Source organism: Ureibacillus manganicus DSM 26584, from assembly GCF_000772945.1.
In the GTDB taxonomy this organism is placed as follows: Bacteria; Bacillota; Bacilli; order Bacillales_A; family Planococcaceae; genus Ureibacillus; species Ureibacillus manganicus.
In genome coordinates this window covers 1-90,746 of the sequence record NZ_JPVN01000016.1, presented here as the reverse complement: position 1 = coordinate 90,746, position 90,746 = coordinate 1, and the positions used below count along the sequence as shown (strand labels likewise).

95 protein-coding genes, 1 tRNA gene, 1 pseudogene and 1 other annotated feature are annotated in these 90,746 nt (G+C 33.8%); of the genes and pseudogenes, 21 read left to right on the top strand and 76 right to left on the bottom strand.

Going from position 1 to position 90,746, the window contains the following annotated elements; all coding sequences use genetic code 11:
• Positions 1–461: 461 nt before the first annotated feature.
• Positions 462–716: a GlsB/YeaQ/YmgE family stress response membrane protein gene (locus CD29_RS13595; protein WP_197061768.1), complete on the top strand. Its 255-nt coding sequence runs from the start codon at positions 462–464 to the stop codon at positions 714–716.
• Positions 717–766: 50 nt separating this feature from the next.
• Here CD29_RS13595 and CD29_RS13590 read toward each other — a convergent pair whose 3' ends face one another.
• The gene (locus CD29_RS13590) at positions 767–1,492 is read right to left on the bottom strand and encodes a lytic transglycosylase domain-containing protein (RefSeq protein ID WP_036187874.1); all 726 of its coding nucleotides are present in this window, start codon (positions 1,490–1,492) and stop codon (positions 767–769) included.
• Between the two features lie 124 nt (positions 1,493–1,616).
• Here CD29_RS13590 and mscL point away from each other — a divergent pair, with 124 nt between their 5' ends.
• Positions 1,617–2,000 carry a large conductance mechanosensitive channel protein MscL gene (gene mscL, locus CD29_RS13585; protein ID WP_036187873.1) on the top strand — a complete coding sequence of 128 codons (384 nt, stop codon included), beginning with the start codon at positions 1,617–1,619 and terminating at the stop codon, positions 1,998–2,000.
• A gap of 173 nt (positions 2,001–2,173) precedes the next feature.
• Positions 2,174–3,283, top strand: a complete 1,110-nt coding sequence (locus CD29_RS13580; protein WP_036187872.1) for a methionine biosynthesis PLP-dependent protein — start codon at positions 2,174–2,176, stop codon at positions 3,281–3,283.
• A gap of 54 nt (positions 3,284–3,337) precedes the next feature.
• Here CD29_RS13580 and CD29_RS13575 read toward each other — a convergent pair whose 3' ends face one another.
• The 5 genes from CD29_RS13575 to CD29_RS13560 all read right to left on the bottom strand — a co-directional run bounded on the left by CD29_RS13575 (position 3,338) and on the right by CD29_RS13560 (position 5,274).
• Entirely contained in the window at positions 3,338–3,772 is a 435-nt protein-coding gene (locus CD29_RS13575) for a CBS domain-containing protein (protein WP_036187870.1), read from the bottom strand.
• Positions 3,773–3,869: 97 nt separating this feature from the next.
• Positions 3,870–4,484 carry an SCO family protein gene (locus CD29_RS13570; protein WP_036187867.1) on the bottom strand — a complete coding sequence of 205 codons (615 nt, stop codon included), beginning with the start codon at positions 4,482–4,484 and terminating at the stop codon, positions 3,870–3,872.
• A 106-nt stretch (positions 4,485–4,590) separates the two neighbouring features.
• On the bottom strand, positions 4,591–4,716 hold the full coding sequence (locus tag CD29_RS20040) for a YvrJ family protein (protein WP_081976257.1): 126 nt from the start codon (positions 4,714–4,716) through the stop codon (positions 4,591–4,593).
• A gap of 98 nt (positions 4,717–4,814) precedes the next feature.
• Positions 4,815–5,033: a DUF2922 domain-containing protein gene (locus CD29_RS13565; protein ID WP_036187865.1), complete on the bottom strand. Its 219-nt coding sequence runs from the start codon at positions 5,031–5,033 to the stop codon at positions 4,815–4,817.
• 22 nt (positions 5,034–5,055) lie between these two features.
• A complete protein-coding gene (locus CD29_RS13560; protein WP_036187862.1) occupies positions 5,056–5,274 on the bottom strand; it encodes a DUF1659 domain-containing protein in 219 nt (72 codons plus the stop codon).
• Positions 5,275–5,484: 210 nt separating this feature from the next.
• On the opposite strand from CD29_RS13560, the gene CD29_RS13555 reads away from it, so the two are divergent.
• Complete coding sequence (locus CD29_RS13555; RefSeq protein WP_036187893.1) at positions 5,485–5,895, top strand: DUF2621 family protein; 411 nt, start codon at positions 5,485–5,487, stop codon at positions 5,893–5,895.
• 52 nt (positions 5,896–5,947) lie between these two features.
• Here the strand turns inward: CD29_RS13555 and CD29_RS13550 are convergent, their stop codons facing one another.
• The 12 genes from CD29_RS13550 to CD29_RS13495 form a co-directional block, all read right to left on the bottom strand.
• The gene (locus CD29_RS13550) at positions 5,948–6,439 is read right to left on the bottom strand and encodes a CcdC family protein (RefSeq protein ID WP_036187860.1); all 492 of its coding nucleotides are present in this window, start codon (positions 6,437–6,439) and stop codon (positions 5,948–5,950) included.
• A 216-nt stretch (positions 6,440–6,655) separates the two neighbouring features.
• A complete protein-coding gene (locus CD29_RS13545) occupies positions 6,656–7,015 on the bottom strand; it encodes a response regulator (RefSeq protein ID WP_036187858.1) in 360 nt (119 codons plus the stop codon).
• 29 nt (positions 7,016–7,044) lie between these two features.
• Complete coding sequence (locus CD29_RS13540; RefSeq protein ID WP_036187855.1) at positions 7,045–7,755, bottom strand: cytochrome c biogenesis CcdA family protein; 711 nt, start codon at positions 7,753–7,755, stop codon at positions 7,045–7,047.
• Between the two features lie 232 nt (positions 7,756–7,987).
• A complete protein-coding gene (rarD, locus tag CD29_RS13535; RefSeq protein ID WP_036187853.1) occupies positions 7,988–8,908 on the bottom strand; it encodes an EamA family transporter RarD in 921 nt (306 codons plus the stop codon).
• 113 nt (positions 8,909–9,021) lie between these two features.
• Positions 9,022–10,806 (bottom strand): ABC transporter ATP-binding protein, encoded by a 1,785-nt coding sequence (locus tag CD29_RS13530; protein WP_036187851.1) that lies wholly within the window; start codon positions 10,804–10,806, stop codon positions 9,022–9,024.
• Positions 10,803–12,560 (bottom strand): ABC transporter transmembrane domain-containing protein, encoded by a 1,758-nt coding sequence (locus CD29_RS13525; protein WP_036187848.1) that lies wholly within the window; start codon positions 12,558–12,560, stop codon positions 10,803–10,805. The genes CD29_RS13530 and CD29_RS13525 overlap by 4 nt, the downstream gene beginning before the upstream one ends.
• Positions 12,561–12,791: 231 nt before the next feature.
• Positions 12,792–14,045: an ABC transporter permease gene (locus CD29_RS13520; protein WP_036187845.1), complete on the bottom strand. Its 1,254-nt coding sequence runs from the start codon at positions 14,043–14,045 to the stop codon at positions 12,792–12,794.
• Positions 14,038–14,937: an ABC transporter ATP-binding protein gene (locus tag CD29_RS13515; protein ID WP_036187844.1), complete on the bottom strand. Its 900-nt coding sequence runs from the start codon at positions 14,935–14,937 to the stop codon at positions 14,038–14,040. Before CD29_RS13515 ends, CD29_RS13520 begins: the two co-directional genes overlap by 8 nt.
• 14 nt (positions 14,938–14,951) lie before the next feature.
• Positions 14,952–15,488, bottom strand: coding sequence for a DUF2812 domain-containing protein (locus CD29_RS13510; RefSeq protein ID WP_052124162.1), 537 nt, complete (start codon positions 15,486–15,488; stop codon positions 14,952–14,954).
• Positions 15,485–15,799 (bottom strand): PadR family transcriptional regulator, encoded by a 315-nt coding sequence (locus CD29_RS13505; protein WP_036187842.1) that lies wholly within the window; start codon positions 15,797–15,799, stop codon positions 15,485–15,487. The genes CD29_RS13510 and CD29_RS13505 overlap by 4 nt, the downstream gene beginning before the upstream one ends.
• Positions 15,800–15,940: 141 nt before the next feature.
• Positions 15,941–16,795, bottom strand: a complete 855-nt coding sequence (locus tag CD29_RS19715; protein WP_052124161.1) for an N-acetylmuramoyl-L-alanine amidase — start codon at positions 16,793–16,795, stop codon at positions 15,941–15,943.
• Positions 16,796–17,052: 257 nt separating this feature from the next.
• Positions 17,053–17,241, bottom strand: a complete 189-nt coding sequence (locus tag CD29_RS13495) for a DUF6954 family protein (RefSeq protein WP_036187841.1) — start codon at positions 17,239–17,241, stop codon at positions 17,053–17,055.
• Positions 17,242–17,531: 290 nt separating this feature from the next.
• On the opposite strand from CD29_RS13495, the gene CD29_RS13490 reads away from it, so the two are divergent.
• Positions 17,532–17,852: a CotD family spore coat protein gene (locus CD29_RS13490; protein ID WP_036187840.1), complete on the top strand. Its 321-nt coding sequence runs from the start codon at positions 17,532–17,534 to the stop codon at positions 17,850–17,852.
• 122 nt (positions 17,853–17,974) lie between these two features.
• Here the strand turns inward: CD29_RS13490 and CD29_RS13485 are convergent, their stop codons facing one another.
• The 6 genes from CD29_RS13485 to CD29_RS13470 all read right to left on the bottom strand — a co-directional run bounded on the left by CD29_RS13485 (position 17,975) and on the right by CD29_RS13470 (position 24,433).
• Positions 17,975–18,394 (bottom strand): hypothetical protein, encoded by a 420-nt coding sequence (locus CD29_RS13485; protein ID WP_036187839.1) that lies wholly within the window; start codon positions 18,392–18,394, stop codon positions 17,975–17,977.
• A 261-nt stretch (positions 18,395–18,655) separates the two neighbouring features.
• Positions 18,656–19,849 carry a toxic anion resistance protein gene (locus tag CD29_RS13480; RefSeq protein WP_036187837.1) on the bottom strand — a complete coding sequence of 398 codons (1,194 nt, stop codon included), beginning with the start codon at positions 19,847–19,849 and terminating at the stop codon, positions 18,656–18,658.
• Positions 19,850–20,085: 236 nt separating this feature from the next.
• A complete protein-coding gene (locus CD29_RS20035; protein ID WP_081976256.1) occupies positions 20,086–20,226 on the bottom strand; it encodes a YjcZ family sporulation protein in 141 nt (46 codons plus the stop codon).
• Positions 20,227–20,386: 160 nt separating this feature from the next.
• Positions 20,387–21,154: an NRDE family protein gene (locus tag CD29_RS13475; RefSeq protein WP_036187834.1), complete on the bottom strand. Its 768-nt coding sequence runs from the start codon at positions 21,152–21,154 to the stop codon at positions 20,387–20,389.
• Positions 21,155–21,177: 23 nt separating this feature from the next.
• On the bottom strand, positions 21,178–21,333 hold the full coding sequence (locus CD29_RS20305; protein ID WP_156111895.1) for a hypothetical protein: 156 nt from the start codon (positions 21,331–21,333) through the stop codon (positions 21,178–21,180).
• Positions 21,334–21,820: 487 nt separating this feature from the next.
• Entirely contained in the window at positions 21,821–24,433 is a 2,613-nt protein-coding gene (locus tag CD29_RS13470) for a calcium-translocating P-type ATPase, PMCA-type (protein WP_036187832.1), read from the bottom strand.
• A gap of 265 nt (positions 24,434–24,698) precedes the next feature.
• On the opposite strand from CD29_RS13470, the gene CD29_RS13465 reads away from it, so the two are divergent.
• Positions 24,699–25,013 (top strand): YbjQ family protein, encoded by a 315-nt coding sequence (locus CD29_RS13465; RefSeq protein ID WP_036187830.1) that lies wholly within the window; start codon positions 24,699–24,701, stop codon positions 25,011–25,013.
• Between the two features lie 58 nt (positions 25,014–25,071).
• On the opposite strand, the gene CD29_RS13460 is transcribed toward CD29_RS13465, so the two are convergent.
• The 5 genes from CD29_RS13460 to proS all read right to left on the bottom strand — a co-directional run bounded on the left by CD29_RS13460 (position 25,072) and on the right by proS (position 31,054).
• A complete protein-coding gene (locus CD29_RS13460) occupies positions 25,072–25,689 on the bottom strand; it encodes a DUF4878 domain-containing protein (RefSeq protein ID WP_036187828.1) in 618 nt (205 codons plus the stop codon).
• Between the two features lie 135 nt (positions 25,690–25,824).
• Positions 25,825–27,849, bottom strand: a complete 2,025-nt coding sequence (locus tag CD29_RS13455; RefSeq protein ID WP_036187826.1) for a TRAP transporter permease — start codon at positions 27,847–27,849, stop codon at positions 25,825–25,827.
• On the bottom strand, positions 27,846–28,316 hold the full coding sequence (locus CD29_RS13450; protein ID WP_081976255.1) for a DUF1850 domain-containing protein: 471 nt from the start codon (positions 28,314–28,316) through the stop codon (positions 27,846–27,848). Before CD29_RS13450 ends, CD29_RS13455 begins: the two co-directional genes overlap by 4 nt.
• A complete protein-coding gene (locus tag CD29_RS13445; RefSeq protein WP_036187885.1) occupies positions 28,303–29,307 on the bottom strand; it encodes a TAXI family TRAP transporter solute-binding subunit in 1,005 nt (334 codons plus the stop codon). The genes CD29_RS13450 and CD29_RS13445 overlap by 14 nt, the downstream gene beginning before the upstream one ends.
• 310 nt (positions 29,308–29,617) lie before the next feature.
• Positions 29,618–31,054 (bottom strand): proline--tRNA ligase, encoded by a 1,437-nt coding sequence (gene proS, locus CD29_RS13440; protein WP_036187824.1) that lies wholly within the window; start codon positions 31,052–31,054, stop codon positions 29,618–29,620.
• Positions 31,055–31,096: 42 nt separating this feature from the next.
• Positions 31,097–31,315: a binding site (T-box leader), on the bottom strand.
• A gap of 179 nt (positions 31,316–31,494) precedes the next feature.
• Here proS and CD29_RS13435 point away from each other — a divergent pair.
• Positions 31,495–31,839 (top strand): DUF3889 domain-containing protein, encoded by a 345-nt coding sequence (locus tag CD29_RS13435; protein ID WP_036187823.1) that lies wholly within the window; start codon positions 31,495–31,497, stop codon positions 31,837–31,839.
• Between the two features lie 51 nt (positions 31,840–31,890).
• Here the strand turns inward: CD29_RS13435 and CD29_RS13430 are convergent, their stop codons facing one another.
• From CD29_RS13430 to CD29_RS13420, 3 genes are all read right to left on the bottom strand, one after another.
• Positions 31,891–32,751 (bottom strand): hypothetical protein, encoded by an 861-nt coding sequence (locus tag CD29_RS13430; protein WP_036187821.1) that lies wholly within the window; start codon positions 32,749–32,751, stop codon positions 31,891–31,893.
• An 86-nt stretch (positions 32,752–32,837) separates the two neighbouring features.
• The gene (locus CD29_RS13425) at positions 32,838–33,656 is read right to left on the bottom strand and encodes an MBL fold metallo-hydrolase (protein WP_036187820.1); all 819 of its coding nucleotides are present in this window, start codon (positions 33,654–33,656) and stop codon (positions 32,838–32,840) included.
• A 132-nt stretch (positions 33,657–33,788) separates the two neighbouring features.
• Positions 33,789–35,612: an LTA synthase family protein gene (locus tag CD29_RS13420; RefSeq protein WP_036187819.1), complete on the bottom strand. Its 1,824-nt coding sequence runs from the start codon at positions 35,610–35,612 to the stop codon at positions 33,789–33,791.
• A gap of 207 nt (positions 35,613–35,819) precedes the next feature.
• On the opposite strand from CD29_RS13420, the gene CD29_RS13415 reads away from it, so the two are divergent.
• From CD29_RS13415 to CD29_RS13400, 3 genes are all read left to right on the top strand, one after another.
• Complete coding sequence (locus CD29_RS13415; RefSeq protein WP_036187817.1) at positions 35,820–36,326, top strand: sigma-70 family RNA polymerase sigma factor; 507 nt, start codon at positions 35,820–35,822, stop codon at positions 36,324–36,326.
• Entirely contained in the window at positions 36,319–37,584 is a 1,266-nt protein-coding gene (locus CD29_RS13410) for a DUF3221 domain-containing protein (RefSeq protein WP_036187815.1), read from the top strand. Before CD29_RS13415 ends, CD29_RS13410 begins: the two co-directional genes overlap by 8 nt.
• A 721-nt stretch (positions 37,585–38,305) precedes the next feature.
• Complete coding sequence (locus CD29_RS13400) at positions 38,306–39,133, top strand: MBL fold metallo-hydrolase (RefSeq protein WP_036187811.1); 828 nt, start codon at positions 38,306–38,308, stop codon at positions 39,131–39,133.
• A gap of 285 nt (positions 39,134–39,418) precedes the next feature.
• Here the strand turns inward: CD29_RS13400 and CD29_RS13395 are convergent, their stop codons facing one another.
• The 4 genes from CD29_RS13395 to tlp form a co-directional block, all read right to left on the bottom strand.
• Positions 39,419–40,165: an alpha/beta hydrolase gene (locus CD29_RS13395; RefSeq protein WP_036187808.1), complete on the bottom strand. Its 747-nt coding sequence runs from the start codon at positions 40,163–40,165 to the stop codon at positions 39,419–39,421.
• Positions 40,166–40,294: 129 nt separating this feature from the next.
• Complete coding sequence (locus CD29_RS13390) at positions 40,295–42,007, bottom strand: methyl-accepting chemotaxis protein (protein ID WP_036187805.1); 1,713 nt, start codon at positions 42,005–42,007, stop codon at positions 40,295–40,297.
• Between the two features lie 217 nt (positions 42,008–42,224).
• Positions 42,225–44,174: an elongation factor G gene (locus CD29_RS13385; protein WP_036187802.1), complete on the bottom strand. Its 1,950-nt coding sequence runs from the start codon at positions 44,172–44,174 to the stop codon at positions 42,225–42,227.
• A gap of 392 nt (positions 44,175–44,566) precedes the next feature.
• Positions 44,567–44,794 carry a small acid-soluble spore protein Tlp gene (gene tlp / locus CD29_RS13380; protein ID WP_036187801.1) on the bottom strand — a complete coding sequence of 76 codons (228 nt, stop codon included), beginning with the start codon at positions 44,792–44,794 and terminating at the stop codon, positions 44,567–44,569.
• A 173-nt stretch (positions 44,795–44,967) separates the two neighbouring features.
• Here tlp and CD29_RS19710 point away from each other — a divergent pair, with 173 nt between their 5' ends.
• The gene (locus tag CD29_RS19710) at positions 44,968–45,441 is read left to right on the top strand and encodes a hypothetical protein (protein WP_052124160.1); all 474 of its coding nucleotides are present in this window, start codon (positions 44,968–44,970) and stop codon (positions 45,439–45,441) included.
• Between the two features lie 70 nt (positions 45,442–45,511).
• Here CD29_RS19710 and CD29_RS13370 read toward each other — a convergent pair whose 3' ends face one another.
• The 3 genes from CD29_RS13370 to CD29_RS20030 all read right to left on the bottom strand — a co-directional run bounded on the left by CD29_RS13370 (position 45,512) and on the right by CD29_RS20030 (position 49,080).
• The gene (locus tag CD29_RS13370) at positions 45,512–47,719 is read right to left on the bottom strand and encodes a YcdB/YcdC domain-containing protein (protein ID WP_328286491.1); all 2,208 of its coding nucleotides are present in this window, start codon (positions 47,717–47,719) and stop codon (positions 45,512–45,514) included.
• Between the two features lie 179 nt (positions 47,720–47,898).
• Positions 47,899–48,570, bottom strand: a complete 672-nt coding sequence (locus CD29_RS13365; protein ID WP_036187797.1) for a reverse transcriptase-like protein — start codon at positions 48,568–48,570, stop codon at positions 47,899–47,901.
• Positions 48,571–48,855: 285 nt separating this feature from the next.
• Entirely contained in the window at positions 48,856–49,080 is a 225-nt protein-coding gene (locus CD29_RS20030) for a hypothetical protein (protein ID WP_088322169.1), read from the bottom strand.
• A 154-nt stretch (positions 49,081–49,234) separates the two neighbouring features.
• Here CD29_RS20030 and CD29_RS13360 point away from each other — a divergent pair, with 154 nt between their 5' ends.
• The 3 genes from CD29_RS13360 to CD29_RS13350 are packed head-to-tail and all read left to right on the top strand — an operon-like array spanning position 49,235 to position 50,976.
• On the top strand, positions 49,235–49,444 hold the full coding sequence (locus CD29_RS13360) for a hypothetical protein (RefSeq protein WP_036187795.1): 210 nt from the start codon (positions 49,235–49,237) through the stop codon (positions 49,442–49,444).
• 12 nt (positions 49,445–49,456) lie between these two features.
• Positions 49,457–49,816 (top strand): spore coat protein, encoded by a 360-nt coding sequence (locus CD29_RS13355; protein ID WP_036187794.1) that lies wholly within the window; start codon positions 49,457–49,459, stop codon positions 49,814–49,816.
• A gap of 23 nt (positions 49,817–49,839) precedes the next feature.
• Positions 49,840–50,976 carry a zinc-dependent alcohol dehydrogenase gene (locus CD29_RS13350; protein WP_036187793.1) on the top strand — a complete coding sequence of 379 codons (1,137 nt, stop codon included), beginning with the start codon at positions 49,840–49,842 and terminating at the stop codon, positions 50,974–50,976.
• A 43-nt stretch (positions 50,977–51,019) separates the two neighbouring features.
• On the opposite strand, the gene CD29_RS13345 is transcribed toward CD29_RS13350, so the two are convergent.
• Positions 51,020–51,850 (bottom strand): VanW family protein, encoded by an 831-nt coding sequence (locus CD29_RS13345; RefSeq protein WP_036187792.1) that lies wholly within the window; start codon positions 51,848–51,850, stop codon positions 51,020–51,022.
• Positions 51,851–52,002: 152 nt separating this feature from the next.
• On the opposite strand from CD29_RS13345, the gene CD29_RS13340 reads away from it, so the two are divergent.
• Together CD29_RS13340 and CD29_RS13335 are read left to right on the top strand one after the other, a co-directional pair.
• Positions 52,003–52,827: an EcsC family protein gene (locus tag CD29_RS13340; protein ID WP_036187790.1), complete on the top strand. Its 825-nt coding sequence runs from the start codon at positions 52,003–52,005 to the stop codon at positions 52,825–52,827.
• Between the two features lie 152 nt (positions 52,828–52,979).
• Positions 52,980–54,014 (top strand): hypothetical protein, encoded by a 1,035-nt coding sequence (locus CD29_RS13335; RefSeq protein WP_036187788.1) that lies wholly within the window; start codon positions 52,980–52,982, stop codon positions 54,012–54,014.
• Between the two features lie 102 nt (positions 54,015–54,116).
• On the opposite strand, the gene CD29_RS13330 is transcribed toward CD29_RS13335, so the two are convergent.
• The 18 genes from CD29_RS13330 to CD29_RS13245 all read right to left on the bottom strand — a co-directional run bounded on the left by CD29_RS13330 (position 54,117) and on the right by CD29_RS13245 (position 72,166).
• On the bottom strand, positions 54,117–55,214 hold the full coding sequence (locus tag CD29_RS13330; RefSeq protein WP_036187781.1) for an ABC transporter ATP-binding protein: 1,098 nt from the start codon (positions 55,212–55,214) through the stop codon (positions 54,117–54,119).
• A gap of 26 nt (positions 55,215–55,240) precedes the next feature.
• Positions 55,241–56,404, bottom strand: coding sequence for an N-acetylglucosamine-6-phosphate deacetylase (gene nagA, locus CD29_RS13325; RefSeq protein WP_036187778.1), 1,164 nt, complete (start codon positions 56,402–56,404; stop codon positions 55,241–55,243).
• Positions 56,405–56,425: 21 nt separating this feature from the next.
• Positions 56,426–57,304, bottom strand: a complete 879-nt coding sequence (locus CD29_RS13320; RefSeq protein ID WP_036187775.1) for a MurR/RpiR family transcriptional regulator — start codon at positions 57,302–57,304, stop codon at positions 56,426–56,428.
• Positions 57,305–57,328: 24 nt separating this feature from the next.
• Positions 57,329–58,279, bottom strand: coding sequence for a GNAT family N-acetyltransferase (locus CD29_RS13315; RefSeq protein ID WP_197061766.1), 951 nt, complete (start codon positions 58,277–58,279; stop codon positions 57,329–57,331).
• A gap of 5 nt (positions 58,280–58,284) precedes the next feature.
• The gene (gene murQ / locus CD29_RS13310) at positions 58,285–59,199 is read right to left on the bottom strand and encodes an N-acetylmuramic acid 6-phosphate etherase (protein WP_036187770.1); all 915 of its coding nucleotides are present in this window, start codon (positions 59,197–59,199) and stop codon (positions 58,285–58,287) included.
• Positions 59,200–59,211: 12 nt separating this feature from the next.
• The gene (locus tag CD29_RS13305) at positions 59,212–60,375 is read right to left on the bottom strand and encodes an exo-beta-N-acetylmuramidase NamZ family protein (protein WP_036187767.1); all 1,164 of its coding nucleotides are present in this window, start codon (positions 60,373–60,375) and stop codon (positions 59,212–59,214) included.
• A complete protein-coding gene (locus tag CD29_RS13300; protein ID WP_036187764.1) occupies positions 60,375–61,346 on the bottom strand; it encodes a carbohydrate ABC transporter permease in 972 nt (323 codons plus the stop codon). Before CD29_RS13300 ends, CD29_RS13305 begins: the two co-directional genes overlap by 1 nt.
• A gap of 14 nt (positions 61,347–61,360) precedes the next feature.
• Positions 61,361–62,329 carry a carbohydrate ABC transporter permease gene (locus CD29_RS13295; RefSeq protein WP_235801839.1) on the bottom strand — a complete coding sequence of 323 codons (969 nt, stop codon included), beginning with the start codon at positions 62,327–62,329 and terminating at the stop codon, positions 61,361–61,363.
• Between the two features lie 58 nt (positions 62,330–62,387).
• A complete protein-coding gene (locus CD29_RS13290; RefSeq protein ID WP_036187759.1) occupies positions 62,388–63,725 on the bottom strand; it encodes a sugar ABC transporter substrate-binding protein in 1,338 nt (445 codons plus the stop codon).
• 20 nt (positions 63,726–63,745) lie between these two features.
• Positions 63,746–64,897, bottom strand: coding sequence for an anhydro-N-acetylmuramic acid kinase (locus CD29_RS13285; RefSeq protein WP_036187880.1), 1,152 nt, complete (start codon positions 64,895–64,897; stop codon positions 63,746–63,748).
• 116 nt (positions 64,898–65,013) lie between these two features.
• Positions 65,014–66,582 (bottom strand): beta-N-acetylhexosaminidase, encoded by a 1,569-nt coding sequence (gene nagZ, locus CD29_RS13280; RefSeq protein WP_036187757.1) that lies wholly within the window; start codon positions 66,580–66,582, stop codon positions 65,014–65,016.
• A complete protein-coding gene (locus CD29_RS13275; RefSeq protein WP_036187754.1) occupies positions 66,579–67,298 on the bottom strand; it encodes a PIG-L deacetylase family protein in 720 nt (239 codons plus the stop codon). Before CD29_RS13275 ends, nagZ begins: the two co-directional genes overlap by 4 nt.
• A gap of 17 nt (positions 67,299–67,315) precedes the next feature.
• Complete coding sequence (locus CD29_RS13270) at positions 67,316–68,365, bottom strand: serine hydrolase domain-containing protein (RefSeq protein ID WP_036187752.1); 1,050 nt, start codon at positions 68,363–68,365, stop codon at positions 67,316–67,318.
• Positions 68,362–69,309 carry a GNAT family N-acetyltransferase gene (locus CD29_RS13265; protein WP_036187748.1) on the bottom strand — a complete coding sequence of 316 codons (948 nt, stop codon included), beginning with the start codon at positions 69,307–69,309 and terminating at the stop codon, positions 68,362–68,364. Before CD29_RS13265 ends, CD29_RS13270 begins: the two co-directional genes overlap by 4 nt.
• On the bottom strand, positions 69,306–70,277 hold the full coding sequence (locus tag CD29_RS13260) for an N-acetylglucosamine kinase (protein WP_036187745.1): 972 nt from the start codon (positions 70,275–70,277) through the stop codon (positions 69,306–69,308). Before CD29_RS13260 ends, CD29_RS13265 begins: the two co-directional genes overlap by 4 nt.
• 223 nt (positions 70,278–70,500) lie before the next feature.
• A tRNA-Val gene (locus tag CD29_RS13255) sits at positions 70,501–70,573 on the bottom strand.
• Between the two features lie 291 nt (positions 70,574–70,864).
• The gene (locus tag CD29_RS13250; protein ID WP_052124158.1) at positions 70,865–71,455 is read right to left on the bottom strand and encodes a serine/threonine protein kinase; all 591 of its coding nucleotides are present in this window, start codon (positions 71,453–71,455) and stop codon (positions 70,865–70,867) included.
• A gap of 456 nt (positions 71,456–71,911) precedes the next feature.
• A complete protein-coding gene (locus CD29_RS13245; protein WP_036187742.1) occupies positions 71,912–72,166 on the bottom strand; it encodes a hypothetical protein in 255 nt (84 codons plus the stop codon).
• 465 nt (positions 72,167–72,631) lie between these two features.
• Here CD29_RS13245 and CD29_RS13240 point away from each other — a divergent pair, with 465 nt between their 5' ends.
• Both CD29_RS13240 and CD29_RS13235 read left to right on the top strand, forming a co-directional pair.
• Positions 72,632–73,108 carry a DUF2975 domain-containing protein gene (locus tag CD29_RS13240; protein WP_036187739.1) on the top strand — a complete coding sequence of 159 codons (477 nt, stop codon included), beginning with the start codon at positions 72,632–72,634 and terminating at the stop codon, positions 73,106–73,108.
• Between the two features lie 10 nt (positions 73,109–73,118).
• Positions 73,119–73,334 (top strand): helix-turn-helix domain-containing protein, encoded by a 216-nt coding sequence (locus CD29_RS13235; RefSeq protein ID WP_036187736.1) that lies wholly within the window; start codon positions 73,119–73,121, stop codon positions 73,332–73,334.
• A 60-nt stretch (positions 73,335–73,394) separates the two neighbouring features.
• Here CD29_RS13235 and CD29_RS13230 read toward each other — a convergent pair whose 3' ends face one another.
• Positions 73,395–74,204 carry a VanW family protein gene (locus tag CD29_RS13230; RefSeq protein ID WP_036187734.1) on the bottom strand — a complete coding sequence of 270 codons (810 nt, stop codon included), beginning with the start codon at positions 74,202–74,204 and terminating at the stop codon, positions 73,395–73,397.
• A 257-nt stretch (positions 74,205–74,461) separates the two neighbouring features.
• On the opposite strand from CD29_RS13230, the gene CD29_RS13225 reads away from it, so the two are divergent.
• Positions 74,462–75,406 carry a C40 family peptidase gene (locus tag CD29_RS13225; protein ID WP_036187733.1) on the top strand — a complete coding sequence of 315 codons (945 nt, stop codon included), beginning with the start codon at positions 74,462–74,464 and terminating at the stop codon, positions 75,404–75,406.
• Between the two features lie 62 nt (positions 75,407–75,468).
• Here the strand turns inward: CD29_RS13225 and CD29_RS13220 are convergent, their stop codons facing one another.
• The 11 genes from CD29_RS13220 to CD29_RS13170 form a co-directional block, all read right to left on the bottom strand.
• Entirely contained in the window at positions 75,469–76,488 is a 1,020-nt protein-coding gene (locus CD29_RS13220) for an AI-2E family transporter (RefSeq protein WP_036187731.1), read from the bottom strand.
• 377 nt (positions 76,489–76,865) lie between these two features.
• Positions 76,866–78,014: a DUF4367 domain-containing protein gene (locus tag CD29_RS13215; RefSeq protein WP_036187728.1), complete on the bottom strand. Its 1,149-nt coding sequence runs from the start codon at positions 78,012–78,014 to the stop codon at positions 76,866–76,868.
• Positions 78,015–78,194: 180 nt separating this feature from the next.
• On the bottom strand, positions 78,195–78,497 hold the full coding sequence (locus tag CD29_RS13210) for a TIGR04104 family putative zinc finger protein (protein ID WP_036187725.1): 303 nt from the start codon (positions 78,495–78,497) through the stop codon (positions 78,195–78,197).
• A 140-nt stretch (positions 78,498–78,637) separates the two neighbouring features.
• The gene (locus tag CD29_RS13205) at positions 78,638–79,630 is read right to left on the bottom strand and encodes an NADPH:quinone oxidoreductase family protein (RefSeq protein WP_036187719.1); all 993 of its coding nucleotides are present in this window, start codon (positions 79,628–79,630) and stop codon (positions 78,638–78,640) included.
• Positions 79,631–79,931: 301 nt separating this feature from the next.
• A complete protein-coding gene (locus CD29_RS13200) occupies positions 79,932–80,375 on the bottom strand; it encodes a DUF4275 family protein (RefSeq protein ID WP_036187716.1) in 444 nt (147 codons plus the stop codon).
• 55 nt (positions 80,376–80,430) lie between these two features.
• Positions 80,431–80,955, bottom strand: a complete 525-nt coding sequence (locus CD29_RS13195; RefSeq protein ID WP_036187714.1) for an AAA family ATPase — start codon at positions 80,953–80,955, stop codon at positions 80,431–80,433.
• A 101-nt stretch (positions 80,956–81,056) separates the two neighbouring features.
• The gene (locus tag CD29_RS13190) at positions 81,057–81,488 is read right to left on the bottom strand and encodes an NUDIX hydrolase (RefSeq protein WP_036187711.1); all 432 of its coding nucleotides are present in this window, start codon (positions 81,486–81,488) and stop codon (positions 81,057–81,059) included.
• On the bottom strand, positions 81,488–82,078 hold the full coding sequence (locus CD29_RS13185) for a histidine phosphatase family protein (RefSeq protein WP_036187683.1): 591 nt from the start codon (positions 82,076–82,078) through the stop codon (positions 81,488–81,490). The genes CD29_RS13190 and CD29_RS13185 overlap by 1 nt, the downstream gene beginning before the upstream one ends.
• A 55-nt stretch (positions 82,079–82,133) precedes the next feature.
• A complete protein-coding gene (locus tag CD29_RS13180) occupies positions 82,134–82,562 on the bottom strand; it encodes a GNAT family N-acetyltransferase (protein ID WP_036187679.1) in 429 nt (142 codons plus the stop codon).
• Between the two features lie 16 nt (positions 82,563–82,578).
• On the bottom strand, positions 82,579–82,764 hold the full coding sequence (locus CD29_RS13175) for a hypothetical protein (protein WP_036187676.1): 186 nt from the start codon (positions 82,762–82,764) through the stop codon (positions 82,579–82,581).
• 68 nt (positions 82,765–82,832) lie between these two features.
• Positions 82,833–84,023 (bottom strand): MFS transporter, encoded by a 1,191-nt coding sequence (locus CD29_RS13170; RefSeq protein WP_036187674.1) that lies wholly within the window; start codon positions 84,021–84,023, stop codon positions 82,833–82,835.
• A gap of 97 nt (positions 84,024–84,120) precedes the next feature.
• Between CD29_RS13170 and CD29_RS13165 the strand changes: the two genes are divergently transcribed.
• Positions 84,121–85,782, top strand: a complete 1,662-nt coding sequence (locus tag CD29_RS13165) for an ABC transporter substrate-binding protein (RefSeq protein ID WP_036187671.1) — start codon at positions 84,121–84,123, stop codon at positions 85,780–85,782.
• A gap of 186 nt (positions 85,783–85,968) precedes the next feature.
• Positions 85,969–86,730, top strand: coding sequence for a CPBP family intramembrane glutamic endopeptidase (locus tag CD29_RS13160; protein ID WP_036187661.1), 762 nt, complete (start codon positions 85,969–85,971; stop codon positions 86,728–86,730).
• 272 nt (positions 86,731–87,002) lie between these two features.
• Here CD29_RS13160 and CD29_RS13155 read toward each other — a convergent pair whose 3' ends face one another.
• From CD29_RS13155 to CD29_RS13130, 6 genes and pseudogenes are all read right to left on the bottom strand, one after another.
• Positions 87,003–87,407 carry a hypothetical protein gene (locus CD29_RS13155; RefSeq protein WP_036187658.1) on the bottom strand — a complete coding sequence of 135 codons (405 nt, stop codon included), beginning with the start codon at positions 87,405–87,407 and terminating at the stop codon, positions 87,003–87,005.
• 166 nt (positions 87,408–87,573) lie between these two features.
• Positions 87,574–87,828: a hypothetical protein gene (locus tag CD29_RS13150; RefSeq protein ID WP_036187655.1), complete on the bottom strand. Its 255-nt coding sequence runs from the start codon at positions 87,826–87,828 to the stop codon at positions 87,574–87,576.
• A 78-nt stretch (positions 87,829–87,906) separates the two neighbouring features.
• Positions 87,907–88,305, bottom strand: coding sequence for a membrane lipoprotein lipid attachment site-containing protein (locus CD29_RS13145; protein WP_036187653.1), 399 nt, complete (start codon positions 88,303–88,305; stop codon positions 87,907–87,909).
• Between the two features lie 101 nt (positions 88,306–88,406).
• A pseudogene (locus CD29_RS19705) lies at positions 88,407–88,747 on the bottom strand (immunoglobulin-like domain-containing protein).
• 157 nt (positions 88,748–88,904) lie between these two features.
• Entirely contained in the window at positions 88,905–89,471 is a 567-nt protein-coding gene (locus CD29_RS13135; RefSeq protein ID WP_169716184.1) for a hypothetical protein, read from the bottom strand.
• Between the two features lie 204 nt (positions 89,472–89,675).
• Entirely contained in the window at positions 89,676–90,512 is an 837-nt protein-coding gene (locus CD29_RS13130; protein ID WP_036187648.1) for a hypothetical protein, read from the bottom strand.
• Positions 90,513–90,746: the final 234 nt, after the last annotated feature.

Below are 90,746 nucleotides of genomic sequence, written 5' to 3'. Positions count from 1 at the left end.
AGGTCTTCAAAATGAAAGCATTTCGAAGACCTTTTGTCGACAATCTGAAGCCTAAGTATTTACTTAGGCTAGGTTATTAAAGAGCTATGGAAATATTCACCTTAAAAACATTAAGTCAAATGTTAGGTTAATTAGAATAATTGAATGGAGTAAAACAAAAATAAAACCTTTGCGATTTATCTCTTTCTCTACTTTAGGATCCATAAAGAACACCTACCCCATTTTAAATTTTGTTCTAATTGTGAAAATTATATGACATTTTTTCTGAATTTGCAAAATATTTTGAAAATTTCATATGTACTTTAACTACATTTTCCCTTTTTAAAACTTTTTTCACATTTCCTTAATAATACATGTATACTTTTCTGTTTTTAATAAAAAATGATAGTACAGACATTTCATAATTGAGCACATCGATTTAAAAATGAAGTGCTAACTTACAAAGGAGATGGACAACTATGATGAGCTTCATTTGGTTCTTAATTATCGGCGGTGTTTTAGGATGGTTAGCAGGTGTTATTCTTGGAAGAGATGTTCCAGGAGGTGTGATAGGTAATATTGTTGCAGGTATCATCGGTTCTTGGATTGGAAGTGCTCTACTTGGTAATTGGGGTTGGCAAGTTTCCGACTTTTATGTATTCCCTGCACTTGTGGGCGCTCTTATATTAATATTTATTGTTTCGTTCATTATGCGTTCATTTAGAAAAGCAACATAACGATAGAAAATGGGTCGTCTCTCAAGATAATAGTGACGACCCTTTTCCTTTTAAAAATCAAAATTATTATTCATCGATGCATAACTTTCTAATTCTTTACTTACCCCTTCATACTGGTTGTAAAAATGAAGAACGTCTTGCACATATTGTTCACTATGATTGTAGTGAAATATAGCTTTTTCTATTTCACCATCTGTTGCACCAGATGCGGAAAGATAGTTTGCCGCACTATGTATAGCATCTTCAATATGGAATGGATCCGCTTTACCGTCCCCGTTCGCATCAACACCATAGCCACCGTATGTTTTTATTACGTCAGGGTTTGTTTTATCAGATGCAGGAATTTTCCCTTTCCCTAACCCTGTACATGTAGGATGGTCCCAACCGACAAAAGTACATGGCATAAATTGCATATGTCCTTCTGCGCCAACAGGGGAAACGAGGCTTTTCATTGTTGAAAACCGTGTTTCAACACGGTGATGTGCTGCAAGTAAAGTCCATGGTACATCATACTTTTCTCCAGCTGAAATATAAATTGGAATATATTCTTCAGGAATTTTAATGTCAAAATTAAATTGTATTTTTTCAAATTCTGTTGTTGGTTTATCTTCTGCCGAATTTACTAAAAATGGTAGTCTTTCATTTATTTGTTGCCAAATAATAAATGAAGAATAATATAGAACGATTGAAATAGGTAATAGAATGATTATTAATAATAATTTAATGCCTGGACTTAGAAATGGTTTTTTCTTTTTTGTTTTTTTCTTTGTACCCATACAAGCCCCCTCAAATAACAATTGTTGAAAAATCATTTATTTCTTGAGATAGTATAAACTCTAAAGTATAAAGAACAATACAATTTTATACTAAACTACATTTAAAATCCAAGGAGTTGATAGTATGTGGAAAGATTTTAAAGCCTTTGCTATGAAAGGGAATATTGTAGATCTTGCTGTAGCTGTTGTAATTGGTGGCGCATTCGGCAAAATTGTTACGTCACTTGTTGATAATATTATCATGCCGCTAGTTGGAATTATACTGGGTGGTGTTGATTTAACTAAAAGCTTTGTAATAGAAGTTGGAGAAGGCAAAATGGAGTTAGGTATATTCTTACAATCAATTATTGATTTCCTAATTATTGCATTTTCAATCTTTATGGCTCTAAGAGTACTTACAAAATTTAACCGTAAAAAGAATGAGGAAGAAAAAGCTGTTGTAAAAGTAGACACGAAAGAAGAATTATTAAAAGAAATACGAGACTTACTAAAGGAACAAAATAAATAAATTTAATAATAATCTGATTTATAATTGTAAATTTTATATTTGTTAAGAAAAAACAAAATAAAATAGTTCCAAACTTGGTTGTTTTCACTACTTTATCATGATAAATTGTATAAATAATAAAAATTATTAATAATTTTTAAAAGATCAATGTAATGATAGAAAGAGTGAAACAGATGACTAAAAAAGCTATTGAAACAAAATTAGTTCAATTGGGAAACTTAAGTGATCCAAGAACTGGAGCTGTTAATCCACCGATTCACCTGTCAACTGCGTACAAACACGCTGGTGTTGGACAATCTACTGGATACGACTATACACGAACTAAAAATCCTACTCGTGAAATTCTAGAAAAAGGAATTGCTGATTTAGAATCTGGCGATGCAGGTTTTGCGTGTAGTTCAGGTATGGCAGCTATTCAATTAGTACTTTCATTGTTCAGACCAGGTGATGAAATCATCCTACCTGATGATGTTTATGGTGGTACTTATCGATTATTAAAGTCTTATAGCGAAATTTACAATATCTCACCAAAATATTTTACTCCAGAACAAGACGTTGAAAGTTTAATAACAGAAAATACAAAAGCCATCATACTTGAAACACCAACAAATCCACTTATGTTAGAGTTTGACTTAGATAAGTTTGCAGCCATTTGTAAGAAACATAATATCCTATTTATTGTTGATAATACATTCTACACACCGTACTTCCAACGTCCAATTGAAAACGGAGCAGACATTGTTTTTCATAGTGCTACAAAGTACATTGGTGGTCACAACGATGTATTAGCAGGTTTAGTAGTATCTAAAGGACAAGAACTAAGTGAAAAACTTGCATTTGCACATAATGGAATGGGTCTTGTTCTATCTCCATTTGATAGTTGGTTGTTAATTCGCGGTTTAAAAACTTTGCATTTACGTTTAAAACAACATGATGCAAATGCTAAAAAGGTTGCTGCTTATTTAGAAAGCGAACCGCTTGTAACTGATGTTTTATATACAGGAAAAGGTGGAATGCTATCCTTCCGAGTGAAACATCCTGAAATGGTAAATCCTTTCCTACAAAAGATACAATTAATCACATTCGCTGAAAGTCTTGGTGGAGTTGAAAGTTTTATAACTTATCCTGCTACTCAAACTCATGCTGATATACCTTATGAGGAAAGAATTGCTCGTGGTGTAGATGACCGTTTATTACGATTTTCTGTTGGTATTGAAGAAGCAGAAGATATAATAGCGGATTTAAAACAAGTATTTGAACAGCTACGTAAAGAATTTGAATAACCATTAGAAAACCGCTTGGCGCCATATATTAGGCACCAAGCGGTTTTTTTAATGTTAATGTCGATATTTATCTGGTTCTGAAATATCACTTAACGCTTCCCCAGCTTCGTTCACGAAAATATTTTCTTGTGCTAGGTCACCAATTGCACATATCCCCATAAGATTTCCGTTATCATCTACAACTGGGATACGTCGAATTTGATGTTGTGCCATTAATCTTGCACATTCATGAACATCTGTATCGGGAGAACATGTTACCACATCATGTGTCATCACATCATGACAATGTACTTGACTAGCATCATTTCCTTCAGCAATACATTTAATGACGATGTCACGATCCGTAATCATCCCAATTACTCTGTTAGAATCACATACAGGAACAGAACCACAGTCCACATCTCTCATAATTTTAGCGGCTGTTGTTAAGGATTCATGAGTTGTACAAAACTGTACATTTTTTGTCATAATTTCTGAAACTGTTTTCATAATTTAACCTCCTTCATCATTCCTTAATAGTATTTAACAAAAGTAGAAATTTATAAGTAAAAAAGCTAACAAGGAAATTTACCTTGCTAGCTTTTTATTATTTACCTAATCGATCTTCTATTAACGTTTTTATATCAATTGCGATTGTATCAAAAGGCACTCCACCTTCAGCTTCAGAGTAACCTGAATAGTTTTTCACTAATGTGCCTTTTTCGTCAACAAGATGGAAAGTAACCATGTGCATTACTTCGCCACCATCCGCTGGTTTTTTAACTAATGTTTTGAATGAATCAAGTGCAAACTGTTCAATAAAAGTTTGATCATAACCAGTGAGTAAATGCCATTTCGAATCATCAGGTACTGGGTATAGACTTAAATAATTTGTAAGAACTTCAGGTGTATCGAATTCTGGATCAACAGAAAATGCAACGATCTTATAATCTTCCACACCACGTTCAATTAAATTGGATTGTATTTCTGTCATATTAAATGTCATTGGTGGACAAACAGTCGTACAATTTGTGAAGATGAACATAGCAAGCCACGGTTCGCCTTTAAAATCTTCTAATGTCACTGTATTGCCTCGATGGTCTGTCATAGTAAAATCTTCAATTGGATAATTTACATCTGGTTTAAATTTGTAATTACTACATGCCCCCAGGATCGTAGCAACTATCATGATTACGAAAAGACTGCTTAATCTTTTTTTCATTTCATCAACTCCCTATTAACTACTTCCATCTTAACGAAAATCATGATTCATGTACAATCTTTGAAGTGACATAATATTAACAAATTTGTGAAATACAATTCACAAACTAATCATTCATTCCAATAATGGCAGTATGGATTGCTTCTAATTTTGTTTCAATTCGATATAGTAAATAGAATGAAACCACTATTGGAAATCCTATTTCTTGAATTAACAAAACGAATTCTTCCAACTTCCTTCCTCCCTTTTGAATTACTAATGAAAATGCCGACATTATCTTCAAAAGACGATGTCGGCAAAATCCTGAAATGTTATTGCGTTAAAGATTGATTAGACTAATTCAAGTTCTGACACATTTCTTTCTACTATTCGAGCTTGATTAATTCCTATAATGGCATAACCCTCACTATGAAACACATCTTGGTCAATAATTGTTTGCATAGCCGTTACGACCTCAGCTGGAGTAATATTTTCTTTCGGCTCGCTAACGGATAGTGTGAGTGTTTTACCATTTTCGAGATTAAACTTCATTTCTAATGTTAATGCCATTTCAATTTCCCTCCTTACTTAATTAGAATTTGATTGTTTCTGTTTTTGATTTTTTTGCTTGGTGCAATGGATATTTTGATAAACTTGCAATTGCTTGGGCTACTGAAGCAATTTTTTCCACCTCTACATTGTTCCGAACATTACGATATGTTTTAGTTGTTACTAGAGGCTTACCAAACTCATCAAGTCCAGTTTCAAAAAGAAGTTTTAAATTAGCTTCTTCGAAATTGTAAGTTGCCATTCTCTCACCCCCTTCACCTATTTATATAGTGAGTTCGAGGGGGAAAAGAGACATTACTAGTGAAATATTTTTTAAATCCTTTTATAATGATAGATAGTGATTAAGTTAGTTACTTGAACATTGCAAATATCTCAAATTAATGGAGGAATACTTTCAGGTATTCATAATTGTGAGATTAATGAGGTGAAGGTTTTGTTAGAAGGTTGGTTTATGTGGTTTATATTGTTTTGGGTAATAACTCTGCCGGTTATGATGGGCATTGGCGGGTTTTTTATGTTCCGCAAGTTTTTAAAAGCATTACCAAAACAAGACGGATGGTCAGATCTCGATTGGCAAAACTACTATATTAAAAAAACGGTCAATTTATGGGGTAAAGAAGCGAAGGAACTATTAAATGAATTAGTAAGTCCTGTACCAGAACTATTCCGACAAGTAGCAAAGGAAAAGATTGCGGGGAAAATTGGACAACTTGCACTGGAAGAACGTGCGAAGGAAATTTCAAATGATATTATTATCCGTGGATATATTCAAGCAACACCAAAACGTGATCATAAGTTTTTACGTAAAAAATGTGAAGAAATGAGTATTGATCTATCTCAATACGAACATCTTTTCGATTGAATGGAAAAAGGGATTAGTTTTGAAGTTTGACTTCAAAAACTAATCCTCTTTTTTATGCAGTAGTTAGTCGTTTTTTAAGCTTAATATATTGTACAAGCATAGCAATTCTCCATGGCCAAAGCATTGCAAATGCTAGAGTCCAAAACATTCCTGCTAATTCCCCAACATCAAAGGATTCGGAAAGGAATAATTTTAGTAATATTCGCCCAACTAAAAGTCCTATCAAAATAAAGAAAAATGCTTTTGATCGCTTCATATAAATATCATTATCTCTGATTTCAAACTTAGAAGTTGCAATTAAAATGATAGAAAATAAAAAGCCTATACTTACAGCTTCTAAAATTTGTAATGGAGTTATCCGAAATTCTTCGAAAATAAACATCAGTGCACCTGTTGACATGGCAATAGGAGGAATTAATAACTTTTTAGGATTTACTGGTTTTTTCTGTGAACGCATTCTTGCAAACATAATCACGGTCCCCATAAAGATAGCCATGACTGTTGAACCTACTACCAAATATTGAGAAGGTATATTGGCGAACATAGAATCCCTCCTCTCGAATCTTCTACTTATTTCTGTTCTATCATAACGATTTTTTTTAGAAATTACCACTTGAAGCCTTTATGTTAATGGAATAACACCTTAATATTAAAAAACCTGACCTATAAATGGATATTTTTAGCTTATTATTATTTATGTTACTCTTTTTCATAAAAAAACCCTGCCTGGATTTGGCAGGATCTTAAATGCATTTCTACATTATACTCCTAAAATATTATCGACAACCATTTTGAGCTGTGTTGAATCGAATGGCTTCGTAATAAAATCCTTTGCACCATTTTCAAGTGCCTCAACAATAATTCTTTGTTGTCCTAAAGCCGTAATCATAATAATTTTAGCTTCAGGAAAACGGGGAATGATTTGCTTAACTGCTTCTAGTCCCGACATAACAGGCATTGTAATATCCATTGTCACAATGTCAGGTTGCAATTGTTCATAAAGTTCAACTGCTTCTTTCCCAGTCGTGGCAACGTTTACTTCAAATCCCCATTCTTTAAACATATTTCCAACTGCTGTTCTCATAAATAACGCATCATCTACAACTAATACTGTTGGCATACAATTCATTCCCTCTCACTTAAACACATTTAGAATCCTGTAAATCCACCAAAAATAGGTGTTAATACTCGAATGATGTAGGTAAGTCCATCAAAGAATAATAAAATACCTACTGCGATCATGATCCATCCACCAACTTTAACGATCTTGCCACTATTTTTGCGAATCCATCCAAGTCTAGAAATGAAAAATGATAACACAAAGAATGGTATTGCAAATCCGAAATAGTATGCAAGCATGTACCAAATACCAGAGCCAGGATTCGATGAAGCTAATAATATAATTGATGCTAATATTGGCCCTGTACATGGTGTCCAACCTGCAGCAAATGCTAAACCGATTAAAACCGACCCGAAATAACCTGATGGTCTATTTTTAAATTCAAATTTACGATCCTTCATTAAGAAGTCAACTTGTAATAATCCTACAATCATTAATCCAAATACAACAATTAGGATAGCTCCAACTTGTCTTATTAAATCCTCATAGTTTACAAAAATATCTTTAAAAATAGTTGCACCAAATCCGATTGCAATAAAAATAATTGAAAATCCTAACAAAAAGAATAGTGTATGTAAAATTGCACGTTTTTGTAGCATTCCTTTTTCATCTTTTAACTCGTTATAACTCATACCGGTAATATAAGATAAAAAAGCTGGATATAGAGGTAATGTACAGGGAGAAATAAAACTTAAAAATCCTGCACCGAAAGCAAAAAAGACATTAATATCTGTTCCCATATTTACCGCTCCTTACTATTAATGTCTCTATAGTATCAAACTTTACTAAAAAAAGCGTTGACTTTAACTATGAACAATTTATGACGAAATAATGAAATCTCTATTTTAAATTGCTAAATACATATATTGTAATAAATAGTTTATCATAAAATAACTTTTCTAGGGTATTTTTGTATAAAAAAGGACTGATTTGAATGTCATTTCTCATCAGTCCAAAAGCAAAATAATCTAACTATACGTTAACTGCTTCTTTTTTAGCAGCATGACGTTTTCTAATTTCTGTTATTGTAGAAGTTGCAAATATGATTACCGCTGCCCAAATAAATGTGAATGAAATAAAATCAGTCGTTGTAAACGGCTCATTATAAAGCACAACACCCGTAATTAAAGCAACTGTTGGTGTAAAATATTGAAAGAAACCTATTAAATATTGTGGTATTCTTTGAGCTCCTTTGGAAAACAATACTAAAGGAACTGCTGTTATGATGCCGCCTAATATTAGAAGAATATCTGTTGTTATATTAACAGAAAATAATACTGGTTCACTACTACTCCATAAATAGATATAAAATCCTAGTGCTATTGGGAATATAAATAATGTTTCTATAGCTAAACCACGTGTAGCATCTAAAGTAATCTTCTTTTTCAATGCACTATAAGTAGCAAATGATATAGCTATAAGTAATGCTACCCATGGAATTTGTCCATAACTAATTGTCAAGACCATTACACCGATAAATGCTACAGCTACCGCACAAATTTGAGCTTTGGACAATTTTTCTTTGAAAAATATCATACCAAAAACAACAGTAATTAAAGGATTTATATAATATCCGAGACTGGCATCTACGACATGGTCATGAGTAACAGCCCAAATATATAAGTACCAGTTACAAGTAATTACTAATGATGCAGACAATAAGGCTAAGAAGAGCTTTTTATTTTTCCACAACGATTTTATATCTTCAATTAACTTTTTCCTTTGTTTAATTAGCAAAATGAATAACGTTGTAAATACAAAGGACCATATAATTCTATTAATTAATATTTCTATACTATCAACATGTTCTAATAGTTTCCAGTATAAAGGAAAAGCTCCCCAAATTATATATGCAGACATAGCATATATAATCCCTTTATTTTCTTCTGTCATTCTTACACCTTCTTATGATTATTCCAAAATAATAAACCAATTATAGTACTGGGATTTTCCAATGTAAATGGTTTTAGTTTAGCCCACTCATTTTCTTTATGAAACAATCATAATTATTTAGCAACATTTTCTTCTACTATTCCATTTTGTAATAGATACATTTTATGATATAAACCTTTTTGTTCTAGTAATTGCTGGTGTGTTCCCCGCTCTACGATTTCCCCTTGATGAAGTACTAAAATTTGTTCAGCATCTTGTATAGTTGAAAGTCGATGAGCAATTGCAATAGTTGTACGGCCTTTTCGCATCTTTTCTAATGATTGTTGAATAGCCACTTCTGTTTCTGTATCGATTGCAGCTGTCGCTTCGTCGAGTATAAGTATTTTGGGATTTGCTGCAACAGTACGAGCAAAGGCTATAAGTTGACGTTGACCACTTGAAAACGTAGAACCTCTTTCTGTTACCTTTTGTTTGTACTTGTTCGGTAATTTTTCAATAAATTGATCAGCTTGAACGAACTTCGCAGCATCTACTACAGCATTATCTGTTAAACTTCCATCAAACAACCGGATATTACTTTCTATCGTTCCGTAAAAGAGGAACGAATCTTGAAGTACGAGCCCAAGCTTTTTCCGAAGTTCTTTTTTACTGTAGGATTTAATCGATTTTCCATCGATAATGATATCACCTTGTTCAAATTCGTAAAATCTCATTAAAAGATTAATAATGGAGCTCTTTCCACTACCTGTGTGACCTACTAGAGCGACGGTTTCACCAGGATTCACTGTAAAGGAGATATTTTTAAGTACATCTGTTTTACCATCATAACTAAACGTTACATTGTTAAATTCTATACGACCCTCTTTAATCTCCGCTTTACTTTCAATTTGTGACGGTTCAATTTCCGGATCATCTAAAAGTTCAAATACCCTTGATGCAGCAACAATTGCTTGTTGATAAAATGCTAAACGTTCCATTACTTGATTGATTGGATCAAAGAATCTGGATACATATGTAATAAAGGCGTAAATCATCCCAACCTCTACAGCTGTACTAAAACTTGTAATCCCAAAGAACGTTAGTATTAGGATAATTGCTATAAAATAGACTAAGTCAATAACCGGACGAAGTAGCACTGCATTTAATCTTGTATTGTTCATCATTGCTTGGAAATGCTGATCATTAATTTCATTGAATTCTTCATTAAATCGATCTTCTTGACGGAATACTTGAACGATATTCATACCCGAAAGTGTTTCAGACAATTTTGCATTCAGTTGACTTAACTTTTCACGCATTGTCATGTAAACTACTGAACTAAACTTTCTGTACAAAAAGATTACTAAAAAGATGATTGGTAGTAGTACAAGTGCGAATAAAGCCAACATCGGATTTAGTAAGAACATAGCGAAGTAAACACCAGTAATCAAAAATGCCGCTTGCACATATGCGATTAAAACAGAAACGAATAAATCCTTAATTGCTTCTGTATCATTAGTTGCACGAGATACAATTGACCCAGCAGGTGTAGAATCAAAATAGCGCATACCAAGCCTATGAATTTTTGAGAAAACATCGATTCGTATTTGTTGTACTACATTTAAAGCAATCTCCTGAAATTTCACTAGTTGAAGATAACTTATAATTACATTAAGTATTTGAATTATCATGTATGATACTGCCAAAAAGATAATTGGATTTGTGTCAAAATTTAATGCAGCAACGTGGTCATCTAGAAACACTTTAATTAAATAAGGACCGATTACATCCCCTGTAACAGTAAGAATTAGTAGTAATAAAGCTATCACTACTGCCTTTTTATGGGGAACTAAATAACGAATTAAGCGAAATAGTACTTTACGTTGTTCTTTACCTGAAAGGGCTGTTTGTTTACTCATTTAACTTCCCCTCCCTTTTCTACTAATTGTTCTAATTGTTGTAGATTGTACATTTCAAAGTATCGACCTTTTAGTTCCATTAACTCTTCATGCGTTCCTTTTTCAACAATGCTACCTTCATGCATAACAATGATGATATGGGCATGTTGGATTGCACTTAAACGGTGTGAAGTGATAATTGTCGTTTTATCTGAACGTTCTTCTTTTAAAGCTTCAAGAATCGCTTCTTCAGTTTTTGCATCTACAGCCGATAGTGAATCATCTAATATTAAAAGCTCAGGGTTAGAAAGAAGCGCTCGTGCAATTGAGATTCGTTGTTTTTGACCACCTGAAAGAGATACTCCTCTTTCTCCGACAACAGTTTTATAACCATCTGTAAAGCGTAATATATCCTCATGAATGTGTGCTAATCTTGCAGCATATTCAACCTGATTAACGTCTGCATCAGGATTTGTAAAAGCAATATTGTTATAAACTGAAGACGAAAATAAGAAATGATCTTGCGGAACATAGCCAATTGATTCAAGAAGTCGCATTTTACGATAATCGTCTATTCTTCTACCGCCGAAGATTATTTCCCCTTCATATCCCTCAAATTCACGTAATAACAACTTTAGAATTGCTGTTTTACCTGAACCTGTCTTTCCAACAATTCCTAACGTTTCTCCACGATTTAATTCAAAATTTACATTTTTTAAACTTGGTCTTTCATCACCTGGGAATGTAAACTTATTCACATTGAATATTAGATTTCCATCTGGTCGCTCGTTTATAGCATTAGGTTTATCTTCAATTTCTACAGGGATAGAAAGTATGCTTTCGATTCGGTCATAGGATGCAGAACCTCTTTCCATAATGTTAAATAACATTCCGAATGCAAGCATTGGCCATACAAGCAAACCTAGATATGTATTAAAAGCAACTAGGTCTCCAATTGTCATGGACCCTTCCACAATGAACTTAGCGCCGAATCCTAAGCTTAAGAAGAAGCTGATCCCAATAATTAAACTTATAGTTGGGTCAAACAATGAATCTACACGTGCTACTTTCATATTTTTTGAGACGACTTCACTAGAAAGTCTTTTGAAATCATCAATATCTTCGTTTTGTTGTCCGAATGTTTTAATGACCTTGATCCCAGTAATACTTTCTTGAGTTTTGTCATTCAAATCAGAAAAGGCCGATTGCGCGATATGGAATCGTTCATGTAAAAGCTTTCCATAATATGTGGAAGAAATTGCAACTAAAGGCATTGGGATTAGAGCAATTAATGTTAAACGCCAATCAATTGTAATCGCCATTGCTAGAATGACAAACGTACCTGTGGTGATAGAGTCAAAAAGTGTTAAAACTCCCCCACCAGCTGTTTGTTGGACAGCTGATACGTCATTTGTTGCATGTGCCATTAAATCACCAATTCGACGTTGTTGATAAAAAGATGGACTCATTTTTGAAAAATGAAGGAACAGTTTTTTCCTTAATGTCATTGCCATGTAATTCGATGAACCGAAAATCATTAAACGCCAAAAATACCTTAGTCCATAGATTAATAGGGATGATAGAAGAATAATACCAACCCACATAAGCAGTGAGTTCGTCGTTAATGTACCTAGACCAATTTCATCGATGGTATAACCGATTACCTTAGGGGGAATCAATTGCAATATAGCGACAAGCATTAGCGCTAATAGTCCAACGATATATTGCTTTTTTCTTTCTTTAAAAAACCAGCCAAGCTTAAAAAATACGTTCATCATAACACCTTCATTTCATCATCAAATTCATCAAAACGACTTAAATCTTCTAATGTTGTAGAGTTTGGAAGACCAACCTATTTTAGCAAAAGTTCAATCATCTGAAAAGCGATTCAATTCTGAATACTTAATAATCGGGCAAAAGTCTGAGGTCAATTTTCAGTCTTTTAGGAAATGAAAAAAGCTTATCAAAGAACCTTTGTTCAAAGAAAAGCTTTTTTCTATAAAATATTATTTTGTCGTTACTTTAAATACCGTTTTGAATTTTTGGATTATGCCACCTGAACTATAAGTTAATACGCTTCGTTTATAGAACGATAAACTAAATAAGTAACCTAATACCACTGTTGCAATGAGTACGCCTAATGAAAGAATTGGTTCAATTGGAGAAAGATCCGTTGCACCAATTCGCATTGGCATTACCATTCCAGACGTTAATGGAATATAAGAGAATATTTTAATTAATAGTGTGTCCGGATTTGCTATACCAGAAATCATAACATAAAATCCTACTAGTAAAAGCATCATTGCTGGTGTTAATACTTGTGAAGCTTCTTCAACCTTAGAAACAAGTGAACCAAATAGTGCTCCAATGATTAGGAATAACACTACTGTTAAAAAGATAAATGCAATGACGTAGAATACATAAGAAAGTGATAATTCGCTTATTAATGATTGAACCATATCAAAGCTTGATGCATCTGAAGTAGATGTAAAATCTTTTAAACTTAACAATATGAAAATAGCTCCGATAATAATTGCAAATTGAGTCACTGCTAAAAGTAATACTCCATTAATTTTTGATTGGAAATGTGTTCCTGGTTTTACGCTAACTAAGAGCATTTCTAATGCACGAGAACCTTTTTCTGATGCAACATCAGTTGTAATCATTGATAGGAACATCGTAACAAAGAAGTAAATGACAATCCCTATTGCATATGAAGCAAGTAAACCAGAAGTTTTTTCTCCTTCACTTTTACCACTGATTTTTTCATTTAAATTCGTCATAGTTATAACAGGTTGACTATTTAAAATCTTTTCTGCATCAGTAGCAGATAAATTTAAAGCTTGGATTCCGAAAATTTTAGATGCGTAATCAACATAAGAACTAATTGTTGACTGAGCATTTAATGGTAAAGGTGTATAAGTAGCAATATCAGCTTTTAGTTGACTATTTAATTCAGAAATTGTAACAACTGCATCCAATTCATTTTTTTCAAGTTGACTATGCAATTCTTCAATCGATGTATCCAGATAACTAAAAGTAATATCATCATTTGATGTAAAAATTGTTTTAATATCAACATCTGTCTCATTTACAAGCGCTACATCGATTGGTTCATCTTTAAAAATGAGATTTGCTATATCGCTCCAATATACAGCTACAGCTATAACTGCAACATAAAGTAATGATAAGGAAATAAACGATTTGGAACGGACTTTTTGTTTATAAACTTGTTTCGTTAAAATCCATAGCTTATTCATGCTCTCCACCTACCTTGTCTTTGAAAATTTCATCTAATGATAAATAATCTAGACTAAATTTCTCTATATAATTTCCATTTGAAACAACATCAAAGATAGGTTTTGCATAAGATTCATCCATTAAAGTTAGAACTATATCCTCTCGATCTTGTTTTATTTCTTTTACGCCGGACATTCTTCCCAGTTGTTCGGTTGAAACATTTGTACGTATCGTAAGTTTCGTTTTACCATACTGTTTCTTTAAATCTAACAAACTACCAGAAAATAAAGAGACTCCACGTTTTAGTAAGCAAAGATGATCACAAAGTTCTTCCACATTATCCATCTGATGACTTGAGAATAAAATCGTTGTCCCTTGATTTTTTAATAGAAGAATAGCATTTTTTAATAGATCTCTGTTTACAGGGTCAAGACCACTAAACGGTTCATCTAGAATTAAAAATTGTGGTTTATGAATAAAACTAGCAATCAATTGAACTTTTTGCTGGTTCCCTTTTGATAATGTTTCAGCTTTATTTTTACGTTTGTCCTCTAAATCAAAGCGATTAATCCAAAAATCAATTTCTTTTTTTATTTCATTTCGGTTCATTCCACGAAGTTCACCGAAAAAGTATAACTGTTCTTCCACTTTCATTTGAGGGAAAATACCACGTTCTTCAGGTAAATAACCTAAAATATCCCGGTTTACACTATTTATAGGCTTACCTTCCCAAGAAATCGTACCTGAAGTTGGTTCTTGCAAATCTAGAATCATACGAAATGTCGTCGTTTTTCCTGCACCATTTTGGCCAATAAGCCCGAAAATTTCACCTTTACCGATAGAAAAGTTTAAATCATTTACTGCTGTGAAGTCTTTATACTTTTTTACTACATGCTCTAGTTTTAATGACATTGACAAACTCCTTTCTAATCATGGAAAATATCTAAATTTGACTTTAACGCTTTCCTTCTTTTAAAGACTATGATCAACGGAAATGTGATTAAAAGGGCGGCAATAAAATTAGCTATCCCAATACCGCGCGTAAAATTGGAATCAAAATTTAGCGAATTACTAAAACCAAAAAAGAAATTAATTAGGGCGAAGAAAACAAATAAGTAAATAATACGGTTTAAATATTGAATTTTTGAACTAGTATCAGAATATAGTTCGAATGGTCCTTCTGAAAATTTTTTCCGGAAGTAAGCCCATGGACCAAATTGCGCAACGAGTTCCACTCCCGTTTCATTTAAAAAGGAGATGTATTCTTTGCTGTTATCTTTTTTACCTAAACTAGTAATCATTTCGTTGCGATAAATATATTCACCAGGTTCCCCTTTTACAAATTTAAAATTACCTACTCCAAACTTTACTAAGTGCCAGCCTTTTAGACACATTTCATTGACCCACTGTTCTTCTTTTTCATAATCAAGGAAAAATCGTATTTTAGTCAATTTTTTAGTCAATCGTTGTCACCTCTTGTTATACGGATACCATTGTCATAAAGTTCCTTTAATCTTAAAATTTCGTATTCAATCATTTCTTTTCCTGTAGATGTAATGATGTACTCTTTTTTACGACCATCATCATCAACGGGTTTAATCCACCCTTTATCAAGTAAAGTTTTAATTGCACCATAGATTGTACCGGCCCCTAACTTTACGCGATCATTTGTCAATTGTTCGGTAAGTTGTATAATTCCGTAACCATGTCTAGGTTCGTATAAAGAAAGTAAAATATAATATACACCTTCAGTTAGTGGTGGATGTTGAATCATGCTGAGTCACCTCCGTTATATTGAGGTCCGATATATCACCTGTCGATATAAATATATCAGCAGCCGATATAGCTGTCAACAATATTTAATAAAAAATTAAAACTCGACCAAAAAATGGTCGAGTAGATGGAAAACAACAAATTATTTAATTTCCAATGTTTTTGCAATAATTAAAGTACTAATACCTAACAGCTCGATAGTTGTTAAGACGCCGCTATCCAGTTTTTCTAACCACAGTTCTTCAATAATCTTTTCAGATATACCTTTCTCAATCATCCTTTTAATAGTTTCCGGATTGGTTAAAATATCTTCTAAATCGGTTATTAAACTCGGTTCCGTAAAGTTACTAGTTGGTATTGTTTTGTCTAATACCGATTTAAGCTCATGAGCTGACGATTCTTCAACAAATTCATTTACTTCTTGAGATGTCGTTTCCGGTATCTTTTTAATCATTGGATGACCTGGCTTTACAAACTGGATTAATTCATTTGCAATGGCAATACAAATCTCTTCAAATTTTTCTTTGTAAATAGCTACATCAACTGTTGAATTTACAAAGCAAATCTCAATTAATATGGATGAATGGTCTGTATTATTTAAAAAAGGTATGTTAATTCGCTTTTTTCCACCACGATTGCGTAAACTACTAGCATTTGAAATGGATTGACTAACTTTATTTGCAAAATTTCTTAATTTATCAGATTGATATAATACTTCTGTACCAATTCCCGTATCATGCCTGCCACTAGTAGCGTTGAAATGTATGCTAACATCTAGTTTTCGCGATGTTTTGTTATGATGACTAATGATGTAATCGAGGTTCTGTGCGTGAGAAGTAGAATAATTATCTACTACTTGGTTAACCCCGACACTTGCAACTCTTAAGAGCTGAACAACTCGATTTACCACTTTTCTAGCTTCTGTCACTTCATCGATTAAATCATGTGTTCCACTACCAGGTAAGTAATGACCTGGACTAATCGTAATTAAACTCAAAAATGATACACCCCCATTCCTCCTTGACTTTCATTGTGATTGTAAAGTTTTAGTGTAATCACATAGTAAATAGCAAGTCTATTTCTATAGTACGTTAGAAATACATTGTTTTTAGGGCGATTATAATTAGTAAACAATTTATTTTTATTAGTTTCTGGATAAAAACCTAAGACAACTGTAAATTTTCTTGGAAAACTGTTTAATAAAAATACTAGTGGCTACAAGAGTTTTTCTACTCAAGATAGCCACTAGTACAATTAACGGCGATTCAATTTTTTAATAAATAAAATAAGTAAGATTACTAGTACGACATAAATAAGGAATACAATAAATAGTGTGATCATTCGTTCATTGAATGAACCATCTGCAAATAAGACAGGTCCTAAACCGAAAAATGTTACACCAATAAAGAGAACGAAAAATATGACATAGATTATCCACTTCATGATGAATCCTCCTCATTTTTAGTGTATCGGTTTTAGTGAAAAATGATACTAGCTATTAGAACATCTCGAACTTCTTTTAAAATACCACTCCTAAATACGTACATATAGAAACTCCTATTAGGTATTCAACTATTCTCTTATCGTAAAATTAGGTGAATAACTAACTATCATAAATATTTGAAAATTCATCATTAATTTTCGTGAAAAATAGGTATCTATCTAGTTAGGCATTGGTGTGCCGAATATGTTAGTACTGTAAAACCAATATATGATAAAGGAGGTTATTATGAATGTATAATAGAAATTGTGGTTGTAATGGTACTCGTCATGTAACTTGTTGCCCGCCGAATGTGATGCCAACTCAATATGCACCAGCGCAAGTTTCACCAACAAATGAGGTGGTTCGTACAAATATTTTTAACACTGTTGTACCACATATCCACCCAACACACATCCGTAATGTAAACCGTCATATTACGCATAACCAACACTACTTCCCTGTTACAGAATCTACAGAAGATGTTTTCTCTGAAACAACTAGAAACTGTGGTACACCTGAAAATCCAAATCCAAATTGTTTCCCATTGCGTAGAAGAGGATTTGGATTCTAATTTCATAATAACAGGCATTGTATGTGACTTACAAAATTCGCTTGAAAAAGCGACTTTTGTGGTCACTTTTTTTATGTGAAAAAATAGGTGATCCGGTAAGTGGATCACCTACTGATAAAAAATTATCTACATCTTACTAATGTGTATACTCCTGTTGGGACAACAGCTGTTGCTGTTCCTGCAGGTGAAGCAACAAACGCTACAATTCTAAATCCTCTATTATATAGACATTGAAGTAATTCATTAATTAACATACCTGCAGTAACTGTACAACCAAAAATTGAAGCACCTGCTGCTGGGAAAATTACTGCTTGTGTTGTTAAATTGAATGTAATTGACGCAACATCACAATTTTCATCATGACACTTGTCTTTTTTGTCATCTTTTCTGTCATCTTTTTTATCTTCTTTTTTCTCATGTAATATTTTCTTCAATAGATCTTTAATATCATCTAATTGATCGTCGTTTTTCCAATTTGGATAACTCATTTTTTTACAACACCCACAATCTTCATATTTTTTTGTTTTTCCATAGTTATACATAATTTCACCCCCTTCTCAACTTCTATTACAGTATATTAATCTGCTATTTGTTGATTAAGGCGAATATACTAAGTTTTAAAAAGTTGATAGAAAAAAATTAATAATGAGCAAACCGTTTACTATTTATGAGGCAAATGATAGAGGGATAAATGATAGATGGTTATATGAATTAGATAAACTAGATACTTTACTTAAGAAACGATATTCACCCAAAATAAAAGAGTAATCCAAATCAGTTTGATTGGATTACTCTTTGTTAAATTACATATTTTTCAATTTTTCGTATTCTAATTGGAGCTTTTCAATACGCTTGCGTCCTTCTTCGCGATTACGAACAGTTTCAGCTTGAATTTGTTTTGTTTCTTCAATCCCAGCCATTATCGTTTGCCAAGTTTGTTCAATTGTTTCTATTTTAATGCTAGGTTGACCTGCCGAACGAGCAATGTTCACACTGTTTTGACGAATGTTCTCAGCATTTTTTAGTAACATTTCATTTGTTCGTTTGTCTAATTCATTCATTGAATCTGATACTAATTTTTGACGTCGAATCGTTACAGCATGAATAATCCCTTGTTTAAAAATAGGAATCGTTGTTACAAATGCAGAGTTAATCTTTCCGATTAAATGGTTGTTTCCTTGCTGCATTAAACGAATTTGTGGTGCAGATTGGAAGGAAACCTGTTGAGCCATTTCTAAATCGTATCTTCTTTGTTCTAACAGTTCGATTGCACGACGAAGAGATTCAAGTTCCATGATTGCTTCTTGATCACCTTCATTAGCACGTACTTCCAAGTTGGAAAGCTGGGGTCTTAATTCCTCAACTTTCACTTCAATAGCAGCAACATGTTCACTTAAGCTTTGGAAGTAGCGTAAGTTTTGATCATACATATGCTCTAGTTCAATAGTATTTTGTTTCATTTCCACTTCGTATTTTGTAATTTCGTTGTAAACAGCATCAATTTCTTTATTCATAGTTTCGTACTTGGAAAGTATTCTTTGAAGTTGTTCTTTTCCTTTACTAAACAATTTTGAAATGAAGCCCTTTTTCTCATCTTTAAAATCTTGAGGATCAAAACGATCCATGATTTTGTTAAGGTTATTAATAAGTGCGCTAGATTGTTCTAGTTTACTCGTACGAATTGTAGAAAGCATTCGGTCAGAGAATTTAGAAATCTCTGTAGCTGTCTCTTTCCCAAACTCTAATATGGCGATTTGATTTTTTTCATCGATTTTTTCAGCTAGAGCTTGTACTTGCGGTTCTTCTTTTAAGGCAAGTTGACGTTTGCGAATTTGAGACATTTCTTCTTGTGACACTAGCTGTTGTGGTTTCGCTTGTACTGGTAATTGCCCTGAAAGTGTTGGAGCTTGTGGTTCAAACTCCATGACACGGGTTGGAAGCGGCTCATTCTTCTTTGCATCTAAATCATCAAATAATGGGTTTTTTAAGTCAGACATGACAATCCTCCGATCGACAAAATAATAAACGTTGCTAAATTTTGGATAACTTATCTATGTACATTGTACACTAAAAGGTTGTTATTAAACCATACGAATTATAATTAGAAAAGTTTCATCTTGTTTTTACAATACATGAAAAAGCTTTTTCATAGGATAATAAAAAGGGATTCTAAAGTTACCTTTAGACCCCCTCTTTTAGGTGTAATTATTTACAAACTAATAATGATTAACTATTAGTATTTGTTGTTAACAAAAGTTGCACCGATGATAATTAATAGAATAAATAATACTACCAATAATGCAAAGCCGTTACCTTTGCCGTAACCTCCACCGTAGTTATCATAAGCTCCGCCCACTTGATTGTTGTATCCCATAATATTACCTCCTTATAAGTATAAGTTTATGAAGTAATGGATCATTGGAAGTCTTCGTATCTTTTTGAATTCTTTCTTAAATCCATCACTAATGTAATAAATGCGAAACAAACAAAAGGAAGCGTGACATTCGTTTAGATTTTAGAAGAAATTTTATTTTTTATTGTTGTGCTGTAAATTCAAACTTTTTATCGAATAGAAATTCTCCATCTTCATAAGTTCGTTCTACAAAAGTCACGTGATTATTAGCATCAATTAATAATACAGTTGAACAACGAGTACCATAATGAGGCATTTGTATAAACATTGGGGATAATAATTGTTCTAATTCAAGCCCAACGCCTGTATCCGGTAATTCCTCGACTGGCGCAGTCGTTCGATCGGATACTAGTTTAAATAATTGTTCAATTTCTATCTCCGACTTCGATTGTGAAGTTAAGTAATTTAGTTCTTTCATACCTTTTTTTACCTTTGGCCAAGGTGTATTTAACGAACAGTTGCTTAAGCTATATGTACCAGGTGAAATTTTAATTGATTTATCGAAAATATTATTGTAATGAAATAGTTCATTTCCATCGCCTATAAGAATATTGTAACCACCATATTGATGTCGATTTTCTTTTAAATTAGAAATAAATTCAATAGGGTCCAAATAACAAGTTAAATAATCCTTTACAATTTCCCCTCGTGATTTAGGAGCATTTGGCAGCTTTGGATTACGGAAATTCGTCAATGCTGCAAATCTACCTGACTTTGATATTCCTAACCATGTACCCATTTGTTGTAAATCTCGTCCTGCTAAGATTGTTGGTTCGTCTTCCCAAAAATGAGCCTCTTTTGTTGGACGTTTGTATTCTTCATCCCGATTAGCGACTACTATTAATTTATACTTTGGATGGTTTTGGAAGTGAAAGTTGATTAAACACATAAAAGACGACCCCTTCATTTGTTTTATTCTACGGATTTTTTTTCTAGTTTTTTTATTAATTCTTTTAAAAGCTCGTTTCCCTCTCTTAAAGCTGTTACAGTACTAATCATAAACCATAATACTATTAAACCTGGAATTGCGAAAAATAGAAATGAAACAAGATGAGGTGTAAGATCCATCAATATCTCCTTTTTTATGAAGTGATATTCAATAGATACTATTAATCATTCTATATTATGTATAACTTATAGGGTTCGAAAAACAGGCTGGGACATAAGTAAATAGGTACAATCCATCATTCAATTTGGATTGTACCTTTTTGATATAGTGACGTTCTTTTCCGATGCATGTCTTCGCGCATCCAAGGGAAGCCATGTGCCTCCGGGAGCTAAAGCTCTCCGGGGTCTCGGGCCAATAGGATGTTGGTCACAAAGGCGTTGCAACAGGACGTTGCGCTCTTAGCCTTTGATCCTTGAGGCTTCTACGTCCTGCAGGACAAGGAATGCTTCCTTGAAATATCATCGCAACGAGAAAATACTTTAGTATTTTCGAGAGAGTCTTCGCATGCCTCGGAAGCGACGACTTTCTAATATAGCGTTAGCAGATTTTTATTATACGTAACACTGACTTTTGGTTGAAAGTTATCATTTGTCCCAGCTTCAATTCTTACTCATTTATCCTTCTGTTAAAAACGAGTCTATAGAGTTGAATCACTACAAGAGGAGTGAATGCTAAACCGTAGATTGTAAATAATTCATCCACAGTTAATGTTGCTACTTCAAATACACTCATTAATGGAGGTACTAACAATACTATATGAAGAAGTACTACACCTAAAATGAATGCAAGCCAACTTATTTTGTTAGTAAATATTCCAATTTTAAAAATAGATTGTTGAGATCGGCAGGTAAATCCATGGAACAAACGAGATAAACATAAAGTTGCAAATGCCATAGTACTTGCTAAAACTGAATCACCGTGTGATAGTCCAATTTGAAACGCAGCAATTGTAACAATCGATATGATTAAACCTTCTAATCCAACATTGAGAGCAAAATTTTTGTTAAGTAAAGGCTCACGAATATCGCGAGGCTTGTTTTTCATAACGTTTTTATTGTATGGTTCAAGTCCAATTGCAATCGCAGGTAAACTATCTGTTAATAAATTGATAAACAGTAAGTGTACTGGTGCAAATGGAGCTGGTAAAGCGAATATAGTTGCAAATAAAACAACAAGAATTGCTCCTGTATTTCCTGACAATAAAAACTTAATGGAATTTTTAATATTGTTATAAATATTACGACCATTCGAAATAGATTTTACTATTGTTGAGAAGTTGTCATCAGTTAAAACCATGGAAGAAGCTTCTTTAGCAACTTCTGTACCTGTAATACCCATTGCAACACCGATGTCTGCTTGCTTTAATGCAGGACCATCATTTACACCATCACCCGTCATTGCAACGACATTTCCTTTTTCTTGCCATGCTTTAACGATCCGTATTTTATGTTCAGGTGAAACTCGTGCATATACAGAAATATTACCTACCAAGTCTTTTAACTCTTGATCGGATAAGTTTTCTATTTCTTTTCCTTCAATTGCTTCATACTCATCTTTTAAAATTCCAATTTGTTTTGCAATAGCTGCTGCTGTTATTTTATGATCACCTGTAATCATAACTGGTTTAATTCCTGCACTAATACAATCGGCTACTGCCTGTTTTGATTCTTTTCTTGGTGGGTCCATCATTGCTGTTAAGCCAACAAAGATGTAGTTTTCTTCATCTTGAAAGGAAACTTTTTTGGTTTCATAAATCGCTTTATATGCAAACGCTAATACACGTAAGCCATTTTGTGAAAAGTGTTGATTTACTTCTTCAATTTGTTTTTGATGTTGAGCAGTAAAAGGGATGACACCATCTTTTGTTTCAATCTGAACAACTCTTGATAAAAGAACATCTAAAGCTCCTTTAGTAACCATAATTGTTTGACCATCTATTTGGTGAACGGTACTCATCAGTTTTCGATCTGAATCAAATGGAAGTTCATCAAGCCGTGGGTATTTATCACGGACAATAAATTCATCAAGTTCGTATACTTCACCAAAATTGACGAGTGCAACTTCTGTTGGGTCACCAATTTCTTTACCCTCTAATGTAATTGAGTCGTTACATAATAAAGTCATCAAAACAAACTTATTATCTAGATCGTTTTCTAATTGTAAAGCATCGTGTTGAGTAATACGATCACCAACATAAACCTGTTGGACTGTCATTTTGTTTTGTGTGAGTGTACCTGTTTTGTCGGAACAAATGACAGAAATACTACCTAGACTTTCTACAGCATGAAGTTTCCGAATTATAGCATTTTCCTTCGCCATTTTTTGTGTACCAAAGGCTAATACTATTGTAACTATAGAGCTTAATGCTTCTGGTATTGCAGCAACTGCTAAAGATACTGCAAACATGAATGAGTCAACCATTTCACGTCCACGGAAAAGGTCAAGTCCAAAAATAATGATACATAAAACTACAATAATAAGAGCTAATCTTTTACCGAAATGATCTAAACTAACTTGTAATGGTGTTTTTTTCTCTTTTGCATTGTCCAATAGATCGGCGATTTTACCAATTTCAGTGTTCATTCCGATGTTTGTCACTACTATTTTTCCCCGACCATTTGTGACAAAACTTCCTGAGAAGACCATATTTTTTTTATCTCCAAGGGCAACATCTTCATTAGGGATTGCGCTCGTTGTTTTTTCGATTGCCAGTGATTCACCTGTTAATGAACTTTCATTTATTTGTAGACTATGACTCTCGATAATTCTTCCATCTGCACTAATAAAATCTCCAGCATCAAGTAAAAGAATATCTCCAACTACAACTTCTCTAGAGGGGATTTCGAGTACCTGACCATTACGCATTACTTTTGATGTGGGCGCTGCCATTGCTTTTAAACTATTTAACGATTTTTCAGCTTTTAAATGTTGAACAGTTCCAAGAATTGCATTTAAAATAACAACAACTAATATAACAATCGTACTTTCTAGTTCTCCTAAAAATGCTGAAACCAAGGCGGCAACGATTAGAATAATGACTAAAGAATCTTTAAATTGTTCAAAAAATACTTGAACACCATTCTTTCTTATTCCTTCGGTTAATTCATTATAGCCAAATTCTATTTGACGTTTTAATACATTTTCACTGGTTAAACCGTCTTCGTTAACATTTAAGTCTTGTAAAACTTCAATTGGCGACTTTTGATAATGTTCTTTCATTCAACATCCTCCAACTAGGATCAAATTTTTGAATTTAAATAAATCTTCACCAACACTATTATGTCCCAAAAACTAATTTAAACTTTCATACCTATTTTACATAATTTAGTATTCCAATCTTTTTTATGATAACAAAGGGATTTTATGAATTCAAATTTTCTCATTGATGGAAAATTTAACATAAAATTAAGAAAAATATGTATTTATTAGAACTTTTTTGGAGGATAATCGTATAGTAAGTATTACATTTAGGAGGTAAATAAAAATGTTAACAACAACAACTGGAAATGTAGAAGGTAAAACAATTGAAAAATATCATGGGATTGTAACAGGAGAAGCAATTATGGGAGCGAATTTTGTTCGTGATATTTTTGCATCGGTAACTGATTTAATTGGTGGTAGAAGTTCAGCATACGAAAACAAATTAGCTGAAGGCCGTAGTCTAGCATTACAAGAAATGCAAGAAGAAGCAAGAAGACTAGGAGCTAATGCTGTCATTGGCGTAGACCTTGACTTTGAAACACTTCGTGATGGAATGATGATGTGTATCGCAACTGGAACTGCTGTAACTGTTCGCTAAAATAATTAACAAAAATAAAACAGTTGTTGCCTATTTTTGCAACAACTGTTTTTTAGTTTTACATTCCTGAGAACATTTCTTCTACTTCTTTTGCATTCCCAAGAACCGCTTCCATTAACTGTTCGTTAGAAACAATTTTAAATTGGCCTTCGTTATTTTTAGTTAACGTAAGAGTAACATCACGAGTAATCATTTCTGCATCTTTTGAAGTCATTGCATTTGAAAGAATCTCGGTTGATTTTTCGTCCATTGCTTTGTTGTACTCTTCTTCAGTTTGGTCTTTGGCTGCTAATTCAAAAGCTACCCCAAGAATTTCTTGCATTGCCGTACCCATCGCTGCAGCAAAATCAAGAGATGTGATCTCTACAGTCACCTCAGCATTGTTTTCATCAATCGCAGTTTCTGTAGGTGTTTTAAATTGATAATTATTACTTATTCCTTGAACAAGTGCTGCTGTTGCTGGATCTTCGTTTCCTTCTTTTAAACCTGTAAAGTCAAATTCTTCAGAAGTGTTTTCTTTTGAAATATAAGTACTTGCTTTTTCTAAGTCACCCGCTTGCACAGATTCTAAAAATGCAGTAACAACGTCTACTGGTTTTGATGCTTCTTGTCCTCCGCACGCTGTTAGAATCATAGCAGTTAGTCCTAAACTGAACAAACTTATAAATTTTTTCATTGTAAGCCTCCAATAATAATTATTGCCTTAATAGTGTAGCATATAAGAAATATTATTTCACAATTATTTTATAACATGAATTATTGTTTGAACAAAAAAAGCTGACAGTTATTAAAATAAACTGTCAGCGGTATTTTAAAATGCAAAATTATTTTTTGATTTTCTATTTGCTATAAAGTTAAAAGTGAAAATTATTAGAACTATAATTGTTCCAATAATATCAGTTAGTGGTTCTGGTATAAGCATCATAAGTGCCCCAGCAGCTAGAACAAACCGAAGTATCATATTTATATGGGTCATAAAATAACCTTCGATTGCAGCTCCAAGACCAATTACACCTACGATTGATGTTATAGCTACAATTGATATATCTAGAATAGAAGCCATAGGAAAATCTACCGTATTCATTGGTAGACCAATTGGATTAATTAGTAGCATTGCCGGTTGATATACAAAAATATAAGGTACGATAAATCCTGCAAGGGATAAACGAACTGAAATAAAACCTGTTTTCATTGGATCGCCACCTGCAAGTCCGGCACCAGCAAATGATGCAAGAGCCACTGGAGGTGTAATATTCGCAAAGATACCAAAGTAGAAAACAAACATATGGGCAACTAAAATTGGCACTCCAAATTCAGCTAGAGTTGGTGCTACCATTGTTGCAGTAATAATATAAGCTGGAATCGAAGGTAATCCCATACCTAAAATGATTGATGCAATCATTGTTAAGAATAATGTTAAGAACAAAGAACCAGCACCTAGTTGAGTAATTGCACTTGTTAACGTAGAACCAAAACTTGTTAAGTTAACTACACCAATAATGATACCAACTACACCACATGCAACAATTGTAGATAAAGATTGTTTTGTTCCATCTTCAAGAGCACTTAATATATCCTTCACATTCATACGAGTATTCTTTTTAAATGCAGCAACAATAATTGTTAAAAGTATTGTATATAGTGCTGAGAATGCAACGGGAACTCCAGATCCGAGGAAGAAGATTAATCCAGCCAATGGAATCAGTAGATGTCCACCTTCTTTAAATACTTGCTTTACTCTTGGTAGGTCAGGTTTGGGAATACCTTTTAAATTTGATCTACCTGCACGGAAATGTACTTGCATTAGTACTCCTAAGAAAAATAGTAGTGCTGGAATGGCAGCTGCTAATGCAATCGTTCCATATGAAATACCTGTTGTCTCAGCCATGATAAAGGCACTTGCACCCATAACTGGAGGCAATATTTGACCACCTATTGAAGAACTGGCTTCAACTGCCCCTGCAAAGTTCTTTTCATAGCCAATTTTTTTCATTAATGGAATTGTGAAAGCACCAGTTCCAACAACGTTTGCTACAGCGGAACCGTTAATACTTCCCATAAATGCACTTGAAATAACCGCAACTTTCGCTGGACCACCTTGTTGGTGACCTGCTAGAGCTAATGCCAAGTCATTAAAGAATTGGCCCATTCCTGACTTCGCTAAAAATGCTCCAAACAAAATAAAAAGGAAAATGTATTGAACAGAAGCACCGATTGCAGTTGAGAATAATCCTTCTGTTTTTAAATACAATTGACCAAAAATATCACCTAAATCAAATTGACGTGTCATCAACATATTAGGAAGCCATTCAAAATGACTAAAGAAAGGATATGATAAAAATACAAGCGCTAAAATAGGTAAAATCCACCCTGTAACACGTCTTGCACTTTCAAATACAAGTATTACGGTCATAATTGCAACAATGATATCAACTGTGTTAGGGATTCCGCCTCTTTCAGTCATTATGGCCTGGTATTCTACAAATATATATCCACAGGAAAGTAGACAAAGTGCAAACAAAATCCAATCATAAAATGGAATCTTTGTGCGGTCTTGTTTTTTATAAGTTGGATATAGTAAAAACACAATTGCTAACGCAAATAGTAAATGCACTGATCTTAATAGTAGAGTTGGTATTGGATTAAAAGTAACATACACGTGGAATAAAGAAAAAAGAATTCCTAAAATTGCAATAAAAATAACTAGTGTTTTATTTTTAACTTTTCGAACGTTTGAATCAGTATCATACTTCTCTAATACTTTTTGGACATTTTCTTCAGAAATTTCATCGACTAACACTTTTTTAGTCTCTATTGCATCATTAGTAACGCTCATAACAACCCTCCCGAAATTAGTTGCCAAAGGTAGATTGACTTAGATGTGATATGTACAGTAGCATAATCACTTGTGAAAGTATAAATCGGGATTTCCCGATCGTCTGTAAGTATCGTTGTTTGTACATTTTCAGACACAGTTAAATTCAATTCTGGATATTTTAAATCAATATCCATTTTCACAAATCCGTTTACTAATTCCGTATTTTCAGAATTGCTTGGAACCCCTGCTCCAAAAGTTTTAAAATACGTTTCTGTTAATAATAACTGGTCTTCACTTTTTTTGTATGTTTCAATCCATTCTTCTTTTTCAACAGAATGAATCCATTTAAGTTGGAACGTTTGATCTATTAAATAATAGGTACGATCTTCAAACTCAAATGAAAATACAGGAATTTTTATAAAAAAGATGGTAAGGAGTATAAGAGCTGCTATACTCCAAAACCATCTTCTTTTATTTTTGTTCATCGAAATACTTTTGAGCCCCTGGATGTACTGGAGCAATAAATCCGCTTTGAGCATCTAAAGCTGGGATTTCGTTTGCTGCTTGGTGGGAGTTTACTAGTTTTTCTTGACTTTCATAGAATTTTTTAGTTAATAGATATACATCATTTTCACTCATGTCAGTACGTACAACAAGCGAATTTGGTACGGCTGCAGTTTTTATAGGCTGATCATTACCATATGTTCCTGCTGGTACTTCATAAGATATAAAGTAAGGATGTTCTTTAGCAATGTCATCAACATTCGCTGGGTCGATTGATACTAAAGTGATCCCCAGTGTTTCAGAAAGTTCTAATACAGATGCATTTGGAAGACCACTTGTTAAAAATGCTGCATCGATTGTACCAGCATTTAAACCATCAGCCGCTTCAGCGTAACCTAAATAGTCAACTTTTAACTGATCATAAGTAATACCATGTCCAGCTAATAATGTACGAGCGTTCACTTCAACCCCTGAATTTTGGTCTCCTACAGCAACACGTTTACCTATCAAATCTTCAATAGTTTCAATTCCAGAATCTTTTTTAGCAATAATTTGAACCACGTTTGGATATAGTGTCGCAATTTGAGAAACATTTTTGATTGGCTCTTTAAAGCTTACTTCACCAGCTAAAGCTTGAGATAATGCATCACTCATTACGAATGCAATTTCAATTTTACCTTGTTCTAAAAGATTAATATTCTCTACAGATGCACCAGTAGTTTGTGTTCGTGAATTGATTCCGAAATCAGTAGAGTAAATGTCTGCAAGTGTAGTTCCAAGGATGTTGTATGGACCTGAAGCCCCACCTGTTCCAATTGTTACAAGTCTTGTTTCAACTTTTTCTGATGTTGTTTCTCCCCCGTTTGATGATCCAGCTTCATTTGTAGTAGATCCATTTTGTGTTGGTGTTGGTGTTGATGAATCACCACATCCTACTAAAAATGCTGCTAATGCTAATGATGAAAATAACATTCTTTTTTTCAAAACAATTTCCCCCTATCTTCTTTGAAATGATACAGTTTCGTAGAAAAATTTACTATTCAATAAATTCTTTCAATAATAAATAAATTTATTATTCTATCATCTATTAAAAGAATTTTTTGAATTAATTAAAATGTAAGATAATTGAAGGATAAAATCAATACTTATCACTACTGTTTTACATAATATTACAAAAGTAGACATTTATACATTATTCAAGAAAAGCTACCATAATGAACAAAAATCTATATTACTTACATAAAGACAAAAAAACGTTATCACTAGGATAACGTTTTTTTTATTAGTATGCGCGACCGAACCAAACTGTGTGATTTGCATCTTTTCCACAGTTTATACATGTATGTTTTGTTGTTGGTGGATTGAAAGGAATATTTCTAGTTGTAAATTTAGTTTCTTCTTTCACCTGATCTTCACAAGCATCGTCTCCACACCAACCAGCTAAAACCCAACCTGGAATTGTTCCGTTTTTCTCTGATTCAGCTAAATGTTGTTGTAGTTGTTCTAAAGAATCAACATGTGTATGTGAGTTAGCATCACGGAAAGCCTTTGCTTTTTCAAATAAACGTGTTTGCATTACTTCAAGCTCTTTTTCAATTGCTTCTACAACATTTTCTAATTGAACAGTCACTTTTTCATCTTCATCACGCGCTTTAAGTAACGCTTGATTGTTTTCTAAATCACGTGGTCCAAGTTCAATACGAACAGGAACACCTTTTAATTCCCACTCGTTGAATTTAAATCCTGGTGATTGATCTGAATCGTCTAGACGAACTCGGATACCTTTAGCTTTTAAAATTGCAAAGATTTCATCTAGTTTTTCAATAATCGCTGGGTTCTTTTTCCATGGCCCAACAGGAACTAAAACAACTTGAGTTGGTGCAATTTTTGGTGGTAATACAAGTCCTTGCTCGTCACCATGAACCATTATTACAGAACCGATTAAACGAGTTGAAGTTCCCCATGAAGTAGTATGTACGTGTACATGTTTGTTTTCACGGTTTAAATATTTAATATCGAAAGCTTCTGCGAATTTTGTACCTAAATAGTGAGAAGTACCTGCTTGAACTGCTTTTCCATCTCTCATCATTGCTTCGATGGAATACGTATCAACTGCACCAGCAAAGCGCTCTGAAGGAGTTTTTTGTCCATCGTAAACAGGAATAGCAAGTAAACCTTCTACAACTTCTTTATAGATGTTTAACATTTGCATTGTTTCTTTACGAGCTTCTTCTTCATTTTCATGAGCTGTGTGCCCTTCTTGCCATAAAAACTCAGATGTACGGATGAATGGTAATGTTTTCTTTTCCCAACGGAAAACGTTTGCCCATTGGTTAATTAATACAGGTAGATCACGGTATGATTTAATCCAGTTTGAATATAAGTGACCAATCATTGTTTCAGAAGTTGGACGTAATGCAAGTCGTTCTTCTAATTTTTCACCTGCTGCTTCAGTTACCCATGGTAATTCTGGAGAAAATCCTTCGATATGATCTTTTTCTTTTTGGAAGAAGTTCTCAGGAATTAACATTGGGAAATATGCATTACGGTGACCTGTTTCTTTAAATCGACGATCCATCTCTGCTTGAATGTGTTCCCAAAGTTCATAGCCATCTGGCTTAAATGCGATACATCCACGCACAGGTGTGTAGTCCATTAAATCAGCTTTTTGAATTGTGTCGATATACCATTTTGAAAAATCGTTTGTCTGTTGTGACATTTGAAATCCTCCTTTTAAATGAAAAAGCGCACAAAACATCCTGTAAAGGACGTCCTATGCGCATAATAGACGTGGTACCACCTTAGTTTAGTTAAAACTTCTAGTTTTAACCCTCTAAACGTTCGTAACGAGAACAGATTCGGTAAGCTTTTCTTACATCTCCGTGGTAGGTTTCAATAAGAAGGGGTGATATAGCTCTCAGCAACTGCTATATTTTCTGTTTCACAATTCTTATTTACTTGATCACATCATTGATTTAATCATTATTTCTTATATAATGTATCAGATTTGCGTAATAAATACAATTCTTCCCTTAAAATATTTCATCATTATCAAATTTTGTCATGTTTTAAACAATATGTTGATGATTCATCCATTATTTTAAACACATATCGAAATTTTACTCGTGCATAATAATAGAAAAGAAACGGGGTTATTTTATGAAGAAAATGTTTGCTTTAGTGACAATTGGTGCAGCGTTTTTCTCAATTGCAGCCTTTACTCCAATGCATATTGTTAGTTCCCCCGTTGTGCAAGAAAAACCTACTCCTCTTTATGCAAAATGGGGATTACTAGCCATGCAAGAAACGATGAAGAAATACCCCAATGCACAAATTACCGATTATTTACATATCGAGAGAGTTGTTGGGGAAAAAACTACGGTCGAAAAATTTAAGCTAATTTTAGTTGATCAAGGACGAGAATTTGGATTATTTGTCGATTTGGAGTTTACAAATGGAACAGAAGAACTCAAAAATATTACCTTTACTGAAACAACTCCATAAACGAAAAGGACATTTCGCATGTAAGCTCATCGAAATGTCCTTTAGATTTAATTATTTAAATAGTTCCAATCCATTTACATATTCGATTTGCTCATCTGCTGATAGAGGGATTGAACTATAATAAGATAATGTAAAGAATTCGTTTTTATCTATAAAAAGTGCATGAATAATTGTCTCATCCAATTTTATAAATTCTTGGTATTCTTCTGGCCATGAATTCAAAGGCAATTCCATTAGTGAAAAATCCCAGTCAATACCAGCTTCTTCAAGCTCATAAAAATGAATATATTGATATTGCAATTCAACATAGTACACCGGTAGCTCAGGTAACTGTTTAATTGAGTTGATAATTGGCTCTTCTAATCCATAAACTCCTGGAAAATCTGCTGACATTAAATAAACAAAATCCCCATCAAAATAAATATCAGCATACTCTTGTTCATTGGCATTTCTGTATTTTTCAAAATCAATGGTGAATTCATAATGCTTTACTAAAGCATTAGTCAGATCTTCAGGTAAATACCATTCGTAATAGCTATTTAGAACTTCTCCTTGGCCGATTAATGGAACCTCATCAGTAAAATTACGTGTAATAATATTTAAAAGACTAAAGTCATTAAGTGAATCTCTGTAATCGATTGTTGGAATATAAGCACCAAATAATCTCTCTTTCATTTTAGATTCGAGCTGAGTATAAATTTCAGATGGGCCTGGACTTTGTGTCGTCTCACTTACTTCTTCTTTATCCCCTTCTACCACTTCTTCAGTTGTATCTTTTTCTTCTGTTGAAGTTTTTGTAGAATCAGTTTGATCAGTCGTTTTTGTTTCTTCAGGTGTATTTGGTTGTTGCGCATTTTGATTACAAGCTCCAAGGACTAACACAGCTAACATTAGCAATAAAAGCTTCTTCATTGAATAACCCCTTATTCATAAATTTTTCTCAACCACACATTATATGTTGCGAACTTAATGTGCGTGACAAAATTCGTCATAAAATGTTATTTTTTCTTCTGGTTATTCAATTCACGTTTAACTAAGGCTAAGTTTTCTTCATGAGAAAAATTTAATTCTCGCCAATAAGAATAATGGCTTATTAAGTGCTGACTATTTGTATCTGTTTTTATGCTGTTTCGTATCTCTTGAATATATCTCTTAGATTCTTCTTTTCTTTTTCGAATTTCTTCGGTATTTGTCGCAATATGTCCATGCCCTGGAACGAGGTATTGAATTCGATGATTGTTTAAAATCGTATCCACTTTTTGTAAAGTTAAATCATAAAGGAAGCTACTATCGTAGATAAATGGAAACTCTACATCTGATAAGTAATCACCTGCTACAAGAATACCTAGTGGCTCAATTACTGTGAAAATGCCATCATTTGTATGTCCAGGTGCTTGGTAAAAAGTCAATGTTGTACCACCAATTTTCGCGGTATGACGCTCTCTACTAATAGGTATATCAACTTGTGGAAAGGTGATTGGATAATTTCTATCAAGATAGTATTTATCGTCAAATTGTTTCATTTGTTCTATAACATCATGTTGATTCACTTTAGCAAATAGATGACTAGCAATGACAGTAGCATCTAGGAATGCACCACTACCTATTAGGTGGTCCCAGTCAGAGTGAGTATAAATCACATAGATTGGTAGATTACCTCTAATTTTATTTACAGTTTGACGAATTTCCTCCACTTCTTTTGGAAGCAAGTTAGGGTCAACAACAATAATACAATCTCTTGTTTTCGCTACAACCGATGTTGTTTTATATAACTGACTTTCAAAAACAGTGAAATGTTCGTTTTGAAATTGAATCATTCTGTTTTCCTCTTCTCTATTGGTCTTTAAATATATATTCCTTAAATAAAACTAATTTCCTTCAAAAGCTTATATGTCTATATTATGTTTATAGCACAAAAATAAGCCTCGAGTAATCCTCGAGACTTTTCATTATTTAGTATAATCAAACATTCCCAAATCAATGGAATACTGCGCTCCAACATTAATGTCGTATTGAATCATGCGATAATCGTCCACAATCTCAAGAATGTCTTCAGGCAATTCCCAATAGATTGCTGTCTGATTTTGTTGTAGATAATATTCTCCCCAACGGATGGCAGGTACAGTTTCTTTCAATTCACTAATTAATTCATAATATGGGGTAACTGCAACATTTAAATGTTCAAAAAGGATAGAACTCATTGTATATGGACTTATTACTGGGTAATTCAATTTTTCAGTTTCAAAATTACTATAAATAAAATACTCTGTTTCATAAAAATTTAAGTCTTCTTCATTGTTTTCACTTAATGGGTCAAACACATCTGACGGCATATGATCACCAAAAAAGACGATTGTAACGGGTTTATCTATTTCATTTATTTGATTGATAAATTGCTCCGTAGCTAAATCGGTAGCGTTTACGCCATGAACGTAGGTTTGAATTTTAGATTTTTCATTTTCATCCATGTCGTTTAATACTTCAATTTCTGTTTCATACTGATTTGCACTATAAGGGCCATGATTTTGCATCGTAGTAAGTAAAATGAAGGTATCCCCTGTTAGATCTTCATCAAGTAAATAATCCAAGACTTCTTGATATGCTGATTCATCACTAATATATGAACCTCCATCAAGAGTTTCTTTATAAGTTAAATCCGGTGTTCCTCCTTCGTGAATAAACAAGTCAAATCCAAATTTATCAAATACTTCTTTTCTTCGATATAAATTGGCGTTATAGGAATGGATCGCAATACGATGGTCAAAGAGATTCGTAATGTTTGGTACCCGTTGTAGATTCGGCACAAGTAATGTGTAAGGGATTCTTAAAGAAGAGTCGAAATCATTCATACTAATGCTAGTCAATATTTCATATTCCACATTGGCTGTTCCTCCACCAAAATTTGAGCCTAATATTAGTCCAGAAGTCGTTTCTTCCATAAGATAACGAATATATGGTATAGGATCAGCTGACAGCTCTAAGTTTGGAATTCGAAGTGGGTCCATAAAACTTTCACTTAAAATATAGATAACTGTATGATCTTCTAAAGTTGCAAGATCTGAATTATGCTCCAGTGCTTTTTCTTTATACTTTTCGACAATAGCGCTAATCGCCTCTATGGAATAACCCTCTGGCTCATCTTCCATTACTACCACATCAATATTTTTCAAAAAACCTGCAACTGGACCATTCTGACTATAATCATCTGTCATATCCCAGTACGTATCAGAAATTCCGAAAGCATTAGATACTAATGTGTATGGATTGTTTGGATGCTTACTATAGAAAATACAAACAATAAACAGAAATAAAATAAAACCAATAAATAATCGAATTTTTGATTTGAAAACACGTTTCTCTTTCAATTTTATTAAGTAAATTAATAAAGCAAGCAAGACACCGATTAAGACAATACTTATGAGCATATGGCCAAAGTTAATGAGTTGTAGGATTTGTTGTAACTGAAAAATCATAGAGAAATCGCTGGGTAAAAGTGGTTCACTTCTGTAAGAAAGTTTAAGAAAATTCGCAATTGAAAACAGTATAATTGTGCTGAAAAATGCAAACCATGCAAGCATTTTCCGGTTAAAGATTACTAGAAATAGTACATAAAGTAGGTACAATAAAATCCCATTAAATAGATAATTGTGCCAATACTGCCGAAGATTTTCGAGTGCATCTATCAATTGAAGCTGGCTGTGGAAGAAAATAATTATCAGATTGGCAGTGAAAATTAATACAATAGTCAAATGAATTGATTTTATCCTTTCCATATTGAACCTTCTTTTCTATCAAATTTATAGAAATAGTTTATGGGAAGTTCCTATCTATATTTAGTTAAACGTTTAATTTAGGAAAAAATCATAGGTTGGGTTATTTGCCGCTTATAAAAGAAAACTGAATTAATTTCTACTTTTGTATAAATTTTGAAACGCGAATCATTTGGCAATCGTTTATAGTGTACTTAGGGGGTGACCAAGATGGATAAAGAAATTGAGTACATATTCGAGGAACATTCTGAGCACTTATTACGGCTCGCCTATTTTTATACAAAAGACCGTCACTCGAGCGAAGATATCGTGCAGGATGTATTCATTCGCTTTATGAACACGGATTATGAAGAACGCGGGTCAATCCGTGCCTTTCTCTCCAAAATGACGATTAACAAAGCAAAAGACTATTTAAAAAGTTGGACTTATAAAAAAATACAATTAAAAGAAAAATGGAGCTACTTAGTTGCAAAGAAAAGGCCCAACCGACTACTTGTAAATGACGAACGGTCAATAATCGGTAAAGCAGTTTTAGAGCTATCCTTAGATTATCGAGAAGTTATTATTTTGTATTATTATCAGGAAATGAGTGTAGCTGAAATTTCTGCAATGCTACTAATTCCAGAAAACACAGTAAAGACACGTCTAAAACGTGCACGTGAGAAGCTTAAGCCACTACTACAAGAAGATGTATGGGAGGTGCTAATAAATGAATGAAATTAAAAAAAGTTTAATAGAACTTACCGTTGACATGAATGAAAGTAAACAACTGGTGAGAAAAAGAATTATGGCACAAAGTATTAAAAAGAAAGATTTCAAAAAGAATTTAATCGCGGGATTGAGTGCAATAGTGATGATTAGTATGATATTTCTTACTTCCACATTCTTAATGGAGCAGCAAACAGGAACCTCCGAAATTAGTCAACCAACTACAAATATTTTTGATGATGGAATATTTGAAACTACAGCAAATTTACAAAAATGGTGGAGAGATTTTGCTGATGGAGAAGCATACTTAAAGGAATTAGCTTATGAAAAATACGAAACTAGATTAGCATTATACACTTATGCGAAGTCATTAGGATATGATATCAAAGATGAAGAAGTGCAAGAAAGTTTTCAACAAACGATGAATCTTATGACACGTTCAGACGAAGCTAAACAGTCCTATGAAGAACTATTAACAAAAGCTGATTTAACGTGGGAAGAATATGAAAAGTTTATAATGGACACAGCCCCTTATGATGTAGCTTTAAAAAAATTAGAACAACATTACATGGCAATCTATCCTAAAATATCTTATTCTATTGCAGGTTCATTGGCAGAGAAACATGCAATTCCCTATTTTCGTGAACAATATGTAAATGATATCATTGCATTTAAAAAGAAACACACCTTGCCCTTACATGATGGAAATCCTTTTGCATTTACTGGTTCAAAACAATTAGGCCGTGTAGTTGCCATTGAAGATAACATGTTTTTAGTAGCACCTGGAGCTACAATTGAGGATATAGAAAATTATACTAAAGAAGAATTACTTGAAAATTATAAAGATGCCATGTGGTTTCCAATGGATGATACACCTGAATTGAGTATTGGAGATTTAGTCGAAACGTACCATAAATATCAGACGACAAGTGAAGATAACGTAACTATCTCAGATCTTTGGGATATTCGTCTAGTAAATGAATATGAACCAAACCCGATATCGAAAGCTACACACCACTTGACGATTGATATTGAAATGAATCCTAAAGTTAAAGTTTTCGTTGGAACACTCAATTGGATAGATACAAACGTTGAGTTTAGTGATAAGGCTGATTATCAATTTGTTGTAGACGGTATTACCTATCAACTTTGGTCATATCCAGACGGGTTTGTTCTCTATTCTTCCCGTGGAAAATATAGAACACTGAATGCAGAGCTAACTAGTGAGTTAGCTGGGTATCTAGGAATCGATCATGGACTAAATTAAATGGAACTTTACAAAGCATGTGAAACACAAAAGTTACACATGCTTTTTGCTATGTTGAGATTTAGCAATTTTACAATCGTGTGATATTTATGAGCGAAATTTGGGTCGTTATGAGCGAGTTTTAGCTTGAATTGAGCGACTATCACCGGGATATGAGCGAGTTTTTGGTACTTATGAGCGACTTCTCCATCTTGTGATTTTTATGAGCGACTTTTGGCTCCAATTGAGCGACTTTCACTGGGATATGAGCGACTTCGAGGTACTTATGAGCGACTTCTCTATCTTGTGTTTTTTTTGAGCGACTTTTGGCTCCAATTGAGCGAATTTTACCGGGATATGAGCGAATTCTCATCTTGTGATTTTTATGAGCGACTTTTTGCTCCTATTGAGCGACTTTCACTGGGATATGAGCGACTTCGAGGCACTTATGAGCAACTTCTCCATCCCGTGATTTTTATGAGCGACTTTTTGCTCCTATTGAGCGACTTTTACCGGGATATGAGCGATTTCGAGGCACTTATGAGCGACTTCTCCATCTTGTGATTTTTATGAGCGACTTTTTGCTCCTATTGAGCGACTTCGACATACTTATGAGCAACTTCTCTGCCCTTGATTTTTATGTGCAAATTTAGATCAAACTGAGCAACTATTAATCGTAGCATTAAGATTGAATACTCATTCATTTTTGTTATATGATATGGATGAAAAAGGAGTTGATCTTGTGATTTTTAAAAAGAGTGCAATGATTGGAGAAAAAAATGGCGTTTCTTATATGAACGGCAAGGTGTCATTACAAGGTTTCTCCATGAATGTATATAGTTATCTAATCGATGGCGTGCTAATTGATACTGGGGCTCGTTCTTTACATAAATATTTTGAATCGTTTATTGATCATGCAGACTTTGACCAAGTTTTAATTACACATCATCATGAGGATCATACTGGCTGTGCAGCTTACATTGAGAAAACGAAAAAAACACCAATATATATCAATGAAAAATCAATTAATATTTGCACAGATAAAGCAGATTACCCTTTTTATCGAAAAGCATTTTGGGGAATACGGATGCCATTTCACACACATCCAACTCCAACAATCTTCCAATCTCGGAATGCAACTTGGGATGTGATTGATACACCCGGTCACGCATTTGACCATCAATCCTTCTTAAATCGAGAGACTGGCCAATTATTTACTGGAGATTTATTCGTTCAGGTGCATACTAAGTTACTACTTTCTAATGAAAGTATTCCTACAATTATTCAATCATTAGAGAAAGTACTGTCCTTTGATTTTAACGAAGTGATTTGTCAACATGCTGGATTTGTAAATGACGGCCGAATTCAAATTCAGAAAAAACTCGATTATTTAGTTTCCATACAACAAGAAGTGATGGAGTTAAATAAAATTGGATATTCTGCTTCTGAAATTTGTGGCAAACTGTTTCCTAAAAAATACCCTATTATTAAATTGTCCCGAGGTGAATGGGATTCTCTTCATATAGTAAACTCTATTTTAAATGAAAGTATAATCCAAAACGATCATTAAAACGATTTATCAAAGAAAAAAGCACAATGAGAAAATGCATTGTGCTTGAATGTTTTATTGAAAAACGAATGTACAAAAATTAGTACTTCTACTAACGTAATAATTTTTCTCAACGCGGAGAGCGACCAAGTTTGATACTATTTGATATTTTAGTAACAAGTAAAACGATCACGATAGTTATAATAAAATAGAAAGTAGTCCCATAATAGAAGACTTTATCTTGCACTACACTTTTTTATTATTAATAGTTTACACGTCTATAGGTTTTTGTAAGTTTAAAAATAGCTAATTCTCTTCAACGATTTGACGTATAAACAAGTGAATGTCCTGAAATAAATAGTCTCGATCCTTATCCAAGGTGATTAAATGTCCGCTATTTGGATAGGTAATTTTATTTTTGTGATTGCTTTGAACATTTCTTTCTATAAAATCAATACTTTCATGAAATACTACATCATCCAATCCGCCTTTACACAAGCATATTGGTTTGTTTAGTGAGGGAAGAATGTTTTTTGTGTTTGCGATAAATTGTTGTAAAGCTTTTATCTTTTCAACTGGTCTTGGAAAGTGTTGCTTCATAAAACCATCAATCCATTGCTGAGATTCATTTTTTAAGGAATAATATCGTTTAGTATAATGTCTAACACGATTTTCTAAGCTTTCAATGGGTCTTTCTACAACAGGAGCTGATATAACAACAATTGCTTTACACGCACTTTGCGATGCCAATCTTAAAGCCATTACACCACCAAGTGACTGACCTATAACAATAATTTCCTCATGGCCTTCATCTTGTAAAAATTGGAATGCACTTTTAGCTGATTGCCATGCTTCTTCTACTGAAGATTCAAATAACCTTTCAGGTGATTCTCCATGCCCTTTGTAATTTAGAGCATAACAGCTAAATCCATGTTCATGAAGCTGTTTTGCAAGACCACTCATTTCTTTCGCACTACTAGTAAAACTATGTAAAAGTAATATAGCATGTTTGGATCCTTTGAAATAAATATCTTTTGTGTTAACTAAGTTCATCTAACTTTACACCTACCCATTTTAAACACTAACTATGTAACTTTGTTATTATAATCTATTAAATTATATCGTTTTTTGAGAATAATAAAAGAATGATTCAACTTTTGAATTGAACCATTCTTTTTCTTTCTATTCTTTCACTTTAAATGTACGAACACAATTTTCTAATTCCTGCGCCATACGTGTTGATCCATTTGAACGATCGGCTACTTCTTCAATACCTGCAGTTGTTTCTTGAGCAGCTGCTGAGATATTAGTCATAGTACTCTCGATTTGATGTATAGATTGGGTAAACTCTTGAATCATTTCTACAATTTTATCCGATTTTACAGTTTCAGTTGAAAGCAAGTTTGAAATAGTTGTGATTTCATTTACGGTATTTGCAACAGCAGATGAAATATTATTTAGTGCTTGTGCTGTTAAATGTACTGTATTTGAACCCTTTTCAATATATTTTTCATTTTCGTTTGATGAAATCATCACTTTACCAATTTTATCCATTATATCTTTCACTAAGTTTTCGACTTGTGACACTTCTTTGTTTGATTGTTCTGCTAATTTCCGAACTTCTTCTGCAACTACAGCGAACCCTTTTCCGTGTTCCCCTGCCCTAGCAGCTTCAATGGAAGCATTCAGAGCTAGTAAATTTGTTTGAGAAGCAATATCGGAAATCGCATTCGTAATAGATTGTATTTTTGTCGTTGATTGTACGAGTTGTTGAATTGTATCACTGACTTCTTTTGATCCAGTTTTAATTTTTTCCATATCATTACTAATTTCTTTTGCTCTTACTTCGCCTTCAGTTGCAATTTGCATTGTATTATTTGAAATTTCTACAGTGTTGTCAGCCTTTATTTTCATATTTTGCAAGTCTTCAGCAAGTGATAGTAGAACGTTTGAAGCTTGGTCCGCATGATTCATACCATCAGTCATTGAAGCTGAAACTTCTTCAATATTGTTTGCAACAACTTGGACTGAAGTATTCATTTCGTTTAAAGAGCTAGCAGTTTCATTTGCATTTTCAGTTAGTTGATGGGATGTGTTACGCATAGTCATTAGTATATTTTGTAAATTAGAAGTTAATTGGTTTAACGTAGTTGCTAAACTACCAATTTCGTCATTACTTTTAACTTTCGTTGGTTCAACCATTAAGTTTCCATCTGCAATTTCTTTTGCTTGAACAATTAGTTGTGAAATTGGCTTTGTTTTACGACGGATCAGTAAAGCAGTACCGATTGCAGCTAGGATCATAGGAATAATACTAATTAAAATCCCTTGGCTAACAACTCCCCAAGTTCTGTCTGAAACGATATTTGCATCAAAATCTATAACACTAATTGCAATTATTTCTTTTGACGGGTCATGGTCTTCGTAAATTGGAGCATAACCTGAAAGTCGATTCATTCCTCCAAATTCATAAGGCTCAGAATATGTTGGGTGCCCTGTTTCAAGTAAAGTTGAAATTGCTTGTTCATCCATTTTAAAGGCATCTCCAGGTGCAAAACCTTTTTCTCTCAAATTATCATCTAATGCAACAAGATTTCCGTTTAAATCTAAAATATATTGAGATTCAAAAATATCTTTATGCTGTGTTGTCCAGTTAATTGTACTACCTAGATTTTCACTAGTTTTAACATCACCTGCAAGCGCTTTATCTAAGTCAGCTGGGTTAATTAAACCAGTTGTAATATTTGCACAGCCATATGCTTCGATCCCTGCTGCTTCATATAGCTTATCGTATGCAGTTATGTAGGTTGCAACGGATGATATGGCAATCATTACAATTAAAATACCTGCAATTAATGTGCCTAGTTGAAAGGTTAATGTAGATTTAAGTTTCATTTTTGTTCCACCTTTAGTATCTTTACACACACAAATTTACTAGTAAATTAACACTATGTTAAAGATGTATCTACAAAGAATGTTTTATCTTTTACTATTCTATCAAAATATAAGTGTGATGTTTAGCACATTTGTTAGTAATTTGTATCGAAAAAGTGAAGACTTCTAGATTCAATCATATCTTAAATATATTATTAAATGAATAACTTTTTTAGGTTTATTTTTTCAAACAATGCATTGCGGCCTCAGCTTCATACCAAGGTACTATATATCCTTTTCCCTTAGCACAGAAAATACTAGAAGAAGTATATTCTGGGTCGGCCTTTTTGTCATAACCTATCCATTCAATAACTTCTACAGGATTGTGGCAAACATCATATCCTATAAATTGTAATGTTAATGCTCCTTTACCATTTGTATAAGCAGAGAATGTTGCATTGTAATTTATAAAATTTGCAACAGGCACTGTTCCTTCAATAACAACTTTGTCCACAGTTGTTATTGGTGTTTCAAATGTACCACTTGCTTGTTGGATATCTGACATCATACGTCCAATATGGTCAAGTGAGGCTTTCATTTTAAAACGGTAATAAGGTTCTAATACTATATTATCTGCTTGTTCCAGACCCTGACGGATTGCACGAAAAGTTGCTTCACGAAAGTCGCCACCATTTGTATGCTTGTTATGGGCTCTCCCTGTAAGTAGAGTGAATTTAATATCAGTAATTGGCGACCCTGTCAATAAACCATGGTGTTCCCTTTCGAATACATGTTGTTCTATTAAACGTTGATGACCAATTGATAAATCATCGGCATGACATTTATTTTCAAAAATGACCCCAGCACCTCTTTGTACTGGTTCCATTTTCAAATGTACTTCTGCATAATGTTTTAAAGGCTCGAAATGTCCATATCCAAGCACACTTGTATGTATTGTTTCTAAATATAAAATCTTCGGGTCGTCAAATGAAATCTCTAGGTTAAAACGTTCTTTTGCCACAACTTGTAATACTTCTAATTGAATGACTCCCATAATATGTACATGAATTTCTTGAAACTTTTCACTCCAAATTACTTTTAAAGTTGGTTCTTCCGCTTCTAATATACGAAATAATTTTAAAACATCTTTTATATGCTCAGAACCGTTATATACTACTCTCGCTTGTAAAGTTGGCGAAAGTTGAAATTCCTTTGAAGTTGATGGGTCAGCACCAATGACATCTCCAATTTCAGCTTTAGACAATCCTGTAACGGCAAACACTTCCCCTGCCTCAACCATTCTAACAGAATCATATCGATTACCGTTATATAAGCGAATATCTGTAATTTTCTCTGAGATCTCCCCGAATTCAATTTCCTGACGGATTTGTAAGGTTCCCTGCAAAGCTTTGATATAAGTAATTCGTACATTTTGTTCATCGTGTCTAATTTTAAATACTTTCCCCTTAAATGGTAAAGTATTGTCATAGTATGTTTCTGTCAATAGAGAAAATTGTTCAAAAAAATCAATAACCCCAATATCTTTTAAAGCAGATCCTGCCATACAAATAAATGCTTGTTCATTTTGAATGTAGGTTTGAAGATATTGAATAAACATTGGAAGATCTATGTTACCATCAAGATATTGATCGAGTAATTTTTCGTCTCTTTCGGCAATCCATTCTAGTATTTCATCTGAAATAGAATTTTTAGTTATAGGTTCAGTAACTAATAATGCATTCATTGAAAAATGCTTCTGAATATCCTCCATCAATCCATTGATATCGACTTCATCACGGTCAACTTTGTTCATAAAAATGAACGTTGGGACATGATATTTTCTTAATAATTCCCAAACAGTTTCTGTATGTCCTTCTATGCCATCTACTGCACTAATAATCATAATTGCATAATCCAACACACTAATTGCTCTTTCCATTTCTGCAGCAAAATCGACGTGTCCTGGCGTATCGATTAGTGTAAAGGTATCCCCTTTATAATGAATTCTACCTTGATCTGCAAATACCGTAATTCCTCTTTGTCTTTCAATAGAATGATGATCTAAATAGGCATTTTTATGGTCAACTCTCCCCATTGCCCTAATACTTTCTGTATGAAAAAGTAATTGTTCAGAAAATGTAGTTTTACCGGCATCTACATGAGCGAGTACCCCAACTGTTTTATACATAAAAATCCTCATTTCTAGCTAATAACTAGAGCTATTGTAACAAATTCACAAAGCGAATTATACAAACATTAAATTTATATAATGTTGAAAAAGTTGATTATTTTTCCAAAAAAGGTAGGATACTATGCGTAAATGAAGGAAAAAAGAGGGAACTTATTTGGAGCATCAGTTAACATATAGCATTGGCGTCTTTTTAATTATTTCATTTATGGTTTTTTTTGTGTTCAATACGAATGGTATTCCAAAAGGCAACAAAATTCTTGCCTTAACACTATACGCTTTTTGCATTATTGGCTTAATTACAATGAATTTTACCACTTAAAAATAAAACATGAGTTCAAAACTAATTGAACTCATGTCATTTGATACGATATCAGAAGGTCATCAAGATTCTACTCATTACTATGAGCTTCATCTTTAATTTCTTCTCTAAATCCTTGGATCGCTCTCTCACGTCTTTTGTTTTTTTCTTTTATTTGCTCTTGTTGGTTCGCACCAGAAAACTCCATTGCTATTTCAGCTTTATGAATTTGTTCTTCTGTGTTTTGTATTAATGCCTGTAATTTTTCTACGTTATCTGAACGGTCATCTGGATTTGGTTTGTTTTTATATTTAGCCAACTTTTTGCCCTCCCTTGTTGTATTTCAACTTTCGTTTTTATTCTGTTTTGTTTTCATATTTTTATTCGCAAGTATAATGAGCAATATTATCCACCACTGTTTTAATGTTTTTCGGACATTCTAATTGTAATGATTGAATATACCTAATTTAAGCACGACAAGGAAGGAATATTATGACTATTAGAATTTTACCTTATTTATTAACATTTTTACTTTCAATTGGTGCTATACTTCCCTATGCTGAAACAGCATTTGCCGAAAATAATCTTATCATTGGTACAATTGATGACTACACAGATACAAATTCACAAAAGCAAGAAAGAGCAAACGTAATCATTCTTCCGGTAAAGTCAGTGTTAAGTAATTCAGAGAAGCTTGATGAAGGCAAGACTATTTTAGATGAAGAAACAAAGGCAAAAGCGAAAGATATTTTAAAGAGCTTACGTGAAGGAAAAATTACAATAGAAGAAGCTCGAGCTAAGTTAAAAGAATTAGGTATTATTTTACCAAAACAAGATAATTTGAATGAAGATGTCACAAAAGAAAAAGAAATGTCCCGTGTAGAAAATGCCCGTTTAAAACTAAAAGAACTTGGGCTAAAATTACCGAAAAAATTTGAACAATTTATAAATGATACACAAGAATAATGTTTCAGAAGGCGTATACATTATGCATTAAGAAAAGCCAGACTCTTTAATGTAGAGTCTGGCTAGATTATTAATATCGGCGATTTTCATGTATTAAATGTGCTAATGGGAAAATAGAAGTTGCTAAATTCGCATATGAAACTTCAAGCTGAGGAATAAATTGATTATTACTCTCAAGTTCCAACAATTGTAAAGAGTTAGCTAATGCTACATAACCAACATACTTAGGTTGAATTTTATTTGTATCAATTAAATCTAATTTATAGATTTCATAATTTTTCGCAGCAAGATCTAATCCTAATGCTCGAACGTACCAAACGGCTAATTGTTCTTTTGTAAGTAATTGATCCGGGTTAAATGATTCTTTCGGATCAAGTATGCCAATGCGAACCGCTTGCTCTACTACTGAATATAGAGGATGCTTTTTATCAATATTTTCATATGTTTGAGTAAGAATTTCACTTTCAGCTATATCGTACTCATAGAAATAAGATAAAGATTTCACTAGAACCCTCAAAGCTTCCCCGTTTTTAATTGTTTGGTCTGCATTGAAAGTTTTCGCATCTTTCACTTCTAGAATTCTATTTTGAATTAAATAATTCAGTTCTTCTTCTGCAGTTGGATGGGTTACTTGTGGTAGATTGATTTCCCCATTTTGACTATTCCAATTTCCCGTTACTGCATCTAAGTAACTGTATGCATTGTTATTGTATATTGGTGAATACACCAAATGATAATGTGTTGCTTTTGGATCCGGCAGTTTAGTATATTGAAGCTTTAGGCTTAGTGCATCGAGGAATTTCTTTTTAGCATTCTCACTTGTAATAATGTTTTTAGTTGATGGCCAGTTTTCAAATTCACGGTGGTGCACATATAAACTTGATAGTGAACCATCATTGTACACAGAAACACTTATTTGACTTCCTTCAACCAAGATTCCATCGACAACTCTCGGGAATGTAAAATGATATATTCCACGTCCTTGTTCAAGGTACGGTTCTCCAATCGGATTTGCGTAGTTGTGTAAATAGGAAGGTACCCATTGTTTTAAGTGCTCAATTGCTTTTGTTTGTGCTTCATTTTTCGTAATTTCCCCATTTTTCTTAGGCTCACCTAATTGTCTTAAAACTTCTTCTTTCAAATCATGGTAAGAAGTGATTTCTCCTGTAAGCTTATTCATCTCTATAGAAGAACCAAAACCACCATAATCCCAGTCATAAGAGTAACCGATACTTAAGAATGGTTGACCTTGTTCGTTCTCATACTCATGAACAGAAGAAATGTTTAATTTTACTTTGTCTACATCAATTTTTAATAACTCTTGAGCTATTTTTTTCGCTTGATCAACTGTTACTCCGTTATATTTTGGAGTAAGTGGTTTTGCTGTTAAAAGTTTGACCTTCCCTACATTTGGCGTATCCTTTGTAAAGCCATTAGCTGTTTGCCATTCTGAAGTCAAAGCATTGATCCCAAAATTAATAGATGGTTGGTATACAAGAGCTAATGATTCTTCTCCTGTTCGATAATCGTAATTGATTTGATATTTTAAATTAACTGATAAATTATTTTTCACTTTGTTTAAAATCTCTTGATTACTCTTTACGAGTTTTGCATCATCAAAAGTTACATTTTTAGGATTTTGAACATATCGATAGAATTGTGTAACATCACCATTACCCAACACTGACACATAAACTTGTTGGTCAGCTATCGGTATGTTATTTTCCTTTAGAACAAATGAAAATTCATAGCGAATTGGTTCTGTAAGTAATTGATTTGAATAATAGTAAAAGTTTGTATACAGTGGATTTAACTCATAATTATTCCCGTTTGGCAATTTGCTAAGAAAATCTGAAGCAATCTTTTGTGCTTCTTCTTTCGACACTTTTGGTGGGAATAAAGAATCTGCTGTTGTAACTGGAGAATAATAGAAGGATTCAATATCTAGTGTGTCTCCAACAAAAGTTACACTTCCATAAACGTCTTTTCCGTTCAATAATTTTTGAAAGCTTAAGTCATAGCGAATTCGTTCATCTTCGGGATAGTGATGGGCATTACTTAATGTAAAATCACTTTCTTTTAAGAAATCGAATTGATTTGGAAAGACTGATTTTAACTTTTTTATTAACTCTGACTTAGATACATTAGCCTCATTCGTATGAACTTCAATTGCAATCCGATCATTTTGTGTTTCGATAGGCGACTGAGCATGTCCAATCGATGAAGTGATTCCTAGTGTTAAAGCAGTCGACGTTACGAGGATTGCAAATTTCCTCATCTTCTTCAAAACTAACCCTCCTAAAATTCTTAATGAAGGAATCTATTTGTTTCACGCAAATTCCCACTATTAGTAAATATATGCATAAATGTTATGAATATTAATCGATGTAATTTTTGAACATATTTTCCTAAAAAAAACTGTTTAGTGCAAATAATTGCGACTAAACAGGATTTTACTTAGGATTCGTATTTATCTTGTAGTTCGATTTGGCCAGTAATGTCTACTCCTTGTAGTGCTTGTGTTGCAAGACGATCTGCTTCAGCATTTAGCTTTCTTGGAACTAATTCAAATTGCGGCTCAATCCCTAGCGTTTTCAACTTCTCATCTATACGATCAGCCCAACTTGCGAGATCTTTTTCATAGGCCGGCCATTCCCCACTCATCTGATTGATAACGACTTGGGAGTCTCCGATAAATTGTACTTTTTGATGGTGTACAGTAAGAAGATCTAACTCTATTACTGCTAAGTGGAGTGCAGCATATTCTGCTTCGTTGTTGGAAGCTAGACCTTGAGCAGGAGCATTTCTACGCATACGATACCATTTTCCATTTTGTTCATAATATATCGCAACACCAAGTCCTGCTTCGCCAGATTGAAGGTCGTATCCTCCATCAAAATACACTTTTACATTATGAGGTTCTGTTTCCATTTCTTTTAAGTATTTCTTAATTTCTTTTGGTAACCATGTAGAGTCGTATTTATCATTATAGGTTAAATTTTTTGTGCGACCTGTTTTTTCAATATCTTCACCTATAGTTAAAGCATGTGCAGCAGGCATAAATTCAGAACGGAATGATGCTTCAATACCATTTTTAGATTTGTATGTCCATTCTATAAATAGTTCCATTATTGGCCTCCTTACGATTATGTATTTTACTTCTAGTATACACTTTCAAATGGTTGATTATTTCATTGTAAATCAAAATCGTCTTGGTGTATTCGTGACCAGATTTTCTCGAGCTTCGGCCAACATATGTTGGTCACAAATACGCTGCAATAGAGGTCAACTGAATGAAGTAAATGAAAGACCCCGAAAAGCCACTTAAATGTAAGTGACACTTCGGGGCTTCAGTTCAGAGCTCAATCAATAACTCCGTATATAATTATGCAATTATACATTTAATAACAAAAATTAACGGTTATTGTTGTTATTGTTGTTGTTGTTACGGTTGTTATTGTTGTTGTTGTTACGGTTGTTATTGTTGTTGTTGCGATTGAAGTCTGCTTCTTGAGCATATTCTTCGCGGTTGTTGTTATTATTGTTGTTACGATTGCGGTTGTTTAGATCTAATTCTTGAGCTAATTCTTCCAAATCGTTACGGTTGTTGTTGCGGTTGTTATTATTGTTGTTTGCCATGATGTTGTTCACCTCCACGACACTTATTTTTACTCACTTGAATTTTTTTTATTCAATTTCATGAAAATTAAAGTACACATTTAAAATTTGAAATTATGAATACAACTTTTCTAGTAAGGGTAGTCTTTTTTAAGGGTAAAAAGGAGGAGTGTATATGTTCGAAAAGAAATTAGCACTTCATGAAACGATGGAATTCCATGAATTGATTAATTTTATGACAACAAGTTTACTGAAATCGAAGATGAGTCAAGGGATTGTTTTTGATGATGATTTACGAGCGCTATTAGATAAAAATGTTAAGCTTACTACTCCTGCATTAACTGCAATGATTAAGCTTTATAGAAATTCGAAATTAGAATATTAGGAGGCGAAATCGGTGGATGACTACTTAGATCCTATAAACTCAGTAAATATGCCTGAATTAACGGATTCAGGAGTTGCTCTTGAGTTTTTATTGACGACGAAGACAGGTATTCGAAATTTATCTTTTGCTTTAACTGAAACCGCATCCCCTGCCCTTCGAAAATTAATGAAAACCCAGCTAGATGTAATGATCGATATGTATGATGAAATCTGTGAATTGATGATGAAAAAAGATTGGTTAAAACCATATGACCTAGAAGCTCAAAAAGATTTGGATATCAAATCTGCAGAAAATGCAGTGAGTATAGCTCAATTAGATTTGTTCCCTAAAGATATGAATCGTAAAGGTTTATTCCCAACTCCGCCAAAATAATAAAACATAAGGGAGTTTTAGAAATGAAGGCAGTTACTTTCCAAGGTATTAAAAATGTTGAAGTTAAAAATGTAAAAGCACCAGATATTTTAAAACCCGACGATATTATTATAAAAGTTACAGCATCCGCAATCTGTGGATCTGACTTACATTTATTACATGGGATGATACCTAACCTGAACAAGGATTACGTTATTGGACATGAACCAATGGGTATTGTGGAGGAAGTTGGTAAGAGTGTAACTAAAGTAAAAAAAGGTGATCGCGTCGTTATACCGTTTAATGTTGCTTGTGGTGAATGTTGGTTTTGCCAACACGATTTAGAAAGTCAATGTGACAATTCTAATGATAAAAATGAAATGGGTGGATTCTTTGGCTATTCACACACAACTGGAGGTTATCCAGGTGGACAAGCAGAATATATGCGGGTTCCTTTCGGCAATTTCCTTCCCTTTAAGATCCCTGAAGACAGTGAAATTCCAGATGAAAGCCTAGTTTTGCTCGCAGATGCTGCATCTACAGCGTTTTGGAGTGTTGATAATGCTGGTGTTAAGCAAGGTGATACGGTAGTTGTTCTTGGATGTGGCCCTATCGGTTTACTTGCCCAAAAATTTGCTTGGTTAAAAGGGGCTGAGCGAATAATTGCAGTAGATTATGTTGGATATCGACTAAAACACGCAAAACATACAAACAAAGTAGAAATAGTCAATTTTGAGGATCATGAAAATTGCGGTGAATACTTAAAAGAGATTACAAAAGGTGGCGCGGATGTTGTCATTGACTGTGTAGGTATGAGTGGAAAAATGACACCTATGGAATTTCTGGCAAGCGGGCTGAAATTCCAAAGTGGTGCCATGGGTGGACTTGTCATTGCAAGTCAAGCAGTGAGAAAAGGTGGCACAATTCAAGTGACTGGTGTTTACGCAGGTAGATACAACGCATTCCCTCTAGGCGATATTTTCCAAAGAAACGTAACTATAAAGACTGGACAAGCTCCTGTTCCACACCACATGCCATTTATTTATAATTTAATAAAAGAAGGTAAAGTAAATCCAAGCGATATTGTGACACATGTCTTACCACTTGAAAAAGCAAAACATGGATATGAAGTATTTGATACAAAAACAGAAGATTGTATAAAAGTGATTTTAAAACCTTAAACTAATAAGGAAGCAGAATGATTGAAACGATATCATTCTGCTTTTATTTTACATGAGACTGCTTATATTCAAGATAAGGCTCATACATCATTAGAGCATGGTTTTCAGTAACGAATTCATCATCAATCAATTCACTATTTAAATTATAAACTTTACGGTGGATTTTATTGTGACGAATATAACTTCCCCAGTACTCAAATGATAATGAATGATCTTTTTCATATACCTCATAGGTTTTGGTAGCTCGAGCATCTGATCTCCATTCTCCTACTAAATGAGTATCTGTTAAATAAATGTGTAACTGATAAGTATTGTTTGTTTCATTTTTTATTTGTAAATCTAAGTAATTGTAAGAGCACGTTGCTCCACTACCAAATGGTTGGGTCCGATTGGAATCAGGGAATACGTCATAACTATGACGATAACGTTCAGTAACTGTAAGCGGTGTATGTAAAGTCATCCAATAAATTAAGTTCGATAACTGACAAAGTCCTCCACCAATCCCAACAGTTACCTTACCATAATGTAAAACCATCCCATCAACATACCCTTTTCGTTTTGTTGGATTTCCAATTAAACGCCAATAAGAGAAAGTTTCCCCTGGTCTAATGATGATTTTATTAAGTTGTCTAGCCGCTATCTTTAAATTGTTGATTTTATTGTATTGTAATTGCATATCAATATCTTTTAGTTGTCTTAATAGTAAAGATTGGTGACTAAACATTACATAAGATAAATTTTTATTTAATCTTGTTAAAGCGTATTTCTTATTTCCGTTGAACCATTCTATATAACGCTTGAATCGAAAATATTTTTTCCCAACAAATATTCGAAGCTGACTTCTCTTTATAGGTCTTAACGAAAGCATTCCCATCACCTCTTAAGCAATACTTTATCAAAAAATAACTCTAATGTAATTAGTTGGTTAATGGAAATAATATTTTGTATTACATAAATTAAGTATACGAAACTTAACGCAGTGTCATTTCGTATACATATGAAATGAATTAGCTAGGAGAATCGTAAATGGACTCTAAAGTGGAATTACAAAAATACTTAATGGAAATTGAAGCTTGGGAAGATGACCAAAAAGGATTATTCTTTTGGGAAAAACTTGGACGTCTCCCCTTCAAATTATTAGATAAAGTAACACCAAAATTTTTACAAGAGAAAATTGGAATATTGGTTAATGAATTAGGCAGCTATATTCAAACAGGCGGTAAATATTTAATAAGTGAAAAGGCAATGATAAAGAAAATTCGAAAAACTACTGTTCACTTAGAAATTGAAACAATTGAAGATGTTGCGAAAATGCCACTAAAGGATATGATAAAAGTAAGTGATGCACTTCAAGGAGAACGTGTAAAGTTTGCAACAGTTCAAGGTGCTTCTACTGGATTTGGCGGTATCTTTACATTGGTTGTAGACATCCCTGTAGTATTGGGTACTGCTTTAAAAACGCTACAAGAAATCGCAATCATTCATGGATATAATCCTAACGAAAAAACAGAACGTGTATTTATCGTAAAATGCATGCAATTTGCTTCTGCTGACATTGTTGGAAAAGAAGCAATTTTAAAGGAACTTGCAACGATGAATGAAAAGAAAAACACTTCAGAAGATATGATCTCTCAGTTAAAAGGCTGGCAAGAAGTCTTCTTTACCTATCGTGATCAATTCGGATGGAAAAAATTATTCCAAATGATTCCCATTGCAGGAATGATTTTCGGAGCCTTTGCAAATAAAGGGATGATCAAAGATGTTTCTGAAGCCGGAATAATGCTTTACCGAAAACGCCGTATATATGAGAAGTTGCATGAGTTAGAAAGTACGTCATTAATTAAGGAATAAGTCTTTTGAAGTTTGTCTGTATAGGCAAACTTCATTTATTTATTACTAGTCATTTGTTGAGTTACTTGTCTTGTTTTGGATATGGAGGCGAGCGTTCTCTAACATAAAGTTGGATTGCTCGACTCATATTAAACAAGAAAGGAGATGAGTTAATGTCAATCATTGATAACAAGCGTAATAAGAACAATTCATGTGGATGCAATACGAATACATCAAAACCGAAAAGCCATGAGGAAATTGCAAAGGAATTTTACCCGAAAAGTGGTCCAACATCATCAAATGGCCAACAAATCAAGTCCATCGTGGAATTCGCAAAAGAATTTGTTCCTAGTTTGATTCCGAAAACGGTTAAAAACAAATTAGCTGGAATGAACAATTCTAATTCGAATGCGGGAAGTAACATGCCTAAAGTTTCTATTGAAGAAATCGCTAAAGAATTCTTTAATAACCCGTCTTACAAAGCAAGTGGTTCTAATTCAAGCGCGGGTAAAAATACAAATGCTGTGACAGAATTTGCGAATGAGTTTTTATCAGCAAATACACAAGCAAATAAAAACTCATCCAATTCAGCAAATTTAAGTTCAAAAAATAAACAAAATGCTAAACAATCAAATAATAATACAAATGCTTTGACAGAATTTGCAAATGAGTTTTTAACTTCGAACTCTCAGGGTAACAAAAATACTTCTTCAAGCTCAGCTAAAAGTGCTCAAGTAAATTCTGTTAAATCAAAGACAACTTCAAGTGTGATCACAGAATTTGCGAATGAATTTTTAACTTCGAATACACAATCGAAGAATAATTCAAATTCGGGTTCATCGAAAAGTTCTCATACAAATTCAGCAAAATCATCTAATAATAAAAACACAAACGCTATTACTGAATTTGCCAATGAATTTTTAACAGAAACTAATGCTTTAAATAAAAATTCAGGTTTATCGAAATCGGCAAATTCTAGTTCATCAAAAAAACCAAATGTATCTAACTCAAAATCGAACACAAATGCCCTTACGGAATTTGCAAACGAATTTATCACTGCAAACGCAAATACGAAACCTAAAACTTCTAACAATAAGACATCTACTAGCTCAACAAACAGCACTAAATTGAAATCACAACAAGAAATTGCAAAAGAATTCATGCCAAAGCATGATAATGGTGCAACAATTGATAAGAAAAATAAATAAAGCATTGGCGTTGAGTAGGGTCTCCCCTACTCACGCCTTTAATTTGTACATAATTTGTAAGATAAAAGAAAACCTGGCTTGTTGGGTCGCCAGGTTCTTTCATTAAAAAATCCGATTTTCTGTATTCGCATCAAAAAAATGTGCTCTTTCCATATCAAATGCTAGTTCAATAATATCTAATGGTTTTACTGTTGCATCCGCATCGATTCTTGCAATAAAATCAGTACCGTTTAAATTCGAGTATAAGTATGTTTCGGAACCCATAAGCTCAGCCACTTCAATTTGTGCTGTAACTCTTGACCCTTTATGGTTCGCAATATCTTCAAAATTCGTATAAATATTTTCTGGACGAATACCGAGTATGATTTCATGTCCGATATATCCTTTTTCTTGTAACAACGTTCGTTTGCTTTCAGGAAGTTCTATTCGGATATCTCCTAAAACAAAACCTTCTTCCGTAAGCTTTCCTTTAAAGAGGTTCATAGCCGGTGAACCAATAAAGCTACCTACAAAAACGTTGTTTGGATAATCGTAAACATCTTTAGGAGTACCTACTTGTTGAATCAGACCATCTTTCATGACAACTAATCGAGTGGCCATTGTCATCGCTTCTGTTTGATCATGCGTTACATAAATAGTTGTTGTTCCTAACCTACGGTGTAGTTTTTGGATTTCTGCACGCATTTGCACACGTAATTTTGCATCTAAATTCGATAAAGGCTCATCCATTAAGAAAATTTTTGCATCACGAACAATGGCACGGCCAAGCGCAACACGTTGACGCTGACCACCTGATAATGCTTTTGGTTTACGCTTTAAATATTCTTCTAAACCTAAAATTTTTGCAGCTTCATTAACTTTTTCTTGAATTTCTTTTTTAGGCACTTTTCTCATTTGTAAACTGAAAGCCATATTTTCATAAACAGTTTTATGTGGATACAATGCATAGTTTTGAAATACCATGGCAATATCGCGATTTTTAGGAGCAACTTCATTCATTTTTTGACCGTCGATTTCTAGTAAGCCATCTGTAATGTCCTCTAACCCTGCAATCATTCGTAAAGTAGTTGTTTTTCCGCATCCTGATGGACCAACAAAAACAATGAATTCTTTATCTAAAATATGCAAGTTAAAGTCTTTAACAGCGACAGCTCCTTTATCATATTCTTTTGTAAGGTTTACTAATTTTAATTCCGCCATCGTTTATCCTCCAATCTATTATTCTCTTAATTTATCGAAAAACATAATTCACCAAGACAAAATGTATGCTGTATTTCAAATTCTTCATTGAGTAGTACCAAATCTGCATCTTTCCCTACTTGTAAACTTCCTTTTCTATCAAAAACACCGAGTTGTTTCGCTGCATTCATGGAACTAATCTTTTGAATATCGTGAATGGATAAATCACAAACATCCTTCATTAACTTCACACCATCAATCATGCGTAATACGCTACCTGCAAGAGTACCGTTTCGTAGTGTTGCTTTTGGCCCTACTACTGTTACATCCTGATCAGCTAAAGTATAGGTACCATCTGGCAATCCTTTTGCTCTCATCGAATCAGTAATTAAGATGATTCGATCTGATCCAATAAATTTGCCAATCATTTTTAACATCTTCGTCGATAAATGAACTCCGTCTGCAATCACTTCACAAAATAGGCTATTGTTCATAAAGCCTGCTCCTACAACACCTATTTCTCGATGGTGGAGCCCTGTCATGGCATTTGTAAAATGAGTTAAATTTGTTAACCCATGTTGTTGCGCTGATTCGATAATTTCAAAACTCGCTTTCGTATGACCAGCAGATGATAAAACTTGATGATTTTTTAAAAAGTTTATCATTTCAAAATTTGTATCTAGCTCTGGAGCAAGGGTTACGATTTTCAAACCATCTAGCTCGCTACCAAACCATTCTTTTACCATTTCTATAGAAGGTTTACGGATATACTGTAAAGGCTGCGCACCAGCTTGTTCAGGATGAATAAATGGTCCTTCTAAATGAAAGCCGAGCATATCAGCCCCTTTAAAACTATGATTTCCTATAAATTGTTGATTCAGGTTAATTGCATTCTGAATATGATCTGGAGAATGCGTCATGGTTGTTGCTAAAAAAGAAGTCGTTCCTTCGCTTGGTAAATATTGAACAATCTTCTCAGTTGCGTGTAACTTACCATCCATAAAATCTTCACCAATAGCACCGTGAATATGTTGGTCAATAAATCCTGGCAAAGCCAAGTTTCCATTGCCATCAAATTCTTCTCCATCGTAGTTTTCAATCGGCATTTCTGATATACGAGAGATTTTTCCATTTTGAATGAACACTTCTCCACGAATAACAGAACCATCTTCTAAACAAATTTGAAGATTTCTTATTAGTTTATCCGCCATAATGTTCACCTTCTTAAATGGTTAGTTTTTTTTCTTCAGATTTTGTTGATTTTGAATGGATTCAATCGCTTCTCTTGTCTCATCTAAATAATGAATAGTTGTATCATATTGTGTTGAAGCGACGGACATGAATAAAATATCCATCACATGTAACTGAGCAAGTCTTGACGATGTTGCTCCACTTCGAAAATTCGCTTCCCTGTTTGGTGAAGTGTGTAACTGAATTGAAGAAAGCTGAGAAATAGGCGTTTGACCATATTTCGTTAAGCTAATTGTTTTCGCACCTTTCTCATTTGCCAATTCAATAATTTTTTCAACCTCAAATGTACTACCTGAAAATGAAATTCCAAAAACAACATCATCTTTTGTTGCATTTGCGATAATCGTTGCTCCCATATGTAAATCAGTACTGGCAGTAGATGGCTTGTTAATTCTTAAAAACTTTTGTTGGGCATCTATTGCAGATATACCTGATGCGCCAACACCAAAGAAGTGAATGTTTTTCGCATTTACAATAGCATCTACAGCCATTTCTAATTGTTTACTATCGATTAACTCAGCTGTTTCACGTAAAGTTTGTACAGCTAAGTCAGTTACTTTTTGAATCGTAATAGAAACAGGCTCATTAGGCTTGATATCCCGGTTCGTTAATTCAATTTTACGGCCTAAGTCTCCAATTATTCGCAGTTTTAGCTCTTGAAAGCCTTTTAAATTCAACGATTTACACAATCTTGTTACCGCTGCTCCGCTTGTAAGACTCAATTCACCTAATTCAGAAACCGTCATCGTCGCAACTTGTTCTGGATGTAAAAGAATATAATCTGCTATTTTTTGTTCTGATGGAGGAAGTTGTTCCCTCATTTCTTTTAGTAAAATTAAACCACCATTTGATATCGCCATAAAATCAACCTTTCACTACTTAACTCAATTATTTGTTAATTCCTTTACCATAACGTGAAACTTTCGATAGGTTTTAAATCCATTCTTTAAATACAAATGTCCAGCTGAACTTTTTTCACTTGTCCATAAGAACCAGGCACCCTGTAAAGATTGTTTTCTCATTTCATGTAATGTATCGTGTAATAATATTTTACCTAATCCCTTCCCTTGTTCACGTTCATCAACACCGAAAGGACCAAATCTTTCACGAATTCCTTCATATCCACCATATAATGCAAATCCAACGACAATGTCCTGTTTTTTTGCGACTAGAATTCGCGAAGGATCCATACCCATTAAAATTCCTTCACGAATGGCTCTACCCCAATCTGCATTAAAATGTACATTTGCAAATTGTATGAGTTCATACAAATCTCCATCTTGTACTTTACCGAATGAATACCCTTCTAATTCCCTTTGCTTTTTCAGCTCTTTAATTTGTTCAGGATATACATAATCTATTAATGCTCGATGCATCGCAACAGGGGAATAGACTTTTCTAAATCCTTTTTTTAACAAGAAAGCAAATCCTTTTGGATACCGTTCTTCATCAATTCCCGGCACAAAATAATTTGGTGCATAAGAGGAGAAATACACTTTTTCTGCTCCTTCATTTTTTATATAGTCACACGCCTTTTCAAAAAGCTGATGACCAATATTAGCACGTTCATATTGTTGATGAACCATGAAAAATGTAATCCAACCTGTGTCACTTTCTAAATTTGTTCCTTCCATTGGAAGTTTTCTCGTAATGGCTAATACAGCTCCTACGATTTCCCCTTCTTCCACTGCTACAATAAGTCCCTTTGGATCAAAATTAGCATCTAACAATATTTGGTTTCGGAATCGGTTCTCATTTATCGGATCATGCACCAATACTTCATTCCATAATTGAACAAGTGCTGCTTCATCGCCATTTCGAAATGTACGTAACATGATTCTTATCCCCTCTCATTATTTGAAAGATTGATTGCTTGACGGACAAACCCATTGGATTTTGAAATGAGTTTTATGGCCTCAGCTTTTTTTTCGTTTGTTAATATCATGACAATTGCAAGTTTCACATTATATTCAGTTTCCTCTAACACAGCTTCCGCTGTTGAGTAGTCAACATTCGTTACTGTACAAACAATTTTCTTTGCACGTTCTTTTAATTTATAGTTACTTGCGTTTAAATCTATCATGAAATTTTGATATACTTTTCCGGTTTTTATCATTGAAGTGGTTGAAATCATGTTGAGTATCATTTTATGAGCAGTTGCAGCACGTAAACGTGTAGAGCCAGATAAGATTTCAGGACCTGTGACAACCTCAATTTGAATCGAAGCATATTTACTTATAATTGAATTTAGATTACTAGTAAGGCTAACAGTTGTTGCCCCACATTGCCCCGCATATTTTAATGCACCTATTACATAAGGAGTTCTTCCACTTGCAGCAATACCAATTACTACATCACTAGAAGTAAGCGATAAATTCTTTAAGTCGGTAGCACCAAGTTCTTCATCATCTTCTGCACCCTCCACCGCACGAAACATAGCACCTTCTCCACCTGCTAATATTGCTTGCACTAAATCTGGTGATGTACTAAAAGTCGGAGGACATTCAACTGCGTCTAAAATACCGATTCTTCCACTTGTACCAGCGCCAACATAAAATAATCTACCTTCATTTTGAAATGCCGTTACGACCTTACTTATTACTTCTTCAACTTGTGGTAATACACGTTGAACTGATAAGGCGATTGTTTGATCTTCCTCATTCATCACATTTAATATTTCTGTTATCGACATTTCATCAATTTGATGTGTCTTCGGATTGCTTTTTTCAGTTGTCAGAAGTGATATTTTGTCCATCGCTCCGCCTTCCTATCTATAGAGTAAATACTTAGCTCTTTTTTTGATAAATTCTTTCGTATCTCTTCTACACTTTTCTAAAAAGTTATCAATATTGCCTTCTAAAACGGACTTTCTTAGCAGTGCATTCCCAGCGAGCAGATCAAACATAGGATGCTTTAAACTTTCATATTTTAAAAATTCTATACGGTCTCCATAAATACTCACAATCGTGTTAAACACTTGAGTAAATGTACTTAATGGTTTAAAGTTTTGACGATCTAAAATATGCAATTGGATTCCTTCACATAGTTCATCTTTATATTTTTGATACGTTGGTTTGAAAGACGTAGCCCTAAAATGAACATTTGGTAATTTGAGGGCATTCAACCCGTCTTCTAACTTTACGCCGTTAATGAATGGAGCACCGATAATTTCAAATGGTTGTGTAGTACCTCTTCCTTCCGAAAGATTTGTCCCTTCGATTAAACAAGTGCCTGGATAAAGTAACATCATATCGATTCCCGTCGTATTTGGTGATGGTGTTATCCATGGAAGGTTAGTATCTGAAAAGTACATGTTTCGTGACCAACCTTCCATTAATACAACAGTTAAATCACAACTTATGGAAAATTCTTTGTTGAAATAACTTGCTAGTTCTCCAACGGTCATGCCATGACGATTTGGTATTGGATATAGTCCAACAAATGAAGTGAAATCTTCGGAAACTAAATTTCCTTCTACTTCAATCCCACCAATTGGATTTGGACGATCTAACACAATCATTTTCTTATTTGTACGTCGACATGCTTCCATCATATAAGCTAGGGTATAAATGTATGTGTAGTACCGTGCCCCGATATCCTGAATATCGAATATTACAATATCAACTTCATCCATCATCTTGTCGGTAGGTTTTTTAGAAGCACCGTATAAGCTAAATACAGGAAGATTTGTTTCCTCGTGAACCATGTTCGAAAACCTTTCGCCTTCTTTTGCATATGTTTTCAAACCATGTTCAGGTGCAAATAATGCTGTTAATTGAATACCAGGATGTTGATGGAATAACCGAATCGTGGAAACTAACTCTGCATTGGCACCTGTTTGATTTGTCAATAAACCGACACGTTTACCTTTCACTAAGTGAACATGTTGTTCTAAAAATACATCTATACCGAGTTTTACTTTTGTTCTCATTATTCTTTTACTCCACCAATCGTCAAGCCTTTTACGAAGTGTCGTTGGAATAAAATAAATACGATTATCATTGGAATTGCTGTTATTGCTGCACCACTCATAAGCAATTTAAAGCTTGCTAAGTTTGCATCTTGTAACGTTTTTAATCCTACTGGTAATGTGTAAAGAGCCTCATTATTTAAGACAATAATTGGCCACAGAAATGAATTCCAAACACTCATAAATGTAAAAATACCTAGCGCTGCAAGTCCTGGTTTAGCAAGGGGCAATACGACTGTCCAATACGTTTTCCATTCACTTGCACCATCCATTCTCGCTGCTTCTAATAACTCGTCTGGAATAGAGTACATGAACTGTCTCATTAAAAACACCCCAAATACCATTGCTAAATCAGGCAATATCAATGCCCAATGGGTATTCATTAACTCTAATTTTCCTACCATGAAAAATAGTGGAACAAGGGTAACTTGTCCTGGGATCATCATTGTTGAAATAATGACCCAAAAAATTAAGTTACGACCAGGAAACTTCTTTTTGGCTAATACATAACCGGCCATGGAGTCAAAGAGTAGAATCCCAAAAGTTACAATTACGGCAATGTATATACTATTAAAGAACCATTTTCCGACATCCTGTTTAGTAAATAAGTTTACAAAACTAGAAAAAGTATCCTCAATAATGTAACTCATCATGTCACGATGATATGTTTCTAACTCTATATCACCTGCTTTTGCAGCCTCTCGTGCTTCAGACCAATGTTCGAAGTACAAAGGTATACCCATCGGATACATTTTTGGCGGATTCGCATTAACATAAGATACAGGTCTTTCCATGTCTTGTGACTGGTAACTACTTAACTGGAGAGATGTCGAAAATACCCAGTAAAGTGGTAATAATGAAATAATCGCAAATACAGTTAGTAAAATATAGGTGATAATTTTGTTTATACTTTTAATCGGTTTGTTTTTCATTTTCGACCCTCCCCTTACTCATCATGTCGTAGTACTCTGAACTGGATAATTGAGAAGATGAGAATGATGACAAATAACACAACTGCTTGAGCAGAAGCTAGACCATATTCAAAATCTCGGAAACCAGTTTTATAGATTAAATGTACTAGCGTCTCAGTCGAACTACCTGGTCCTCCACCTGTCATCATGATGATTTGAGTGAATACTTGAAATGACCCTATTGTACTTAATAAAACGAGGTATAAAGTTGTAGGTTTAAGTAAAGGTATTGTAATATGAAAAAACTGTTTAAGACTATTTGCACCATCAATACGAGCAGCTTCATAAAGTGATTGAGATATGGATCCCATAGAAGCTAAATACATAATGATTCCAGTACCAAAAGGAATTAGACATGACATGATAATCAAAGCCCATAATGCAGTAGCAGATTGACCTAACCAGTTAATTGGTTCTACACCGAACCAGCTTAAAAAGTAGTTAAACAAACCAAAGTCATAGTTATACATCCAACGCCAAACCATTGCTATGATGACCATAGAAGTAACAGATGGTAAATAGAACGCTGAGCGGAAAAAGCTTTGTGAGATCTTGCCTAATCCGAAAATCATAACGGATATCACAAGAGCACTAATCACAGAAAAAGGTACAGTTACAACAGTAAAGAGTAGTGTATTTTTTAATGCAATACTGAATGCTTCGCTATTAAATACTGCTATGTAATTATCTAATCCTATAAAAATACTTCCGTTGAATCTATACTTTTGAAATGATAGTACTATTGCCCAAACTACTGGAAATGCGACGAACAACACAAACAGTATTAATTTTGGTAATAAAAACAAATAAGCACTGTAGTTTTTCTTCATGTCACGCCAAACTGTGTTAGGTTTTTTGTGCGACTTTTTCGCATTCTTAGTACCTTGTAAACGATTCTCATTCATATTTACTTCCTGTACTGGATCCAATTTCACTTGAGTCATTTCATACACCTCCTACAAATGAAGCAGGCATGCTTGTGCAATACCTGCTTCTTCATAATTATTTCAATAATTCGTCCACAGCTTTTTTCGCGTCAGCCATTGCTTGTTCAGCTGTTTTTTCACCATTAAATACTAATTGAAGTTGTGTTTGGATCGCTTCATCAATCTTTTTCCACTCTGGGTGACGAGGAAGCATGACAACTTGGTCAGACATTTCCATCGCTCTTGTCATCTCAGGGTTTTCTTTGAACGGATCCATTTCAGAAGAACTAATGCGAGCTGGGAAAATACCGTAATGTTGAGCCATTGTAAACTGCTCATCTGTTGAAGAAATAAATTTCATAAAATCAGCAACTGCTGCTTTTTTATTTGCATTGTCACCTTGGTTAAACATTAACCAACCGCCAACTCCACCAATTGTTACTGCTTCACCTGCATCACCAGTTGGGTATTCTGCTACCATAAAGTTCGTAGGGTACTTGCCTTGTGCTGCACCAATTGCCCAAGTTGCCCATGGTTGCATTGCAACAGTACGTTGTTCTTCGTTAGCCCAAGCTTGGAATGTACCACCAACATCAGAACCACCTAAAGTTTCGGGTGCTGCATCTTCTTTTAATTTCAAATCTGCTAAATCTTGAATCGCTTGTACTACTTTTGGGTCATCAAACGTAAACCCTGTCAAATCTTCATTAAGTGGAGATCCACCGTTTTTATAGAAGAATGGCCAAGCTTCATAGTATCCAGGTAAAATGTAAGTGGAGAAACCGTACACATCTGTTTTTCCATCTCCATCACGATCGAATGTTAAATCTTTTGCTGTTTTTAAAAATTCTGCATAAGTCCATTTACCATTTGCAGGTGGTGTAACGCCTCTTTCTTCAAATAAATCCAGGTTCAGAAGCATTGTGTGTAATGTAATTGAATTTGGAATTCCGTAAAGTTTTCCATCATACGAGTATGCATCTAGTGCATTTTCATAGAAATCTGCTTTTTCTTCTTTAGTTAAGTAAGCATCTAGTGGTTCAACCACACCTTGTTCGATATGATCAATACTTACAGAACTACCACTTATATCAACTGGTGCAATATCTGGCCAAGCTTGTCCGGCGATAGATACCCCAAGTTTATCGCCCATTTCAGCCCAAGGAACCTGAACCAATTCAATTTTAATACCTTCATTCGCTGCTTCGTATTCAGCAATTTTGCTTTCTAACCAATGATATTTGTTATCATCTTCATCTGGCCATCTTGGACCATCCCAAATTGTGATTGTTCCTTTAAACTCATCAGCATCGCCTACTTCTTCATTACTGCCACCACTACATGCAGCTAACATAGAAGCTGTTAAGCCTAGTGAAGCTAAAAGAAGTGTAGGTTTTTTCCATAGCTTTTTCATTTACTTTCCCCCTATTTGTTTTACCATGCAATTTTCCCCATAACCGTTTGTCTGTTTGCCCCTGTTGATGAAGGTAAGCTATTAGGAATTTTGTTGAAACCTAAAAACCCAAGAAGTGCAAAAACAAAAGCTTCCTTTGCATCATGTTGTATACCAAGTACATCTGTTTGTTCCACACGAATTGTTTCAGGAAGTAATTCTATTAAGTAGTTTAGTAGAGTAGAATTATGAACTCCACCACCACTAATAAAAACTTCTTTTACTTCGAATGGTTCAATTAAGCTTACAATCTCATTTGCTAAAGTTTTTGCTGTAAACATCGTCACCGTTGAAATTTTGTCCAATGGGGTAAGGTGATATTGGTCTCCTGCATCCCAGATACGCTCTGAGTATGCTTGACCAAACAATTCTCTACCAGTGCTTTTCGGAGCTGATTGTTGGAAATAGTCATTGTTGAGCAAATATTCCAAAAATTCAGCGTGAACAACCCCTGATTTGGCAAAATCCCCGTTTTTGTCAAAGCTTTGCTGTCCATTTGTATACTTAGACACGAAAAAATCAATGATCATATTTCCTGGGCCAGTATCATACGCAATGACATTTTGAGAACTTGCTTTATGCGGAACTACAGTTAAATTCGCAATCCCTCCGATGTTAACTAAAATACGACCCTGTTCTTCATGCTGAAATAAGTAATAGTCAGCAAAAGGAACTAAAGGTGCGCCTTGACCACCGGCAGCCATATCACGGGTTCTAAAATCTCCGATGACAGGAATCTTCGTTTTTTCAGCTAGTACCGAAATATCACCGATTTGTAACGTGTTTGGGCGGGCAAACTTTTCGTGATTGCAAACATTTGGTTCATGCCAAATGGTTTGTCCATGTGAACTGATTAAATCAATGGAATCGTATTCAATCTCCGAATCAACTAAAGCTTCTTTAATGTAAGTTGCATAAAGTTCACCTAAATACATATTCATTGAAGAAACTTTTTGAATTGATACATTTGGTTCCATTAATTCATGTAACTTTAGTTTTAGTTCGTTATCATACGGTATCGTAACAAAATGCTTTAACTCATATTCTAGTTCCGCATTTGTCATCGAAAAATCTACAATAGCGATATCTAGCCCGTCCAGCGAAGTACCAGACATTAAACCGCATACACGCATCGGTTTCACCTTACCCCTCCCTTAGCAAGCGCAAAACTTGCAAACGCTTACTAACATTTTATAAGGTTTAAAAAAAAATATCAACACAATTTTAAATAGTTGAAATATTTTTTCAGTCAAGATGTTGTAACGGGCAATTTTCCATTTAATTGAACATTCCCCACTAAATATTGGGAAACAACTTCGAAAGCAGGTTTAGTAAATTCATATGTGCAAATTAATCGGTTTGCCAAAGTGAAAAGACTTACATCATATGGAGAGCGGATAGCTACTACATCAACTAACTTTCCTGTTTTTATAATCTCGTTTACAAATTGCTCTTGTACAGTTTGTTGTATGGCACTTAAAGTTAATACAACAATGTGATCATATGATTGCACGACATTCGCAATCGTTGTAATTTCTTCATCATAAGAGGATGGATTAATTTCCATTACATCAACAAAAGAGTGAACTTTCTTTAATTGATCTGCCATTTCTATTGTTGAATATCGTTTATCTTCCACCATCATGGCATATTGATTTGTCGGATAAATTAATAATACCTTTTCATCTTTCTGTATGGCTTTTCCATTATCTTGGACAACCGTTACACCATCTAAGTAAATTTCTCTCATAGCATTTTTATGTTCCCCAGACCCAACATACGGTGGTACTAACTTAGTCACTTCTATTTCAGTCCAATTTGTGTAGTTATTAATCATATTTTCTATTCGACTAATTGACTCATCTATTTGTTTCTCAGAAATTTCACCGTTTTCAACTGCTTCCACGATTTTTAATATAGACTGCTCTTGTAAGGAATGGATATGCGAAACCATCACTAAATCAACACCTGCTTGAATCGCTTTTACTGCCCCATTTACTGTTCCGATTCCTTTTGCAATAGCATCCATTTCCATACAATCCGTCGTAATGACTCCAGCAAATTTCAATTCTTCCCTAAGTAAATTAGTAATCACTGACCGAGATAATGTCGCTGGCGTATTTTCTTCAGTTTCGAGAGCAGGGAAATAAACATGAGCAGTCATGATCGCATCTGCTCCTGCAGCGATACATTCTTTAAACGGAACTAACTCCACCTCATGTAATCGTTGTAAGTCGTGGTTAATAATTGGCAAGTCTAGATGTGAATCGACACTTGTGTCTCCATGTCCTGGAAAATGCTTTAACGTTGTCATCACTTTAGCTTTTTGCATGCCTAACATTGATTGTTTGGCAAACTCTGCCACTTTGTATTGGTCTTCACCAAACGAACGAACACCAATAACAGGATTTTTCGGGTTATTATTTACATCAACCACAGGCGCTAAGTTCCAATTAATACCTAATGCTTTTAATTCTTTTCCAGTAATAACACCTGCAGCATATGCATGTTGTGGATTGTCGGTTGCACCTAATAGCATAGCACCTGGAATAATTGTTGTTCCTTCTCCTAATCTACGAACAACACCATTTTCTTGGTCAATACAAATTAATAATGGTGATGAATAACCTGCTGCTTTAGCTTCACGTTGCAAACTTTGAGTTAAATCAAGAATTTCTTTTGGTGTTCCAATATTTCTACCAAACAGAATTATTCCACTTATGTGATACTCATGGATTAAAAATTTAATTTCATCTGACATAATAATCCCTTTAAAACCTGCAATTAATAAACGACCAACTTTTTTCTTTAAACTCATTTTGTACCTCCTGTTAGTGGGAAACCTGGAATATGACCTTCTTTTCTTACATGTAGTCCTTTAGAATTTTGTAAAGTTTGTGCATAGGTAGTTCTAGCTAAACAGCCTCTTACCGTACCTAATGCTTTATAGTAATCGTAATAACGGAAGCTTGAAGAATTCATAATGAACCAATAACTTGAAAGAGCTTCTAAATAAGCTTCAAAAGAATCTGTCACATCTACATAAATATCAGGTTCATAACCATCCATGTCCTCCCAATTTTCACTATGAAATACTCGGCGAAGTCCATGTGGTGGAAGACCCTCTAAATCAAATCCAGGCAAAGATGCCTTTAACCAAGCATCTTGAACGATTTGTTGGCAGAGTGCATGATCTGGATGCATACTATTCACCCAATGTGTAATCACAAAATCAGGTTTCTCTCTTCTAAAAATAGTTGCCACTTCTTTAATAATTCCTTCATTAAATGACAACTCAGCATCTCGATGATTAAGTGTGATACTCACTCCACCTAATATTGCTGCAGCTATTTCTGATTCTTTTATTTTTTGTTCACGATATTCATCAACCGTTAAATGGGCAGGTCCTCCTTTTTCTCCTGCTGTTAAATGTAAAAATGTTACTTTATATCCAGCTTGGGCATATTTATGTGCAATTGCTCCAGCTTGTATTTCACCGTCTCCACAATGCGCTCCAACTACCATTAAATGCATGACTAGTCCTCCCCATTTTATAAATTTGTCATGATGAGATTATGTAAACGTGGTCTTAAACGATTCATTTTATCGTGACGTCCAAAATACACTCGATTTGTTAATAAAATGACGGTGACTTGAGCTTCTGGATCAATGTAAAAACTTGTGCCAGTATAACCTGTATGACCATAGGTTTTAGATGTCATTAAATCCCCTGCTGGACTTGCACCTTCACCTCTTAATTGCCATCCTAATCCTCGCGCTTCTGTTGAAAAAGGAGTAAAATTCTCCCTTGATTTTTGCAACCATAGAGGATAAATGATTTGATGATTGTTGTAGAAACCATCTTTTTCTAACATGTCACAGTATTTTGCAATATCCCCTATTGTTGAGAATAATCCAGCATGTCCACTGATACCTCCCATAAATTCGGTATTGTCATCATGAACAATTCCGTATTTATGTCCATTTAAATGCTCTAAATACTCAGTAGGTGCGTATCGTTGTCGTTTAACATTTGGTAAATAGGTTGTGTCGTTCATTTCCAATGGTTCGAAAATATATTTCTTTGAATATTGTTCAATTGGTAAACTAGAAACAATTTCTACAATTTTCCCTAGTAAAATGTATCCTAAATCGCTATAAACAACTTTGGTATCTGGTTGATATGTCAATACTTCGTTCGCACAAATATCCACTAACACTTCATCAAATGGAAGCTTCTTCTCGAAATACGGTCGATGTGCAATCAGACCAGAAGAATGCGTTAGTAGTTGTTTAATTGTAATCGTGTCTTTCCCTTTTCCGGCAAACCCTGGAATAAAAGAAGAGACCCGATCGTACAGGTGAATTTCTCCTAATCCAAGCAATTGTAAAATAGCTGGTGTAGTTGCAAGCACTTTTGTTAATGATGCAACATCAAATAGATGCTGCTGTGTCATTGGTACCTTGTCGTATTCCGTACTATTCATGCCGATAGCATCTTCCAATATCCACTGTCCTTTATGCTTCACCCGAATAACTGCCCCTGGAGTTACTTCTTTATCAATTTCCTTCTGTAAAAAAGTTTGAATTAGTTCTTTCACGATTTCACCCCTTTTGACATCGTTTGATATTGCTTCCACTTCGTAAACCCAAGCTTTCCATAAAATCTTTCAAGCTGTGTCCAATCAATTACGATATGATGCATTCCTCGCGCCATAAGTTCATTAACAGCTGCTTTTACTAAATCTAAACCAAAATTACTTCCCCTTACTGCACGGTCAATTCCTAAAGGTCCAATTCCTCCTAAAGGAGAAGAAAACAATTTGGACCAGTAAACATTTTGTGCAATCATTGGCGACTCGGGATCATTCATACGACAAAAACCTTTTAATTCGCCATCAATAAAAAACCCCATAAATTCTCTACCTGTAGAATTTATCTGAGTATATCGATAAGCTTCATAATGCCATCGACCAGGGAACACATCATTTAAGAAATTTAATAATTGTGGCAGATCTTCTTTTGTTAATACCCTGAAATGATCTTTAGAGTTTGATAGTGTAAAAGGGTTTTCATCTACAACTCTTTTCACTAAATCTATTTCAATAGAATCCTTTGTATATCCTTTATATTCAAACCATTTGATTGTGTCTGGTTGTTCTAAAGGAACCCCAGGAAAGTAATGCCATGGATCTCGCCCTAAACGAATTTCCTTCACATTCTGAAAACTCGACTCTGCATTTTGCAAAAGTGTTCTTCCAACGCCTTTTCCTCGCGCCTCAGGTTTCACAAGTAAACATTGAATCCATCCAATTTCTTGTGACATTAACGTTGGTGTTATTTCCTTAAATTGCTTCGCAATGACAAACCCTAGTAATTCTTGATCTTCTACTACTGCAACGGACCCTGTTCTTTGTAAATTAATATCATTTACAGTATTTTGAACCCATAACTCTTCCGTTATCGGAAATGATGTACCTAAGCATTTATTCCAAAGCTGAACAATTCGGTTAATTTCAATTTCTTCGATATTTACAAGTTTCATAGTTTTACACCATTATTTAATATTTCAACAAAGTTTGGCTCAATGTTTTTTTGAACAGCTCTTAACCCAGCTGCAATAGCTCCGCCAACCGGAGGAATTAAAGTTTTACTAAAATTCAAGTTTGGATTGCTTTCAATGGATAACTTTTGAAAGTGTTCAATAAAAATCACATCGTTTGTAAATACGCCACCAGATAATATTACGGAGGTATGATGATCTCGGTTAAATAATTGACTATGACACGATTTAATTGATTGCATCATTTTTTTACATGCCTTTTCTATAATCTTATTTGCAATTTGATCTCCCTGTTCTGCAAGTTTTACTACATATCGACTAATTGGAGCAATGACTGAACGAGGGTGATCTTTTCCATATATTTTTTCTATTAAATCAGGTACAGCTTTCACTTCAAAATGTTTTATGATAGCTTCAGTTAATGCGGTATCCATCCCTCGACCATCGTAATGTTGAAACGCTGCTCGAAGTGCTTCATTCCCCAAATAGAAGCCACTTCCTTCATCATCGAACAAGTATCCCCAGCCTCCAACACGTACCATTTTTTTGTTTTCATTTAATCCAATCGTTATAGCACCAGTACCAGCAATTTGTACAATGCCAGGCGAACCTAAAGTACCTGAATAAAGCGCATTAACTGCATCATTTTGAACAATGACAAGTGAATTTAAAGGTAAGTGTTGTAGAAGTAGAGATTTCATTTTTTCATCTCTACCACTTTCACCAACACCAGCCATTCCCGCAAAACAAACTTCTATTCTATTAAAAATATCCTTGTTATTTTCACGTAATTGGTTCAATAAATCGATAATCACATGTTCAAATTGTTCTTCTGATAGTGTATTGGGGTTACTTCTTCCTGTAATCGCTTGACTGTAAACGTTTCCATATTCGTCAGCAATTAAAGCTGTTGTCTTCGTCCCACCACCATCAATCCCTAAAATGTACATAAATTTAACCCCTTTTACTTCCATTTCCTTTATTATAATTTTCTGAAATATTTTTTCAACAATTGTTTTATATTTCGTTATTTTATTTTAATATTCGTTAATTTTCGGTCAATTGAATAATTTGTACATAAACACTATGTTATTTGCCACGGACTATATAGTTGGAAAATAAAAAAAGCCAAAAACACTTAATAAATAAGGGTTTTTGGCTTTTGTTTGACTATGGTCTCGACAGGGCTCGAACCTGCGACCCCCACGTTGTCGACGTGATGCTCTCCCAGCTGAGCTACAAGACCTAATATTGTGATAACCAAATATTAACACAAAATCTTAAAGTTGCAAATATCTTTTATCGTATACTTTGGTATTTCTGGTCTGGATAAATGAGCGGACTCCATTGCCTGTTTGAATTACGAGCAAGTTTTGCGGTCTTATGAGCGACTTTGGGTACTTTTTGAGCAACTTTTCTTGGGTTATGAGCAACTCCATCCACTGCGCATCTTTACCAACAACTTTCGGGATCTTATGAGCAACTTTTCATCAGTAATGATCATCTTTTACTTGCGGGAACACAAGCCCGTTGCATCTTACCTCTTTTGAAGATATATTTTTCGGATTAATTCAACTAACCAAATTGGAACTTTCCTTCCATTGAATAATGGGTAATATAAATCATAACCTTTTCGTAAATACTCCCACCTGAAATCATTTTCAGCTTCCAAATATTCAGAGACATCAATTATCTTTGCTCTGCCATTTTGTAATAGTATATTTTTCAAATGAAGATCTCTTGGATTCAAACCTTTATTACGAGCATATTCTCTCGCATTTTCAACGTCAAAAATTACCTGCTGAGGGATATGGATTCCTTGAAGTAAACAGTCAAAAAGAGTCAATCCTTCCTCAAAACTCACTACAAGAAAATCTTCATACGATGCATAACAAGTCGAGAAATAAGGTGATACACCTAAATTTTTATATACTTCCGCTTCTTTAGTTACTTTAATTGTTTTTCCTTTTGCATATTTTTTAAATGCAAAATTTGGTGCATTATAACAGTAAAATACAGCTGCATCTGTCCCCAATCCAATGCATTTCAAGTCGCTTGTAACACCATCTATTGATACTGGCTCATTATTTGGATTGGAAGTGACAGTTACTTTATTAATAGAGTCCATTGCTATTTCCCATTCTCGCTCTATGGTATCCCGCCTCACCAATCGAATTTACGTTAACATTTGAAATGTTGAATTTTTTTTAAAAGTAAATAAATAATTATTAACTAATTTGTGTTGGAACAAAAAAATAACAAGTACGTATGAAAAACAAAAAAAGAGCTATACTATTAAAGATTTCACTTCAATCCAAATGACTAAGGAGGGTTAACCCGATGAGTGCGAATGATCGTTAACTCAGAAGGACCAACGAAAACTGATCATGCTGGTGCTAATTTTCTTAGGGTAAAAACTTAAGATGTAAAGCAGAAGCGGAGGCAGGGTGTCATGGCGGAAGATAGCAAGTGATAATCAAGCCCGGAAATTTATTTCCGGGTTTTTAATATTTACGTTAAATATTCAGGATTATGTGTAAATTACCCAATTAATAAATGAACTTCTACTTTTACACCAAATCGTTTATAAATTCTTTACTAATAAAAATAAAGACGCACTATAAATATCTGCTGGAACGGCATTTACATAGACAAACAATGGTATGGATTTTAAGTAAATCATGGGAGGCTTTTTCAATGGCTTAAGATTTTCTCTTTTGAATTCATTTTTTTCACTTGAATCTGAAGTAGTTTGATCGACTTCATTTTTATCTTGATTCAAATTGGGATTTTCAAAATCAGCAGCTAAAAATGCAAATCGAGAGTTTAAGATTGCCAATTAGACACTCCTTCGCACCATATTTTTCCCTAAAAAAAAATACAACAAATAATTTAGATTATATTATTCTATTTTTCGACAATTGCAGTTATTACTTTTTACTTTATACATTTTCTTATAGGGATTTGTAAGTCATTCATACTTCAAGTAATTAGCCTTTAATTGGGTAGCTTCTGAACAGTTTCTACCTTGAAAAGCACTATAAATATCCTTAATTTGGCTTCTCATGGACAGTTCCGCCTAGCTTCGAATCTGTTTTGTCCATGACAACGCCCTTAGAATTGATTTGTTAACAAACTCCTAAATCACCGTATTTTCTTCAAAATTATATTAACTCGTATTAACAAAATACTTGATCGCACAATAAATTCATTAATAAATTGTTGATTTTAAATAATTATTTATTGATAAACAATAAATAACGTGTTAATATCAATTGAACAATAAATTAGTGAGGTGTTTTTTATGAAAAGAGGAACAACACTCTTTTTAAAGTTAGCGTTAATCATTATGGGGATTCCTGTTCTTGCACTAGGAATATATGGATTCTTTGATCTTTCAAACAATCCTGCAAATCCAGAGTATGCTCACATACTATATCCAATTGTTATTGGTATGTATTTATCTGTTTTACCTTATTTTGGCGCACTGTTTCAATCTTATAAACTGTTAACTTACATTGATAAAAACAAGGCTTTTTCATTGATTTCAGTTACAGCGCTTAAGAAGATTAAATATTGCGGAATTATTTTCAGTGTATTCTACATTCTAGTTATCCCTTTTGTTTATATGGTTGCAGAGATTGACGATGCACCAGGTTTGATCATCGTTGGAATGGTTCCTATTTTTGGTGGATTAGTCATAGCTGTGTTTGCTGCTGTACTCCAAAGACTTTTACAAGAAGCGATTTATATTAAATCTGAAAATGAGTTAACGGTCTAGGGGTGAGGAAATGGCTATTATTATAAATATTGATGTCATGTTAGCAAAAAGAAAAATGAGTGTAACGGAACTTTCAGAAAAGGTTGGAATTACAATGGCAAATCTTTCAATACTGAAAAATGGAAAGGCAAAAGCGATCCGCTTTTCGACGTTAGAAGCAATTTGTAAGGCTTTAGATTGTCAGCCAGGAGATATTTTAGAATATAAAGATGATCAAGAAAGTTAATCCATATAAAAAACGTTATTTTCAGGTGAGAATAACGTTTTTTTCTTATATGGACAAATATTACGTTACAAGAATGTTTTCAGGGATCGGATACTTAACTTCAGAAAAGTTTTTGATTAGTAATTCTTCATTTACCAAATTACCCGTCTTTTTTTCTATCGTTTTTCTCCAAATCTCATTTTGGCGATAATTTTTCCCATTATGTTTTAGGAATTGATGATTTCTTTCCTCAATATGATACGCATAAGGCATTCCTTCATTAGAGAAAATAGCACCCTTTAGATGTTTTTCTGTTAACCAAAGCTTTATTTGAAAAGAATTCGATGTTGGGTTAAACAGGCGAATGTCAACGTAATTGTAAAATACACTTGCACCACTTCCAAATGGAAGTGTTCTACCTGAATCAGGGAATGGATCAAAACTATGATGATGTCTTTCGGTTACTACCAGTGGTGTATGTAAAGCCATCCAGTAAAGTAAATTTGCTAGCTGACAAATTCCTCCCCCGATACCCGTTTTTACCTCTCCCCTTGCAAGCTGCATACCTTCAATATAACCTTTGTTTTTTGTCGTCTTCCCTACTAATTTCCAAAAAGAAAAGGTTTCGCCAGGACCTATAATAATTCCGTCTATTTTACTTGAAGCGATTTTTAAATTGACAATTTTATTTTCTTGTAATTGAGGATCACTATTTCCTAATGTTCTTCTCAATAATGATTGGTGTTTTTTGCAAGTGTGGTGGAATGTGGTTGATAGTTGTTTTTTTGTTGCAAATTTTTTTCTGTCCCTTAGATTTACAAATCCCCGAAAAAGCCTTTTTTGTCCAATTCTTAGATGATAGAAGATAGGGTGAATTTCAGAAAGTCTCACTTTTTTATCCTCCTAAACTACTAATGAATTTTGTTAGTAAATGGTATGACCAAATTTCCAAATTATGTTTTTGTTTTTTCTTCAAAGTTAATCCATCTAAGAGAATCCTATAATGGCAGACTTTCAATCTATTATATTGAAGATTGGATAGATTACCAATATTTAAGGTGTTTTTTATCTCTAATACTCCATGATAGAGTGGACTTGTGAGAACGAAAGAACAAATTACGACAAAATACATCCTAGGAGTGAACTAATTGAAAAAACAATTAATCACAATGACGGCAACTGTTGGAATTTTATTTTCTTCTGCATTCAACACCCAGGCATCGGCACATGAGTTGAATCATACAGTTCAATCAGGAGACACACTCTGGAAAATCGCAACTGAAAATCAAATATCAGTACAGGATTTAAAATCTTGGAATCAACTTATATCAGATACAATTTATGTGGGACAAAAACTAACTTTACTTGCTCCTCACACACATACAACTTACGGTACATATACAGTGAAATCTGGTGATAGTCTTTTCATCATTGCGACAAATCACAATACCACTATTTCACAAATAAAATCTATTAATCAATTAGCTTCTGATATGATTTATGTTGGCCAATCATTAAAAGTACCATCTGCCACTTCAACAAATGATACAGCTCCAAAAACATATACTGTGAAATCCGGAGATTCTTTATGGCTGATTGCATCAAAACATGGACTATCCGTTCAACAATTAAAAACAATGAATGGCCTTGCTGGTGATGAAATTTTCGTAGGACAAGTGTTGAAATTGACTTCAGAAGGTTCGACTACACAAGAACCTGAAGTAAAAACATTAAATGTTGAAGCATTAATCGCAGAAGGCAAAAAGCATCTTGGTGCTCCATATCAATGGGGAGGAAGTACTCCTGCTGGCTTTGACTGCTCAGGTTTTTTAAACTATGTTTTTAGTAAAGTTGGCGTTTCAATTCCCCGTACGGTAGAAACTATCTATGACGCAACGACTTCTGTTTCAACACCAAAACCAGGCGATCTAGTATTCTTTACAACTTATAAAGAAGGTCCAAGTCATGCTGGCATCTTCATTGGAGATAACAAATTTCTACATTCAGGTACTTCAACTGGTGTAACGATTACTGACATGGATAATCCATATTGGAAAGCCCGTTATCTAGGAGCTAAAAAAGTAAATCTTTAAAAATAAAAAAGCTATTTTGAACAATTTTAGTTCAAAATGGCTTTTTTTGTCCACATTATTTTCTACTTTTTCAATGATATCCTTCTTAAATCAGAAGACCCTTTGATCACTTCTACAATAAAGACAAATAGTGGTATCCCTATAACTAATCCCCATGCACCAAATAGTAATTCACCAACCATTAGTACCATGAATGTAAAGAAAATCGGGATTTTCATTGTAATAGAGTAAAGCTTTGGATTTAAGAAATACGCCTCAATTGCATGAATCACCATTATCATGACGAATACATAAACAACGTACATTACTCCACCGATTTGAAAGGCTATGATTGAAAGTGGAACTAATGAAATAGCTACACCAATTACTGGCATTAATCCTAAGAAGAAAATCATAATTGCGAGTCCTAGTATGTTCGGGAATCCTAATATGAATAATCCAATTACCGATAAAATTGTGTTCACCGTAGAGATTTGAATTTGAACTTTAATGGCTAAACCAAATGTATTTAAAAAACTGTTTCCAAAGTGAATGATTTGATTATAAATCTTTTCTGTTTTGGACGTTTGAAAAGTCCTACAAAAAGCTTTGATTTTTTCAATTTCTAATATAAAGAAGAAACTTAATAAAATCGCCACAAATGCTTCTAATAAAAACGTACCTACATCAGCGATACCAGCAAGGAGTGTATCCGCAATATTCTTTAAAATTCCATCCATATCTAGATTTTGAATATATTCATAGATTTTTTCAGGAACGAGGTCTCTAAATTGTTCAATATTAAAGGAAGAACTTTGAATGATAATCGCTGTTAACTGTTGAATTGCTGCAGGTAGGTAAAGATAGCCCGTTAACACAACGACAAATAAAATAATGCTATACATTAGAACGACTAACAGTTTGGGTCGCTTTAGTGATGGCGGTAAAATATGTAGTATTTTAACAAATGCTGCATATGCTAAGTATGTAAAAATAAAGGTTAGTAGTAAAAAATTTAATGCATTTTTAAAAAAGAACAATAGACCAATTATTACAATAATAATCATCCATTTAATGTTCACATTCTCTTTAAACCAATTCATTCATTAACCCCTTCACTCCCTATTCGGAATATTACCGAAATGTCAATTTGATTTCATTTTTTTCAATTAAAGCGTAGCATGTGAAGGTATGCATAGACAATATAAATATTTCATTTTGACTACTTTTTTACTAAGCATTAACAATTAATAAAAACGTATGAGAAGTAGATCTTCTTCTGTTTCAAATTGTGTTAAGGTATTTCCTTAACTCCTACACAAACATATCTTTATATAATATTGTTTACCTTTTGAAAGTGTGCCTAATACAATAAACGTAAGACATAAAAAAGCCGCATCGATTAAAAAGGATGCGGCTTTCATTTTTTATTTAGTTGTTAGTATTATGTCATAATTGTAATCTAACTGAAATATATCGACTATTGTATACTTTCTACAACCTCTAATACTTGCTCTTTTGTAAGTTCTGTACTAGATGCAGAAACTTCGTATAACAGTCCATCTTCTTCCCAGCTAATACTTACATAGTCTTCCATTTCAAATAGAACGCCAGTAGTTCCACGAACAGCGATTTCATCACCTTCCATATCTTGAAGTGAAAGGTGTTCAACAGGATTGCTTGATACTAAAATCCAGTTGTTTTCGTCTTTATCGTAGCTTAACATAGCCATTTCCATTGTTTCGTCAAAGAAACCTTCTGTGTATACATAACCTTCTGGAAGGTTAGTAGGTTCAACAATTACATAGTTTGATAATTCTTGAATCTCATCTACACTCATACTTCCAAAACCAGAATACATTTCGTCTTCTGTCACTGCGTTATCAATTGCCTCTTGAGGAATTTCAATTGGGTCTACTCCATTAATATTGGAGATAGTTGCTTCACCCTTCATTTTTAAAGGAATTTTCGTTCCTTCCATATCCATTTCAAGGTCAATGTTAAATACTTGTGTTGTTTGGATGAATGATTCTTTATCTACATGATACTCTAAATCAATTTGATTGATTTTAATTGAATTAAGTAATTCTTCCATTTCAGGATTAGCAGCAAGATCTGTACCCATTGATGAAGAAACATAATCTTCTATTAACACTTTATAAGTCTCATCATTACCTGATAAAGTTAATATATATTTTTCATCATCTTCAGTCATTTCGAACTGATCAGTAAATGATTTTAACTTTTCCATACTTTCTTCGTTTAATTGATCAAAACTTGTTATTCCTAATTCTTTTGTATCCATTTTAAGCCATTCGCCGAACATACTCATATATGCAGCGTCTTTGTTCATGTACATTTCAGAAATGATGTCCATACCAAGTGCTTCCATATTCATCTTAAAGTACATTGCATCAGGATTATGCGTAATATCACCATCGATTGACATCTTTTGCTCCATGCCATCTGCATCAATATCTAAATCCATTTTAATAGAATAACTTTTAAGTGCCGTACTTTCTTCAATTGATTTCGCTAATACTTCTGACTTGTCTAAATCCTTTGCTCCACAAGCTGATAAAACAAGTAGTAGTAAAAAACTAGCTAAATAAAATCCTAACTTTTTCACCGAGTTTCTACCTCCAATATTAGATTAACCAATTAAACATTATATAATCATAACATTCATCAATAAATCTGGCTATCTATTATTCTATAATAATATTACTAGTTTTCAACATGAATCTTTTGTCAAAAAGTGCAGCCGTTATGTACTAATAACAATTACTCTAGTCATTTCTTGCTATTTTTATTTATGTTCGGACTTATAGTTTACAACAAATGGCATTAGAAACGATATGCTTACACCAAACAACAAGACAGTCCCAAAGAAATAGATGGTTGGTAAAATAAAAGTACTCGACAAAATCTTAGCAAATATAAATAATGGAATAATCATGTAAAGTGTTGCTTTATATCTTGTTTTAAACTCAATACGATACTCCTTTTTACATCCTTCACATTGAATCGGTTTATAGCCTAACCAAATCGATTTGACTTTTGAAGACCAGCTTAACTTTTTGTTGCACTCGTTACAATATTGTATCCCCATATACATCCCTCCTACTTTCTACCATCCCAAATTTCTCTTTATTTTTCTTAGTTTATCATTTATTACATTATCTGAGAAAGAACTACATCGACTAAAATAAGAAAGAGTAGCGAGATTTAATTGCTCTCGCCACTCCATTGTTAAAGTTTTACTAGAATTCTACCTCTAGCTTGTCCTTTTAAAAGTAGAGGTAAAACATTTGGAAGTTCTTGCAGGCTTACTTCTTGGTGAATGAATTGCTCTAGATTTTCTAATTTAAAATCAGTAGCAAAGCGATTCCATACGTTCAAACGAGTTTCCATATCACAATTCACAGAATCAATTCCTAAAAGATTTACACCACGTAAGATGAATGGAAAAACTGTTGCAGGTAGTTTTGTTCCTCCGGTTAACCCACTAACAGCGACCGAACCTCCATATTGAATTTGACTAAGTAGAGATGCAAGAGGTTCGCCTCCCACTGGATCTACAGCTGCTGCCCATTTTTGTTTACCAAGTGCTCGAACTTTCCCATCAAACACTTCTTCACGTGAAACAATTGAAGTTGCACCGAGCTGCTTTAAGTAGTCATGTTCAGATTCTTTACCCGTACTAGCTTCTACCTCATAACCAAGCTTTGATAGGATGTAAACAGCAAAACTACCAACCCCACCTGTTGCCCCTGTCACAAGTACTTTTCCCTTTTCAGGTGACACTCTATTTTCCTCAAGTCGTTGAACAGATAACGCTGCAGTAAAACCAGCAGTTCCAATAATCATCGCTTCTTTTAATGTAAGCCCTTTTGGTAGTGGGACAATCCACTTGGCTGGGATTCTAGCATATTCACTATAGCCCCCAAAATGAGAGACACCAATTTCATAGCTCGTCGCGATAACCTCGTCCCCTTCTTTAAATTGTGGATTGCTAGACTCTACAACAACTCCAGCTAAATCGATTCCAGGAACGAATGGATATGAATTCACGATATTACCATTTGGTATCGCAGCCAAACTATCTTTATAGTTTACTCCTGAATAATGTACACGAATTAAAACTTCACCTTCTGGTAGATCTTGCAAAGTTAGCACCTGTACATTTACTGAAAATTGGTCTTCTTGTTTATTTACAATTAGCGCATTAAATGAATTAGTCAAAGAAAACTCCCCTTTCTTACTTCTAATAAATTATCTTTTTTTAACTAGCGAAAATCCAACTGAACCAAAGACACAAGTTACACCAATGACTGTTACGGCAAATATCAAATCGGGAGGACTATGAACACTATGAATCATTGACCAAAACCAAGCTAATTCAAAAAATAGAATTAGTCCCCAAAGTATATAAAGCCCTTTTTACTTATCATGATACATGATTTCACTCCTATTAAGTTGCGTGGCACTCTAAAGGTTCCTGAAAATTCAGGACGATTCCCATCTATTATTCTGTGTATCATGGCTAACTTTTTTGACAAAAGTAGGGACCACACAAACCTGTTTCATGTGTTCTTACATAAGTCCAATTAAAATCCTTGTCCACTATGTAAATATCTTCTTCATTCCCAAAATCCTTAGCTGAAATTGAGTAGGCATTATCAAGTATATATGCATCGTTTGAATTCTGATAAAAGACAAAACAAGACTGTTTTAATAGATTCTCAAATGCAAAATCAGCTTGTTCATCGTTTAAGTGTTCTTTTTTTTCATAGCTAAATATATGCCACAAAAATCCACATAACCCATCTTCATCATGTAAAAAGATAGAACGTTTCTCCTTTTCACTAAGATGGTCCGCAAAATGGACTTCAAATTGCTTTCTGAGGTATGTCCCCCACTTATGGATTTCAGTGACCTTTACGTTTTTCTTTTTAAGTATAGATACTAGATCTAATTTATGCTCCACTATAACACCTACTTATAAATGCTTAAGAACTTTTTTTCCATTAACCTCTTTTGATTTAATCATTAATATATTTTATAACTTCGTCAATATAAGATTCTATAGGTCTGCCAGAATCCACAACGATATATGGATGCTGTATTGGCTTTTTACTATTTGCAATGGTATAGTTGAACGTTTCTTCAGATTTTACCTCTTGTATTTGACTAATCATTCTTTCACGACTTTTTAATCTATTATTAATCTCATGAAAATTATTAAGATAGCATTCTACATATTTGTACTTCATATTGTACTTTTCAGCTAAACCAATACCTCTATCAACCATTTCTTGATATAAGCAGGGACTATCAAAAATAACATTATGCCCTTGGGATAAATGAAATTCGATTAAAGACCAGTCTATATTGTAAGTAATCTTACCAGCAAGCTTTGCGTCTATTGAATTAGCCTCTATTGAATTTAATAGCGAAGATTTTACAATATCGTGGTCTATAATGACTGCACCTGTTACTTTCCCAATTAGTCTCGATAGCGTTGACTTCCCAGAGCCTGGAAAACCGGACATTTGTACAAAAAACATATTCTTTACCTCGCAGTGCTACTTTTCTTACAGAGTTATAAAAAATTATTACACTTATTTATTCTATATAACTGTAAATAAACCTTTTTATATTGGTATTGCTAAAACTCAACTAAAAAGGGTTGAGTATCTTCATTTAAACAATATTCGATTCTTTCTCTAAAATTCTTAAATGTTACCATTTCTAATGCTAGTTCAATTGGAAAAAAGCCTACTTCTAAACTTTCTGGTGTTGTTGTTAACTCACCACCAACGGGCTTTGCTAGAAACAGTGTATTACAAATAGATCGGTTTACATTTTGGTAGATTCCGCAAAATTTTATAATTTCAACTTCAATCCCTGTTTCCTCTTTTGTTTCCCTGATGGCAGCTTGGCTTAAAGATTCTCCTTCTTCTACTTGGCCACCTGGCATTTCCCAACCTCGTCTTGGACCTTTTATTAATAAAATCTCGTTACGTTCATTGATAACAATTGTTGCTGCAGAGACTATATGTTTTGGTGGTGTGTAAGTATTTAATGAATTCTTATCCATTATGATTCCCCCTGATACGATGAGCTAGTAATCTTCCTACTTTTCCACAGTTTTGTAACGCTGATTAATCTTCTACCATTAAAAGATAATTTGTAAATATCTGGCATCTCTAGCCTTTTCCAAAAGCTAAAATCGTATTGCGAGTCGAAATATTTCATAATTAATACCATAATATTTCCGTGAGTTCCTATGACTATGTTTTTATGTTTATATTGATCTAGTACTAGAAAGGTTGCTTCTATCCCTCTTTTTTGAGCGATAAGATTTGATTCTCCACCTTCCCAGGAAAAATTCTCGTCTTCCCAGACTTTTGTGATGGCGTGGGTAAAGTCCTCTGCAGGTTGGATTGTTAATATTCTTTCTTTGAATCCTTCGACTATTTCAATTGGTTTCTGTATGCATTGTGCAATCCCTTCAACAGTTTGAATAGCGCGTTTGTACGGGCTTGATATTACCATATCAATTTTCTCATTTTTTAATATTTCTGTGATTTTGTTAGCATCTGCAATCCCTTTTTCAGAAAGCGGTCTTCCCATTTCATCTGATGAATACGTTGAATGGGCGTGCCGTACAAAATATAAATAAGTCAATGAGAAATCCCTCCATACATTTGATTTAATATTGATTAGTGGAAATGAAAACCACTTATAGCTTTTTTACAAATCCAATACTTTTCTCTAAGTAACCAAGAGTTTTATAAAATTGGTGTGCCTTCAGTCGCTCTGGACGGTTTCCGCTATTTAATACCAAACCTGAGGCACCAATTTCTCGTGCATAATTTTCGGCTTCTTCTATTAATCTCCTGCCGATTCCATTATTTCGATAGTCTGTATGAACAACCATTGCAACTATTCGAATATAGCAACCATCCATTTCGTAATAAAAACCTTTCATAAGGCCAATCATGCCCACTACTTTGCCATTAAGAAACGCAATCTTCGTTTTATAATCTTCCCTTGAATCGATAAGTTCAAAACGAGATTTCATTTTTTCAACTGTTGTAGGGTACCCTAGGTGTTCCATTAATATCGTCATTCCATCAACATCTTGTATTGTTGCAGATCTAATATCCATACCCATCCACCGACTTTCAATATCTATTTAACTCCAACAAACTAAACATAATCGCAGCTAATAAAATAAATGTAAGAGTTGCTCCTAATACTTTTTGATTATGAGGATTTTTACCATTTTTTAATTTTTCCATAAAGACAGCTAAGTTGTAAAACCATATTGCCCCGATTAAAGGTACGACTATTAATATAAAAAGAAGCAATAATTACCCACCCTTGCAATATTTGATTATTACTAGAATTCGCTTTAATCAATTCTAATTCCTTTTATTTACACAATCTCTGCAAATCGTGATCTTTTAAGCAATACAAATGTAATAAATACAACTATAGAAGATACGAAGAAAATATAAGGGATTGGCAATCCTTCTGCCCACAAGCCTCCTACTAATAAACCTGCTGGGACAACTAATTTAGCTAACATTGAAGATGTACCAGCTACTCGTCCTAACAAATGATTAGGTGTTGACTCTTGACGAATTGCAAGAAATATAATATTCGTCATCACTGAGGAACACGTTCGATATGCAAGTAGAACACCTAGTAACCACCAGCTTTGGGCAAAGAAAAATAATATTAGAACAAACGTATCAATGAGTGGTAATGCACAGTATATTTGACCACGTCTAAATTTTTTCTGTAATGGTTTCATAATTTTTGCACCAACAATCCCACCAATTGCAGAGATAGAATACATTAGTCCAAGCTGTTCTTTTGTATTACCAAGAACGTCAATAACATAGAAAGTTAAAACTCCGATTATTAAGCTCGTAGCAAAATTTGAAATTAACACGGTCATAGTAGGCATGAATAGATTTTTATTTCCTATTAATTCACGAATTCCTTCTTTCATATCTGCCCAAACTGATTGTTTTACTGGCCGAATCGGTGTTTCTGTTTTCTCAACCTTAATTGCAAATAGCCAGATTATTCCCATACAAACTACATAGATCCATAAAAAATGATCATATGTTAACCACATAAGTAATGCCCCTGCAATTGACGGACCTACAACAGAACTAATCGTATGAACAAGTGAAAACTTAGATTGAATTTCTGTCATCCAAGATTTATCAAATAACTGTGGTGCAATGGCGTTTGATGCATTACCAATTGTGTAGCCTACTGTTGCTAGTAAAAATCCTATTACGTATAGCTGCCACACATGTGATCCTTCAGCTGAAATCGAATATAGTAGAAAGATAGATAGCAAAAACCGTACTAAGCATCCGTAAACAATCATCACATTCCGATTAACCCGATCTACTACAACCCCTACAATCATTCCCAATAATACATTCGGTAAAAATTCCATTAGCCTCATAGTACTCATTGCAAGGGAGGATTTTGTTAAATCATATAAAACGAGCGGAATAATAAACGTATAAATGGCAGAATTCACTGCAGATAACACTGTAATTCCATATAAATATCGAAAATTTCTATTTGCAAAAATATTCACACTTTTCACCTCTCCCATTAGCGTATATGATTAAAAGGAGAACAAAAAGTGCTTAATCAATTCTATTAAGTTCACCTTTTTAGAAAGGGAGATTATTATGAATTACGAACTTGAACTTCACTTACACTTTCAGGAACAATGCCCTACCACCACTTCCATTGAAGAACTTGCACATATATGGAAGTGCTCAACAAGATACGCGAAAACAATTGTAAATCGTCTCGCTGCTGATAGAGTACTTACTTGGGAAGTGTTTCGTGGGAGAGGGAAAAAACCTTTACTAACATTAATACGTTCAAAAAATGATGCAATATATAATGTGTTTGATGAATTATGGAATAGTGAGAAGTTTGATAAAGCCTATGAACTATTAATGAATCATCAATTACTAAATCATCCCATTGGTGAAGAATGGTTAATGAATCGGTATGGAATTCAGCAACTACATTCAAATAAACATATGTTTCGCCAACCTTTTAGTAAAGTGGATGTGAATTTTGATCCACTATATGCCCTATCAAGACATGATTTCCATTTTGCAGAGCAATTACATGAAACGTTATTTACATTTCATGATGAAACGAATACAGTTGAACCAAATTTGTTATTTGACTTTGAGACAAAGGATTTTCAAACTTGGCGATTTATTTTACGAAAAGGTGTTTATTTCCATAATCACGAATTAGTTACAGCGATTGATGTTAAGAGAACATTACAAAGAGCTACATTATATACAAATGAGATTTTTACTTATAAACAGATCGAAATCCTAAATGATTATGAATTAATTATTTCTTTGAATAAAGCCTTTTCATTATTTACACATTATTTAGCAAGTTATCGAACAGCGATTTTACCCAAAAACCATCAACAAGGTAAAATTGGTTGCGGTGCTTTTATGTTTCATAGCAATACCGAAGAAAAACTACAGCTTGAAGTATTTCCAAATTATTTTAAGGCACGTCCATGGATAGATGGGATTGAAATACTATATACAAAAAATATTTCCAGCTTTGCAGTTTCGCCAAGACCCTTTGAATCTTCAGTTCCTTATACAGAAATGATTTTTGAGGAAAATGGGGCTGATTATATTTCGTTGAATGGGAAAACAGGTCCTTTAGTTAACTCTGAATTTAGAGAAACAATTTATAGTTTAATTGAATCAGCTGATTATGTTGTTCATGAATGGGGAGAAATCGAAGCAAATAGCTGGCTATATAAAAATATTAACACGCAAGTTAATACTAAACCTTTAATACCAGCCAAACAATTTCCTACATTAACAATAGGCGTACAACAAATTCGTGAAGGGGTAAATCATGAAAGAGAGGCTCTTATATTACAAGATGCACTCGCAAACTATGGCATTAGAAGTACAATTCAGATCCTTGATTTTAAGACAACCTATGAGGATATAACACACCAATTCGATTTATTTGTTGGAGGATTTGCACTTGGACGAGATGTAATTCTATCACTCATTGGGATTTACAAGTCCCCCCAAAATACAATTTTAGGAATGCTTCCAGCTAAAGAACAACTAATAGTACATAAACTGATTGAAAGTATCTACGTTAGTAATGATGTTGAAACGATTATGAATATACTTAATCAGATTGAAACAATTTTACAAGAACTCTATTGTTTAAAATTTCTTAATCATAGAACACACAAGCAATACATTCGTAATGATGTACACTATAAACGGATTCAATTTGATTCCCATGGAAGAATAGATTATAAGCGGATATATGCTTAATAATAGATATCCAAAAGAATGATTTGCTATGCTATGTTCAATTGAAAGAATTTGATATAGAAAGCACTAGTATCAATGTTTGTAGACTTGCCACTTCAATGTACTTTCAGGCTATCTTTTGGAAAAAACTACTATGCATTTCCCTACTTTTTCCTTATGATAGAACTAAAAAGATTAGGGGAATTTATGAGCTATTACGCAAAAGTATTTGCAGGTTTAATTGTGCTAGATATGTATTTGAACATTGGTATTGCAAGGTCGAGCGAACTTTGGCTACAAGTATTATTGGTCCTATTGTTTTTCCCGTTATTAAAAGGGATTCTTATGTTTACTAAGGTGAGTGAGTTTAAAAACATCGGAATAAGTTTCCATTCAAAGTGGTCCAGGAATTTATTGATTGGGTTTCTCATTGGTTTTTCATTTTGGCTAATTAAGTACGTTATTCAATTTTTTTTGCAAGGCTTTGAAATTACAGGCATTCTACCATTTCCAGAAATGATATTGCCGCTCTTAATGATTTTTCTTATGTTTTTTGTTGGTTCTTTTTTAAACGATATTATTGTTCGAGGGTTCGTATTTGGACATTTAAAAAATAAATTACCGATGAAATGGGTGTTTCTCATTTCAATCATAATTTATGCGCTAGATGATTCGTGGAATGAAGGCTTTAGTGTTGGGAACATTCTGTTCTCGGTAGTACTCGGCTTATCTCTGACGTATGCGATTTATAAAACTTGCTCGATTTGGTTAACAACAGGTATTCACTGGGGACTGAACGTTTGTTACGGGCTGATGAACGGCGCACTTGGTGGTTCAGGTGGTGGGATTATCCTAACACAAAACTATTCAACAACTTTTTTAACAGAAGCCGTTAATTATTTGACTCCTCTGATGATGTTTATCTTTATCTATTTGGTTAGGAATCGATTTACGAGGGTTGAAGGGTGAAGAAAATCGATCTTATGGGACAGTAGCGGCGAGATTTCACCACCTACTGTCTTATAAAGTAGATTTACGTGACACTAGTACCTGAATTTCACTCCCGACTGTCACAAAAAGTTGGTTTACATGACAATAGAGCCCGAGTTTCACCCCCTACTGTCACGAGAAGTAGATTTACGTGACACTAGTAACCGAATCTCACCTCCTACTGTCACGAAAAATTGATTTACGTGAAACTAGTACCTGAATTTCACCGGCTATTGTCACAAATAACAGACCTACTCCATTCCAATCAATTCAATAGTATAATCCTCATTAAACTTAACATTTACCCATTTGTTTGCATTAGATATATCTAGTTTATTTGTCATCTTTGATTGTGCAGCATTTAAATTTTCGCTGTAAGATAATTGTAATTTTATTGTTAATTCATTTTCAAATGGTGCTACATCAAACCAAATAACTTCGCCTTTTTCAAAAGCACTATTATCTGCGTTGATGACATTTTCGCTAAATACTTCTTTTCCACCATTTACGTAAGCTGTTAACGTGAGATGTTTAATATTTAAAGAGGCACCCATTTCAACTGAAATACCTTCCCCATGTTGTTCTGCTGATTTTGCTGAGCACCCAGCAATTATGAAAAGAGATAATAGTATCAGTGATAAAAATTTGATTTTCATTATATATCCCACCCTTTTGATTTCTAAAAACATTTAGTGCATTTCTTTGTTACTTTTCATAATATATTACCCATAACCGTTATTCAATATTTATTTATCGTGAATCAATAAAATTTTCACAATAAAAAAAGCCATCCTTCCTCAAAAGAATAGCTACATCAATTATTTAAATTGCTCTTTCACGTGGAATAATTGCGATTACAATCCCAATCAAGATGACAAACAATAACATACCTGAACTTATTACACCTATGCCCATCCCTACCCAAGATCCAATCATAAAGGAACTTAGAAAAACTGCCAAAAAGGCAAAAAGGCATATTTGCAAAGACCTATTATCAGATTGTTTTAGCGTTTTGGAAATGATAAAAACGAATAAATTGATTACAAATCCTAATCCGATTGGTATAAAAATATCCATTACACTCTCTCCCGTACAATCGCTTCAAATCTTGTTTACTCTAAACAGACATAACTTTCTCCTTGAAGCATCACAGAATTACTTACTATGAAGTTCAAATGATTCTTCAAAGTTATCCCATTTTACAATCACATTTATCACTTCATCTTTACCTACTTTTGCTCCACCTTTTGAACTCCCTGTAAATGTTAATGTTGATGGTGGTTCAGTGAACTCTTCAGACTCATATACTCTCTTATTTCTAGTTTCAAAAGAGTATTCAATTTTTTTTAATGATGACTGATCTTCTAATGATCCTTTATAGTTCAATATGAACTCATATCTATCTACGCTTTGTTTTCCCCATTTTTCTGTACTAAAATAGGAATATTCCGCTTCCCAATGTTCACTTTCTCCATTAAACTTATAACCAATAGTCATTTCTGAACAAGCCGTTAAAAGTAATAGTGAAAAGAAAAAAGTAATTATTTTTTTCAAATTTACTCTCCTCTCAGTAAGTGAATTGAGTTTTTGTATCATCCTACGCAAATTGCATTTGTTTCAAGAAAAAATTTCTGCTTTTTTAAAGGTTTTTGGGTTTAATCAACCGTAAACTCTGCAGTTAAAATAAAATTTTCAAAATCACCAGTATCTTGAAATTCAGATACTTCTTTCACCAAACGGTATTCTCCGGTTTTGAGCTTCCCGTAAATCCAACTCGTATCAAATGTCCATTCGTGCACTTCTGATGGAACTGCACCGTAGACAATATCAGTAAAAGAGTAGCGAACACCTAATATATATCTGGGACTTGGTACCATTTCCCATCAAATATCTTCTCCAACAGAAAATCTCCACCAAAGGAAAATTTCTTTTCTAAGTGATTCTCAAACGTTATCGTTAATCCAGTAGAGGTGTCCGTTCCGTTCTTTACAATCATCGTTACTCCTTCAAGATTGTTGACAGTGTTGTAACTTGTTGGTTCCCATTCAGCTGTAGATTGAGATGAAGCGCATGCCGATAAAAGAGTCAAATTTATTACCATACAGAATAGTAAAAGTAAATTTCTGATTATTGAAGCCCCCTTTACCCTTGACTTAAGGAATATATTGTTCAGTCAACATTACTACTTTACTATCAACAATATATAATTTGAAAAAACGTTGGTGTTCATTTACTGCATTTTTGAAGTCTTCAATAGATGCTATGTTTTTAATCATTGTCGATTCTAGAATAAAGAAATTTGCATTTTTATCGAGTGTCAAACTACTTATCTCTTTTTCTTCTATTACAAAGCCATTAGGTGCGCCGTCGTCCTGTTTCATTTCTGCAAATTGGATCTCCAATGTACTATTCGTACCATCAAACTTAATATCGTTAATAAATCCATGTTTACTTTCTATACTTGGATTATGAGATATGAGACTTTCTAGCATGTAGATTCTATTGTGTAATTGGCTAAGTTCGTCTTGATTGCTACGATTTAGAACTTCTACAAAAGTATTTAATTCCTCAATTTTAGTTTCGTTATCTTTTAGTTGAGCACTCAATTGATTAATTTGCTGCTGTAAATTGTCATATTCTACAGTTTCCACAGAAGTCTGCTGACCGACATCTTCATTAGTACAACCAACAAGGAATAACATAAGCAAGCCACTAAACAATATCTTTCTATTCATTATACTCCCCTTTATAAATTTACATATTTACCATTAGACGGAAAATCATATTAATATGTTTCAATAAAATCATTAGCTTCATGTTTATTGACACTAATCAGTTACATAGTACAAAGTACATAAATTTTAAAAAAATGGCATTAATCCTTTTTTGGATCAATGTCTTTAGTGCGTAAAATAGGAAACCTCTTAGCTAATCATATGATTATGTTCAGGTATTGTGAAATATAGATCATGAATGCGTTTTAGGCCTTTAGTATACTTTATATAAGATTCGTTGAAATGTCCTTCATGATATAAGCGCTTGGCCTCAGAAAAAATCCCAACTGTTTCATTTGCCCATGCATTAAAAGGCTCTTGTAAATTGAGGTGTTTCATCCGACTCATGACATTTAGTTCATATTCAATTGCTTCTAACAACGTATCAAATGCAGCATCATTATTTGGATCAGTGGGTTCATAATGAGTTTCAACAGTATCTACATCTAATTTAAAGAACTCTTCAAAGTCTCTTGTAAATTTTAGGGCTTTAAATTCACCTTTTGAATTCGGTTTAAGCTCGGTACGCCAATACAAATAGGTAAAAAGTAGATACTCTCCATACTCCTCCAAACCTTCTGCGAAACCAGCGTGACCTAGGGGCATATCTCTGTTAAACACATCCCTAGCAGCTAATGAACCCGTTCCATCATAGAGCATTTGTTTCTGTTCTTGAGATAGAGGTTCAAGTTTTTCGTAATAATTACAAATCTGTATTAAGTGCGAAGGGATTTCTTTACCAGTTGTATCATTGCATTTTAATTGATTTGTTACGACCTCATCAGCTTCAACATAAATCGTCCAATCATCATTTGTATCTGGATTGTCTATAGAGTGAATTTGTTTATGTTCTTCATCTAATTTAGGTTTATCTTCAATAATCTTATTATCTAATTCTATTTCGTTAACTTCATTCGATTTGCTTGAATCACATCCTACAAGGATAAATACTAGTAATAATGTCAGAATATATAAGTTTATATTCAAAAGTATCACCTCATTTTAATTTGAGTTTGCGTTCTTTTTTTTATGCACTCCTACATAAAAAAATAAAAAATTCATGTTGCGTAGGATTATGGATAAAATAAAAATATTTTTCTATTAATTTAATTACTTCAACATAAAAGGCATTAACCCTTTTTATTTGGATTAATGCCAGCGTTTGTATAGCTTATGTATTCTTTATCTATTGAATTTTTGTGACAAGTGGTCTTAATGCCT

Excerpts from the sequence above, each read along its gene's own strand:
- CD29_RS13595 (WP_197061768.1), top strand. The coding sequence starts at position 462 with ATGAGCTTCATTTGGTTCTTAATTATCGGCGGTGTTTTAGGATGGTTA.
- CD29_RS13590 (WP_036187874.1), bottom strand. The coding sequence starts at position 1,492 with ATGGGTACAAAGAAAAAAACAAAAAAGAAAAAACCATTTCTAAGTCCA.
- mscL (WP_036187873.1), top strand. The coding sequence starts at position 1,617 with ATGTGGAAAGATTTTAAAGCCTTTGCTATGAAAGGGAATATTGTAGAT.
- CD29_RS13580 (WP_036187872.1), top strand. The coding sequence starts at position 2,174 with ATGACTAAAAAAGCTATTGAAACAAAATTAGTTCAATTGGGAAACTTA.
- CD29_RS13575 (WP_036187870.1), bottom strand. The coding sequence starts at position 3,772 with ATGAAAACAGTTTCAGAAATTATGACAAAAAATGTACAGTTTTGTACA.
- CD29_RS13570 (WP_036187867.1), bottom strand. The coding sequence starts at position 4,484 with ATGAAAAAAAGATTAAGCAGTCTTTTCGTAATCATGATAGTTGCTACG.
- CD29_RS13565 (WP_036187865.1), bottom strand. The coding sequence starts at position 5,033 with ATGGCATTAACATTAGAAATGAAGTTTAATCTCGAAAATGGTAAAACA.
- CD29_RS13560 (WP_036187862.1), bottom strand. The coding sequence starts at position 5,274 with ATGGCAACTTACAATTTCGAAGAAGCTAATTTAAAACTTCTTTTTGAA.
- CD29_RS13555 (WP_036187893.1), top strand. The coding sequence starts at position 5,485 with ATGTGGTTTATATTGTTTTGGGTAATAACTCTGCCGGTTATGATGGGC.
- CD29_RS13550 (WP_036187860.1), bottom strand. The coding sequence starts at position 6,439 with ATGTTCGCCAATATACCTTCTCAATATTTGGTAGTAGGTTCAACAGTC.
- CD29_RS13545 (WP_036187858.1), bottom strand. The coding sequence starts at position 7,015 with ATGCCAACAGTATTAGTTGTAGATGATGCGTTATTTATGAGAACAGCA.
- CD29_RS13540 (WP_036187855.1), bottom strand. The coding sequence starts at position 7,755 with ATGGGAACAGATATTAATGTCTTTTTTGCTTTCGGTGCAGGATTTTTA.
- rarD (WP_036187853.1), bottom strand. The coding sequence starts at position 8,908 with ATGACAGAAGAAAATAAAGGGATTATATATGCTATGTCTGCATATATA.
- CD29_RS13530 (WP_036187851.1), bottom strand. The coding sequence starts at position 10,806 with ATGAGTAAACAAACAGCCCTTTCAGGTAAAGAACAACGTAAAGTACTA.
- CD29_RS13525 (WP_036187848.1), bottom strand. The coding sequence starts at position 12,560 with ATGAACGTATTTTTTAAGCTTGGCTGGTTTTTTAAAGAAAGAAAAAAG.
- CD29_RS13520 (WP_036187845.1), bottom strand. The coding sequence starts at position 14,045 with ATGAATAAGCTATGGATTTTAACGAAACAAGTTTATAAACAAAAAGTC.
- CD29_RS13515 (WP_036187844.1), bottom strand. The coding sequence starts at position 14,937 with ATGTCATTAAAACTAGAGCATGTAGTAAAAAAGTATAAAGACTTCACA.
- CD29_RS13505 (WP_036187842.1), bottom strand. The coding sequence starts at position 15,799 with ATGATTCAACATCCACCACTAACTGAAGGTGTATATTATATTTTACTT.
- CD29_RS13495 (WP_036187841.1), bottom strand. The coding sequence starts at position 17,241 with ATGAAGTGGATAATCTATGTCATATTTTTCGTTCTCTTTATTGGTGTA.
- CD29_RS13490 (WP_036187840.1), top strand. The coding sequence starts at position 17,532 with ATGTATAATAGAAATTGTGGTTGTAATGGTACTCGTCATGTAACTTGT.
- CD29_RS13485 (WP_036187839.1), bottom strand. The coding sequence starts at position 18,394 with ATGTATAACTATGGAAAAACAAAAAAATATGAAGATTGTGGGTGTTGT.
- CD29_RS13480 (WP_036187837.1), bottom strand. The coding sequence starts at position 19,849 with ATGTCTGACTTAAAAAACCCATTATTTGATGATTTAGATGCAAAGAAG.
- CD29_RS20035 (WP_081976256.1), bottom strand. The coding sequence starts at position 20,226 with ATGGGATACAACAATCAAGTGGGCGGAGCTTATGATAACTACGGTGGA.
- CD29_RS13475 (WP_036187834.1), bottom strand. The coding sequence starts at position 21,154 with ATGTGTTTAATCAACTTTCACTTCCAAAACCATCCAAAGTATAAATTA.
- CD29_RS20305 (WP_156111895.1), bottom strand. The coding sequence starts at position 21,333 with ATGGATCTTACACCTCATCTTGTTTCATTTCTATTTTTCGCAATTCCA.
- CD29_RS13470 (WP_036187832.1), bottom strand. The coding sequence starts at position 24,433 with ATGAAAGAACATTATCAAAAGTCGCCAATTGAAGTTTTACAAGACTTA.
- CD29_RS13465 (WP_036187830.1), top strand. The coding sequence starts at position 24,699 with ATGTTAACAACAACAACTGGAAATGTAGAAGGTAAAACAATTGAAAAA.
- CD29_RS13460 (WP_036187828.1), bottom strand. The coding sequence starts at position 25,689 with ATGAAAAAATTTATAAGTTTGTTCAGTTTAGGACTAACTGCTATGATT.
- CD29_RS13455 (WP_036187826.1), bottom strand. The coding sequence starts at position 27,849 with ATGAGCGTTACTAATGATGCAATAGAGACTAAAAAAGTGTTAGTCGAT.
- CD29_RS13450 (WP_081976255.1), bottom strand. The coding sequence starts at position 28,316 with ATGAACAAAAATAAAAGAAGATGGTTTTGGAGTATAGCAGCTCTTATA.
- CD29_RS13445 (WP_036187885.1), bottom strand. The coding sequence starts at position 29,307 with ATGTTATTTTCATCATTAGCATTAGCAGCATTTTTAGTAGGATGTGGT.
- proS (WP_036187824.1), bottom strand. The coding sequence starts at position 31,054 with ATGTCACAACAGACAAACGATTTTTCAAAATGGTATATCGACACAATT.
- CD29_RS13435 (WP_036187823.1), top strand. The coding sequence starts at position 31,495 with ATGAAGAAAATGTTTGCTTTAGTGACAATTGGTGCAGCGTTTTTCTCA.
- CD29_RS13430 (WP_036187821.1), bottom strand. The coding sequence starts at position 32,751 with ATGAAGAAGCTTTTATTGCTAATGTTAGCTGTGTTAGTCCTTGGAGCT.
- CD29_RS13425 (WP_036187820.1), bottom strand. The coding sequence starts at position 33,656 with ATGATTCAATTTCAAAACGAACATTTCACTGTTTTTGAAAGTCAGTTA.
- CD29_RS13420 (WP_036187819.1), bottom strand. The coding sequence starts at position 35,612 with ATGGAAAGGATAAAATCAATTCATTTGACTATTGTATTAATTTTCACT.
- CD29_RS13415 (WP_036187817.1), top strand. The coding sequence starts at position 35,820 with ATGGATAAAGAAATTGAGTACATATTCGAGGAACATTCTGAGCACTTA.
- CD29_RS13410 (WP_036187815.1), top strand. The coding sequence starts at position 36,319 with ATGAATGAAATTAAAAAAAGTTTAATAGAACTTACCGTTGACATGAAT.
- CD29_RS13395 (WP_036187808.1), bottom strand. The coding sequence starts at position 40,165 with ATGAACTTAGTTAACACAAAAGATATTTATTTCAAAGGATCCAAACAT.
- CD29_RS13390 (WP_036187805.1), bottom strand. The coding sequence starts at position 42,007 with ATGAAACTTAAATCTACATTAACCTTTCAACTAGGCACATTAATTGCA.
- CD29_RS13385 (WP_036187802.1), bottom strand. The coding sequence starts at position 44,174 with ATGTATAAAACAGTTGGGGTACTCGCTCATGTAGATGCCGGTAAAACT.
- CD29_RS19710 (WP_052124160.1), top strand. The coding sequence starts at position 44,968 with ATGACTATTAGAATTTTACCTTATTTATTAACATTTTTACTTTCAATT.
- CD29_RS13370 (WP_328286491.1), bottom strand. The coding sequence starts at position 47,719 with ATGAGGAAATTTGCAATCCTCGTAACGTCGACTGCTTTAACACTAGGA.
- CD29_RS13365 (WP_036187797.1), bottom strand. The coding sequence starts at position 48,570 with ATGGAACTATTTATAGAATGGACATACAAATCTAAAAATGGTATTGAA.
- CD29_RS20030 (WP_088322169.1), bottom strand. The coding sequence starts at position 49,080 with ATGGCAAACAACAATAATAACAACCGCAACAACAACCGTAACGATTTG.
- CD29_RS13360 (WP_036187795.1), top strand. The coding sequence starts at position 49,235 with ATGTTCGAAAAGAAATTAGCACTTCATGAAACGATGGAATTCCATGAA.
- CD29_RS13350 (WP_036187793.1), top strand. The coding sequence starts at position 49,840 with ATGAAGGCAGTTACTTTCCAAGGTATTAAAAATGTTGAAGTTAAAAAT.
- CD29_RS13345 (WP_036187792.1), bottom strand. The coding sequence starts at position 51,850 with ATGGGAATGCTTTCGTTAAGACCTATAAAGAGAAGTCAGCTTCGAATA.
- CD29_RS13340 (WP_036187790.1), top strand. The coding sequence starts at position 52,003 with ATGGACTCTAAAGTGGAATTACAAAAATACTTAATGGAAATTGAAGCT.
- CD29_RS13335 (WP_036187788.1), top strand. The coding sequence starts at position 52,980 with ATGTCAATCATTGATAACAAGCGTAATAAGAACAATTCATGTGGATGC.
- CD29_RS13330 (WP_036187781.1), bottom strand. The coding sequence starts at position 55,214 with ATGGCGGAATTAAAATTAGTAAACCTTACAAAAGAATATGATAAAGGA.
- nagA (WP_036187778.1), bottom strand. The coding sequence starts at position 56,404 with ATGGCGGATAAACTAATAAGAAATCTTCAAATTTGTTTAGAAGATGGT.
- CD29_RS13320 (WP_036187775.1), bottom strand. The coding sequence starts at position 57,304 with ATGGCGATATCAAATGGTGGTTTAATTTTACTAAAAGAAATGAGGGAA.
- CD29_RS13315 (WP_197061766.1), bottom strand. The coding sequence starts at position 58,279 with ATGTTACGTACATTTCGAAATGGCGATGAAGCAGCACTTGTTCAATTA.
- murQ (WP_036187770.1), bottom strand. The coding sequence starts at position 59,199 with ATGGACAAAATATCACTTCTGACAACTGAAAAAAGCAATCCGAAGACA.
- CD29_RS13305 (WP_036187767.1), bottom strand. The coding sequence starts at position 60,375 with ATGAGAACAAAAGTAAAACTCGGTATAGATGTATTTTTAGAACAACAT.
- CD29_RS13300 (WP_036187764.1), bottom strand. The coding sequence starts at position 61,346 with ATGAAAAACAAACCGATTAAAAGTATAAACAAAATTATCACCTATATT.
- CD29_RS13295 (WP_235801839.1), bottom strand. The coding sequence starts at position 62,329 with ATGACTCAAGTGAAATTGGATCCAGTACAGGAAGTAAATATGAATGAG.
- CD29_RS13290 (WP_036187759.1), bottom strand. The coding sequence starts at position 63,725 with ATGAAAAAGCTATGGAAAAAACCTACACTTCTTTTAGCTTCACTAGGC.
- CD29_RS13285 (WP_036187880.1), bottom strand. The coding sequence starts at position 64,897 with ATGCGTGTATGCGGTTTAATGTCTGGTACTTCGCTGGACGGGCTAGAT.
- nagZ (WP_036187757.1), bottom strand. The coding sequence starts at position 66,582 with ATGAGTTTAAAGAAAAAAGTTGGTCGTTTATTAATTGCAGGTTTTAAA.
- CD29_RS13275 (WP_036187754.1), bottom strand. The coding sequence starts at position 67,298 with ATGCATTTAATGGTAGTTGGAGCGCATTGTGGAGACGGTGAAATACAA.
- CD29_RS13265 (WP_036187748.1), bottom strand. The coding sequence starts at position 69,309 with ATGAAACTTGTAAATATCGAAGAAATTGAAATTAACCGAATTGTTCAG.
- CD29_RS13260 (WP_036187745.1), bottom strand. The coding sequence starts at position 70,277 with ATGTACATTTTAGGGATTGATGGTGGTGGGACGAAGACAACAGCTTTA.
- CD29_RS13250 (WP_052124158.1), bottom strand. The coding sequence starts at position 71,455 with ATGGACTCTATTAATAAAGTAACTGTCACTTCCAATCCAAATAATGAG.
- CD29_RS13240 (WP_036187739.1), top strand. The coding sequence starts at position 72,632 with ATGAAAAGAGGAACAACACTCTTTTTAAAGTTAGCGTTAATCATTATG.
- CD29_RS13235 (WP_036187736.1), top strand. The coding sequence starts at position 73,119 with ATGGCTATTATTATAAATATTGATGTCATGTTAGCAAAAAGAAAAATG.
- CD29_RS13220 (WP_036187731.1), bottom strand. The coding sequence starts at position 76,488 with ATGAATTGGTTTAAAGAGAATGTGAACATTAAATGGATGATTATTATT.
- CD29_RS13210 (WP_036187725.1), bottom strand. The coding sequence starts at position 78,497 with ATGGGGATACAATATTGTAACGAGTGCAACAAAAAGTTAAGCTGGTCT.
- CD29_RS13195 (WP_036187714.1), bottom strand. The coding sequence starts at position 80,955 with ATGTTTTTTGTACAAATGTCCGGTTTTCCAGGCTCTGGGAAGTCAACG.
- CD29_RS13190 (WP_036187711.1), bottom strand. The coding sequence starts at position 81,488 with ATGGATAAGAATTCATTAAATACTTACACACCACCAAAACATATAGTC.
- CD29_RS13180 (WP_036187679.1), bottom strand. The coding sequence starts at position 82,562 with ATGGATATTAGATCTGCAACAATACAAGATGTTGATGGAATGACGATA.
- CD29_RS13165 (WP_036187671.1), top strand. The coding sequence starts at position 84,121 with ATGAATTACGAACTTGAACTTCACTTACACTTTCAGGAACAATGCCCT.
- CD29_RS13160 (WP_036187661.1), top strand. The coding sequence starts at position 85,969 with ATGAGCTATTACGCAAAAGTATTTGCAGGTTTAATTGTGCTAGATATG.
- CD29_RS13155 (WP_036187658.1), bottom strand. The coding sequence starts at position 87,407 with ATGAAAATCAAATTTTTATCACTGATACTATTATCTCTTTTCATAATT.
- CD29_RS13150 (WP_036187655.1), bottom strand. The coding sequence starts at position 87,828 with ATGGATATTTTTATACCAATCGGATTAGGATTTGTAATCAATTTATTC.